An 85,042-nucleotide genomic window follows, 5' to 3' on the forward strand; every position below is an offset into this window, starting at 1 on the left:
TGATACCCTTTACGATGTCGTCCACGTAGGTAAAATCGCGCTTCATCTTGCCATAGTTAAAGACGTCGATGCTCTTATCTTTAAGTGCGGCATCAACGAACAAAAATAGCGCCATATCAGGGCGTCCCCATGGTCCATAAACCGTAAAAAAGCGAAGTCCAGTCGTTGGCACGTTAAATAGATGGCTGTAAGTGTGCGCCATCATCTCATTGCTCTTTTTAGTCGCTGCGTAGAGGCTTATTGGGTGATTGACTCCCTCGTGTGTAGAAAATGGCATGTTTTCATTTAAGCCGTAAACCGAGCTAGAGCTTGCATAGACTAAATTTTTGATCTCATTGTGGCGGCAGCACTCGAGGATGTTCATAAAGCCTGTGATGTTGCTATCGATGTAGGCTTTTGGATTTATGAGCGAGTAGCGAACGCCAGCTTGTGCGGCTAAATTTACCACAACGTCAAATTTCTCTTTAGCAAAAAGCTCTTTCATCGTCTTTTCATCAGCGAGGTCTGCTTTTATAAATTTTAAATTTGCATGCGTTTTTGAGACGATAAGCTTGCCGTAGTCTATCTCGCTCACGTCAAAACCAGCCGTTTTTAGGCGTGCAAGCTTTAAATTTACGTCGTAATAGTCATTTATCACGTCATATCCAACAACCTCATCTCCACGTCCCACAAGGGCATTTGCAAGGTGAAATCCTATAAATCCAGCTGTTCCAGTTACTAAAATTTTCATATTTTTCCTTTCATTTTGGCTTATTCGTCGTCTAAATTTATCTCAGGCACTTTCTCTTCAAAAAGTGTCTTGCTCTTTGGCTCTTTTGGCTTTAGATCGCTTGCTTTTTTTAGCAGACCGCCCAGCATATCGCGGTTTAGCTCCTCTTTGCTAATCGGCCTTACATCATCAAATTCGCTAAATTCCAAAGCCTCTTTATCTACCTTTATCTCGTAGTCTAGCTTGCCAGAAATTCTTTCTAGCTCGTCGCTTATCGCAGAGCAAAAGACCCCGCTATATCCCCTGTGAGCGCAGTTTTTGGCTAGAAATTCGCTCATCACGTTTAGGTGATTTATGTAGTCATCTTGCAAGATATTTGCCTGCAAAAGCTCAAATTTCAAAAATAGCCAGTAGGTGTTGAGCACATCGCTTTCGCAGTATTCATTTATCTTATCAAGCTCGCCTGCGTAGTATAGCTCAAGCACCTGATCGCCGTGCACGTCGTATTTGCCAGGTAAATTTAAGCTAGCGCAAAGCGTATCGAGCTTTAGCCCTCTTACGCTTCCAAAATCGCTTATAAAATCAAGCAGATCAAGGTGAAATTTAGGCGAATACCTTGCCCTATAATTTTCCCATTTGTTTTTGTTTAGCTCTTTGTTCTCGCTCTCATAATATGCCGCTGCATTTAGGTTGTAGCGCATCGCACGCACCATAAGCATTGGCAGGTCAAAACCACGGCCGTTAAAGCTAACGAGCCTTGGGTTATAATCATTTATAAATTTTAAAAATTTAGCGATGATCTCGCGCTCGTCCTTGCCCTCCATCGTGCTGACTTTTAAAAATTTGCCGTACTCATCGGCCATCACCGCAGAGATCGCGACCACTCTATGAAACATCACAGGCAAAAACTCACTCCCGCTGGCCTCTTTTTGCAAGGCCATCGCCTGCACGCTCACATCTTCGTCGCTCCCATCAATGCCGTAAATTTTTCTTATCAAATTTGCATCAGGTATCGTCTCGCAGTCAAAGACGCAGATGTAACTTTTCGCCATTTTAGCCCTTTTTTAAGCATTTTTTTTTAAAATCATACCAAAAATTTATATTTAAAGTAGCCAATGCAAGATAAAAATCAACTAAAAATAGCCATAGTAAAGCTTTCGGCACTTGGGGACATCGTGCACGCAGCCATTGTGCTTCAGTTTATCAAAAAGCACTGCCCAAATGCCCATATCACGTGGCTAGTTGATGCCCGTTTTGCAAGCCTTTTAAAAGACCATCCCCTAATCGACGAACTAGTCATTTTACCGCTTAAAGAGAGCTTTAAAAAGAGTTACAAGATCATAAAAACGCTTGGTAAATTTGACAAGATCATCGACCTGCAAGGACTTTTCAAATCAGCCGTCGTCGCAAAACTACTTGGCAAAGAAATTTATGGCTTTAGCAGAGAGAGCGTCAAAGAAAAGATCGCAGCCAGGCTTTATAGGCATAAATTTAAGATCGACTACAACGAAAATATCATAGTTAGAAACCTAAGCCTTGTTGGATACGCTCTAAATTTTACCTTTGACAGAGATGAAATTTTAAAAAAATCGCCCTGCTTTGAAATTTGCAAAAAATTTAAAAATGAAAGTGGCAAAAAACGCATATTAATCGCTGCATTTGCAAGCGAAGAGAGTAAAATTTATGACAAATTTAAAGATGTGATCAGACTGCTTGAAGGTTGCGAAATTTACCTTTGCTACGGGAGTGAGAGCGAAAAAGCAAGGGCTGAGGCGATCATTTCAGGCACCAAGGCAAAACTGCTTGAAAAGCTAAGCATAAAAGATATGATAGATTTTATCGCAAGCTGCGATCTAGTAATCGGCAACGATAGCGGTCTAACGCACCTTGCATGGGCTGTAAATAGGCCTTCTATCACGCTTTTTGGTAACCGACCAAGCCACCGCAATGCCTACGTCACGGACAAAAACTTAGTTGTTGATATGGGTAAGCAAATAGATGCTAGAAGTATCGATAAAAACGACTTTTGCATAAGAGAAATTTACCCTGAAACGGTTGCAAATTTCGCAAAAAGGCTGCTAAATGGATAGGCTCTATCTAGCTGGCTTTTATACCTTGAAATTTCTTATATTTATATTGCCAAGCTCGCTTCAAAAGATGCTTGCTAAATTTTTGGCATTTGCCTTTATGAAGCTTAAAAAAAAGCGCTTTCATGTCGTTATGACAAATTTAAACCTTGCATTTGGCGAGACAAAAAGCAAAGAAGAGAAGCTAGAAATCGCCAAAAAATGCTACTACAACTTTGCAAAATATCTTGGTATAAATTTCATCCTCAATCAAAACACGACAAAGCAAAAGATACTTGAGCAAGTTGTTTTTAAAAATGAGCACTTTTTGCTTGATGCGATGAAATCTGGCAGGCCTATCATCGTCACAACGGCGCACTTTGGGCAGTGGGAGATATTTCCTCTAGCTGTTGCAGCGCATTTTGGGCCATCTTCAGTGCTTGGCAGAAAGCTTGATAGCAGCGTCATGGATAAAATTTTAAGGGCAAACAGAGCGCAGTTTGACGTGGAGCTAATCGACAAAGATGGCGGCGCAAAAGATATCTTAAAAGCACTGAAAGCTAGGCGAATAGTAGGAATTTTAGTCGATCAAAATACCGCACCAAAAGATGGCATAAAGGTGAAATTTTTTGGCAAAGATGTGCTTCATACGCCAGCGGCAAGCGTGCTAGCGCAAAAGACAAATGCCCTTATCATAAACGCATTTATCTACCAAAAAGGTGAAAATCTAAATGAAATTTGCTTTGAGCAGCCAATAGATATAAGCACGTTTGACAAAGAAGATGCTGTGCAAAAAGTGACGCAGATGCAGTGCAGTGCGTGCGAAGAGATGGTTAAAGCAAGGCCAGAAGAGTACTTTTGGTTTCACCAAAGGTTTAAGAGATTTTACGAAAATGAGTACAAATGCTAAGCGTTGTCATTTTGACTTTTAACAGCGAAAAATACCTAAAAGAGGTGCTAGAGAGCGCTAAATTTGCTGATGAGATCATCGTGGTTGATAGCGGTTCAAAAGATAACACAAGGCAAATTTGTGATGGCTTTGGCAATGTGAAATTTCACGAGCAAGCTTGGCTTGGATTTGGCGCGCAAAAGCAAAAGGGCGTGGATCTAGCTAAAAACGAGTGGGTCTTTGTGCTTGATAGCGACGAGGTGATCACAAGTGAGCTTAAAAACGAGATCATTAGCACGCTAAAAGAGCCTAAATTTATGGCTTATAACGTTGCTAGGCTAAATTTTTTCTTTGGCAAAGCGATAAAAAACATGGGGCTATATCCAGACTACACGGTGAGGCTTTTTAATAAAAATTTTGCCAAATTTGATGGCAGAGCTGTGCATGAAAAGGTTGTTTTAAATGACGGCTCACAAAGGCTTGGAGCGCTTAAAAATCACTTCTTGCACTACGCGTATGAGAGCATCGAGCAGTTTATCACCAAGCAAAATCGCTACTCGAGCATGGGCGCAAAAAGAAATTTACTAAAGGCACTTACAAGCCCAGCTTGGACATTTTTTAAGCTTTACGTGCTAAAAGGCGGCTTTAAAGAGGGCTTTACGGGCTACGTTATCGCTAGACTTTACGCCCAGTACACATTTTGGAAATATATAAAATGAAAATACTTGTGATTAAATTTAGAAACATCGGCGACGTGCTTTTGACAACGCCGCTCATTGAAAATTTGCACCACTACTATCCAGATGCGACCATCGACTTTGCCCTAAACAAAGGCACAGAAGCGATGGTAGAAGGCAATCCTTACATAAACAAAATCCACATTTATGATAGGCAAAGTGCAAATTCTGGCTTTTTTAAAAAGCTAATGACCGAACTAAAATTTATAAGAGCGATCAAAAAAGAGAAGTACGATATGGCGGTGCAAACGACCACTGGAGACCGCGGCGTCATTATCTCAAAATACGCTAAGATCAAAAAGATAGTTGGCTTTTTAGGTAAGCACAAGGCGATAAACAAGCTTTTAAGCGTAAAGGCAAAATACTACGAAAATTTTTCTCACACAGTTGATCTAAATTTAAACGCACTAAGGGCTTTAGGTTTTGAGCCTGTAAGTAAAAAAGTGAGCGTCTTTTCAGATGAGAGCGTGGAGCATCTAAATTTACCAAAACGCTTTGTGCACGTGCATCTAACAAGCCGCTGGATGTTTAAATGCGCAAATGATGAGAGCATGGCAGAGCTCATAGACTACTGCGAAAATGAGCTAAATGTAAAGGTCGTGCTAACAAGCGATAACAAAGAAAATGAGCTAAATAAGCTTGCAAATGTGCTAAAAATTTGCAAAAGCGAGCCTATAAATTTAGGTGGCAAGCTAAGCCTAAAACAAACGATAACCCTCTCAAAGCGCTCAAGTCTATTTATCGGCGTCGATACTGCTATCATGCATATAGCCGCAGCAAATGACGTGCCAGTGATCGCCTTTTTTGGTCCTAGTGGAGCTTTTGAATGGGGACCTTGGGATAATAGCTTGATGCAAAATGGCTACACGGCGCAAAATGGCATCCAAAGCATGGGCAAGCATATCGTATATCAAAAAGATTGGGACTTTGTGCCTTGCGACAAAGAGGGCATAAAAGAGCATGGCGTCGAGAATACTTTAATGGACTTTAGCGATGAGATGTCAGAGATAAAAGAAAAGATAAAACAAATTTTAAAAGGAGAAAAATAAAGCTTCCTATTAAGCCCTCTCGTAATTTGCAACTAAAAATCGCTTTTATATAAAGTTAGCTATGTTACGCATTTTTATTGCGATCAAAATGATATAAACTCTGTCCTAAACTTATTAAATGCTTATGCTAAATATGATCCGGAATTGCTGGATATTATGGAATTTGTCATAATAGATGACGGTTCGCCATTAAAATATGAAATACCAGATTTCAATCTAAATTTACGCTGGATAAAAATCAATGAAGACATAAAATGGAACCAAAGTGGAGCAAGAAATTTAGGAGTTCTAAGCGCAAAAAGTGATAAATTAATAATCACAGACTTAGATCATATCTTTTATGAAGACACATTAAAATTTATGGCAACCTATAATTTTAAAGAAAAAGAAATCTACAAATCTAGACGCACCCATATTCATAGAAATGGCTTTATATCAGGTAACTATCCATCTCATGGAAACGTCTTTGCAATGAGCCGAGGTAATTTTTTAAAATATTTTGGCTATGATGAAGAATTTGCTGGAAACTACGGCTATGAAGATAACTTTTGTGCTCAATATTTTGATGCGCTTGGTTTTAAGAGAAAATATATTACAAAGAGAAAATATTTTTACAGGGAAAGAGACGATAACGATGTTAACCATAAAAGCTCATATCACTCATTAAACAGAGATGATTCACAAAATAAAATAATTTATGAAAAGAAAAAAGAAAAAATGAAGAAGTATGGTGCAATGGTAGCACATTCAAGAATGTTTCTAAATTTTACTTGGCATGTTTTAAGCGAACAGTTTAGAAAAAATATCCCAGAAAACACTATAAAAAAGAAATTTTGGCTTTTGAATTGGAGATGATAAATTTACGATAAGATTCACTGATATTTTAAATAATAAAAAAGAATTGCTATATTTTGAGATCAAAAAAGTTCTTTATCTTTTTTGATCTCACTAATTAATTGAAAAATTTAATAATGTTTTATTAGTTTTAACTCCTAAGAAAAGCATATATCGAGCCCAAAAAGTCATTTTGGTAGATGAACATAGTCTTTTTAAGCCATTTTTCATCGCGCTTTGTCACTATGCGTTTTATATCCTCTAAATTACCATCGGCCTTATTTATGCCACGTTTTGTAGTGAAAAATGCCTTGTAGCCATGCTTTTTAGCAGCATTTAGATACTCGTCATTATATTTGCCTCTTGGCCAGCAAAGTGCGTCGTCCTCAAAACCAAAGTTTTTCTTCATAAACTCACGGCAAAGACCAAATTCCTCATCCAAGCTAAGCTGTCCAAAATATCCATCAAAATGTCCGTGCGTATGCGAATTAAAATAAAAGCAGTCCTTCATCTTCTCGATCTGTTCTAAATTTAAGATCACATCTTGCGGCCTACTTGGAGCTACGTTTTTACACTCACTATGATTGCCATTTAGGAAAGTTCCACGACTTATCTCATGGGCCTTTTGCGCTGCTTCTATCCAGCCAGTAACTATAAACATATTTGCTTTTAGTCCAAATTCTTTCACGATAGGATAGGCATAGATGTAGTTGTCCATCCAGCCATCATCAAATGTTATACAAACGCTCTTTTTAGGCACCTCAAGCTCGCCTTTTTTATATGCGATAAATTCATTTATACTTAAAGTTTTATAGCCATTTTCGGCTAGAAATTTCATATGCGATCTAAACTCATCCACGCTACTAGCGATAAAACCGCTCTTTTCAAGCACGTGGTGATACATCAAAACTGATACGCTCATTTTTACCTTTTTATAAAGTTTTATTTTTTTAATTTTGTATTCTAACAACCTATTTATTAAAAACTATGTAAAATATGCCTTAAATCAAACTAAAGGAATTTGTTTTGTTTTACCTTTTACAATACATACTTTTTTATCCCATATTTAAATTTATAAGTTTTTTTAGAAAACCATCTGATAAAATTTTAATCATACAAACTGCCAAGATCGGCGACTATGCAAATTCGACTGTTATTTTTGAGCCTTTGGCTAAATTTGATATATTGCTTGATGAGATAAATGTTGCTTTTGCCAAACATGACAATAGGATTGATAAAATTTTTATAATAAATGATATAAAAAAGAAAAAAACTTCCAAGCTAAGACTGGCATTTGCACTTTTTAAACAAAACTATAAAGATGTTTATGTCCTTATGCCAAATAGTCTAAATCTTTTCTTGGCACGTTGCACTTTATCCAAAAACATAGTAACTATCAAACATTACGCTACTTCTAGTAGCTTTAAACTATTAGCTTTTGGTATGAAAAAAATTTCACATACATTAAATGACTTAACACTATCAACATATCTAAAGATGATAAACGTCAATGAGTTAAAATTTGAAAAACAACTGCAAAAACCACTGTTTGTGCCATCAGAAAATATTATCAAAAGCGATAAATTTAAGGTAGGTATAAGTCTTAGTGCTGGCAATAAAATGAAAACGCCACCTAATCAAACTTGGAAGAAGATCTTAAAAATTTTCTCTAAATTTGACTGTGAAATTTATGTTTTTGGTGTTGGAGATGAGGCTAAACTGCTGGAAAAACTAATTTTAGAAAGTAGTGAAAGAAATAGTTTTGAGGGATTAAAATTTATATCAATGATAGATAAGATCAAACTTGAAGAACTTCCGTTTTACCTATCACAGATGCAGTTATACATAAGCTCTGATACTGGAAACTACTATGTGGCTGATAGTGTGCGCACTCCAACGATATGTTTAATGGGGCCATGCTTTGCAAGTGAGCAGAGGGGAGTATTTGATTCGCTTATTATAAATTCCGCTTTAGCCCCGATTAGTTCAGTATTTAAGACGATCAGGAATATAGATGCGAGTTCCTTTTTTGAGCTCAGCAAAGATGATCTAGAAAAGATTGAACGATTTGTCAAAGATCACTATATATCGCATCAACACTGCGAATATAATTATCCAAACTAAAAGTATCAATGACTGCACTATCTGGCGCTTTTGAGCTTGGTTTAGCTAAATTTTCAAGACATTTTAAAAGCGACATTGGGTCTCTTTGGACTATGAAAAAATCTTCTTTTTTTGATGATATATTATAAATTTCTCTTATAACTGGTATATTTGAGTAAATAATGCCAAGGCCACAACTAAGTCCTTCTATGATAACCCTTGGCAATCCTTCATCGCTTGAAAAGCCTAGTACGTAGTCACAATTTTTATAAATTTCTCCCATTTGTTGCACAAATCCCAAATATTGTGCTTTACCAGATTTTATTAGCATATCAAATTTCTCTTTTGCACCAGGTGTCAGCTCTCCACTGCCTGCAAAATAAACATCAACATCATCTCTTTTTAAAAGAGTTAGCGCATCAAAGACCAGCTCATGTCCTTTGAGTGTTAGAAAATTTGCAGGCATTATTATATTGATCTTATTTTTATCAAATTTTATATTGTCTATAACTGTTGTCTCCTTATTAACTATCACTGGATTATATATGATGTTTTTTTGTATGTCTATCTGCTTGGCATAAAATTCATAAGTTGAGTTTGAAACGCAAATAGGTATAAATTTTTGTTTATTTAAAATTTTAAGCTTAAACGGCTCTATGAGAGAATTTTTTCGTAAATGCTGTATAACTTTAATACCTAAAACATTTGCAGCTTCGATATAGGCAAGATTTGTTGAAAAGTGATTATTTAGATGAATTATGTCTGGTTTTTCATTTGAAAGCATAGCGATGGCATATTTGTAATCCTTTTGGTAAAGATATTTAGCTAAAATTTCTTTGCTAAATATACGCAACAGCTCTTTTATTATTTTTGCTGGCTGCCTCTTTGGCGTAAATTTTATAAAGTTCACGCCAAGATTATTGATTATTTCAGATATATTTTGCTCACCAACTTTATAGTCATTTTCAAAAAAAACGCTAAATTGATATTTCTTGTATTTTTCTAGACCTTCTAAGAGATATATAAAGCTCTTTGTTCCGCCACCATATTCATGTCCAGTATCCACAAACAAAATTTTTTTCAAATCATTTCCTTGAGCATATCATAAACCTCTTTTTCATCAATTTGCAACATACATTTTTGAAATTTACACTTTTTGCCTACGCATGGAGAGCAAGTGCGTGGTTTTTTAATAAATTTATGAATATCTATATCAAAATCTGGATTTGAATTTATAGGTGATGCCACCGCAAAAAGACCAATAGTTGGAGTTTTTAGGGCTGCTGCGACATGCAAAGGACCAGTATCTGGCGTAATTAGTATATTTAGCCTTGAAATTAGTGCGGCTGCTTCTCTGATATTAAATTTACCAGCAAAGTTTAAAAGACGAGGATCATTTATCCTTTCTTCTAGCTGCTTAGTCATGGCACGCTCAGCAGGACTTCCTGTTAAGACTATGATAGCATTTCTATCTTGTAAAACAAGCTTTGCAAGTTTTTCCCATTTATCTATAAACCACTGCCTAGAAATAGTGCTAGCACCCATTTGAAAACCGATAATTTTACGGCTCTCATAGCCTTTTAGCACCTCATCAACATTAGTGAAATCACTTGCCTCAAGGTATAAATTTAGACGCGTATCACGACTTTGAATACCTATAAATTTAAGCTGCTCTAGACGGTTTAATACCACATATCTATCATCTCCGTATGGCTCTGGAGCATTTGAGTGAAATGGGCTAAATTTATTATTTAAATTTGGCAGTTTAAATAGATATTTTGCCCCACTAAGAACAGCTAGTGGAGTAGCTTGCGGTTCATTTGAGTGCAAAATAAAAACTATATCTAGTGATAGTTTTTTTAATTTTTTTAAAATATCCAAAAACCCCCTTTTTTTACCATCATATAATAAAATTTCATCAATGTTTGGATCGGTTTTAAAAAGTAACGCAGTAGATGGATTTAGCAGTGCAACTACTTTTACATGCGGAAAATTTTGCTTAAACACACGAAAAACTGGCGTATTAAAAATAGTATCGCCCAGTGCTGTGTTACTAAAAAAACAAACGCTTTGAAAAGGCTCAGTTACTAATTGCGTCTTTTGTATTTTTTTAAAATTTAAAATTAGACGCATAAAGTTTTCAAAGAGTTTCATACATTTTTTCCGTTTGTCTAACCATTGTTTGGATTGAGAAATTCTCTACTATAAAATCTCTAGCATTTGTGCTAAATTTGAAACGAAGATTGGCATCTTCTATCAATGCTTTTAAGGCATTTTTTAGCGAGTTCTTATTATCACTTTCAAACAAAAGCCCTGTTTTATTTTCTTTTATTGCTTCGCCAATACCACCTACATCACTACCTATGCAAGGCACTGCGCAAGACTGAGCCTCAAGCAATGCTGTGCCAAGGGCTTCCATTTTTGATGGCAAAACGAATAGATCAAAGCTGCCTAAAAAATCGCTCACATCTGCTCTATTGCCAAGCATTAAAATATTTGGAGTTTTTATATTTTGTAAATTTTCATATTGTGGGCCATCGCCAACTACAACTAAAAAAGTATTTTGTAAATTTAGCTCACTAAAGGCTTCAAATAAAATTTTATGATTTTTAGCAGCTCTTAGCACTGCCACAATGCCCACTATAATGGAATTTGCTGACAAGCCTAGTTGATCTCTTATATCTTTTTTAAAATGTGGAGTAAATTTATCAGTATCAACTCCAGTGTAGATGGTTTCTATTAAGCGTTCTCGCACTCCTTGGGCTATAAGCTGAGTCTTAACGGCGTTTGAAACAGCAACGATCTTATCGTTTATGTTGTAACTAAATGGCGATCTAATTGGAGTTTGCAAATGCCTAGTGCGAACTACCTTTGCACCAGTTATTTTACTAACTATAGCACCTATAATTCCATCTTTACCAGAGTGAGTTGAGATGATTTTTATATCATTTTGCTTTACAAATTTGCAAATTTTTAAAATTTCAAGGATATTAAATGACCTTTTAAGGTTAAACTCGACAAATTCACACTCTATCTGCTTTTCAAGGCTTTTTGAGCCAGGGTTTAGCCCATAAAAAACTTTAAATTTGCTCTTGTCTAGTCCATTTATAACACGCTGTGTGCGGTGCTCCTGCCCACCAAATCCCAGAGAGCTTTCAAGCTCTAGTATATTTATCATCGTTTTTAGAGCCTTCTTTATAGTATATGCCAAGTGCCATACCTAGCGTAAGGTAGAAAAGTTTTGCTTCGCTACTTCCAAAAAAACTACCAAATAGCAAGCTTGCAATAAAACCAAGCCCACCAAAGAAAATCGTGTATCCAAATACCCTTAAAAGCGTATCATTATTTTTACTTACCTGAATGCTAGTTTTTAAATAACTTATCCAAATTCCAATAAATGCAAGAAGTCCAAATATACCAAGCGAAAAAAACATCCCTAAAAATTCATTATGGACTTGAGAATAATCAGAAAAAGGCACATCTTGCTCGCTATTTAATTTTCTAATAGTTTTTCCATATAAAAATCTACCATATCCAGTCGGCACAAATGGCTCATGCAGCCTATAAATAAGGACTGATTTCCACGAGGCTATTCTAGACGGAACTGACTCAGTTAGCCCCATTTCGGAGTATGCTACCATCTCTTTTGGAGATTTTTTCATAAGCTCAATATATTTTGGTATTAGTGTCAAATTATATCTATCTGGAGATATGTGATGAGAAATCTCATAAAAGCCAAAGATAAATATAGCAACTAACGCGCAAGATAATATTCTAATTTTATTTGATCGTATAAAAACAAAAAAAACAGCTACTAACACAAATATAACACCTATATAAGTAGCTCTTGTATTGTTTGAAATGATGCTAACTAGTGATATTACTAAAAAAAGAACCGCGAACGCTTTATTTTTTTTAAATGTTAAAAGAGAAATGGCACATCCAAAAGCATACACTGCCCAAATTCCAAACCTCTCACCACCACCATTATAGATATATCCATCTAATAACCCGCCAGTTCTATAACGAAAATCAAAGCCAACATTAGCCCATGTTATTATATTTATGACAGAATGCAGTAAAAGTGAAGAGAAAAATATATAAATATAAATTTTAATTTTGTCATATCCTAAATTCATAAAATAATAGAACAAAACGATCATAAATGCGACATTTTTTATAACACCCTTATTAACCTCTTTTAGTGTTTCATTTATATCTATGGTAAAAAAAAGTGATATATACGCTAATAAAGCTATGATAAAAAGTAGAGCTAGTGGAGCTTTTATTTTTAGTAAATCTTTCAAGCTCCATTTTTTATAATCTGTTGCAACAACTAAGAGAGTAAACAATGACATAGATATAGACTGTATAGAAGCTACTTTTGCCACTGGCAAAGAAAAGAGATAAATGGTAAAAAATATATATTTTAAATTTTCAAGCAAACTGTAATATTTTGTTAAAAATTTCATCATTTTTGATTTCCTCTGCTATTTTGTTTGGGCTTTGCAAGACTATGCACTCACCACTGCCGTAGATTGGCGCCCATCTTAAAGGATTTGTTTTTCCAAATAAAACGATCGTCTTTACACCAAGCGCTGGGGCTAAATGTGCTACACCTCCGTCAAGAGTAAGAACAAATTTGGCTGCCCAGATATAACTTGCTAGCTCATCTAAACTTTTTGTTCTAGCAAAAACAACATCTACCTTATGTGCTATGTCATTACCAAAGTTAGTCTCTTCTGCACTAATGGCAATATTTTTAAATCGTTGCTTTAGAAATTCTAAAATTTCTAAGATTTTACCTTCGCTTAAGCGATTTTGTTCTACTCGTGATGAGATATGAAAAAATACAAAGTCTTTAAATTTTTCATTTTTTTCACTTGGCACGTAAAGTGTTTTTTCATCTTTAAAATTTACCCCAAGTGGTGTCAAGCATTGACAACATAGCATGGCTTCATGTAAGGACTGATCAAAATTTAACCTATCTGTTATGAGATATCTATCTTCGTTTTGCTTGACTGCTCCTATTATCTTTTTAGCACGAGCCACTCTTGCAAAAATAGCGGCAGATGGCGAATAAGAGCTTCTAAAAATAACAACTACATCATAATTCTCACGCCAAATTTGAAATAAAATTTTACACTTTCCAAAAAAAGCTTTAACTTTCGCGGAAATGGATCTCACATGCTTTGGCTTTGTATATGTGTATATTTTGTTTAAAAAAGGGTTGTTTTTAACAACACAAGCATTTAGACTATTTACTACGATATCTATCTGAGCCTGAGCGTAGGCTTTGCGCAACGCTTCAATGGCTGGCGTAGTGCAAATTAAATCACCTATGTTGTCATTTCTTATAAGTAAAATTTTCAAAATGTTCCTTCATTAAAATGGCAAATTATATCTAAGATTATTTTAAAACAAGCCAATTTTTAGGTTAAGGCATTTTTTTGTATTATTAAACAATTTAATATTATTTAAAAATGTCTTTGGCGGAGTTATCGATGAAAAAAATAGTATTTTTAAGAACTAATCCAAACGCAGTTGGAGGTGCTGAAAGATACTTAAGAAGGCTTGTTAAGGCCCTAAATGAGCTTGGTATCCAAACAGAAATTCGCTCATATCTTGGAGATACCGGCATCTCTTCTTGGAAAAAAGCTCTAAATTTTAACCGTCAAGTAAAACGCCAAAAAAGAGAGGACGAGTTTTATTTTAGCCTAGAGCGAGTAAGCTGCGCCGATATCTACAGGGCAGGAGACGGCGTGCACAAGGTTTATAGGGCGACAAAAAGCTTTTGGTGGCTAAACCCTCTAAATTTCGTCTATCCATACTTAGAGAAAAGATGCTTTAAAAACTCCCAAAAGATCATCACTAACTCAAATTTCATAAAAGAGCAGATCATCGCGACTTACGGCATAGAGCCTGAAAAGATCACGACCATTTATAACGGCGTAAATTTGCCCCAAAGGGTGCAAAAAGCTGAGGCAAAGCTCGCACTTTGTGAGGAATTCGGACTTAAATTTGAGCTTGCAACCCTGCTTTTTGTGGGAAATGGCTTTAAAAGAAAGGGACTAAAAGAGTTTTTGCTCCTTGCTTCAAAGCTAAAAACGCCAGTAAATACGCTCATTGTCGGCAAAGACAAAAACATCTCAAGCTACAAACGCCTAGCTAAAAAACTTGGGCTAAACGCCTACTTTGTCGGCGAGCAAAAGAGCACAGCGAAATTTTACGAGGCGAGTGATATTTTTATCTTTCCAACGCACTATGAACCATTTTCAAATGTCGTGCTAGAGGCACTTAGCTTTAAAAACGTGGTCTTTACGACAGCTCAAAATGGCGCTAGCGAGATTTTAGAAGATAAATTTGTACTTCAAAGCCCAAATGATGAGAGCGCGCTGGAGTTTATAGATGAAATTCTCACAAACCACGAGCTTTTAGCGAGCCTGCAAGAGAAGGCCTACGAGCTTTCACTAAATTTTAGCATCGAAAAAAACGCCGCTCTTACGCTTGAAGTGATAAAAGACTCCTTAAAATGAGAGTTTTTATCGAGCTTCCAACCTGGCTTGGTGATAGCGTGATGGCAAGCGCTGCGATTGAGAATTTAGTGCAAAATGAGAAGAATTTACAAATCGTATTTTTTGGCTCATTTGTAGCCTGTGAGCTTTACAAAAGTCATCCAAACTGCGAAAAAGTGGTCGTTGATGAGAGCAAAAAAGCTAAATTTAGACTTTTATCACTTGCTAAAAGCGCAAAAAGTCTTGGTAAATTTGATCTAGCGCTTAGTTTTAGAAGCTCGTTTGCTAGCAAATTTTTGCTATTTTTTATAGACGCTAAACAAAAAGCCATATTTAAAAAGAGTAAGACCGTCCTTCATCAGGTGCTAAAATATGCAAATTTTGTAAAAAATGCCCTTGGCTTGGGCGAAATTTCTACTCAGTTAAAGCTACATTTTACACCTCAAATTTCAAGCAAAAAAACACTAGCTCTAAATCCAGGTGCTAGCTACGGAAGTGCGAAAAGATGGTACCCAGAGTACTTTGCGCAGGTGGCACTAAATTTCAAAGATGAGTTTGATATCGTTATCTTTGGTGGCAAAGGCGAGCAAGAAATTTGTGAAAAAATAGAGCAAATTTTAAAAGAAAATGGCGTAGCTTGCCAAAATTTAACTGGCAAAACCAGCATCAAAGAGCTTTGTGCGCACATAGCTGGGCTTAGTAAAAATGGCATTTTCGTCACAAATGATAGCGGTCCTATGCACGTAGCTGCCGCCTTTCATGTGCCAACGATCGCTCTTTTTGGACCGACAAAATTTAGCGAGACCTCGCCCTGGGGAAACGAATTTGCAAAGATAGTGCATCTAAATTTAGCTTGCATGCCCTGTATGAAGCGAGTTTGCCCGCTGAAAACGCATGCTTGCATGAAAGATCTAAAGCCACAAATGGTGATAGATGAGATAAATTTACTAAGAAAAGAGAGTGGAATTTAGGCAAAAAATAAAACGAGGCAGTCACCTGCCCCGCTAGTTAGCATTAAGCCGACTTTTCTTTGAGATACTTGTTTATAAGAGTTGTGATCTCTTCGCCGTGTGGAAACCTTGACTCATCGTTTCCGATGCGATCCTTTTTAGAAAAGATAACGTTTCCATCAACCTCGACGATGAAATTTCCACCATCTCCTACAACCAACTCGACTCTTGCATCACTAAAGTTCGCTTTTATTTCATCTTCTACACGAGAAGCTACCGGACGATAGTTTCAAGAGTTGCAGTAAATAATTTTTACTTGCATGCTCTGTCCTTTCTTGTGAAATAAGCTTTGATTATATAAAATTTATCCTAACGAACAGATAACATGAGAAAGGACGATTTTATGAAAAAGGTAGCCGTAATCCTAGCTGATGGTTTTGAGGAGATCGAGGCGCTAACCTCCGTCGATGTTTTACGCAGAGCAGGCGCGATAGCATCTATCGCTAGCTTAAAAGACGCGCAGATCAGGGGTGCTCACAATATAAATGTAAAAGCTGATGTTACACTTCGTGAGGTGGAGGAGCTAGGTTATGACGCGATTGTGCTTCCAGGAGGTCTGCCTGGCGCAGAAAATCTCGCAAATGACGCCAAACTAAGAGAAATTTTGCAAAAATTTGATAAAGAGGGTAAGCTAATTTGTGCCATTTGTGCCGCTCCTATGGTGCTTGAGCGAGCTCGTGTGCTTAAAGAGCATTTTGTTTGCTATCCTGGCTTTGAAGAAAATGTAAGAAGCGACAAAAGAGGCTACGTGAGCGATAAAAACGTGCTAAAAGATCAAAACATCATCACTGGCAAGGGACCAGCTTTTTCTATGGAATTTGCGCTTTTTATAGTGAAAAATTTGCTTGGCGAAGAGGTCTATCTTAAAGTAAAAAATGATTTACTTTATAAATAGTTTATAAAAAAATTGTAATTTTTTATTTAATTATTCTACTTAAACTTAAGGATAAATTTTGTTTAGTGATAGATATTATAATGCCGTATTGTTGCGATTTGTTGCATTTAAGGATATTTTTTAAAAATTTGTAATATTTTTCTTGGTTTTTACATCTTTTTGACGGAAATAAGCTATTATTTCTCTAATCGATCAGATCGATAATTTTTTTAAGGAATAATCCTGTGAACATTTATGTAGGAAATTTGTCGTATAGAACGACAGAGGCAGAGTTGAAGGAAGCTTTTGCACAATTTGGTGAAGTAAGGCGCGCAAAAATCGTAAAAGATAGAGAGACAGACCGCTCAAAGGGCTTTGGCTTTGTTGAAATGGACGACGCGAACGAGGGCCAAAAGGCGATCGACGCACTAAATGAAAAAGAACTTGGCGGACGCACTTTAAGAGTAAATGAGGCTAGACCAAGGGATTAATGACTATTTGCCACCATCTGGTGGCATAGTCTCTCGCATAGCTCCGACGCCAAGTGGCTACCTACACGCTGGCAACGCCTACAATTTCATCTTGACTTATCTTCTGACGCGCTCACTGGGCGGCGTTTTGCACTTAAGGATTGATGATTATGACCTTGGCAGATACCGGCGCGAATTTGTTCAAAATATCTTTGATGTCTTAGAATTTCTGGGACTTTGCTATGACAAAGGTGCTAAAAGTGTAGACGACTTTGAGCAAAATTTTAGCTTCAAAACAAGAGCCAAAAGATATAAAAATGCACTTGAAAAGCTAGATGAAATTTACATTTGTGAGTGCACAAGAGCTACCAAAGATGCCTATGAAAACGGCATTTACACTAAAATTTGCAAAGATAAAAAGCTAAATTTTATAAAAGATAAAACCGCTATCAGACTAAGTGTGGATGAAAACGACGAGCTTGGTAGGCAAGTGGCAGCGCAGATGGGTGATTTTGTCATTTATAAAAAGGATTTTACCCCAGCTTACAACTTCGCAAGCGTCATAGACGATGAGGATATGGGGGTAAATTTGGTCGTTAGAGGCGAGGACTTGCTGCCTTGCACGCTAGCTCAGAGATACCTTGCAAAAAGGCTAAATTTTGGCTTTTTAAATGCTAAATTTATCCACCACAAGCTACTTTTAGACGGAGCCAAAAAGCTTTCTAAAAGCTCCAAGTCGCCGCCTATTGATCTAAGCCAAAATCCTCAAATTTATTACAAAATGTTAGCAAGTGATCTAGGACTAAATTTAAGCTCAGCAGATAAAATTTCAAACTTGCTTTATGAATTTAGGCTTAAAAATATGGCTGAATTATTGCTAAATCGCACCTGAAATATTTACGAGCCTATTAAGATCATCAAATTTAAAGCTAAGTTCATCTTTAAACTTAGCTACGATCTCATCTTTGTTTTCGCTAAATTTTATCTCGCTGCCCAGCAAAAGTCCTTTTATAAAAAGCTTGTGGTCTAGCTCATAGGCACTTATACACTCATTTACTACGCTCACTACTTCGTTTGCTAAAACTGGCTCTTTAAAAATGGCCTCCGCCATAAATGCCACGTATGCAGCACCTCCGTCGTAATCGATCTTATAGTAGCTTAGCTCCTCGCCAAGTGCCACGCAAGCAACCATGCTAATTGTGTGACCATTTACATTTTCATCTAGCTCAAACTGCGCCGTGCTAAACGCTTCAAGCCCAAATTTCTCCCCAAACTCACGCGCCCTATTTGCAAGAGCAAGCAAGCGCTCATCAAAGCCATTTACATTTTCATATCCCCAAAGCCAAGTGTTTGACGAAAAGCTCTCAGAGCCGATAAACTGCATATCAAACTCCTGCTTGTCAAAGTAAATTTTGCCACTTTCAAAGTCAGCCTGCCACTTGCTAGCCTCAACCACTTGCTTAAATAATCTCTTTTGAAGCAGCATCGCTCTACCAAGGCAAGCGCTAAAAAGCTCATTCCAGCTAGACTTATCCACACCAAGCTCATCTAAAAAATGGCCCTTTTTTCTAAAAATATCAAACATCTCTTGTCCTTAAATTTACGCCGAAGCCGCAAGCTTTTCTATCTCTTCGCCCACATCATCACTTACGATAAACTCAGTCTTATAGATGAAAATTTCGCCAGTTGCTTCATTTTTTATCTTCAAAATTAGCCGTTTTTGATTATTTGGAGCATTTTTGCTAAAAACTAGCGAGTAAATTTGCTCCAGCTTTTGCCTGCTAAGCTCGCTCAGCATCAAAAGCACCTCTAGTTCGGCATACTCTCTTGCTTTTTGAGGGGCGCTCGCTTCTTCATTTTTGCTAAATTTAGAGTTTTGCTTTAGTTTTCTAGTCTTAAAGTCTAAATTTTGCGCATCTTCTAGGCTATAGACCTCGTTTAAATTTGTCCTTACAAACTGATCGTCGCGCGAGATATTTATCCTAAATGCATAAGGCAGATCGCGCTTTGCCTCGTCTTTTACGATATCTTCGATGTTGCCAAGCTCCCTTTCAAAGACTGCGATCTCGATGTTACCGTGAAAATCAAGCACATTTATAGTGCCCATTTTTTTGCCGCTTTTTGTGATCCTCGTGCTAAAGTCCTCGATCTTGCCGACCACCAAAATTTCAGCGCTTTGTGGCAAGGTCTCAAACTCCGAGCTTAGCGTGTATTTGATCTTATTTATCTCATCTTTATAGTCATCAAGCGGGTGACCTGAGAGGTAGATACCAACGCTCTCTTGCTCAAATTTCAAGATCTGCTTGATGTCAAATTCATCATTTATAGTGACGAAATTTATCTTCACATCATTCATGCTATCATCTTCGCCAAAGAGGCTCTCAGCCGCATTTTTACGTATCTGGGATGCATTTTTGCAAGCTTCTACGATATTTTCTACATTTTGCAAAAGCATCTTGCGGCTAAAGCCAAACTCATCGAAGCAGCCAGCTTTTATTAGGCTTTCAAAGACCTTTTTATTGACCTTAAATGGATCGATCCTTGAGACAAAGTCATCCATGCTCTTAAACTCGCCCTTTGCGTCGCGCTCAGCGATGATGTTCTCAATTGCCGCTCCACCAACGCCTTTAATCGCTCCAAGCCCAAAGATAATGCCATCGTGCTCGCCATTTTTAACGACGCTAAATTCTTTGGTTGATTTGTTGATAGATGGCGGCAAAGTATCGATGTTTATGCGTTTTATCTCATCGATGTAGCGAACGATCTTATCGACGTTGCTCTCCTCGCTTGTTAGAAGTGCCGCCATAAATTCAGCCGGATAGTAAGCCTTCAAATAAGCAGTCTGAAATGTAACATAAGCGTAGGCTGCCGAGTGAGACTTGTTAAAGCCGTACCCTGCAAATTTAACGATCAACTCGAAAAGATCGTCCGCCTTTTGGCCGTCTAGCCCCTTGGCCTCAGCGCCTTTTACAAACTCGCCCTTTAGCTTATCCATCTCCTCTTTGATCTTTTTACCCATCGCACGGCGCACAAGGTCCGCACCGCCTAAGCTAAAGCCGCCTATGGCCTGCACGATCTGCATGACTTGCTCTTGATAGACGATGACACCGTATGTTGGCGCAAGGATCGGCTCAAGCTCCTTAAATGCGTATGTTATATCCGCCTCGCCATGTTTTCTTTTGACGAAGTCATCAAGCATGCCACTCTCCATCGGTCCTGGGCGGTAGAGTGCTAGCATCGCGACGATATCCTCAAAGCAGTCTGGGCGCAGGCTAGTTCCTAGCTTTCTCATGCCCTCGCCCTCTATCTGAAAGATGCCGATGGCTTGGCCACTTTGTATCATTTTATAAACGCCAGAGTCGTTTTTATCGACCTGCTCCCAGATGATGTCCTTGCCAGTGCGCAGTTTAACGAGCTTTATCGCATTATCGATAACCGTTAGCGTCTTAAGGCCAAGAAAGTCAAATTTTATTAAATCAACGTCTTCTAGGTATTTGAGGCTATACTGCGTCACAAAGCGATCTTCTGGGCTGTTTGGTTGGCGAAATAGCGGGGTTTTGTTCCAAAGCTCTTCGTTTGAGATGACAACACCCGCTGCGTGCTGGCCGGCGTTTCTATTTAGCCCCTCAAGGTCAAGGGCAAATTTCCAAATTTTAGCCGCCTTTGGGTTTTGGCTTATTAGCTCAGCTATCTTTGGCTCTTTATCATAAGCATCTTTTAGCGTGATGTTAAGCTCATCAGGGATAAGTTTTGCCATCGCATCAGCCTCCGCATAAGGCATATCGCAGACTCTAGCGACATCTCTAATGACACCTTTTGCGAGCAATTTACCAAATGTAATAACGCCAGCAACGTTAAATTTACCGTATTTTTGCGTGACGTAGTCGATGATCTCGCCACGTCTGCTTTGGCAAAAATCCACGTCGATATCTGGCATACTAACGCGCTCTGGGTTTAGAAATCTCTCAAAAAGCAGGTTGTATGGGATAGGATCAAGGTCGGTGATCTTTAGCGAGTAAGCGACCAAGCTACCAGCTGCGGAGCCACGGCCTGGACCAACTGGCACGCCTCTGCGCTTGGCTTCATTAATGAAGTCCCAAACGATCATCATATATCCTGGGAAATTCATCTTATTGATGATGCCGATCTCTATCTCAAGGCGCTTTCTATACTCTTCGTGTAAATTTTCTGGGACAAATTTCAGCCTCTCTTCAAGACCCTTTCTACACTCATGCTCGAAAAATACAGCATCATTTTTGAAGCTATATCTGTTTTCTGGCTCTGGGAGTGTCAAATTTCTCTCCTTAGCGCACTCAAGAGTAAATTTAAAATTTGGCGGAGTTGGGTTGCCAAGCTTGATCTCAAGGTTGCACTTATCCACGATCTCTTGGGTATTTTCTATCACTTCAGGGATGTCTAAAAATAGCTCGTTCATCTGCTCTTTGCTTTTAACAAAAAACTCATGGACGCTGTGGCGAAGGCGGTTTGGATCATCTAAGGTTTTGTTCATCGCGATGCACATGAAAACCTCGTGCGCAGCGGCTCTTTCTTTAAAAGTGTAGTGGGTGTCGTTTGTGGCGATGACCTTGATGCCAGTCTCTTTTGCGATACGCAAAATGTCATCGTCTATGCGCCTTTGATCGCCGATGCCGTGGCGCATGATCTCAAGGTAAAAGTCATCTCCAAAAATTTCTTTATACTCAAGCGCGACCTCTTTTGCCCGCTCGTAGCCTTTAGCGCCAAATTTAACGTTACGCTCGCTTAAATTTAGATGCCAGCTCACCTCGCCCTGCAAGCAAGCAGAGCTGCAAACTAGGCCCTCGCTATGCTCTTTTAGGATTTTTTTATTGATACGAGGATAGTAGTAAAAGCCCTCGATATAGCTCATGGAGCTAAGATACATCAAATTTTTATAGCCAGTCTCGTTCTTGGCGATTAGGATGAGGTGAAAGCGCTGTTTGGTGCTCTTGTCGTCAAGCTGCTCACCGTTATGCACATAAGCTTCGATGCCAATTAGCGGTTTTATCCCATTTTTTTTCATCTTTTTGTAAAAATCAATCGCGCCAAACATGTTGCCGTGATCCGTGATCGCTGCTGCCGTGTCACCTCTGTCATGGAGCGTATGAGCTAGCTCTTCTATCTTGTTTGCTCCGTCTAGTAGGGAGTATTCGGTGTGTAAATGTAGGTGTGTAAAGCCAGAATTTTCACTCATTTTTTATCCTTTTTAATGAGCGGATTTTACAAAATTTTGGCTAATAAGGCGCTTGATGAAAGCTTAATGGGAGCTTTAAAATTTGCAAAAACAGCTTGATCAAATTTTCAAATTTATTTGTCTAAAAAAGTTTTCTCAAATTTTAAAATTTATGAACGAGCATATCACGCTTCTAAATTTAGTGGCGAATGACTATGAGCCCTAAATTTAGTAAGTTGCTAATGCGAGTGAGTAAGATTTTAAAATTTGCTTTGTTAAGTCAGGTACGTGTCATGCGAATTTTAAAATTTCATGAACGAGTAATTTCGGCTCTAAAATTTGAGCTAAGCTGTAAGCGAAGCCAAATTTTAGTAGTCAATTCTTGCGAGCGAATGAAAGTTTAAAATTTGAAAAAAATATAAAAATTCATTTGCGATACTTTTATTCAAAAGGGAGACAAGGGGACTTAAATTACGGTCTGCTTGCAGTTGCGAGCTTACGAAGCAAAGCCGTCCCCTTATCCACCTTTTTAAATCCACCAATCCCCCTCGCACGTTCAAAGTGCATGCTCCAGCGCTTCGCACTGCATGCGTTCTATTCAAAAAAAGCCTCCATCAAATTTTAAAATTTATGAGCGAGTATATCACGCTTCTAAATTTAGTGGTGAGTTTTACGAGACCTAAATTTAGTAAGTTGCTAAGGCGAGTGAGTAAAGTTTTAAAATTTGCAAAGCAAAAAAATTAGATCGCGGACTAAGCCGCAATCCATTATAGATAAACTGGGATATTTGTATGTTCTAAGAAAAATCTTGATGTTCCGCCAAGGACCATCTCCATTAGTCCGTTTTCGCCGTATCTGCTAGCTACGATAAGGTCTGCGTTTCTATCATTTGCAGCTTTTAAAAGTGCCTCGCCAGGTATCGTTGTAGTTGCTATAACTTCAAAACTAGCACTGATATTATGAACCTTAAAGTACTCTTCAAGTTTTTTAAGATTTAGCTCGGCGTTATCGCCAAGGCTTGCTTTTGAAGTGATACATTGAACCTTTTTAGCGCTCTTTAAAAGATCGATCGCGCCAGTTAGGGCTCTTGAGCTTTGAGTTGTTCCTGTCCAGCTTACAAGGATATTATCAGCCTTAAAATCACGCATCTTTCTTGGGATAACGATCGCATTTTTGCCACTTTTTAAAACAGCTGACTCAAATGTACCAGTGATCTTGCCGTCAAGTGGCACTGCAGCTACGACTAGATCGCAAAATTTACTCTCTTGCTCGACTATGGCGCTTCTTTTTCCATTATGGATCGTGAAATTTGCAGTGCAGACATCTTCGATGACCTCGTCGCTCACCTTTATGCCTAGCTCTGCGCAAATTTTATTAAAAAGCTTTTCGTTCTCTTCGTGCTCAACCGCAAGCTCAGACTTGGCTGATTTTAAAAATTCCTCAAAAAGCACTCCACCACGAAGCGTCATTTTCATATTATAAACCACGCTTGGATCTAGTTGGCAAGTGAGGATCTCCATGTGAGCTTTAAACCATTGTGCAACCTTTAAAGCACCGTAAATTCTTGGCTCGATATCGTCCCCTGCTCCTATTGGAAAAAGCAACTTTTTGTATTTCATCATCTATCCTTTAAAAATTTATTCAACCAAAGAGAGCGAAATTTTATTTCCTTTTTGCTCGCTCACACACACTTTTACCTGATCGCCTACGTTTAATGGGCTCTTTATCTTTGAGATATGAAGCAGACCATCAACACCGTCTTTTAGCTCGATAAATACTCCAAAATCAACCACGCTTTTTACGCTTCCTGTAAATTCATCGCCTATGTTAAATGTCGGTTTTACGCGGTCTTTGTCGTGTTTAAACGGCTTTTTGCCAAATGAGCGAGAGTTCTCTTTTGAAGTGATAGAGATGATGTAGTCTTTTGCTGCATCGACGTTTTTCTTAGCGCCGCCTGCGATTTTGACCTCGCCTTTTTCTCTATCAAGGTCGATCGAAACTTCAAATTTCTCGATGATCTCTTTTATAGTCTTGCCAGCTTGACCGATGATATCTACGATCTTGCTTGGATCAACGTTAAATAGCTCAAGTTTTGGAAGTACATCTTCGTTTATCTCTATATTTTTATCAGCCTGTGTCATTAGAGCAAGGATGTGCTCTCTGCCGCGTTTTGCTTGATAAAGCGCCTCTTTTAGCACTTCTAGGCTGATGCCTCCAAGCTTGATGTCCATCTGAAGCGCTGTGATGCCATCACTTGTGCCAGCAACTTTAAAGTCCATATCTCCGTCGTGATCCTCAAGACCCATGATGTCGGTTAAAACAGCGTGCTTATCGCCTTCAAATATAAGACCCATCGCAACACCAGCGACTAGTTTTTGGGTATTGACCCCAGCCGCTCTAAGTGCGAGCGAACCACCGCAAACGCTAGCCATTGAGCTTGAGCCGTTGCTCTCTAAAATTTCTGAAACGACTCTTATCGTATACGGAGAAGCTAGATCGATGCTTGGTGCAAGGGCACGTTTGGCTAAATTGCCATGTCCAAGCTCACGTCTGCCAGGAGCTTTAAGTGGGCTTGCTTCGCCGACGCTAAAGCCTGGGAAGTTGTAGTTAAACATAAATTTCTCAACCAAAGGAGCTTTTTCAGTTAGGATGTCATACATCTGAGCATCGCTATCTGTGCCAAGAGTGGCGACAACTAGCGCCTGAGTTTGACCTCTTGTAAAGAGGCATGAGCCGTGAGCGTTTGGAAGGACATTTGTCTCGATGCTAATAGGCCTAACCTCTTCAAGCCCACGTCCGTCGGCTCTAACGCCCTCGTTTATGATCTGCTCTCTTACTATTTTCTTTTTATATTTACCAAGGACATTTGAGATGACAGCCTCGTCCCAGCCCTCTTTTTGAGCTACCTCATCGCTTGAAATTTGTTTAGCTATCTTGCCAAGCTCGCTTGCACGCTCGCTCTTTGCCATTTGATTGATCGCGTTTTTAACATCTGCTTTATAAAATTTATCGATGTAAATAGCGATATTTTCATTTTCTATCTCTGGTTTTAGCTCAAGTGCGGCATCCTCTTTTTTATGCTCTTTAAACGCCTCTTCGTAAGCGCTGCTAGCTCTTAGTATCGCTTTGCCAGCAAAGTCGATCGCCTCAACCATCTTATCTTCGCTAAATTCATTCATCACTTGCTTTTGCGCCATGCTATCGCTTAGGCTAGGATCTATCATCGGCTCGATCGCTACCATCGGTATGAGCTGCGTAGTTTGCTGAGGCAAGCTTCTCATCTCGATCATCAAAAGCTCATCTTTTGTGCCAGCAACATAAAGATCGATCGCGCTTTGTTTTAGCTCAGAGTTGCTTGGATTGATAACAAATTTATCATCTATATAGCCAACCCTTACACCACAAACTGGGCGATTTACAGGGATGTCACTAAGGTAAAGTGCAACTGAAGCCGCATTTAGGCTCACAACTTGTAAATCAACCTCAGGATCAGCTGAAAGCACCATGACAACGATCTGTGTTGGGTATGCGTAGCCTTTTGGGAAAAGTGGGCGAAGTGATCTATCTATGATGCGAGCCGTTAGTGTCTCAAAGTCGCCTGGCTTGGTCTCACGCTTGACGTAACCACCTGGGATTTTACCAGCAGCGTAAGCTTTTTCGATGTATTGCACCGTTAGAGGCAAAAAGTCCTCTTCAACTTGCACATCTTCTCTTGCCACAGTTGCTAAAACTACGGTGTTTTTCACCCTTAAAAGCACTGCCCCACTAGCTTGTTTAGCTACTTTATTAAGGTCAAAAATTTCGACCTGATTATTGACTTCTATACTATATTGCATTATTTTTATCTCCTTGTTGTTTTTGTAACGGTAAATAGTGAGGGCTCTCTTCTAATATCGACATGATGCGCTCGCTCGTAGCCTCGATCTTTTTCTCGTAATACGAATCCACATCGATAAAATCAACGATCTTGTTTATCGTGTAAATTTCATCGACCATATCATTTAAATTTGCAAAGACATCAGTGGCTATCATCGGCGTTGCGTATGAGATGGATTTTACCTTCACATCAAGCAGCGTCTTTATGCAGATGAGTGCCGTCATGCCAGTCTCACACCCCTCATCGATTAGTAAAATATTCTTCCCCTTTAGCTCTCCTATCAAATTTCCTTTTCTGTATTTATAGACATTTTTTAAAATTTTCTCTTCATATTTTCTATGCGCCTCGCCGTAGATGTAGTCATAGCTTATGTTAAAAGCTTTTATGAGAGGATCGTTTAGTACGATATCTTCTGTTTCGCTAACTATCGCTACGTCACATTCACTGTTGTTTGGCGCAGGGATTGGCTCGCTAAAGAGCATCTCATAGCTTAAATTTAGCCCCCTGCAAACCACATCAGTCAGGATAACTGACTCAAGCGACATGCAAAGAACTATCGTCTTAGCGTCATTTAGCTCTTTTTTTGGCAAGATCTCGATGAGCTTATTGGCTGCATCTAGTTGATCTTTAAATTTAACGCTTGCCATTATCTAGCCATCTTATTTGCTACTTGATGAAGCGGTGCTACTTTGTGAAAAATCATAGTGCAAGCCGCCCATCGGGTAGAAATTTATAGTAAAGTAGATGCCGCTTTTCTTAGTTGAGGCTGAGCCATTTGTCGTTGTTGTTGGCTCGACATCGTGTTGATAAATTAGCCCGTAGTTCCAGCACTTTCTTTGATGAAGCACGCCAACTCTCCAGCTCTTTGTGTAGCTTCTCTCAAGGTCGTATTGCCAGCCGCCAATTAGGCTATATTGATGAGGGAGCTTCACGCCAGCGCTGCTGGTAAAGTAGCTATCTTTTGTTGCACTATTTTTAGCCTTGCTGTCGCTCTTTTTCATCGTGTGGAGCATATTTATCCAAAATAGATCGTGCGTATAGTAAAGTCCGTTTTGCACCTTTTTAAGCTCTCTATCTTTGTGCGAGTACTCAAGCTTGTTATAAACGCTAAAATTCTCAAACGGATATAGGTAGATGGCATTTTTTAAATTTGAATACTCATCATCTTTTGTGTAGTAGCCTTGTGAGATACTGTGTTTGACGACCTTTCTGCCGCTGCCGTTAAAGAAATACTGCGTCAAATAGCCAGAAACTTCCTCTTTGCTCTGATCTTGAGCTAAGAAATTTTCATACTCATTTAGATCTTTGTCATAGATAAACTCGTCGTCTAAATTTCCTTTTCTATAGCCTGGTAGCAAATACTCAGCACCAAAATTTAAAGTGTGATAAAAGCTCTCATACGCCTTTGCAAGGTCTGTGTGAAGGGCAAATTTATGGTAGTTATTTACAAAATTTGCGTGCTTATCTTCTCTTTTGTCATCAAATGAATTTATCTTATTTTCGTAGTTTATCCTTGAAGCGTAAAGGTACTCGTAAAACGAGAATGTTAGGCTATCATCAAACAGTGGCACATGCACTGAAGCTGGCAGCGTAAATTCATACTGAGTTGCTCTAACGCCTATCTTTCTATCATATCTATGCGATTGAAGATCGATTGAATATAAGATATTTGGCAAGACTATATCGTCTGTAAATTTATGATACTGAAGCGATGGAAGCTCTTGAAGCGTATCTTTGTTTTCGTTCTTTGAGCCGATCTTTTCAGTATCTATGTAGTATTTCGCATAGGCACCAAAGTAGTGATCGTCATTTGCTATGAAGTAGTTAAATTTAGAGGTCACAAGCGAGTCATAGTCATCGTCCCTGCCCTTTAAATTTAGATAGTCTATATCATTTAGTTTGGTTGCATCTATCCACATGCCCTCTTGCAGATCTGCCTCGCTAAGGTATTTTATGAGTTTATCTCTTTCATATTTTAGCCCGACACCTTTGTGAGTTTTGTTTTTTAGCTCAGCTCTGTTTGAAGTCTCGCTTTTTTGCTTGGCTCGGTAGCTGTTTTTATCAGTAAATGAACCAAAGCTGATCTCACCTCTTGAATCAGGCGAATCAGTAAATCTAAAAGCACCGTAAATTCCAGCGCCCCTGTTTGTCCTTATCTGCGGATCAAACTCCAGATCCCACTCATTATAAGGTGCAAAATAGACTGGTTGTTTGTAGTAAAAGCCCTCTGACTTGCCATATCCAAGCTCTGGCGGCAAAAGGCCTGTCCTTCTTGTGGTATCAGTTGAGAAGCCAAAGTATGGCAGGTAAAAGACTGGCACATTTGCTATGCGAAAGACCGGGTTAAAAAGGTGCAGAAATTTACTCTGTTTGTTTAGCATGGCTGAGCTTGAGGTGATGCTCCAGTCAGGATCTTGGACGTTGCAGCTTGAAACCATCGCCTTTCTTACTCTGTAGTACTCACTATCAGAGCTGCTCTCATCGCTTCTCATCCACACTTCCATGTCTTTATTCATCATAAAGAGTGACTCAAAAGCAGCGTTGTTGTTTTTTAAATTTAACTTAGCGTAGTTTGAGCGAGAAACCTCATCTTTGCCTTTCATCATATTGACATTGCCAAATAGCTCAATGACTGAGTTATTTTGATCATAAACAGCACAATCAGCCGTCACAAGATACTCTTGCGAATATACTACGACGTTTTTGTTTGCCGTTACGATGCCCTTATCTTGCTTTACATCATCAGCTAACAGCTGCACATCTTGCACTGCTGCACTTAAACTAAAAACACAAACCGGAATTAAAAATAAAATTTTACGCATTTATCACCACTGTTTTTGCTATTTTGTCTTGCCACGTCTGCCTTGCAGGGTTTGAAAGTGCCCACGCAAAGCCAAGATAAAAACAAGCTTCACTAACTATCCTAAATATCGCCCTAACAAGACTTTGAGTTAAATTTGGCTTATCTAAAATTTCTACATTTATGCACATCGTCTTTGTTATCATCTGCCCGAGGCTTGCGCCATAATACCAAACAAAAAATGTGTGATAGATGACTTTTAAAGCAACCACTTGCCAAAATAAATTTAATACCAAATTTCTAGCGTCATCATAGTTGGTGCTAGTAGAAAGAGGCTCCCAATAGATGATCATAAAAAGAAACGAAACTATGATCTCATCGATAGAAAACGCCATGATCCTCTTAGCAAAAGGAGCAAGTGAAATTTCTTCGTTTTGAAGCTTCTCTTCTATCTGCATACTCATTTTAGAGCCTGCCACGCGATATCTTTTCTAAAGTGCGCTCCGTCAAATTTGACATTTTCGCAAAGCTCATAGGCCTTATCACGTGCCTCTTTTATGCTCTTTGCAGTCGCCACGCAGACTAGCACTCTACCACCATCTGCGTAAATTTCATCACCCTCTTTGCTCACACCTGCGTAAGCTATATGGGCGTCTTTTACATCATTTAATACTGAAATTTTAGCCTTTGGGCTGCTTTTATAAGGATAGTTTTTGCTAGACATTACGACGCCAACAGCAAATTCATCTTTTAAGCTAATAGGCTTTAGCTCGCCTTTTGCAGCATTTAGTAAAATTTCACTCAAATTTCCATCTATCAAAGGCATCAATACCTCGCACTCAGGATCGCCAAATCTCACGTTAAACTCAAGCACATAAGGCTCATTTTTTACGATCATCAGCCCCACAAAAAGCACTCCGCAAAACGGACTGCCCTCGTTTTTCATCCCTTTTAACGTAGGTTTTACCACCTCTTCTTCTACTCTTTTTACTAGCTCTTTTGAAGCAAGCGGGCTTGGAGCATACGCACCCATACCACCAGTATTTGGACCCTCGTCGTTATCAAGCAAGCGCTTGTGGTCTTGCGCCACTGGCAAGCTTACGAAATTTTCGCCGTCACAAATAGCAAAAAAGCTTAGCTCAAAGCCGTCTAAAAACTCTTCAACCACCACAAATTTACCAGCATCACCAAAGCTAGCCCCACTTAGCATATCGCTAACTGCCTCTTTGGCCTCTTCTTTAGAATTTGCGATGATCACGCCTTTTCCAGCGCAAAGCCCGTCAGCCTTTACGACCATCGGAACGCTTAATGTATCAATAAATTTAAATGCTTTTTCTTTGTCGTCTGTGTTTAAATATTTTGCAGTTTTTATGTTATTTCTAGCTAAAAAGTCCTTCATATAGGCCTTGCTAGCTTCAAGTCTGGCTGCTGCCTTGCTTGGTCCAAAGATGAGCAAGCCCTCTTCTTTAAAGATATCCACCACGCCTTCGCTAAGAGGCGCTTCAGGTCCCACGATAGTTAGTTCGATACTATTTTTTTTGGCAAAATTTGCTAGTTCATGAAAGTCTTTTATGTTTAAATTCTCGCCAAGGCGTGAGGTCGCACCATTTCCAGGCGCAAAGTATAAATTTATATCGTTTTTTTCACTTTTTAGCTTAAGAGCGATGGCGTATTCGCGGCCGCCACTTCCTATTATGAGAATGTTCATATTATCTCCGTAAATTTAAAAACCCAAGTGGGCGTCGCATAAAAGAGTGGCCCATAAACAAAGCCAATCTTGCAAATAGATGGATACCAAAAGGTTGCAACTTCTCGCTGTTTAAGGCTCAAACGAAGCCACATCGCAAGGCACCCATACCTTTTCGCTAACAAAAAAGTGTTGGACCCCGTAAAATGCTGACTCGCTTCACTCAGGCAATAAAATTATATAAATTCTTTGCTTAAAGTAACGTTTTGGCAAGTGCGATACAAGCGTTTATATCTTGATTTTGGCTCACTATTGGCGTGGTAAATTTTAGCTCTTTTGCAGTGACCTTTCCGATGCTTATCGTCTGATAGCTCTCGTCCCAGCCAAAAATACTAAGAAAATTTCTCACATTTATCGGAGATGCGAATATCAAAATGCTATCTTTTGGCGGTTTTAGCTCCATTTTGCAAGGGTTTAAAACATTTTCATAGGCAATGACCGCTTTTATATTTACGCCGCCATCTTGCAAAATTTCTAAGAAATTTGAAGCGCTATCTTTGCCCTTTAGATAAAACACCTTTTTGCCTTTTAAAAGTGGCAAAATTTCTCTTGCAAAGTCATCTCCATGAGCATTTTGCCCAGTGTAAATTTCACTAAAACCAAACTCTCTTGCAGCCACTGCGCAACTATTTGCGATAGCAAAAACTGGCAAATTTATAGGCGAAATGCCATTAAATTTTAAAGCCTTAAAGGCATTTTTTGAAGTTGCCACAAGCGCGTCATATTCGCTTAAATTTATCTCAAATTTCAAAAACTCTATCTTACTAACGCTTAAATTTACAATGCTCTCATCGGCTGTTTTTGTGTTTGAGACAAGATAAATTTTACGCAACTCTTTTTAGCCTTAAAAATGAGATAAAGGCAAGCACGCTGCAAGCTAAAATAGCTATTGAAGTCGAGTAAAAAATGTCACCAAGGCCAACCAGTGGCGAGATGATGCCGCCTAAGAAAAATGGGCAAAATCCAAGCACCGCTGAGGCTGAGCCCGCGTACTCTCTGCCCTCACTCATCGCGAGTGATGAGGCAGTTGGTAAGATAAAGCCAGTAAAGAGCAAAAGCAAGAAAAATGCGATGATAACGCCGATCACTTCAAATTTAAAGCAAAGCATAAACGCTATAAAAATACTAGCGAACAAGGTGCCAAAAAGCCCAGTTTTTAGCGCTTTTCGCTCGTTTAGCAAGCTTGCAAGCCTAGCGCCTATGACGATGGCTAGGCCATTTGCCGCAAAGCAAAAGCTATAACTTACTGGGCTTAGCAAGTAAAACTCTTGTAAGATAAAAGACGATGCCGCGATATAGGCAAACATCGCAGCCATCGTAAATGTCTGGATCGCAATAAATAGCATAAATTTCTTTTTTCTTAAAATTTTGCCAAAGACGCCGTAAGTCTGAAGCAAAGGCACTTTTAGGCGGTCTCGCTGGCTTAGACTCTCTTTGAAGTAAAAATTTGCGACAAATAGCACAATGCCAATGATAGTTAATGCCATAAAGATGCCGCGCCAGTCGGTAAATTTAAGTAGCAAGCTGCCGCCTATTGGCGAAAGTATCGGAGCAAGGCCGTTTACAACCATCATAAGGCTAAAGAATTTTGTCATCTCGTGACCCTTGTAAAGGTCGCTCACAACGGCTCTTGAGATGACGAGACTGCCCGCACTTGCAAGGCCTTGGATGATGCGCATGAAGATAAAAAACTGGATATTTTGCGCAAAAAATATAAAAATAGTGCTAATCGTGTAGATGATGAGCGAGATGGTAAGTGGTGTTTTTCGGCCAAATTTATCGCTGATTGGACCAACTATTAGCTGGCCGATCGCAAGGCCTGCCATCGAGGTCGTAAGAGTTAGCTGGGTTGCTGGAACGCTTGTGCCAAACCACTCAGTTATGGCTGGAAGTGCTGGCAGGTAAAGGTCTGTGACAAATGGACCAAAAGCTGAAAGCGCGCCCAAAAATAGCAGTAAAAATAGTTTGGAATTTTCTTTTTTCATAGCTCTTCTTTAAATTTTAAAGGGATTATATTATGACTTTGCTTTTTGGGTTATTAAGGGTAAATTTAATGTGATTTATAAAAGATAAAAGCCCTAAAATAGGGCTTATTTTACATTTTGTCTTTTGTGACGATTAGAAGCATTTTGAATTTGTCTTTCACTTTTAGGCCATGCGGGACCTTGCCAGGGAGCACAATGCTATCGCCTTTTACTAGATGAAAGCTCTCATCAGCTATCTTTAAATCAAGCTCGCCATCAAGCGCGATAAGTAGCGCATCGCCTGGTGCTGCGTGAGTTGAGAGCTCTTGGTCTTTGTCAAAACTAAGCAGCGACATCGAGCCATTTTCGTTTTTGACAAGCGTCTTGCTAACTATCTTGCCACTCTCGTAGCTAACGGCATCTGCGAGGCTAAAAATACTCGCTTTGTCTAAATGATCTATCATAACATTCTCCTTAAAATCTATTAGTAAATATTTTGTTTTCTTTGTAAATTTGAGCTTTCGCCAGGTTTTTGCCTCGATAAGGCAGGCTTCGTCGCGTCCAAGCTTCATCTGCTTTTCGCCGTATTCAAGCTGCGCTTCGCCATCAATGACGAAGGCAAGGCTGTCTATAAAAAGCATCTCGTGATCAAGCTCCTCGCCCTCGTCAAATGCGTATATATCGACACTTACGTTTTTGTTTTGAAAGAGCCTTTTGCTAACGACGCTTTTTTCAACTATCTTTGTGTCTTTGTCGAGATTATAAATTTTGCTCAAGTTGTATCCTTTTTTTGCGAAGGATTATAATGCAAGTTTTGATAACAGTTCTTAACATATGTTAAGGAATTTGACTATTTTAGTCCCTTTTTTAGCTTTCTTATCAAAAATCTAGCAGGATGAAGCTCAAAAAATAGCGACCTTTCTATGCAAAGGGGGCGTGCAAGCACAAGATCGGTTATCAAATTTGCTCCAAGTATCGCCGTACCAAGACCACGCGAGCCGTGAGCAAAATTTACAAAGAGATTTTTTTCGTAGCTTGCTTTTTGGTTATTGTCTTTATTTTTGCTCCAAAATAGCCCTTTGTAGTTTTGCTTGTAAAACTCCTCATCGTGCAAAGCGCCGATTATCGGAAATCTATCTCCGCTATAACTTCTATATCCCACACGTGAGCCGATGATGGTGGCTTCTCTGGTGTCAAAAAACTCGCTCACGTCGCTTAAATTTTTAGCATTATCCTCATCTTTTGGCATGTCACAAATTTCATTTCTAGCGTAGGTTGCGCCGATGACTTGCACCCCTTTTACGGCTGGGCAGATGTAGCCTTTTGCACTTAGTGGCAGGGTGTTTTTTAGCACTGGTTTTAGGTGCGTGACTTGACCTCTGACGCTGCTTATTTGCATGTCATAGTCTTTAAAAATTTCACTACTTTTGCTGCCTGTGCAAAAGACTAAGATATCAGCCTCCAAGCTTTTTTTATTTTTAAATTTAACGCTTATCTTGCCATTTTTCAGATGTGTCCTGCTCTCATACTCGTGGTTAAATAAAATTTCAAAACCGCCTGATAGAAATTTACAAATTTCTCTTGGTCTAGCATAAGCCGCATTTTTTATAAATATCCCAGGATATGGCTTTAAGCTCTCATCAAATTTAAAAACATCCTCCGCGCTTTGATCCTGCCATGAGGCATATCGCTTAACTAGCTCATCATCAAACGCATAGTCGATGCAGCCATTAAATTTGATGAGACTTTTTGGCAAATTTGCCTTGTAAAATCTCACTGCTTGCAAAAACGCATTTATGTGCATGCGGCCTAAATTTACCCCAGGCTTCGTAACTAATGGCATCAAGGCGCCGCAGTGATTACCTGAGCCATTTGTCGCGACCTCACTCTTTGCCTCGGCTATCACTACTTTAAAGCCATTTTTGGCTAGCTCGCCAGCAGTGGCAAGCCCAGCCACTCCTGCTCCTATAATAAGCGCTGTTTTGCCTTTTACGCTGGCAACTGGCTCGCACCTAGCAAACCAAGCGTCCTTTAAATTTTCATCCTTTTTCTCTAGCACGGCGCTGCTCATCTGGCGTTTTCTAGCGTAGCCCTCTTTTAGGCTCAGTAAAAAGCCAGCATTTTTTAGCCCAACTTTTACCATTTTTGCGCACGAGTAGGTTCTAACTATGGTGCCAATCCTGCTTAGCCTTGCGATCTGCTTAAAGACCTCCTCGCTCCAGATCGAGCCATTTTTACTTGGGGCAAAGCCGTCTAAAAACCAGATATCAGCACTAAAATCAAGCTCAGACAAAATTTGATCTGCCTCGCCGTAGCAAAGATCAAGGGTGATATTTGGCGCGAAATTTATGCGGTGTATGCCAGAAATTAGTGGCGGATAGAGCGAAACTAGCTTTTTAGCATAAGCTTTAAAAATGCCTAAATTTTCATAAATTTTTAAAATATCTTCTTTTTTAATGGGGCTTTTTTCGATGCTAACGAAGTGAAGTTTTTTGGGACTATTTTTAAATTTCTTACAAAGTGTGAAGAAATTTAGCCCAGCGCCAAAGCCAGTCTCAGCGACTATAAAGCTATCTTTGCTCTGCCAAATTTCATCAAGTGCGCTCGCAAAGACGAATTCGCTCTCAAGCCAAGGCTTCTCGGTATTAAAGTAGATATCGCCAAACTCTTCGTTAAATGGAATTTGCCCTTTGAAGCTTAAATTTGCATTTTTCATCTATTTTTTGCGAAATATCCATCTATGCCATTTGCGATGCCATTTGCAAGGGCTTTTTGATAGGCCTCGTTAAAGAGTTTTTCACCCTCGACTGGATGCGTGATATAGCCGATCTCGACAAGAACTGCCGGCATAAGAGCGCCCACGAGCACCCAAAATGGCGCTTCTCTCACGCTGCCGTCGCTGGCTGCATAGACCTTTCTAGCGCTTGCTAAAATTTCTTTTTGGATGTCGATACCAAGCTTGTTTGAGGCGATGATCTTCTCGCGGTTTAGCACGTTTAAAAATGTCTGCTGCGAAAAGTAGTTCATCTCTTCAATGTCTGATTTATTTTCAAGTGCGGCTGCGTTTTTGCTGCGCTCGCTCCTTGCAGGCGATAAGAAAAATGTCTCGATGCCGTGCATGCTCTTTGCTTTAGCAGCGTTTGGAGCGGCGTTTGCGTGGATGGATACAAAGAGGTCTGCCATCTTGTCGTTTGCAAATTTTGTTCTTGATCTTAAATTTATAAAAACATCAGTTGATCTGGTGAAATAGACCTTGTAGCCACGAGATTTTAGTATTTCACCAAGCTTTTTGGCTACACCTAAAACGGCTGTTTTTTCTTTTAAACTGCCATTTACTGCGCCAGGGTCTGTGCCGCCATGCCCTGGGTCGATGACGATCGTTTTGTTGCGTGAAAACTTACCCGCCGCAACTGGAGGCAAAGGCTCTTCTACTGGCTCACTTTGTGCTGGCTCAGACTTTAAATTTGGCTCTACTGCACTTTGCGCTGGCTTTTCATTTTTATTTTTAAGCTTATGAAGTGGCGCTCTTACATTTTCATTTGAGATGAAATTTTGAGCGCTGATTATTAGCAAATCCCCTGTCGCATTTGCTTTTATCGTCTTTTGCACCTTGTCAGAAAAGATGATCCTGACGGTGTTTTTATCATACTGAGAGATGTGGATGTAGTCTGAGATGAAATTTTTATATGTTAGTGGGTTGCCATTTAGCCTGCCATCAATGTCCATGATATTTTTGTAGGCATTTTGCTGTTTGGCAAACGATGTTTTTAGCCTTTCGGTATCTAGCTTTGTGTTAAATTTAAGCACCAAGGTGTCATTTACCTTTGTGGCACTTAGTAACGTTAAAGCTGGCAAAACCGCTGGTGCGCTGGCACCTTTTACGCCGTTTATCGCATTTAGGTCTCTTATATATGCGCTTGAGTCAAAGCCAAGCGCCTTTGAGCTGGTTATTAGCCTAGTAAGTGCCTGCTTTTTCGTGTTTTTATCATTTTTAATGATCGCATCGACGTAGATATTTTTTATATCGTTGTGAAGCTTGATCTTAGCACTTCTGTTTAGAGCCATAAAATTTCTATCAAATTTGGCAAAAGTCTCCGAATTTGTCGCCGCAAAAAGAAAGCTAAATGCTAGAAAAAGAGATATTAAAACCCGTTTCATTCACCATGTACCAGCTTATGCATTAGCTCTTTTACGCTTATTAGCTCTTTTAGTTTGTAGCCGTTTGCTCCCGTGAAAAATAGCCCGCTCTCTTTTTTGCCACTATATGCGTCAAATAGCCTATCCGCGATGCAGTATCCCACCTGCTTTGCCTCTTTGCCTCTTTGGCAAGGGCTCACGCAGTTGCTTATGCACTGGATCTTTGGACCCATTCTTTTATCGACTAAATTTATCAAATTTGTTCTTATCCCGCGAGCTGGGTAGCCAACTGGGCTCTTTATAAGCTCGATGTCTTTCTCTTCAGCTGCTAGCAAGACCTCTTTAAAGCCGATGTCTGCGTCGCACTCGTGAGTGCCGATGAAGCGTGTGCCCATTTGGACGCCATTTGCTCCAAGTGATATCGCCTTTTCGATGTCGTTTTTATCCCAAATTCCGCCAGCCGCGATGAGAGGGAAGTCGCCCCACTCTTTGATCTCAGCTTTTACTTGTGGGATAAGGTTAAATAGCGAAAACTCAGGATCAAGGCACTGCTCGTATGTAAAGCCCTGATGGCCACCACTTAGCGGTCCTTCAAGCACGACAGCATCTGGCAAGCGCTCGTATCTTTGAAGCCAGCGCTTACAGATGATCTTTAGTGCTTTTGCGCTTGAGACGATAGGCACAAGTGCTATCTCTTTAAAATTTTGTGTAAATTCAGGTAAATTTGTAGGCAAGCCTGCACCTGAGACGATGATATTTATACCAGCCTCGCAGGCATCTTTAACCACCCTTGCGTAGTCGTTTGCAGCATACATTATATTTACGCCAAGCGGCAAGTCGCCACAAATTTTACGTGCATTTTCTATGACTGCTCGAAGCCCTCTTGTGGAGTAGAAATTTTCGCTTCCAAAAGGCTTTGCATTTAGCTCTTTATCTATAAATTTGCGGTTTTCATAGTAGCCTGTGCCAACTGAGCTAATTATACCAAGACCGCCTTCTAAGCTCACATTGCCAGCTAGTTTGTCCCAGCTGATGCCAAGCCCCATACCGCCTTGAAATATCGGGTATTTTATCTCGTATTTACCTATTTTTAATGGCTTTAACTCCATTTATTCAACCTTTATCTTCGCAAATTTACGCTTTCCAACCTGCAAGATATACTCGCCTGCTCCTAATTTTAACTGCTCATCACTAATTTTTTCTTGATTGATGCTAACTGCGTTTGCTTTTATATCTCGCCTTGCTTGAGAGTTTGACTCGCTTAACCCACACTGAGATAAGGCTTCAACTATCCAAATCGGCGCTTTTAAGCTAAATTCTTTCATATCAGTTGGGAGCTGATTTTGAGAGTGCACGCTGTTAAATTCAGCCATAGCAGCCTTTGCCGCCTCCTCGCCGTGATACCTCGCTGTTATCTCATAAGCAAGATCCTCTTTTGCCTTTTTTGGATGATATTTGCCACTATTTACGTCGTTCATCAGCTCTTCTATCTCGCCAAGAGTTTTTGTGCTTAGTAGCTCGTACCAGCGCCACATAAGCTCGTCACTTATGCTAAGTGTTTTTGCAAACATATCATTTGCACTTTCAGTTACGCCGATATAGTTGCCAAGGCTCTTACTCATCTTATTTACGCCATCAAGCCCCTCAAGAAGTGGCATCATGATGACAGCTTGCTCTTTACCGATATTATATGTTCGCTGTAAAGTTCTGCCCATTAGAAGGTTAAATTTCTGATCTGTGCCACCCATCTCGATGTCGCACTTCATAGCAACGCTATCATATCCTTGAAGAAGCGGATACATAAACTCAGAGATTGATATAGGATTGCCCGCTTTTATCCTCTTTTCAAAGTCATCTCGCTCTAGCATTCTAGCTACTGAAAATGTGCTAGTTAGCTCAATTATGCCAGCAGCTCCTAGCTCATTTGACCATTTTGAGTTAAACATTATCACAGTTTTTTTTGGATCTAAAATTTTAAAAACTTGCTCTTCATAGGTTTTGGCATTTTTTAAAACGGTCTCTTGATCTAGTTTTTTTCTAGTGGCTGACTTGCCTGTTGGATCGCCTATTTGAGCGGTAAAATCGCCTATCAAAAACTGCACGATCGCGCCGTGTTTTTGAAGCAAAGCCATCTTGTTTAAAACGACTGTGTGACCTAGGTGAAGGTCTGGAGCTGTTGGGTCAAAACCTGCTTTTACGTAGAAATTTTCGCCTTTTTCATAATAATTTTTAACCAAATTTTCAACTCTCTCAGCATCGATCATCTCGGCAACGCCGCGGTTTATCTCTTGTAAAATATCGTCTATATCTTGAACCATTTTTCTCTCCTAATTATGATATGGGTCGCTTTGCGAAACAAAATCAATAATCTTATATCTATCTTTGATCTTCTCTTTGATCTCGTTTGCATCAATGTTTTCTGCTATTTCGACGCTTATTTCAAACGTATCTCCGCTAAGATCATTTGCTTCGTTTAGCGAGATTGTAGCTAAATTTATATCAAGTCTAGCAAGATATGTTAAAAATTCAGCCAACGCACCTTTTCTGTTTTCTAAATTTAATAAAATTTTATACCTATGCGGGGCATTTCTCGTCCATTTGACAAAGATGATCTCATCACCTTTATCCATGAGCTTGCCAGCGCGCTCGCAAAGCTTGTGATGCACTGTCACGGTGTGACCATTTTTAAAGCCAACTATGCTATCGCCCCTTTTTGGATTGCAGCAATAATCAAACTCGACATTTGAAATTTTGTGGTTTGAGTAGATCACTATGTTTTCAAATTTTTGCTTTTTGATCTGGTATTTGTCGCCCAAAGAGATCATAAATGGACGCTCTTTTCTGATGTATTTTTTAAGCATATTTGCCACTTCTTGCAGATACTCACTATCAGTTGCTGCACGAAAGACCTTTTTGCCTAAATTTTCGCTCTCTACCCACTCTAAAATTCTATCTTTTGAGACATTAAATACTGATTTTAAGATATCTATCGCCATTTTGTAGTTTATATCTCTTATCTTTTGCTTACAAAATGACCTTATCGTCGCCTTTGCCTTGCCTGTTCGCACGCTATTTATCCATGAACAGCGAAATTTAGCCTCTTCGCCAGTTACTATCCTAACGATGTCGCCATTTTTTAGCTCTGTTAGAAGTGGCATCCTAACGCGGTTTATATAAGCTTCTTTTGCGTAAAGTCCAATCTCTGAGTGAATCTCATAAGCATAATCAAGCGCCGTAGCACCTCGTGGCAACGTAAAGACCTCGCCCTTTGGAGAATAAACTGCGATATCTTCGATATAAAGGCTATCTTTTGCGTATTCATATAGCTCTTCAACGTTGCTCTCGTTCTCGCTATTTTGCATGCTGATGTCATTTAGCCAGTCAAGCTTTGGATTTAAGAGGCTGCCCTCGCCGTTTTTATATTTCCAGTGAGCGGCAACGCCGTATTCAGCGGTTTTATGCATATCATAAGTGCGAACTTGCGCCTCAAATATGCTTTTGTTATCAAAAATGGTTGTGTGTATCGTTTGATAACCATTTTGCTTTGGAAGCGCGATATAGTCTTTAAATCTTGAGATGAGAGGGTTAAAGTTTATATGCAAATTTCCAAGCGCAAGGTAGCAATCAAGCGGTTTTTGCACGATGATCCTAATGGCAAGCAAGTCAAGCACCTCTTCGATAGAAATGCCCTTTCTTTGCATCTTTAGATAGATCGAGTAGTAGTGTTTTATGCGTTTTTGTATCTCAAAAGTGCCCTCGATAAAGCCATTTTCAAGCAAAATTTGACTTACCTTTTCGTGAAAAGCATTTAGTTTTAGGCTAAGCTGCTGCTTGTTTTTGTTTAGGTAGCTATCGATCTTTGCGTATTCTTCTGGCATCGCATACTTAAAGCTTAGATCTTCGAGCATGTTTTTGATCGATGAAATTCCCAGCCTATGAGCGATCGGAGCATAGACCATAAGCGTCTCTTCGGCTATGCGTTTTTGCTTTTCAGGCCTTAGCGCTTCAAGAGTTAGCATGTTGTGAAGTCTGTCGCAAAGCTTTACGACAAGGACTCTCACGTCTTCTATGGAGATTAAGAGCATCTTTCTAAAAGTTAGCGCCGAGCTTGCCAGTTTTTCGTTGCTATCTGAGCTTGCGAGCTTGTTTTCTCTAATGGCAACTATCTTTGTAAGTCCCTCAACCAGCTTTGCAACCTCATCGCCAAATTCGGCCTGAAGCTCACCTAGCGTTACGTCGGTATCTTCGACCACGTCATGAAGAAGTGCAGCTATGACCATGCTCTCATCGCCGCCCATATTTGCTACGATAGAGGCTACTAAGATGGGGTGGATGGCGTATGGTTCGCCGCTTTTGCGGTATTGTCCAGCGTGAGATGTGACGCAGCTATCTACGGCTTTGTCTAAAATTTCACTTCTCTCACAAAGAGAAAAGAGCAGTTTTATCGCTTCTGAAACGTTTTTACAAGCTAAAATTTGCTCAATTAACTGCTCTAAAAAAAGACTATTTTCCTTCAACTATTGCCTCTAAGCCTATTTTGCCCTCAGCCACTTCAAGTAGTGCGATGTCAGCAAATTTCATCTTTGAAGTATCAGCATTAACTAAAACTATAGCACCATTTGCTAGTGCTTCTGCACGCTTTGCAACGATAAGTGAAAGCTTATATCTATCATCTCCTACTTGTTTTAGCGCTCTTGCTGTGATTTGTTCTGTTCTCATTTTTATCCTTTTTGAAATTTATTTTACAACTGAGTATAGGGCTGCTTCTTCTTCATTTATTATTTTTAATAAATTTCCAGCCTTAAACATATTACAAACTAAAATAGGCAGTGCGTTGTCCTTTGCCAAAGCTATGGCAGTATCGTCCATAACCTTGATGTCATCACTCATCGCCTTTTCGTAGTTTAGTGATTTTAGAAGTTTCGCATCTTTGAATTTTTTAGGATCTTTATCATAAACGCCATCAACTTTTGTCGCTTTTATGATCATATCTGAGCCGATCTCGATAGCTCTTAGTGTGGCTGCTGTGTCTGTTGTGAAGAATGGATTGCCCGTGCCTGCTGCAAAGATGACAACTCTGCCCTTTTCTAAATGGCGCTGTGCACGTCCCACGATGAAAGTTTCACATATCGCCTCCATCTTGATTGCGCTTTGTACTCTTACTTCAAGCCCGCTTCTCTCAAGCGCTTCACGCATCGCGATCGAGTTGATGACAGTTGCTAGCATGCCCATGTGATCGCCGCTCGTTCGCTTGATGATACCATCTTTTGCGGCACTCACACCGCGCACTATGTTGCCGCCGCCTATCACGATGCCAACTTCGATATCATTTTCTATAAGCTCTTTTATCTCGCTTGCTATAAATTTAAGCACAGCTGTGTCTATGCCAAAACCATTTTCTCCAGCCAAGGCCTCGCCTGAAAATTTGACCAATACGCGTTTTCTCTTACTCATTGTCATGCTCCTTGAAATTCACGCATTTTAGCCAAAAAGGCTTTAAATTTAGCTAATAACGCCTACAAAGTGACTATTTTGAGATCATTTCAAGCGGGTCGATATGGTAGTTTCTTTGTGTCACTTCAAAGGTGAGATCGTTTCTAACTCGGCCTATGACGTAGCCCTTTTGGACGAGCGAGCCTACTTTAACCGTTGGTGCGATCTGGCTTAGGTGAGCGTAGATCGTGTGGATGCCGTTTTCGTTTTCTATAATGACAACATTTTCAAGCATCGGAGTAGCTTTAGCAAAGACCACCTTGCCATTTAGCACGCTTTTAACCTTCGCATCTGGGGTGCTTGAGCGAAGTATGACCGACTCGTTAAAAATTTTGATGTTATATATCGGATCTACGTAATTACCAAATTTTTGCTTTACAGAGTAGCTATCAAGTGGAGCGATCGTCCTTGCGCCTGAGTATCTCTTAACAGAGCTTGTCTGATAGCCTCCGCCCATTGGCTGACTCTTTACGCCTTTTTTATCACCTTTACTAGATACTCTTTCTTGCTTTTCTCTAGCTGCTCTGGCCGCTTCATCCTCTTGCTTTTGCATGATAGCAAGCTGCTCAAGCGTCTTTCTTAGCTCATCTTGCTGGGCTTGAAGCTTGGCTAGCTTTTTGCTGTAAATTTCTTTATCACGTTTTAGCCCGTTTATTGTATTTTTCTGCGTGCTCTCTAGGCTTTGTAGATCATTTTGCTTGCGCCTATAGTTTTTTATGCTTGAGTTTATCTCATTTATCTTGCTTGATTTGTTTTTTATCTTTTCTATCGTATCTTCGTAGTTTTCGCTAAGCCTTTTAAAGTCCTCTTTTGCTATGGCGTTTAGCTTGGTTAAAATTTGCGACGAGATGATGCTCTCTTCGCTTTGTTTGCCCTCACTTGCTGACATCATAAGATCAAACGAGAGATCTTCTGCGATGATCCTTATCATATTTTGCTCTAGCTCTTTTTGGGTGCGCTCTAGCTCTTTGTTTTGCTTTGTTAGATCATCAAGCTCAAGAAGTGCTTTTGAGGCATTTGTCTCAAGAACTGAAATTTGACCCTTTAAATTTGTGATATCACCGCTTATGCCGCGCAGTTTTTTCTCGCCAGTTACGATATCGCCAGCCAAGTCATCAAGCTTTTTACTAAGCTGCTCACTCATCACCTGAGTCGATCTTAGCGAGTTTTTGGAGTCTTTTATCTTCTCTTTAGTATTTGATGCAAAAGCTAGACTAAATGCTAGCAAAAGTGTAAAAATTCCTTTTTTCATATCGTGCTTTTTCTAGCCTTACTCATCACTAAACTAACAGCAAAAATGCTTAAAACCACAGCCACACCAAATAGGATAAAGATATCTTTTGAAAGATCAAGGCTAGGCAAGACTACATCGATACTTGCGGCATTTTCTCTAAAAATTTCAAAATTTGGCAAGAAAAAGAAAAAAGCACCAACAACAATGGTCGCAACTATGCTATCAACCATGGCTGATTTATAGAGCATGGCTGATTTTAGCCAAAATGGCGCGCCAAAAAGCGTCATGATCTCGATGCGTTCTCTATGCTCAAATAGCCAAATTTTAGCTTGTTTTAGCATAAGCATAAGCCCAACGACACAAAGTATCGCCATAAATGCATAAGATATGCTTTTGGCTAAATTTAGCATCTTAAAGACCTTGTCATGGGTCTTTGAAAATGTCTCGACCTTGCTTATGCCATCAAATTTCAAAAGCTTTTGCTTTATCTCCTCCATATATTCTGGCGATGGAAATTCGCTTAATCTTAGCGAGTAAAATTTAGGCAAGGCATTTTGTAGGATAGATAAATTTTTAGCTGAGATGTCGTTTGATAGGCGGTCGATGATCTTTTGCGGGCTTAGTGGCTCTACACTTGCTAGCGTGCTAACCACTGGCTTTAGCACTGGCTCGCTTAGCTCTTTGTTTGAGACCACCACGATGTTGTAGTCATTTCCCATAAGCCTCTCATACTCTCTTACGATCTTGTCCGCTGTGAGGCTAAACTGCACTGAAAATAAAAGCGCGATTAACGGCAGGATAAATCCAAGGTGATTTTTAAGCGATCTCATGCACGCCTCCATTTTCTATGACGAAGTGGCGGTACGGGATGCGAAGTGTTGAGGGGATGTGGTGCGTCACCACAACCACGCTTGTGCCTAGAAATTCTCTGGCTGATTTTAGAAGCGACCAAATGACGTCGCTTGAGTATTCGTCTAAATTTCCCGTTGGCTCGTCGCATAAGAGTAAATTTGGATTGTGCGCGAGTGCTCTTGCCATGGCAACTCTTTGCTGCTCGCCGCCACTTAGCTCGCGAGGGTATTTATCGGCTTTGTGAAGCATATTTACGTGCTTTAAAAGTTTAGCCACCTGCTTTTTGCTCACATTTTGATTGACGCCTTTGATGATGAGTGGCAGCATGACGTTTTTTTCGACATTCCACTCATTTATCAAGCGATAGTTTTGAAATATAATGCCAACTCGCTGCCTAAGCTCGCAAAGTCTTTTGTCATCGATATCGTCCATTTGCGTCATGCAGACATTTAGCTCGCCAGCTAGAGGCGAAATTTCTCCGTAAAATGACTTTAAAAGCGTGCTCTTTCCGCTTCCACTCTTGCCTGTGATAAAGACAAAGTCATTTGCGTAGATGTCTAAATTTACGCTATTGATCACAACCTCGTTGCGCTCATAAGCTAGGCTTAAATTTCTTGCGCTAATTATCTCTTGCATCAGCCAAATACTCCTTCAAAAGCTCGTGTGCTGCTAAATTTTCACGTATTAAGATCGGTTTTTTTATAAAATATTCGCTTTTCTCATCGCTTATTTTGATGAAACACTGCTCTGGTTTGTTAAACGCTCCAAAGGCGACTTTTAGCAAAATTTCACCCCCTTTTATGGTGTAAATTTCTTCAAAATGTAAAAAGTGATCCTCTTTTTTTATGATGAAATTTTTAAAATTTTTAATGATATTTTTTACGCTTGTCTTTTCTTTAAAGTTAAAATCCCCAGCCAAAACGCTCTCATCGCTTTTTGCCTCACAAGTATAAATAACGTCGTAGATATCCTTATCTTGGCGTCTCCAGCGGTCTTCATACTTGCTTGTTACTTCTAAATTTCTATTTTTAAAAGCCTCTATCTTTGAGTTTGTGGGCTCTAAAAATTTACTCAAACTAAAGTCGCAATACTCCTTGCTATCACTCCTTAGCTCAAATTTACCACCAACCTTTAGTATCCTCTGGCACTCAAGCGCAAACGCCGATGAGACCACGCGTCTATGCTCGGCCTTATCCCACGGCACTGGAAAGTGCAAAAAGACTCTATCAACTAAATTTGATCCAACAAGCGAGAGTAAGAGCCTTGCGTCGGTATTTATGAGACGCACGTTTTCTAGGGCATTTGCCCTAGCTAGCTTTGCTACTTGCTCGATGCTTGGTTTATAGACCTCTATGCCGATAACTAGGGCATTTGGATTGTTTTTAGCCTGATAGAGCAAGTGCCTGCCAGAGCCAAAGCCTATCTCTATAAAAATCTCTTTAAATTTACCTTTTAGCTCGCAAAATGCTGGCGCAAACTCTTCAAGGCTTAAAATTTCGCTCACTTTTTTGGTCAAATTTGTCTTTTTTACAGCAAATGCTTGGCTGATGATGCCGTTACAACTTTGCTCTTTAAAAAGCTCCAACGCCTCTTGCAAAAGGCCAACTTTAGCAGGCTTTGTAAGTTTTTCTCCCTTTACGACGGTGCCAGTTTTACCAGGCTTTACGACTAGGAAAAAGCCTTCATCTTCATTTTTTGTGTAGATGAGCCTCTCGTTTCGGCCACTTGCTTGCCAAAGAAATTTGATCTTGTCGTTACCAAATGGAAATGAGAGCTCTTTTAAGGACGAAGCGATGAAATTTGGCATTATTTTATGCTAACTTCTGCTTTTGATGACTTATCAGAGGCGATGCCATACTCATCGACTGCTACGACGCTGTAAGAGTAGCTAGCTCCTTTTTGGACGCTGTCATCTCTAAGCCCAGTATCACTTATGCCGCTAAAGACTTTCTCGCTAGCACCGCTTCTATAAACTGTATATGAGCTAGCTCTATCAACTGCACTCCAGCTTACATTTACACCGCTGCCATCGTAGCTAGCGCTTATGCTTGGAGTTTTTGGTGCGCCAAGTGTGCTACCAACGATAGGCTCATCTTGCTTTAAGCTCTCAAGACCGTCTTTATCGACTGCTGTGACTCTATAATACCTTGTCGCTGCGTTTGTGTTTATAAGATCCTCATAGGTGTTGCTAGTCGTTTTTGCTAGGTATGTATAAGGTAAAATTTTACTTGTCGTTCTATAAACCTTAAAGTATGAAAAATCCTCAGCCGGCGCGTAATCCCACGTTAAGATGATCTTTTTTGGTGCATTTTTGGTCGCTTGGACGTTAGTTACTGATTTAGGGTAACTCCTTTGTTGTGGCGCTTATGTTTTGGCTTGGTTTTGAGATGACGCCAGAAGAAGTTTTAACTAAGATCCTATACTCATAAGACCTACCAGGTTTTACCTCAGTATCGATATACTCGGCATTTAGTCTGCCATTTACCTCTGCGATCTGGCTAAATTTATTAGCTCCTGCATCGCTTCTTTGGATGATGTAGCTTGCTACTGTGCTATCAGGATGTGGTCTCCAGATCACTTTTACACGGCCTGGAAGCCCTGTGATAGCTTGCGCAAATGGCACAGAGTCAAGTAGTGGCTTAGTTGTCGCAGTTGCGATTGCACCTGGTTGAGAGATGGCGTTGCTTGAGTAGGTTCTCATCTGATATGAGTAAGTCGTCTCTGGAGCTAGGTCGCGATCCACGTAGTGCGTAGCAAAGCGGTCTTTTATGTTTGCAACTAGTTGCATTTTTGAGTTTGCATCGTTTGGATTTGAGCGGTAAAGGTAGTAGCCAACGACGCTCTCGTCGCTCACTGGGTTCCACTCGAAGCCAACTTCTGTCATATCTGAAATAGTTTTTAAGCTTGTAATAGTTGGCAGTGACGTGCTTTGCTGAGTCGGTACGCTAGAGCCGCATCCCGCTAAGAAAGCTACTAAAAATGGTGTCAATATGCGTAGGGCAAATTTTTTCATCAAAAATCTCCTTGGGAATTTTTTTGTAAATTATTTGGTTAAAGTCATCATACGTTTTTGCGGTAAATTCTACCCTTTTGCCAGTTCGCGGATGGATAAAATAGAGCATATAAGCGTGAAGCATAACCCTGCTTATTTTATCGCCTTGGCTCTTAAATCCGTATAAATCATCGCCTAAAATGTGGCGATTTATGCTAGCAAGATGCACTCTGATCTGATGCGTCCTGCCTGTAAAAAGCTTTGCTGCTATCAAATTTACACCGCCTTCACTTAGCAAATTTACAAAGGCACTTTTTGCAAATTTAGCGTCTGCAACGATCGCTTTTTTTAGGCGGTTGTTTGGATTTCTGCCGATTGGCTTGTCGATGATGATGCCCTCTTTTAGCGGTAGGTCGGTCAGCGCTAGATAAATTCGTCCCATGCTCTTATCACTTAGCTGCTCGCTTAGTTTTGCGTGGGCGAAGTTGTTTTTAGCAACGACGATAGCGCCGCTCGTGCCCTTATCTAGGCGGTGGACGATGCCAGCTCTTACGTCGCCGTTTAAATTTGAGAGCATAAAGCCCTTTTTGTTTAGCCACTCAACTAACGTCGCCTCTTTGACGCTTGGGGCTTGGTGAACGACGATTTGAGGGGGTTTGTTTAGCACTATGAGATCGTCGTCTTCATAGATGATCGGGATGTCAAAATTTACTTCGTATTCGTTTTGCACCTCTTTTTTTGGGGCAAAATTTACGCAAATTTCATCATTTTCATTTAACAAAAAGCTTGGTTTTGAGACTGGTTTTAAATTTACGCTTACAAGGGAGTCTTTTATCAAATTTAAAGCTTGATTACGTGAAATTTGAAGCTCTTTGGCCACTGCAACGTCGAGTCTTGAGCTATTTAAAACATTAAATTTAACCAAAATCAAAGCCTTGTTTGTGATATAATCTAGCCCAAAAATTAAGGTTTGCTTCTTGATAAAACTAGATCGGCGTATTTTAACACATTTTGATTTTATTCAGCCGTTTTTAATCATCCCAATCATAGCCATCTCATACATCCTAGTCTCCGAAGCAAACGACATTTTAGCGAACAAACAGCTTGTATATTTTGGCATAGGATTTGTCTCATTTTGCATCGCATTTTTGCTGCCTATTAGACGCATCGACTGGATCATCCCGATGTTTTACTGGATCTGCATCGTACTGCTTTTAAGCGTTGATATTTTTGGCGTTAGCAAGCTTGGAGCTAGGCGCTGGCTGGAAATTCCCTTCGTTCACTTCACACTTCAGCCCTCAGAGCTCATGAAGCCAGCCTTTTTGCTGATGCTAGCCTATCTAGTTAAGCAGCGCCCGCCAGAGGTCGATGGTTACGGGCTAAAAGACTTTTTAAGGCTTAGTTTTTACATACTTTTGCCATTTGCGCTCATCATGAAAGAGCCTGATCTTGGAACCGCGCTCATACTTTTGATAGTTGGCTACACCATCCTTTTTGTAATCGGCGTAAATAAAAAAATTTGGATCTGCATCATCCTTGCCATAGGATTTTCGGCGCCAGTTTTGTATGAAAATTTGCATGATTATCAAAAAAAGAGGATCCACGACTTCATCGCTGAAGAGCCAAGCTACCACGTCAAGCAAAGCATCATCGCCATAGGTAGCGGCGGGCTAAAAGGCAAACCAAAGGACGAGGCGACGCAAACGCACTTTAAATTTTTGCCAATCGCCACAAGTGACTTCATCTTTGCTTATAATATCGAGCGTTTTGGCTTTTACGGCGCGCTACTTTTGCTGGGGCTTTATGGAGCGCTTATAACGCACTTACTTAGCCTAAATTACGGGCTTAAGAATGATTATTTCACACAGGTGACCGCCACTGGCATAGCCGCACTCATCTTTGTCTACGTGGGGGTAAATGTCTCGATGACGATCGGCTTTGCGCCAGTTGTGGGCGTGCCGCTGCCGTTTTTTAGCTACGGCGGAAGCAGCTTTGTCACCTTCATGGTACTTTTTGGGATGCTGCAAAATCTGCTAACTTTTAGGTTTGATCAGACCTACCGCTCAGTGAAATTTAAATTTTAGAAATTGTAAATTTACTTTGTCGAATCAGGTGAATATCAGGCAAATTTTAAAATTTCATGAACGAGTAATTTCGGCTCTAAAATTTGAGCTAAAGCTGTAAGCGAGGTCAAATTTTAGCAGCCAATTCTTAGGGGTGAGTGAAAGTTTAAAATTTGTAAAGATAGTTTGATTGAATTTGTAAATCTCTTTTTATCTAAAAAGGGAGAAAAAAAGGGGGGGCTTGAATTTTGCATCGTAGGCTCGCAAATACATGTCATACGCGAAGCCCTTATCTACCTTTTTAATCCCTCGTCTGCTGCAGTTACAAGGCGAAGCCCGAGTAAATCCATTCATACTGCATGCATCTTATATGAGATACTTTATAGCAAATTTTAAAATTTTATAAGCGAGTAATTTTGGCTCTGATTTTAGTGGCAATCTTGGCGAGGCCTAAAATCAGTAGTCAACTCTTGCGAGTGAATGGAATTTTAAAATTTGCAAAAAATATTTTTTAGAAAATTTAAAATTTGTTTCTTTGCTAAGGGGGAAGAGGCTTGAATTACGGTCTGTTTGCAGTTGCGAGCTCACGAAGCAAAAGAGCTCCCTTGCCACTTAGCAAATCTCCTGTCTACTCATAGTTACCAGACGAAGTCGATGTAAAACCCCCTCGCACGTTAGAAGTGCATGCGATAGCACTATCGTGCCGCATGCGTTTTATCATCAGATAAAATTCTAGCAAATTCTAAAATTTATGAGCGAGCATATCACGACTATAAATTTAGCGCCAAGTAACTACAAGACCTGAATTTGGTAAATTGCTATGACGAGTGAATGAAAGTTGAAAAATTTGTTTCTTTGTTAAGGGAGAAGAGGCTTAAATTATGAAGTCGCTCCCTCCCCCCCCCTTTTTTTTTTAACAATCCCTAACCCCGACAACGTTAGAAGTGGCATGTCTCAGCGCTAAAGCACTGCATGCATTTAGTTCTAAAAATTTATAGCAAATTTTAAAATTTGCAAAAGCCGAAATTTACAAAATCAATCCTACTTCTCCCCCTTAAACAAAGAAGCAAAATACTCATCGATATTAACGCCATCTTTTTTCATATCTTTTAGCCTTAGTTTTACGTCGGTGTCTTGCCAAAGAAGTGGTGGTAGCGCGAACATAACCTTATCTAAGCTAAAATTTCTCACATCCTCGCGCCAGCCATCCCAGCGGTAAAGCTCGTAAAATTTAGATATATCGCCGCATAACGCCCAGTATAAAAACTGCGAGTAGCCAAGCTGTGTATCTTCCCATTTGCCGCTATCTGGTGCGTAATAAAAGACGTTGCCAACTTTACCACCAAAGGCGCCGCCATTTACCGCAAAAAATCCGCCCAAAACATCGTCCGCCACGAGCAAATAGCTAGGCATCTGCCCTGCTTCGCTAAAACTTTTTCCAAGGTTGAAGCTGTAAATTCCGCGCTTCATCTGCTCGCATCCTGAGCCAAGCAGGCGCAACCAACCGCCATCTATCACTATGCCGCCGCACCCATAAACAAGCGCTCCCATAGGCGAGCGAGTGGTGACCTGAAGCCCTAAAAGCTCGCTTTGCGCCCTACTCTCATCTCTAGGTAAAATTTCATAGCCATTTTTGGCCTCTTTTAGCCACTCTTCGATCAGCGCCCAGCCTGGTTCATTTGTGTCTATAAGCTCGTCTAAAGCTCTCATTTTCTGTCCTTGCGATAAATTTGGTGAAATTTAAAAGAAGAATTTGGCGAGTCGCCCCGCCAAAATTTATATCAGCAGGTTATTTTGCGTCCCAAGCTAGGATCGTGTTGCCCTCGGCGTCTGTAGCCACGTCACCCATGCCCATGATGTTGTAGCCGCAGTCTACGTAGTGGACTTCGCCTGTTACGCCGCTAGCTAGGTCGCTAAGTAGGTACATAGCGCTGTTGCCGACGTCTTCAGTGGTGACGTTGCGTTTTAGTGGGCTATTTACTTCGTTGTAGCGTAAAATCATCCTAAAATCGCCTATTCCGCTTGCGGCAAGCGTTTTGATAGGACCTGCACTGATCGCATTTACACGGATGTTTTTAGCGCCAAGGTCGTGTGCTAGGTAGCGAACTGAGCTTTCAAGTGCCGCTTTGGCAACGCCCATTACGTTGTAGTGTGGGACAAATTTTGGTCCGCCAAGATATGTAAGAGTTAGCACCGAGCCGCCCTCTTTTAGCACCGGTAGGACCGCGCGAGTAAGGCTTAACAGCGAATAAACACTAGTGCCCATCGCTATGTCAAATGCTTCTTTTGTGGTATTTACAAACTCGCCCTCAAGCGCCTCTTTTGGTGCGTAAGCCACAGCGTGCACGACAAAGTCGATCTCGCCAAGGTCTTTTTTGATTTGACCCGCAAGCCCATCTAAGTGTGCTTGGTTATTTACATCAAGCTCGTAGACAAATTTGCTACCAAACTCCTCAGCGATCGGCTCAACGCGCTTTTTAAGAGCGTCATTTAGATATGTAAACGCCATCTGCGCACCTTGATCGTGACAAGCTTTTGCGATGCCGTAAGCTATTGACTTGGCGTTGGCGACACCGACGATCAGACCTTTTTTACCTTTTAATATCATCATTTCTCCTTTTATTTTGTTTGACTTTTAAGCGATATTTAAATTTTAAACCAAATTTAATAGCGGCAGTATCGTGAGATGAATTTTAATGTTGTGTAGAAATTTTAGGTCAAGACTAGGCAAATAGCCTGTCGCAGACTTAAAATTTCGAACTCATTAAAAAGCACTCACGAGACAACGCGTATCAAATTTAGAAAATTATTCGCATCCCAGCTGGCCGTGCCTACCAAAACCCCATCGCAGCTTTTTATACCTGCGATATCAGCGATGTTTGCTGCATTGACGCTTCCGCCGTAAAGTAGCGGCACATTTGCCTTTGTTTTTAAAAAACTTAGCACCTCATCTATCTGCTCTATGCTTGCACTTCTGCCAGTTCCTATCGCCCAGATCGGCTCATAGGCGATGACTAAATTTTTATAATCTAGATCGATATTTTCAAGCTGGCAGCTTAGAAATTCTTTGGTCGATCCGCTTTCATTTGTGCTTAAATTTTCGCCGATGCAGTAGATGACATTCCAGCCGTTTTTTGCAGCAAAGTCAAATTTCGCTCGCAAAAACTCCTCGCTCTCTTTTAAAATTTCACGCCTCTCAGAGTGGCCGATCAGCACGTCTTTGATGTCAAATTCATCAAGCATCGCCTTGCCGATCTCGCCAGTAAATGCCCCACTCTCGCATGGGTAGAAATTCTGCGCCCCAAGCCTAAAAATATGCTTTTTTTCATCAAAGGCACTAGCAGGAGCAAATACGCTCACATCGTCGTTTGCGCTTAAATTTTCGTCTAAAATTTTCGCGTACTCTCTAAAGCTTGCTCTTGTGTGGTTGCACTTTAAATTCGCTAGAAATTTCAAGACCTACTCCTCTTTTCTAAGCGGTTTTATGCCGGGCAACTCTTTGCCTTCTATTAGCTCCAAGCTAGCACCACCGCCAGTTGAGATAAATGTCATCTCATCAGCGTCGCCTGCGCGCTCGACCACGTCAGCCGTATCGCCACCGCCAACGACGGTTGTCGCGTGAGTATCGATGATAGCGTGGCTCATTTTGATGCTACCTTTGCTAAATTTATCCATCTCAAAAACACCCATAGGTCCGTTCCACCAGATGGTTTGCGCATCTGCGATGACCTCTTTAAATAGCCTAATCGACGCTGGTCCAATGTCAAGCCCCATCCAACCGTTTGGGATCTCTTGAGCTGGGACGTATTTTACGGCACTTTCAGCTGAAAATGTCTGAGCAGCGACGACATCTACTGGCAAGTAAATTTTCACTCCTAGCTCTTTGCCTTTTTGTAAAATTTGCCTTGCATCTTCGATGAGCTCTTCTTCAAGGAGCGAATTTCCGATGTTTTCGCCAAGTGATTTTAAAAATGTAAATGCCATACCGCCGCCAATTATAAGCTTATCGACGCGTGGTAAAAGGTTATGTAAGGCTTGAAGCTTGCCACTTACCTTTGAGCCGCCCACGACTGCGACAAATGGACGTGACGGATGTTTTATCAAATTTTGAGCGAAATTTATCTCTTTTTGTAGTAAAAATCCCGCTGCTTTGTGCTTTTCATCATAAAATTTAGTGATCGCCTCAACCGATGCGTGAGCTCTGTGGCAAACGCCAAATGCGTCGTTTATGTAAAATTCGCCAAATTCTGAAAGCTCTTTTGCCAAAGCTTCATCGTTTTTGGTTTCGCCCTTTTCAAAGCGTAAATTTTCTATCATCAAAATTTCGCCAGCTTTTAGAGCCGCAGCCTTTGTCTTAGCGTCATTTCCGATCACATCTTCAGCAAATATCACCTCTCTATCAAGCAGTCTTGATAGCCTCTTTGCCACGCCGCGAAGTGAAAATTTCTCTTCGTAACCATTTTTTGGACGACCCAAGTGACTAGCCAAAACCACGCTGCAGCCGTTATCTAGGCAATAGCGGATAGTTGGTATCGCTGAGCGGATCCTGCGGTCATCAGTGATGTTTAAAAACTCGTCCATAGGCACGTTAAAATCGCACCTTATAAAGACTTTTGCGCCGTTTAGCTCAAGGTCGTTGATCGATAAAATTTCACTCATTTTTCACCCTTTAAATTTACTTTGTAGCCACGATCTTAGCAAGATCTACAAGCCTTGTTGAGTAGCCCCACTCGTTGTCGTACCACGCAAAAACCTTCACCATATCATCAGCAATGACCTGCGTAGTATCGCTCGCTACGATGCTGCTAAAGGTGCTTGTGCAAAAGTCGCTGCTAACTCTGTAGTCGTCATCAACAAATAAAATTCCCTTTAAATTTGACTCCGCAGCCGCTCTAAATGCCTCGTTTATCTCCTCTTTGCTAGCTGGTCTTTTTAAAACCGCCGTTAGATCGACCATAGAGACGTTTGCCACTGGTACGCGCACTGCTTGTCCGTGTAGTTTGCCATTTAGCTCTGGAAGCACTTTGGCGATCGCTTTTGCAGCTCCGGTGGTCGTAGGTCCGATATTTAGCGCTGCTGCGCGTGAGCGGCGGAAGTCTTTAGCTTTTACATCAACTAGGCTCTGGCCGTTTGTATATGCGTGGATCGTAGTCATCAGCCCCTTTACGATGCCAAATTTATCGTTTAGCACCTTTGCTACTGGAGCTAGGCCGTTTGTAGTGCAGCTTGCATTTGAGACGATCGCCTCGCCTGCGTATTTATCGTCATTTACGCCAACTACAAAGGTCGCTGTGTCATCTTTTGCCGGAGCGCTCATGACGACTTTTTTGACGCCGCGAGCTAGATATGGCTCACATTTTTCAGTGGTTAAAAACTTGCCAGTGCACTCTAAAACCACGTCTACGCCGTAGTCTGCGTAGCTAAGCTCGTTTAGATCTCTTGTAGAAAAAACTTTTATCTTTTTGCCATTTACTTCTATAAAATCGTCGCTTATCACCTTAACGTCTTGCTTAAATTCGCCATGTACGCTGTCGTATTTGAGCAAATACCTCGTCATATCCCTTGTTGCGGTGTCGTTAATAGCGACAAGCTCAACATCGTCTCGCTCTAAAATAATACGAGCGGCACACCTACCGATACGCCCAAAGCCGTTTATTGCTACTTTAACTGACATCTTAGCTCCTTTTGATATAATTACGCCTAATTCTACAAAAAAGAATTTTAAAACAAATATAAACAAGGCACTTTAATAGATGAAGTTAGCACTTTTTGGCGGGAGCTTTGATCCGGTTCATTTAGGACACGATAGCATTGTGAAAATGGCACTAAGCGGCCTTGACATCGACAAACTCATCATCATGCCAACTTTTATAAGTCCCTTTAAGAGCGAATTTTCAGCTCCGCCAGAGCTTCGCCTAAAGTGGATAAGAGAAATTTGGGGTGACTTAGAGAAGGTCGAGATCTCAGACTATGAGATAAATTTAGCTCGCCCAGTGCCTACCATAGAGACGGTTAAGTATTTGTATGAGAAATTCAAAATAGAGAAATTTTATCTCATAATAGGCGCGGACCACCTAGCTACGCTTGATAAGTGGCATGGCTACGAGGAGCTAAAAAATTTAGTGCAGTTTGTGATCGCTAAGCGCAATCACATAGAAATTCCGCAAAATTTACAAAAAATGGACGTGCATGTGGATGTTAGCTCATCGCAGATCAGGCACCAAAAGGGGCTTGATGAGCTGCCTAGCGAGATAAAAGATGAGATTATAAATTTTTACCAAGGATTAAAGATGCAAGAGAGATCGATGCAAGAGCGCACCGAAAGTATAGTTAAGGTTTTAGACGCAAAAAAGGCTGAAGAGATACAAGTGTTTGATATGAGCGGGGATGATTATTTCGTAAAGGCCGTAGTTATCGCTACTACGCTTGGCGAGAGGCATGCTTACTCGCTGGCTGAGGATCTAAGAGAGGAGCTTAAGCCTCTCGGAGAGAAATTTATAGGTACGGAGAGTTCGCCTGATTGGATCGTGATGGACCTTGGCGACATCTTGATACACCTTTTAAGCCCAGCCTACAGAGCAAAATACAACATCGAAGAGTTTTTGCAAAAGCTAAAAACTAGCAAAGAGTCTTAACAAAAACAAGCGATGAACAAATAAGCCATAAAAATATAAAAAATGCTAACAAAAATGGCTTTTTGCCCGTCGCTTTAAATATACTCCTATCTATCCCAAACCCCAAAGCACACATCGCAACGCAAAGGCAGATGCTAGCTGCTAGCTTTAAAATTTGCACCAAATTTTCAGGGAAAAATGGCAAAGATCTAACGCAGATCGCCACTAAGAAAAATAGCGCAAACCAAGGTATGCTCTTTAGCTTTGAGCCACCGCTATTTTGGCTTAAATTTAAGAAATTTAGCAAAAACAAAAATGGCACAAGCATGATGACGCGAAGCATTTTTATGATGACGGCGGTGCTACTTGCTGCGCTGTCAAATGCCGCCGAGGCTGCCACTACGTGGGCTACTTCGTGAAGTGAGCCGCCGATAAAAAAGCCAGTTTGGTGTGGCGTGAGAGCTAGAAATTTAGCGATAAATGGATAGATAAACATACCAATCGTCCCAAAGAGCACCACCGTGCAAATGGCGATAGCAAGCTTGTTTGCGTCTGCTTTTATCTCATTTTGTGTAGCCATAACAGCAGCTGCACCGCATATGCTTGCCCCTGAGCCAATGAGCACGGCACTATCCTTGCTAAGCCCCAAGGCTTTGGCGGTAAAAAGCGCAAAGCAAAAAGTCGCAAATACCATAAAAGCTGCGTATATTACGCCAATGGTGCCGACACTTGCGATCTCGCTAAGGCTTATGTTAAAGCCAAAAAGTATGATGCCTAGTCTTAAAATTTGCTTCCCAGCGATCGCTACGACGCCACTACTTTTTAAAATTTGAGTTTGTTTGGTGAAAAGATTTGCAAAAATGGCGCCTAAAATGATAGAGATGATGAGTGGGCTGGTGTGAAATTTAGCCAAAACCGTGTTTGAGGTCGCAAAAGAAATGGCGCAAATCAGCGCTAAAACAAGCATAGCAAGAAATTTATGAGACATATTTTAACCTTAACTCTTTTTTTAAAAATGCAATTAGCACGTTTGGGTATAATTAGACGAATTTTATAATGCAAATTTAAAATAAAGATAAAGGGATAGGCCTATGATCATCCTTGGCGAAAAATATGCTTTCACCAAACTCGAGTTAGAGAAGCTTAGGAAGAAATTTGGCCAGGTGAATTTTTTATCCCCTGAAAATAGTGATGCTAAAGCCTTGCGAAGTGCGCTAGAAAATCTCATAAAATCAGGCGATCAGAGGCTAATAGTGCTAAATACCCAAAAGCCCGTTGATAGCAAACTAGTGAGATTTCTCACGCTTTTGCAGTTTAAGACGAAGTATAAAAAGATCAAATTTCTAAATGTGGAGAGCTTTTTAGAAATTTACTTGCAAAAGTGCTATATCCCAGAAAATGGCGAAAATTTAAACTTTTTAAACGATATCAAGCCTTATAATGCCATTGAATACGCTCTAAAACGCGCGATCGACTATGTAAGCTGCTCGCTGCTTCTTGTGATACTTTTTGTGCTTAAATTTTACGTAAAGAAAAAGATAGACGAGCAGTCCCCTGGCAGCCTTTACTTCTTGCAAAACAGGGTTGGGCTGGGCAACAGGGAATTTGAATGTATCAAATTTCGCTCGATGGTGGTTGATGCTGAAAAAGATGGAGCTAAATTTGCTAGCAAAAACGATGAGAGAGTCTTTGAATTTGGCGAATTTATGCGTAAAACTCGCATCGACGAGGTGCCACAGTGCATAAATGTGCTACGAGGGCAGATGCATCTAATAGGCCCAAGACCAGAGCGAAGATACTGGATAAATTTCTTTGAAAAAGAGATACCTTACTACAATGAACGCCACATCGTCCGCCCAGGGATTACCGGCTGGGCACAGGTAAACTACCCTTACGGCGCAAACACTCACGACGCCAAACAAAAGCTAATGTATGATCTTTACTACATCAAGCACTGGTCACTTTGGCTGGAGATAAAGATAATAGTAAAAACTATTGCAATTATATTTGAAAAAAGGGGTATTTAGTCAAAACCGTATATCCGCTTTTGACTAAATTTGTCTGGTGGATATAAAGCTACATCCTATCTTTAGCTGTGATTCCCATTATGTTAAATGCTGTTTTTATCGAAACAGCAACGACTGCAAAGACTTTTAGTAAGCTATCTTCATTTTCGTTGCCAACTACGCGGTTTTCATTATAAAATTTATGAAAGCTAGCAGCCAGCGACTTTAGATAGTCTGGTATTTTTTGAAGCTGCCTTGAAGCAAAAGCATCCTCTAAAATTTCAGGCAATATAAGCGCTTCAAAAAGTAAATTTTTAGCATTTTCATCTAGGCACTCAAAGTCCGCATTTATCACGTCACTAACGATTTTTCCAGCCTTTGCAAAAATTTGATTTATCCTAGCGTGAGCGTAGTTTATATAAAAAATAGGGTTTGAGCTATCCTCTTTTTTAAGCTCATCCACGTCAAATTCCAAACTGCTCGTGTTTGCTTTGCTTATAAAGATAAACCTAAGTGCCTCAGCACCGATCTCACTCGCGATATCGCTCATCAGCACCGCATTGCCAGCGCGCTTGCTCATTTTGTATGGCTTACCCTCTTTTAGCAGGCTAACCATCTGCATAAGTATCACTTCAAGCCTATTTTCGTCGTACCCAAGGAAATTTATCGCAGCCTTTAGCCTTGCGATATATCCGTGGTGGTCTGCACCCCAAATGTTTATATAGTGGTCAAAATTTTTCTCAAATTTAGCGTTATGATAGATGATGTCACCAGCTAAATATGTCGGTCTGCCATCATTTCTAACCACAACCCTATCGTTGTCATCACCAAGTGTGGTAGAAGCGATATAGATAGCGCCCTCTTTTTCATACATTTGATTTGAGCGTTTTAGCTTTTCTATAGTTGGCTCCAGACGGTCGTAAAGTGCTTTTTCGCTAGCCCAGCTCTCTATAAAAATGCCAACATCAGCTAAGTCTTTTTTGATGATCTCAAGCACGATATCCTTGCCAAACTCGGCAAGCTCAAGGTTTCTGCTCTCGTCATAAAAAATTTCCTTGCCAAATTTCTCATTTGCAAGCTTAGCGATATCTAAAATATAATCCCCGCGATAATATTTCTCTGGATAGACGACACTTTCGTTAAAAAGCTGCTCTTTAGCCGCAAGTGATATCGATGTGCCAAGCAGATCTATTTGATTGCCCGCATCGTTTATGTAGTATTCTGTTGAGATATCGTAGCCAAGCCTTTTGCCAAGCCTAGCCAAAGTATCGCCATAAACTGCGCCCCTAACGTGTCCGATGTGAAGCGGTCCAGTCGGATTTGCGCTGATGTATTCTATTAAATAGCTGTCTTTTTTCGCATCTTCTTTTGCAAAATTTTCGCTATCTAGCAAAATTTGCTTTGAAGTTTCATCTAAAAATTCACTCTTAAGCTTGAAATTTAAATATCCATTTACCGCGCTAGCTTCCACTATCTTACTGTCACTAAATTTATCAGCAAACTCGCTAGCTATCATAGCTGGCGAGTTTCTTAGCTCTTTTGCGAGGCTAAAAAGTGGCGTCGCATAGTGGGCTAAATTTTTATCCTTTGGCTTTTCAAGCACAAATTCTCGCTCTAAAACCTTTGAAATTTCAGCTTTTACTTTATCTTTCAACTCTAAAACCTACGCGTTTTTAGTTGTTTCTTCTATCTTTTGACTAGTTGCACTCTCTTCTTTATGCTCGACTTTTTCGCTCTTTTCAGGGGTTGTGTCCTCCATCTCAGCTTTAAAAGTCTTTATACCTTTGCCTAGTCCTTTCGCAAGCTCTGGGATCTTCTTTGCTCCAAAAAGTAATACAATGATCGCCAAAACGATCAACCAGTGGCCAATACTAAAAGAACCCATCTTTTCTCCTTATCAAATTTTCTCAAAATATTATCATAAATTCCTGAATTTCTAACAATCTATCCACTCGTCGATGACGTTTCTTAAGTTTATCTTAGCACTTTTTAACCTCATCGCTCGAAGGATCGATTTTAGTCCTTTATAGCTCTTTTCTATATCATCATTTACTAAAAAATAATCATACTCTAAAATATGCTCCATCTCTCCAACTGCGTTCATTAAGCGATTTTCTATCGTCTCGTCACTATCTGTTCCGCGGTTTTTCAAGCGCCTTTTTAGCTCTTTTTTATTCGCAGTTGTGATAAAAACTGAAGTGATATAGCTTTTAAATTTCTCAAGTGCAATGTGAAAGCCCTGCACATCAATGTCAAATATTACTATCTTTCCAGCTTCAAGTGCCGCTAAAACTGGCTTTAAGCTCGTGCCATAGTAGTTTTTATGCACCTGCGCCCACTCTAAAAACTCGCCATTTTCGATGCCGCTTTTAAATTCGTCTTCTTTTATAAAATAATAATCCACCCCATCAACTTCGCCTTCTCTTTTGGCTCTTGTTGTGCTTGAGATAGAAAAATATAGGTCTTTCTCCTCCTTTAAAAGACGGCCCAAAAGCGTGCTTTTACCGCTTCCACTAGGTCCCGAAACTACTAAAATTTGTCCTTGCAACTACTTTTCCTCGAAACTTATATTTATCTTGATGTTCATATCTTTTAGTACATCTCTTAGCGAGCTCTCATTTAGCGACTCGTGGACGTGTTTTGTGATCTTTTTAGTTAGCTCTTCTTTGTAGTCTTCTTTTGTCTCTTTTTTTGAGCTTGTTTGAGGCATATCTTTTAGTCCAAATGCCGCTAACATCGTGCTTTCATCTATATCATCTATCGATGCCGCGTCAAAGTTTAACTCGCTTGGTGCCGCGTCTTTGCTCTCTTTTTGCGCATTTTCTTCTTGGATATTTTCTTCTTCAAAAGTTTCATCTACTAGACCTAGATCCTCTTTGGCTTCTGGCTCGCTCATATCTTCTAGCTCTTCTTCTGGCATCTCACTAGAAGCGTTTTCACTCTCGCTAGGCTCTAAATTTTCTAGCTCCTCACTTGAAATTTCATCCAAAGCCTCTTCTTCTATATCTTCTTCTACTTTTTCATCATCTACTTGAATTTGCTCTTCATCAAGTGAATCGATCTCACTAAGCTCAAATTTACTCTGATCTATCTCGTCAAGCTCGCTACCAGTGTTCTCTTCATCAACCAAGCCTGCAACGTCATTTTGGCTAATAATATCATCTAAATTTTCCCCAAGAGCCTCATCTATCTCAGAAGTCTCAGGCATATTTTCTATCTCATCAACAAGTGAGCTAAGCTCGGCTAGATCGCTCTCTTTGCCTACTGCAGCGCCAAGGTCCATCTCTTCTTCGGCACTCTCGCTTGCTATCTCACTATCATCAGCCAGGTCTTCGCTCACAAGCTCTTTTAGCTCATCAAGCTCCTCCAAAGAGTCAAGTAGCCCCTCATCACTTTCGATCTCAGGCATGCTGATGTCAGTATCCATCTCAAGATCATCGCTAACGCCCTCTGAGAGCTCTTTATCAAGATCTGCAAAATTTTCTAAATTTGTATCGATATCAGGCAGCTTAAACCCTGACATCTCGTCAAAATTTATAGCCTCGTCGCTAAAGTCACCAAAGTCGCTTTCGCCTTGCTCGCTCGAACCATGCTCGGCAACTGGCTCATCTTTTGGGATATTTTGCTCAAAAACACTTATAAATTCAGTCGGTAAAAATGGTTTTTCAAGCATCAAAGTAGCAAATTCTGGCTTGCTCTCGCCACGACTTGCTAGATACATCACCTTTTTATCTGTAGCTAGCTCGCTACTATCCACGTCACTGTCAATTATGATAAAGTCAAACTGAGCATCGTCAAATCCATTTAGATCCTCAAATTCGCTATATTCGGTGCCGATTTTATTCAGACTTAAAGTTATCAGACGTGAAACTGCTGGATTTTTATTTATTAGAGCAACTTTCATCATCCCTCCTTGTAATAGTAAAAGCCTATTCTATGATAAATTTCATTGCTATTTTCTTAAAAAAACAGAGCCGGCAGATCATTTATCACTTTTAAAAGTAGGTCACTCATGATCTTCATAATGCCTGCTAAAATGGCTATCAAAACAGAAAATCCGATCGTCACTTTAATAGGATAGCCGATGACTAGTAGGTTAAACTGCGGCATCGTCTTCATCAGCATGCCAAAAATGGAGTCTGAGAGCAAAGAGAGGGCAATGATAGGAAATGACATGATAAAGCCAAACATAAACAAATTTGTAAATAAATTTATCGCATAGCTCATGATGCCAGGGCGCGGATAAAAATCGCCAAGAGGCACAACAGCAAGCGAGCTAGCGTAAAACTGAAGGAGCAAATGGTGACCATCAAATGCCAAAAATGTTAGTAGCGCGATGAAATTTATAAGGTTTGCGATGACTGGAGAGTTTGTGCCAGTTTGTGGATCAAGCACCGACGCCATCGAAAAGCCCATGACCATCGATATTTGCTCGCCTGCCATTTGAAGTGTGGCAAAGATGATGGTTAGCATAAGTCCTGCACTAAGACCCAGCATAACCTCGCCCAATATCTCGCCGATTAAGAAATTTATAGAGTTTTCATGAGCTTTTGAGATGGGAAATAGCACGACGCAAAGAACAAAGACTAAAAGCGTTTTTACACTAAGAGGAATTTGATTGTGCGAATAAAATGGAAAAAAGACGATGAGACCGCTTAGGCGTGCAAACAAAAGCATAAAAACTATTGCTTTATCGGCTCCAAAAAATTCTACTAGTTCCATTTTGCTCTTTTAAATTTTTTACTAATTTTACAAAATTTTACTTTGTTTTTAAATTTAAGCGGTCGTTTTTAAAAATTTGAAGCTAAATTTTAAGAAATTTGCACAAGCTCTTTGTTCTCAAGCTTGTATGAGTTGTCGCATTTCGCGGCTAGGTCGTTGTCGTGAGTGACTAGAACAAGGGCAGCATTGTTTTCATTTATATAGTCAAATAAAACTTGCATCACTTCATTTGCTGTTTGCTTATCAAGGTTGCCTGTTGGCTCGTCTGCAAAGATGATCTTTGGCTTTTTAGTAAGCACTCTAGCGATACTCACACGCTGCTGTTGACCGCCACTTAGCTCGCCAACTTTTTGATTTATCACACTTGAAATTTTAAGTGCTTCAAGATCATTTTTTTCTATATTTTCGCCAGACAAGATGCTTGCAAGCTCGATATTTTCATAAGCGCTAAAACCTTTAAAAAGATAGTGCGACTGGAAAATAATGCCAAAATGAAGCCTTCTAATGGCCAAAAGCTCGTTTTGAGAAAGCTCATAGATCGATCTATCTTGGTAGATGACCTCGCCAAAATTTGGTTTTAAGAGTGTTGAAAGTATGTGTAAAAGCGTTGATTTGCCACAACCGCTAACGCCGGTTATAGCAATGCTTTGTTTTTGATTTAGAGTTAAATTTATATTGTTAAAGAGCGTATAATCATACGCAAAGCCTAGATTAGACGCTCTTAAAATTTCCATTAGCCTATTTGAGCAGCAACTTCTGCAGCAAAGTCATCTACTTTTTTCTCTAAGCCTTCGCCAAGCTCGAAACGAACGTATTTTACGATCTCGATCTTGCCGCCAAGCTCTTTGCTCTTCTCTTCGATAACTTGTTCTATAGTCTTTTTATCGTCCATTACATAAAACTGACCTAAAAGTGTAAGGCGTTGGTCAAGCACTGTGTTGTCAGCGTAAAATCTCTCGATCTTACCAGGGATGATCTTATCCCAAATTTTCTCAGGTTTGCCCTCAGCTTTTAGCTCTTCTTCGATCGCTTTTGTAGCTTTTGCAAGCTCAGCCTCACCTATCTGGCAGCGGCTAGCATACTCAGGGATGTGGTGAAGTGGCTTACCTAGGCGTTTTAGCTCTTCATTGTCTTTTTCGAGTTCAGCGCGAAGTGCGATAAATTCTTTCTCAACAAAATCTTTATCAAGGTCTTTGTAGCTTATAACACTTGGCTTCATAGCAGCTGCATGCATACATAAATTTCTTATAAATTCAGCTGCTTTATTTGCAACTTCAGCACTTTCGCAAGCTGCACCGATAAGTACGCCAACACGGCCATTTGAGTGAACATAGCCATTTACCACACCCTTGTCATCAGCGCTAATAGTCTCAAAGCGGCGAACTACAAGGTTTTCACCGATAGTTGCAATCTGAGTTTTGAAGTACTCTTCAAATTTAACGCCATTTAATGTGCTTGCATTTAGCTCTTCAACTGTCGCTATGCCACTTGTTTGGATGTGGGCTGTTGTGTCTTTTGCAAGTGCTTGAAACTGTGGGTTTCTAGCAACGAAGTCAGTCTCAGAGTTGATCTCACTAATAGTTGCTTTTTTGCATTTTGAGCAAACTTCAACGCTTACTAAGCCCTCGCTTGCAAGGCGGTCAGCCTTTTTAGCAGCTTGACCTAGGCCTTTTTCACGAAGGATATCAACAGCTTTTTCCATGTCGCCATTTGCTTCGCCAAGTGCCTTTTTGCAGTCCATCATGCCAGCTCCGGTTGATTCGCGGAGCTCTTTTACCATTTGTGCAGTTATTTCCATTACTCTTCGTCCTCGCCAAAGTCTTCTTCGCTCATAGCCTCAGCTACAACTGCGTCCTTCTCATCTTGGCTTACTTCTTCGCCAGCAGCTTGCTCGCCACCATCTTGCTCTAGAAGTGATTTGCCCTCGTTGATCGCCTCAGCCATCTCTTGGCAGAAAAGCTGAACAGAGCGGATCGCGTCGTCGTTTCCTGGGATAGGATAATCAACAACGTCAGGATCGCAGTTTGTATCTATTGGTGCTACAACTGGGATTTTTAGGCGGTTTGCCTCTTGAACAGCGATCTTTTCTTTAACTGTATCAACAACAAATATCATATCAGGTAGGCTTTTCATATTGCGGATACCACCTAGAGTTGCGATAAGCTTCTCTTTTTTGCGGCGAAGCATCAAAGCCTCTTTTTTAGTTAGTAAATTTATCGAACCATCTTCTTCCATAGCCTCGATAACTTCTAGTTTGCGGATAGACTGGCGGATAGTACCGAAGTTTGTCATCATACCACCTAACCAGCGGTGATTTACATAAGGCATTCCACATTTTTCAGCGTACTCTTTTATAGCGTCGATAGCTTGTTTTTTAGTACCGACAAATAGCACTGACTTGCCTTCAGCAGCTGCGTCACGAACGATGTTGTAAGTGTAGCGGAAGTAGCGGATAGTCTTTTGTAGATCTATAATATAGATACCTTTTCTCTCGCCAAAGATAAATTTTTTCATTTTTGGGTTCCAGCGGCGTGTTTGGTGACCAAAATGTACGCCACACTCTAATAAATCTCTCATAGTTACCATGAGTTTCTCCTTGTTTTAGGCATTTTGCCTTGAATTTAGTTTTATCCTCCACGACCATAAATGCTCTCGCACAACCAAATTTAGGATTGTCGTGTGTGAAATAAAGCTTGGATTATATTGAAACTTGGCTTTATTGAAGCTAAATTTAAAGATTTCTTTAGCTACAAATAAAGCTAAAATTTTGCCAAATTTACTCAAAAAAACCTTTTTTAACGACCTTTTCGTCCTTGACACAAAACTCGCCTTTTGCGATCACGTCATATAAATTTAGCTCCTCGTCAAAGACACAAAGATCAGCGTCATTGCCCACTTTTATCTCGCCTTTTTGGCTTAAATTTAGATATTTCGCCACGTTTTTACTCATCAAGGCCAAAGTATCTTTTATATTTAAAATTTTATTTCTCACTAAAGCTTGCAATACCTCTAAATTTGACGCACATGACGCACAGCCATATCCGATAAGTTCGCCATTTTCGTTAAATTTAGGCACACTTCCGTTTCCGTCTGAACTCATCGTTAGGCGCTCTAAATTTAGCCCATTTTCAAGGCCATAAGCCACCACCTCATGAAGCGGGGCAAATTTACTTCCACCGCTTGTGATATCGACGTTTCCGCCCATTTTTTGAAATTTCAAAGCCTCGTTAAACAGGTCTTTTGTCCTAGCGCAGTGTGTCGGCGAGAAGTAATGAACTGGGAATTCGTACTCTTTTATCACCTTAAAGACGTTGTCAAATTTCTCGCTCAGTCCGCCCATGTGCATGTGAAGCACGCCGCCTTTTTTAGATACCATGCCGCCTATGCGAATTTTGCTTAGGATTTTTATCAGCTCCTCTTTTGAGACGTAGCTGCCGCGGTTATCGGTCAGTGCGATCTTGACGCCGATCACCTTGTCGATTAGTATGAGGTCCTTTGCGATGTCGCCTGTAAATGTCACACAGGGGCTTGCATACGAGCCGGTGTGGATGAAGGTCGAGATGCCCTCAAACTCGAGCGCTTTTGCTTTTGAGTAGAGATTTTCCAAGCTTCTAGTGACCCCGTCAGTCCCCAAAACGCCAACAAGCGTCGTCGTGCCGTACTTTACGATCTGACTAAGCGTGATCTCAGGCGTTCTTGAGTGATATCCAGCCTCGCCGCCACCACCCGTGATATGCACGTGCTGATCAATGAGACCTGGAGCTAAAACCTTGCCTTTTAGGTCGTAAATTTCTAGCCCTTCTACGCTAAAGCTTAGTCCCTCGCCGATAGCTAAAATTTTACCGCCACCTACCAAAACATCGCACTTGCCAAGAAATTTTGGCGTGTATAGATTAGCATTTTTAAGCAAAAGCATATTTTCTCCTTTATTTGCTAAGTTGTACTTTCTCTTCTATCTCCATCAATTTTATAAAAATTTGCTCGATATTTTCCCTATCCACGGCACTTAGCTCCATCTTTTTTGAGCTAAGAAGCATCTGCACAAACTCCTCGTTCATAAGCTGCTCAAAGCCCAAATTTCTAGCGTTTTGAGCTATTTTTGCCGCTAGCGGATTTTTAAAGCTCTCATATCCCATTTTTATCCTTAAATTTCACTGCAAATCCGCAAAATCTACCGCACACGCCGTCTCTTCGGTACGAAAAATATCTCTCATCGCAGTGCGTGCAGACCTCACTAAAGTTTAAATTTTTAACCCCAAGTGCGTTAAATTCATCTCTCAAGGCTGCGTTCATATCAAAATTTCTACCTATCTTATATGCGTTAAATTCCCCAAGATCAAGCTCACCCACCTCGTAGCAGCCACCTTTTATATTTGCTCCGACAAAGACGCTCATTTCATCTGCTTTTGAGCCAAATTTCTCGCTCATGAGCGTAACTGCTTTTGTGCAAATTTTTAGCGTCACGCCGGCTCTTCCTGCATGAGCCACGCAGATCACGCCACGCTTTTCATCTATCATCACGACAGGCGAGCAGTCCGCCACCAAAACGCAGACGCCCACATCACTTAAATTTGTGACCACAGCGTCGCACTCTGGCAGCTCGTCGTCCTCGTTTTCAAGGACAAAAACCTTGTCCGAGTGTATCTGCTTCATAAATTTAAGCTGCCTAACGCCCAAATTTTTAGCCAAAATTTCTCTATTTTTGATGACATCTTTTGGCTCATCGCCCACGTGGTCACCTAAATTTAGCGAGCTAAATTTACCCTCGCTCACGCCGCCAAGCCTGTTTGTAAAGCCAGCAGTGATGCCATTTTTATCAAAAACGATCTCTAAATTTTCACGCATATTCGCTCGCTTAGTAAAGGCTCGAAATTCTCTCGACCTCATCCCAGCTAAGGCCGCCATTTTGCTTAGCTTCAAGCATTCTAGCCACATAGCGAGCCAGCAGGTCGCTCTCGATATTTACGCGTCTGCCGACCTTGAAAGTGCCAAAAAGGCTATCTCTAAATGTGATGGGAATGATAGTTAGCCTGATGCCCTTTGGCAAAATTTCATTTATCGTAAGGCTCACGCCCTCAACGCCCACCGAGCCCTTGTTTGCCATAAGAGCCATCGCCTCACGTGGCAAGTCTATGTAAAAATCAACGCCGTTTTCATGCTTTTTTATAGCCGAGATCACGCCGATAAAGTCGATATGTCCTTGCATCAAATGCCCATCCACACGCTCTCCAAGCTTCATCGCTGGCTCGATATGCACCAAGCCACTTAAATTTTCAACCGCGACATTTGCCCTGCTCTCTGCGCTTAGCTCCACGCTAAAGCCATCATCGTATAGTTTTATGACACTTAAGCAAGCGCCATTTACTGCGATGCTATCGCCTAAATTTGGGCGAAATTTAGCCCTTAGCCGTAAAACATTTTGCGAGTAGCTAATGACCTCGGCAAGCTCCCTGATTAAGCCATTAAACATATTTTGCCTTTAAATTTTTTAAGGATTTTACTAAATTTTGCCTAAATTTGGCGCATGGATAGATTTGCTAGTTTTGTGAAATTTAAACCACACTAAAATAAATTTATGACGCCACGCTAGAGCGTAAAATTTCGCTATGAACTTTGGGCGGCATGCCAAACATCCTTGCGTATTCGCGGCTAAACTGCGACACGCTCTCATATCCCACGTCAAATGCAGCCTGCGCAACGCCGATATTTTTATTTACGAGCAGGTTTTTAGCCTCTTCAAGGCGGATCTTTTTTTGAAAGGCTACTGGGCTTAGCGAGGTTACGATTTTGAAGTTATGATATAGCGAAGACTCGCTCATATCGCACTCTCTAGCGACATCTTTCATGCTTAGCTTTTGCGAAAACTCGTTTTTTATCTTTGCTACGGCTTTTGAAATTTTATTTGAAACGCTACCTTGCATCGCAAATTTACTTAAAAAATAGCCGCTTTTGTCGTTTGTTGCGAGCATGTAAAGTATCTCTTTTTTAGCAAGGTCTGAGAGAAATTTGACCTTATCTTTTGGCTTTTCTAGTAACCAAACAAACCTCAAAACAGGCTCTAAAATCTCATCCGTTAGCTCGCCAAAAAATATACCTTTTTCGCTTTTTTGTAGGCTCTGCTCTTTTACATCCACGCCTTTTAGCACTTCATAGACCTCATCTAGGCTAAATTTAATGCAAAGCGAGATGTAGGGCTTCTCTTTTGAGGCGTCTGTTAGGCTTACATTTAAGGGCACATGAGTAGAGGCTAGCGCGTAGGTTCGCTCGTCATATCCATACATCTCATCGCCAAAGCCGATTGCCTTTGCTCCTTGCAGTATTATGCACAAAGACGGCTCATAAACCGTGCTGATAAAATCATGCGTTTTATCACTGATATAAAAGTCAAGCGAGCCAATGTTGCTTTGCGTAGATCCCACTATGCCGTATCTATCTAATAAAAACTCTTTTGTCTGCTCTTTTAGTAAATTTACATCAGCCATTTTCGCTCTCCGCCAAGTCAAATTTTGCAAGATTATACAGCTTTTTAGAAATTTTGCAGGATTAGGCATGAAATTTAGAGGATCGTTCTAACGTAAAATTTACAATACAGATATAATGCATCACAATAAAACAATATTTGAGACAAGCAAAAACCAAAGCTCGCCAAAATATCAAAAATTTATGTCGGCGCTTGTAGCGTCAAGTTTTATTTTAGGAGGCAATTTAGTGGCTAGCACAAACGTAGCAAAATCACCGCTAGAGGCGGTATCGATGGTAAGCGAGTGGGACAAAGTTTTCGCTAAAAGCGATAAGGTAGATCACAAGAAAGTTAAATTTAAAAATCGTTATGGTGTTGAGATAGTAGGCGATCTTTATACGCCTAAAAATTTGCATGGCAAAGCAGCTGTGATCGCAGTTAGCGGACCTTTTGGCGCAGTCAAAGAGCAATCAAGCGGCCTTTACGCCCAAACTTTAGCCGAGCGCGGCTTTATCACGCTTGCTTTTGATCCAAGCTACACCGGAGAGAGCGGCGGCGAGCCAAGAAATTTAGCAAGTCCAGAGATAAACACTGATGATTTTAGTGCGGCGGTGGATTTTCTAGGCACCCAGAGCAATATAGACCGAGATAAAATCGGCATTTTAGGCGTATGCGGCTGGGGCGGTTTTGCTCTAAACGCAGCTCTTGCCGATCCTCGCATAAAGGCGGTTGCAACCAGCACGATGTATGATATGACGCGAGTGATGGCAAAAGGCTACAACGATAGCGTGGGCGCCGATGAGAGATATGAAACTAAAAAGAAGATAGCCGAGCAACGCTGGCTCGATCTCCAAAATGGCAAACCAGCATATACAGGTGCTGTAATGTTGATCCAAAAAAGATAGACGCGAGCACGCCGCAGTTTATAGCTGAATATGCGGACTATTACCGTACACCACGCGGCTATCACAAACGCTCTGTAAATTCAAACAGCGGTGAGAGCGGCTGGACCAAGACAAATCCTATCTCGTTTATAAATATGCCAATCCTTGCCTACGCAAGCGAGATGAGAACTCCAACTCTTATCGCAGCCGGCGAGAAAGCGCACTCAAGATACTTTAGCGAGGACGCCTTTAAATCTCTTGGCAACAAAAATAAAGAGCTAGTTATCGTCCCTGGCGCCGTGCATACAGATCTGTATGATAATAAAAACAATAAGATCCCATACGATAAATTTGAGGAATTTTTCAAAGCAAATTTGAAATAAACCGCTGCCCCTGCACCTTGCGGGGGAATTTAAAAAGGAAAAAAATGGAAAATTTTACATTTTATAACCCAGTAAGAATAGAATTTGGCAAAGGCAAAGAGGCTCATATCGGCGAGTATATGAGAGAATTTGGTGCTAAAAAAGCCCTTGTGCTATACGGTAGCGAGCGCGTGAAAAAGAGCGGACTGCTTGGCGTAGCTACCGATAGTCTAAAAGCAAATGGCATCGAATTTACTGAGCTTGGCGGCGTGAAATCAAACCCGGTGCTAAACAAAGTAAATGAAGCGATCAAAATAGCCCGTGAATTTGGTGCTGATAGCGTGCTGGCTGTTGGCGGCGGCTCGGTGCTAGACTCTGCAAAGGCAGTCGCTGCCGGAGCTAAATACGATGGCGACGTGTGGGACTTTTTCGTAGGTAAAAATCCGGCCGAGTCGCTCATGGTATTTGACATCATCACGCTAGCGGCAACTGGCTCTGAGATGAATCAAAACGGCGTCGTGACCAACGAGGCGGCTAAACTAAAGCTTCATCTGGGCGCTCCGTGCCTTTTCCCAAAAGTATCTGTCGTAAACCCACAGCTACAAGCCACCGTCAGCCGCGACTATCTAGTTTATAGCGCAAGCGACGTTATCGCACACAGCATCGAGGGCTATTTCACAGCTACAAACTATCCGCTAATCGCCAGAATGCAGGTAGAAGCAAACATCAAAACTATCATCCGAACGACCGAAATTTTACTTGCAAACCCTGATGACTACGACGCTAGAGCTGAGTTTGCCTGGGCTGCGACGATGGCGCTAAATGGCATAACTATGGTCGGTACTTCAGGCATCGAGTATCCAAACCACATGATCGAGCATGCGATGAGTGCGGTAACAGACTGTGCGCACGGAGCTGGACTAAGTGTGGTTATGCCTGCGTGGATGAAGTGGTATAAGGATAGAAATTTAGGCGTATTTGAGCGTTTTGCGAGAGAAATTTTTGGGCTTAAAACGGCAGATGAGGGCATAGAGGCGCTAAAAGCGTGGTTTGACAAAATAGGCACTCCAACAAGTCTATCGCAGCTAAAGATAGATAGCGAGGCGCTTATAAATGAGATCGCGGGTGTTGCCTATGAAAACGCAAAGGCGTGGGCGATGCAAGGGCTCTATCCAAAGAAAAATATCGTCCAAATCCTTGAACTTGCAAAATAAATTTAAAGTGAGTCAAAATGAGAAAAATTTTAGCCATCTTTATGCTTTTTGCGGGGTTAAATTTGGCAGCAGGAGAGAAAATGCAAAATTTAAAGATAATCCTAAAGAGCTCTAACGGCGAAGCGACGGCTATCCTAGACGATACGGCAGCAGCAAGAAGCTTTGCCGCACAGCTACCGCTAACACTAAATTTAGAGGACTACGGCGGACACGAAAAGATCGCTAAGCTGCCAAAACCGCTTGATACAAGGGGCGCTCCGAGCGGCAGCGACGGCAAAAAAGCGAGATCTCCTACTTTGCTCCGTGGAACAACTTTGTCATCTACTACGGCTACCAGCCATATTATGAAGGCATCGTACGCTTGGGGGTGATCGAGGGCGACATGAGTTCGGTCGTAAAAGACGGGCAGATCAAGATCGAGCTAGTAAAATAATATAAATTTTAGGATGCTTGAAAATCTTGATCAATAAAACTAAAACGCTCAAATTTTAGTTAAAAAAGGCAACTGCTACCCACGCAAGATGAGTGATAAAATTTTTGCAGACGTCTGCCTAAGATCACGCTGCTTTTTGGTGCGACACCTTATGCAAACGCAGGAGCAGCGCTAGTGCATTTTCCGCGCGGAGTTCGCACGGCGCGGCATACACATCACGCAGGGCAAAATTTACACTGGCGCAGCGGACAGCAAAAAAACGTGGATAAAGCATTAAATGAAGAAAAATGCGAAATTGATCAAAAATTTATCTTTGATTTTGGTATATTTTATTTGCCAATGACGATAAAAAGAGCTTTTGCAATAAAATGAGGCACTTTGTGCAACAGGACTAACTTTTTAGTGGTTGCACCAAAAAATTGCGAGTATAGCTAAAAGATTGCAAAAATTCACTCAAAGAGCGAGATGATTAGCGAGCAGAAATTTAAAGAACATAAGGGTACTGGAAATTTTAGTGATGAGCCGCTAGCTTGGTAGCAAAAGTCACTTGCAAGGCAAATTTAGCTGGCGGTAAATTATAAAAAATTTAAATTTGATCTAGCCAGTATAAATTTCATCTACCATTTGCCTTTAAATTTACATATTCTAAACGCGAAATTTATATGGCTCGCCAAAAAAACAGCAATAATAATTTTACTACCAGACGCATATCAAAAGCTTTTGGCTAATTTTCGCCCCTAACTTGTCTGCAAAACTAGCCACGTCTTGCTAAAGTCGCGCGCCGCCAGGTCGTTCCTCTTTATCCACAGATAAACTCTACCCTCTCCGTCCCAGTCCATGTCGCTATCCCAGTCGCTATCTATCTGCAAAAGCAGTTGCCACTGGGCGGCATTTTTCTCAAACTCAGAGATATTTGGGTGGTGATAAGCGCTACCATCGCCGCAGTCAAGGCCATTTGTCACGAGCTCGCACTCTAGCTCCATGCCATCTTGAATGTTGTCAGAGTGACCAAGGAGCTTGTTTTCTTTGGCCTGCCAGCTTGGCTCGATGATCTCGTGATATGCCTCCCACTGCTCCTCGCTGAATTTGCCAAATGGCACGAGTGAGCTTTGCAAACTTGGCAAATTTTGCTCGTTTTTAAAGCTAAGAGAGCGTACGCCAAATGTGAAATTTCCGCTATCCATGTTTTGGCGAGCAAGCTGGTCTTGAGCTGCCTCACTAAACATCACGGCAAAGCCCTTTTTATCAGCAGGGTCGTAACCCCAAATGCGTAAATTTATATCATAAAAAAGATATAGAATGCCACTTTTTGGTAGTAACCCGTCGGTGTCAAATTTGCTAGCTTCAGCAAAATTTATCTGCGCTATAAAGCTAAGCGCGCCGTTTTCATTTGAGGGCCAAGGCACATTGGCTGGCAGATCCGGCTGTCCGCCAAATTTAGACGCTCCAACAGCGATATCACCGTCATCTCTAGCCTGCGCATCTATCTTTATAGCATTTTTAGCCATTGGCTTTAAGAACTCAAAAAGCTCATCCAAACCGCGCTCTTTGCAGCCTTTATAAATTTCATTTAGATCCATATTTTTCCTTTTTAGCAAGCATCAATGTAGATGTGATACTTTTTGCAGTGCAAGCAGCGAAACAAATACCCAGCAAAATCGCCACCCGCTACGAGTAGCTCGCGAGCCATTTTCACGTCGTAATCGTCCCTTTTTGCGTAGTCCGCAAAAACCTCGTCTGCGATGCCAAGCTCCTCAAGCTCCTTCGTGCCAACATCACCCAAAAATGCGCAATAATCATCACAGCACGCCACCCAGTGCTCGCCCTGCCAGCTCTCATAGCCAGGTGTTCTATTAAAAAGCTCATCATCTTTTTTGGCGTCATCTGTGGTAAGCTTGTCGGCGCCCTGCACAAAGGTAGCATCAAATTTCTTGGCAGCTGCGCCATTTGCGATGCAGACTGGGCAAAGATAGGTGACATCTTGCTCGCTGTAGATGCCATTGTTATAATAAATTTCTGTGTTTTTGCCGCAGCACTCGCAAATGACACTCATATCATCTTTAAATGCACCAGTTTTTAATGGCTCTGGATGATAGCGAAATTTTGGCAAGGTGGCAGCCTTTGCCTTTTGAGCTAAAATCTGCTCTTTGCTCTTTGGCCTTGGCACCGCCCATTTGTCGCCCTCATCCAAAAACTGCGCAAGATAACCAAGCGTTTTTAGCTGCTTCTTGTCGTTTTTGTCATGTATCTTTAAAAGTAGCTCGTAAGCACTCTTTTGCATAGACAAAAGCTGATAAAGATCTACCAGAACTTTCTTTGCCTGCATATCCTCGCTTGCTTCAAGCTCTTCTTTGAACTGATACAAAGCCTCCACGCTCGCCGCATTGCCGTTATTTTTGTAGTAATCTTTTGAAAGATTTATATATTTTTCTTGAAATTTATCCACAAATAGCCTTTATGAAATTTGCTAAGAATTTTAGCTTTAAACACTTAAAAGTCGCATAGATGAGTTATTAAAATTTAAAAGAGTGGGATAAAAACATAAAATCGTTTAATTTTTAAAATTTAAAAAAAGGCACATTAAATTTAGTGTCAAGGAGAGCCGCAAGCAAATTTACTTAAATTTCAACTCACTTGTGACTATAAATTCTACTCTTCGTAAGCCCCGATAGAGAGGATTTTGTCTATTCTTTTTGCGACAAGCTCGTTTATATCAAGCTTCTCAAGCTCGGCTAGCTCTGAGATGAAGTAGTTTGCAAGTGCTTTTGCGGCACCGTCTTTATCTCTATGAGCTCCATTTATCGGCTCGTTTATCACGTCATCTATAAGCGATAAATTTTTTAAGTCATCAGCCGTTATCTTCATAGATTTTGTAGCTTGCTCTTGTTTAGCTGGGTCATTCCAAAGTATCGCTGCACAACCCTCTGGCGAGATGACTGAAAAGACAGAGTTTTTCATCATAGCAAGTCTATCAGCCACACCAATAGCTAAGGCGCCGCCACTTCCACCTTCGCCGATAACGACAGCTATTATTGGAGTTTTTAAATTTGCAAATTCAAATAAATTTCTAGCTATGGCCTCACTTTGACCTCGCTCTTCAGCGCCAACACCAGGATATGCGCCCGGAGTGTCTATCAAAAATAAGATAGGTAGGTTAAATTTCTCAGCCAATTTTGCTACACGTAAAGCCTTTCGGTAACCCTCCGGATGAGGCATACCAAAATTTCTTTTTAGTTTATTTTTAGTACCACGACCTTTTTGCTCACCTATAACGACAGCCTTTTTGCCTCCGATATAGCCGATGTAGCAGACTATTGCTGGGTCGTCGCGAAATGCCCTGTCGCCATGGATCTCATAGCCATCAACTAAAAATGAATTTATATAATCAATAGCGTATGGCCTATCTGGGTGACGAGCAAGTTGTAAACGTTGGTATTCGTTTAAATTTTTATATACTTTTGATATCTCTTTAGATAGGTTCTTATTTAAAATTTCAACAGCATGTTCATCGCCTCTGATCTTAGCATTTGCTATATCTTCATCAATCTGCTTTATGCTCTTTTCAAAATCTAAATAATTTGACATCTTAATCCAACTTTTTAAATATCACGACGCCGTTTGTTCCGCCAAAGCCAAATGAGTTACTCATAACAGCTTTTATATCAGCTTTTCTAGCTTTATTTGGAACGTAGTCTAGATCACAGTCTGGATCTGGCGTTTCGTAGTTTATCGTTGGAGGGATGATGCCATCTCTCATTGCCATTATAGATATGACAGCTTCGATCGCACCAGCACCGCCCAAGCAGTGTCCGGTCTGACCTTTGGTTGAACTAACTGGTGGGCACTTATCACCAAAAACAGCCTTTAATGCAGCTGTCTCATTTTTATCATTTACTGGTGTTGAAGTACCATGCGCATTGACATAGTCTATCTTTACGCCTTTTGCCATATCAAGTGCTTGCTTCATCGCGCTTAATGGACCTTCAAGTGTTGGTGATGTGATGTGGTGTGCGTCTCCGCTCTCTCCAAATCCAACTACTTCAGCGTAAATTTTAGCGCCTCTTGCAATAGCTGACTCATACTCTTCAAGCACAAGTGCGCCAGCGCCCTCGCCCATTACAAAGCCATCGCGGTTCGCATCAAATGGCCTTGATGCCTTACTTGGCTCATCGTTTCTTGTTGATAGCGCTTTCATCGCTGCAAAACCACCTATGCCAACACCGCAGATGGTTGACTCAGCACCGATAACTAGCATATTTGTTGCTTGACCGATCATTATGCATTTTGCAGCTTGTGATATCGCATGAGTGCTTGCCGCACAAGCTGTTACACTTGATAAATTTGGACCTTTTAGTCCGTGATTTATTGAAACTATGCCACCTAGCATATTTACAAGTGCAGATGGGATAAAAAATGGCGAAATTCTCTTTACACCTTTTTCAAAATATGTGATTGAGTTTTTCTCAATATTTGGCAAACCACCTATACCAGCAGCTGAGCTAACACCAAATTTATGAGCATCAAACTCCTTAAAATTTGCATCAGCCATAGCTTCGTTAGATGCTTTTATGCCAAGCTGTATGAAACGATCTACTTTTTTCACCTCTTTGCCGTCTAAAATGCTATTTGGATCAAAATCAGTTATCTCGGCAGCAATTTTAACAGGGAATTCGCTTACATCAAAGCTCGTGATCTCTTTCACACCTGTTTTACCCTCGCAAATAGCCTTAAAAGAGCTCTCTTTATCAAGACCAAGTGCGTTTATCATGCCAATACCAGTTACAACGACTCGTTTCAATACATCTCCTTAAATCAAACTATGCAAATTTAAATTATTTGCCTAGTTTTTCTATATAATTTACAACGTCTTGAATGCTTACTAATTTCTCTGCTTCGCTATCAGGAATTTCTACTTCAAATTTCTCTTCTAAAGCCATAACTAGCTCTACAACGTCAAGTGAATCAGCGCCTAAATCTTCGATGATTTTAGACTCTAGTTTTACCGCTTGTGGATCTACGCTTAGTTGCTCTACAACTACGTCTCTTACGTCTTCAAATACTGCCATTTAAGGTCTCCTTATAAAAAATGTCTGTTATCTTATAATATTTACGCTTTTATTTATTTTAAATTTCAAAACTTGTTGAAATTTCATTACATGTAAAGTCCGCCGTTTATTTTTAGCGTCTCGCCAGTCACGTAGCTTGCGTGATCACTTAGTAAAAATGCAACCGCCTCAGCCACCTCGCTAGCACTGCCAAAGCGTTTTAGCGGGATATTATCGCTATAAGTTTTTTTAACCTCATCACTTAGTCCATGCGTCATATCAGTCTCGATAAAGCCCGGAGTTACGCTGTTAAAGCGGATATTTCTGCTTGCGCCCTCTTTTGCAAAGCTCTTACTCATGGCGATTAGTCCGCCCTTGCTGGCTGAATAATTCACCTGTCCAGCATTTCCCATCTCACCAACGATAGATGCGACGTTTACGACTGCTCCAAAGCGCTTTTTACTCATCACTTTTAAAGCCTCTCTACATCCTATGAAAGCTGAAGTTAAATTTGCATTTATCACATCTGTAAATTCGCTAGTTTTCATTCGAAGCGCTAGCTTGTCATTTGTGATACCAGCGTTATTTACGAGGTAGCTTAGCTCGCCGTCGCTATCGACTATCAAATTTATACCTTTTATAAACTCATCTTCGTCTGTTGCGTCAAATTTTATCACCGCAGCCTTGCCGCCATTTTGCTCGATCTCAGCTTGCAAAGCGTCTGCTATCTCAGGCTTTGAGCGGTAGTTTATCCACACTTTTAAGCCCATATTTGCAAGCGTCTTTGCGATCTGTGCGCCGATACCTCTGCTTGCACCTGTTATTAGCACGTTTTTTCCGCTAAATTTCATAGATTCTCCTTATAAATTTTACTTATATTATCAAATTTAAAATAACGCCTCGTCCATTTCAGCCGGGATCTCAAGCCCCATGAGCTTTAAAACGCTAGGCGCGATGTTGTTTAGGCCGCCATTTTTTAGCTCTTTTACACCATCAGCCATCACAAAGCAAAAGACGTCATAGGTCGTGTGGTTTGTCAATAGCTCGCCGCTGCTATCACGCATCTCTTCGCAGTTTCCGTGATCGCTCGTGATGATCATAGCGTAGTTTTTCTCTTTTGCCTTGGCGTAAATTTCTCCAAGAGCCCTATCCACTGCCTCAACCGCCTTTATAGCGGCCTCGTAGTTGCCAGTATGCCCTACCATATCGCCATTTGCGAAATTTACCACTATAAAGTCTTGCTCATCATCCATGCCCTTTAGCACGGCTTTGCAAACCTCAGCAGCACTCATCTCTGGCTTTTCGTCGTAGGTTTTTACTTTTGGACTAGGGATTAGCACCCTCGTTTCGTTGCTGGCTAGCTCCTCGACGCCACCATTAAAGAAAAATGTTACATGCGCGTATTTTTCAGTCTCAGCCGTGTGAAGCTGCCTTAGTCCAGCAGCTGCTATGACCTCGCTTAGAGTGTTTTTTATCTTTTTATTTTTAAAGAGTACTTCAAATTTAAAATTTGCGTCGTATTCGGTCATGGTGATTAGATTTTTGATAGCAAAAGGGCGCTCAAACTCGCTAAATTTCTCTTCACCCAAAGCCTGACAAATCTCTCTTGCCCTATCATTTCTAAAATTTATTACGATCACGCCGTCATCTTCGCCCATGCCACTAAAGCCATTAAAGCTTGCTGGCTTTACAAACTCATCTGTCACGCCCTCATCGTAGCTTTTTTGTAGATACTCGCTTGGTGCTAGATCGCTTAAATTTGCCCCATTTACTAGGCTATCATAGGCCTCTTTTACGCGCTCCCAGCGTTTATCTCTATCCATTGCGTAAAATCTGCCACAAACGGTCGCTACCTTAAATTTAGCCTCTAAGCTTTTTATGAAATTTAGGCCGCTATTTGGGCTAACGTCGCGTCCGTCGGTGATAGCGTGAGCAAAAACTTCGCAGCCATTTTTGCTAGCAAGCTCGCACATGCCATCAAAATGCTCCAAGTGAGAGTGCACGCCACCGTCGCTATAAAGCCCTATGACGTGAATTTTTTTGCACTTTTTAAAAAGAGCCTTTAGCGCTTCATTTTCTGCTACTGAGCCGTCAGCAAAGCCGCGTGAAATTTTGACCAAATTTTGATATAAAACTCGCCCACTTCCTATGCACATGTGCCCTACTTCGCTGTTTCCCATCTGCCCTTCAGGTAGCCCCACAGCATTTCCAGAGGTTTTTATGAGTGAGTTTGGAATTTCTTTAAAAAATTTATCGTAGTTTGGCTTTTTTGCCGCCTCAAATGCGTTAAATTTGCCATTTTTGTTTGAACCAATGCCGTCAGTTATTATAAGTATAGTTTTTTGAGCCATTTTTAAATTTTATCCTTAAATTTAGATAATTTTTAAGGCCATTATACTAAAATTGCTTTTTTTTAAAATAAAGGCCCCTATGTTTTACTATATCTACGAAATTTTAAATTTTAATATCTTTCAGTATATCACCGTTCGCGCTGGCATCGCGTTTTTCATAGCATTTATCTTGACAGCTTATCTGATGCCTAAATTTATCGCCTGGGCAAAGGCAAAAAACGCCGCCCAGCCTATCTACGAGCTCGCGCCACAAACTCACCAAAAAAAGGCCAAAACGCCAACCATGGGCGGACTTGTCTTTGTTTTTACTGCAGTCATCGCCACGATCATCTGCGCTAGGCTTGATAACGCTTTCGTGCTAGCATCGCTCTTTTGCCTAGTTTGCTTCACTTTGCTTGGCTACAAGGATGATTACAGCAAAATTTTAGGTGCAAAAAACCACGCCGGCCTAAGCCCAAAGGCAAAGCTCTTTTTTCAGTTTCTAATCGCCTTTTTACTCGCAGCATTTTTATATATCAGCAAAGAGCTAAACACCGAGTTTTACCTGCCATTTTACAAGCAGCCCATCTTTGATATGAAAATTTTTGCCATTTTCTTTTGGACGCTGGTCATCGTCGCAGCCTCAAATGCGGTAAATTTAACAGACGGACTTGACGGACTTGCCGCGGTGCCATCGATATTTTCACTTCTAACTCTTGGCGTTTTTGCCTACATCTGCGGTCACGCCGTTTTTAGCTCGTACCTGCTTTTACCAAAGATCGCAGGCGTTGGCGAGAGCGTCGTCGTAGCCTCTGCGCTCATTGGCTCGCTCATGGGCTTTTTGTGGTTTAACTGCCATCCGGCTGAAGTCTTTATGGGCGATAGCGGCAGCCTAAGCGTTGGCGCTTATATCGGTTTTATGGGCGTTGCGACCAAAAACGAAATTTTGCTCATCATCATCGGCCTCATCTTTGTCGTTGAGACGCTAAGCGTCATCTTGCAGGTGGGTAGCTTTAAAATTTTCAAACGCAGAATTTTCCTCATGGCGCCTATACATCACCATTTTGAGATAAAAGGCTGGGCGGAAAATAAGATCATCGTGCGCTTTTGGATCATCGCGCTTTTAGCAAATTTGATCGCACTAACGGCGCTAAAGATCAGGTAGATCATGCGAGCGCAGATAGAGCCTGACTTTGAGAGTGTTAGAAAAAAATATGATGAAATTTTGGAGCAAATTTTAGCCTACACCGACTTTTGCGACGAATTTGGCGATGAGGACGGCGAAGAGTACCACAAAGTAGAAGAGCGTCTAGCACAGATAAGCGGCAAAGATATGAGTAAATTTAGCCTACACGAGTGGTGGGAGGCTGAGGGCGCTGAAAATCTCGCCTTTGACATCGCTTTGCCAGAGCCAAAAGTGGTGGCTGATATAACAAAAGACGAGCTTAGGCAGATCGTGGAGCGTATGTTGGCGCCTGTGCCTAAATTTGATGATGATTTTTTAGAGGCATTTTATATAAGAGTAAAATTTGCCTGCAAAGGCGCTTATTTTGCAGAGTTTTTGAAGCTAAATTTTGCTGATACGTTTAGATTTGAGCTCTTTGAGCGCCGCGAGATAGAGGGCGTGATGCGTGAGCTAAGTGCTAATGAGATAGTAGAAATTTTATGGGGCAAAAGAGGATAAAAGCATGAGGAAATCACTATTTGGCTATGGTGGCACGACAAAAGCTATCGCTAAAAACTTCGTAAACGACGGCTTTTGGGATATCTATGATGATAAATTTAGCGAAATTTCAAAAGATGAGTTTGGCAACGCTCTTTTGCCAGTTAGCGAATTTGACCCCGCAAAAAGCGGCCTAGAGATACCAAGCCCAGGCATCCCACCTCACCACGAGCTTATAAAAAAAGCTAAGAATTTGGTTAGCGAATATGACTATTTTTATGAAATTTACAAGGCGCATTTGCCATTTAACATCTGGATAAGCGGTACAAACGGCAAGACGACGACTACAAAGATGATGCAGCACCTGCTAGAGAGCAAAGGCTCTGTCATGGGCGGAAATGTCGGCATCGCGCTGGCAAATTTAGACCCTCACGCTAAAATTTGGATACTTGAGACTAGCTCATTTACGCTTCACTACACAAAGCGCGCCAAACCGGGAATTTACGTGCTTTTGCCGATCACGCCAGACCATCTAAGCTGGCATGGCAACATGAGCGAGTACGAAAAGGCCAAGTTAAAGCCACTTGCTAGCATGAGTGAAACTAGCGTAGCGATCGTGCCTGAAATTTACGCTGGTACGCCGACCAAAGCCAAAGTGATCGCATATAAAGATGAGAGCGATTTAGCTAAATTTTGCGGCGTAAATTTGAACGATATAGCCTTTAAAACGCCGTTTTTGCTTGATGCGCTACTAGCACTTGCGGTTGAGAAAATTTTATTTGACCGCTGTGATGTAGGGCTTTTAAACACATTTGTCATCGAGGCAAACAAGCTTGAAGAGCTCACCGACAAGATGGGGCGAACCTGGGTAAACGACACAAAAGCGACCAACATAGACGCCAGCATTCAAGCCGTAAAACGCTATAAAGATCACTTTATGCACCTGATCTTAGGCGGCGACGACAAGGGCGTTAGCATGGATGAGCTCTTTGAGAATTTAAAGGGTCTTAAGGTCAAAATTTACGCTATCGGCTCAAACAGCGACAAGCTTATGAATTTAGCTGCTAAATTTAGCGTACCTGCCCTAAAATGCGACTTTTTACAAAACGCTGTAAATGAGATAAGTAAAGAGCTAAAAAAAGGCGAGATAGCGCTTCTAAGCCCAGCAGCTGCGAGTCTTGATCAGTTTAAGAGCTACGCTGAGCGAGGAGATAAATTTAAAGAGTTTATAAGGGCTCTTTGATTTTAAGCTATTTTTTAGATCTTGGCGTTTTGTCTAAATTTTGCTACCAAAATTTAAAGAAAAAGCAAAAATTTTCTCTATAAGAGTTTTTTATTGAATACTTTTTAAGTTTATGCTAATATTTGGCGAAAAAATTAAGGAAGAATTTTATGCCAATTACCCCTAGAAATGATGCAACTTTTAAAGAAAACTTAATAGATATCATCAAACTATCATATAGTGCCGACATCAATAAGCCTTTCATCTCTGACGACAAGCTACTTATGGGCTATAGCTTTAGTCTAAAAGACGATCTAGACGCGATATGTACTCAAATTTATGGTGCCAACAAAGCAAAAGTGATAGAGGCTATTAGAAAAACAATAACCGACACTACAACTAAAACCGTGGTTTCAAAAATAAATACAGAAAAGCTTTTTAACGATATAAATAATGCTGCAAAGGTCGCTTACGGCACAGAGTTGCCTGAGTTTAAATTTAGCCAAGACGAGCAGTTAAATGCCATATTAGAGTCAAAACTAAAGCCACTAGTGGCTGATATAAAAGAGAAGCTAAGGGGCTCGTCGCTTGCAAATTTAGAGGAGGTCAAACTCACTTCATCTGGGACATCTAATGTCTCAAAAGAGCATGTAGCACTCCTAGCCTTGCTTCACATAAGTAGCAAGAAAAATATCGACCCAGCCTTAGCAAGCTATATCAAGAGCAAAAGCCGCTTTAAAGCGTGGTTTTGGCTAGCTCACGAGAGCTTTAGCGGTGACAATCCACACAACCTTAAACTTTTAAGAAAAAAGATCTCAGCTCAGTTTGGCCTTTACGAGTCAGACGAAAACAACAAAGCTCTAAACGACACGTCTAGCGCAGCTAGCATGGAGCGCGTCAGCTTTGGCGAGTGCATAGATATCTTTACCCACCTAAATATCTCAAAAGCTATGTATGTCACAAAAGACAAAAACGGTAAAGAGCACAAAGAGGACGTCACTCACTTAGAATTTATGCAAAAAGATGAAGAGAGATCAAACAGCACCGCTTCAAAGTGTGAGGGGCTATTTAAGCCATTTGCTGGTAAGCTAAATTCTCTTTTGAGCTCTGAGACATCAAAGAAATTTGAGACCGAAAATATCTACTGCGTAAATTTAACCTCCTCTTCTACATATAACGCTTCAAGGATAAATAAGCTCTTAAAAAGAAGAGAAGAAGAGCTTTATAAGCAAGAGGATATGCTAATACTCTGCCCTATCAAGACGGCTACTCCTATTAGGATATTTCAGCCTAAAAAGAGCAACTTTACCATAGTGTTAGCTAGCCAAAGCGAATTTGACTGCAGCGAGCTAAACCCAAAAGAGCTAAACCCTAGCAGACCAAACTATGGCAAGCTAAATTTATGCGAACTAATACTGACTGACTTTAAATTTGACACTTACGAGAAAGAGAACAATGGTACTTCATCTGATAGAGATATCAAATTTAAAAATGCAAAGACCAAGTCAGATAGTGTGATACTTTATAAAGAAAACGATGATGGCAAAGATGATAAAAACAAGACAAAGGGTGCTTGCTTTACTAGCATAAGACAAAGTAGCGATGAGATAGAGTACAAGCTAGAAGATGGTGTTGTAAAGATGAGCCACTTTAAGCTCCCCTCATCTAAAGATGAATATCTAAATTTCAACCTTCTAAATTTCGCTAAGGAGAATAACTTTACCCTTAGAGATGATAAAGACTCAGCCATGTTTGATATGAAGCTTCGTCTAGCTCTTGGTAATAATGCAGAACCTACATCAACATCTAGCTCAAGCCTAGCTCTAACACTAGATAATCTCATCATTGAAAACGAAAAAGGTGAAGCTAGTGATATAGATAAGGTATATCTTCACCACTGCGGTGATAAGAGTATATATGAGAGCAGCTCTTTAGTTAAAAATAAAGACTCAGATATGAAAAACTCATATAGGGCTACATTTAATATACCTATAGATAGAAATGATAAGAAAGATACTAAGCTTATAGTCTATTCATCTGATCTAAGTAAAATTTATGATACTAAAAGCATACATGCCTACACTGGTACAGCTATCATATCTATAGGATATAAAGATAAAAGTGGTAGTAGCTTTAGCTATACAAACAAGGTATCTTTAAGAGATATAACAGATCATATAGTAAATGTAGTATCTGATAGCCAGTATCCATTTAAGACAAATGAAGAGATAAGCCTAAAGGCTATATATAAACAAGAAAAAGGAGACAAGAGGTATAAAGAGGTACTTTGGGGATATAAGGTGATAAAAACCATAGAGTATAACGAAGTATCTAAATCAAACCCAAAAGATGTAGTAGCCTTAAAAGATCAAAAGGGTAAAGAGATAGCATTTAAAATTTCAGATGTTATAAAGAAAGATGATCTAGATAAGCTAAAGCAAGGTGGTCATACTATAGTATTTTTTGCATATCTTGAAGGAG

Annotated in this window: 78 protein-coding genes and 2 pseudogenes (1 of these 80 running past the window's edge); 21 read left to right on the plus strand and 59 right to left on the minus strand. The window is 40.6% G+C overall.

Annotated elements, in window-relative coordinates; all coding sequences use genetic code 11:
* Together CVS86_RS07765 and CVS86_RS07770 are read right to left on the minus strand one after the other, a co-directional pair.
* Window positions 1-730, minus strand: partial view of an NAD-dependent epimerase gene (locus CVS86_RS07765; RefSeq protein WP_107791509.1) — the 5' portion only. It extends 329 nt beyond the left edge of the window; the window shows 730 of its 1,059 coding nt (coding positions 1-730); it begins with the start codon at window positions 728-730; its stop codon lies beyond the left edge, outside the window.
* 20 nt (window positions 731-750) lie between these two features.
* On the minus strand, window positions 751-1,761 hold the full coding sequence (locus CVS86_RS07770; RefSeq protein ID WP_107791510.1) for a 3'-5' exonuclease: 1,011 nt from the start codon (window positions 1,759-1,761) through the stop codon (window positions 751-753).
* 63 nt (window positions 1,762-1,824) lie between these two features.
* Between CVS86_RS07770 and waaC the strand changes: the two genes are divergently transcribed.
* From waaC to CVS86_RS07795, 5 genes are all read left to right on the plus strand, one after another.
* On the plus strand, window positions 1,825-2,799 hold the full coding sequence (gene waaC, locus CVS86_RS07775; RefSeq protein WP_107791511.1) for a lipopolysaccharide heptosyltransferase I: 975 nt from the start codon (window positions 1,825-1,827) through the stop codon (window positions 2,797-2,799).
* Window positions 2,792-3,685, plus strand: a complete 894-nt coding sequence (locus CVS86_RS07780) for a lipid A biosynthesis lauroyl acyltransferase (protein ID WP_107791512.1) — start codon at window positions 2,792-2,794, stop codon at window positions 3,683-3,685. Before waaC ends, CVS86_RS07780 begins: the two co-directional genes overlap by 8 nt.
* Entirely contained in the window at window positions 3,679-4,383 is a 705-nt protein-coding gene (locus tag CVS86_RS07785) for a glycosyltransferase family 2 protein (RefSeq protein WP_107791513.1), read from the plus strand. The genes CVS86_RS07780 and CVS86_RS07785 overlap by 7 nt, the downstream gene beginning before the upstream one ends.
* Window positions 4,380-5,450, plus strand: a complete 1,071-nt coding sequence (rfaQ, locus tag CVS86_RS07790; protein ID WP_107791514.1) for a putative lipopolysaccharide heptosyltransferase III — start codon at window positions 4,380-4,382, stop codon at window positions 5,448-5,450. The genes CVS86_RS07785 and rfaQ overlap by 4 nt, the downstream gene beginning before the upstream one ends.
* A gap of 156 nt (window positions 5,451-5,606) precedes the next feature.
* Window positions 5,607-6,305, plus strand: coding sequence for a glycosyltransferase family A protein (locus CVS86_RS07795; protein WP_107791515.1), 699 nt, complete (start codon window positions 5,607-5,609; stop codon window positions 6,303-6,305).
* 130 nt (window positions 6,306-6,435) lie between these two features.
* Here CVS86_RS07795 and CVS86_RS07800 read toward each other — a convergent pair whose 3' ends face one another.
* A complete protein-coding gene (locus CVS86_RS07800; RefSeq protein ID WP_107791567.1) occupies window positions 6,436-7,206 on the minus strand; it encodes a polysaccharide deacetylase family protein in 771 nt (256 codons plus the stop codon).
* Window positions 7,207-7,310: 104 nt separating this feature from the next.
* Between CVS86_RS07800 and CVS86_RS07805 the strand changes: the two genes are divergently transcribed.
* Window positions 7,311-8,408, plus strand: a complete 1,098-nt coding sequence (locus CVS86_RS07805) for a glycosyltransferase family 9 protein (RefSeq protein ID WP_107791516.1) — start codon at window positions 7,311-7,313, stop codon at window positions 8,406-8,408.
* Here CVS86_RS07805 and CVS86_RS07810 read toward each other — a convergent pair.
* The 5 genes from CVS86_RS07810 to CVS86_RS07830 are packed head-to-tail and all read right to left on the minus strand — an operon-like array spanning window position 8,356 to window position 13,760.
* The gene (locus CVS86_RS07810; RefSeq protein WP_107791517.1) at window positions 8,356-9,471 is read right to left on the minus strand and encodes a glycosyltransferase family 4 protein; all 1,116 of its coding nucleotides are present in this window, start codon (window positions 9,469-9,471) and stop codon (window positions 8,356-8,358) included. The two genes, CVS86_RS07805 and CVS86_RS07810, sit on opposite strands and share 53 nt — an antisense overlap.
* Window positions 9,468-10,541: a glycosyltransferase family 9 protein gene (locus tag CVS86_RS07815; RefSeq protein WP_107791518.1), complete on the minus strand. Its 1,074-nt coding sequence runs from the start codon at window positions 10,539-10,541 to the stop codon at window positions 9,468-9,470. Before CVS86_RS07815 ends, CVS86_RS07810 begins: the two co-directional genes overlap by 4 nt.
* Window positions 10,528-11,565 (minus strand): glycosyltransferase, encoded by a 1,038-nt coding sequence (locus CVS86_RS07820; RefSeq protein ID WP_107791519.1) that lies wholly within the window; start codon window positions 11,563-11,565, stop codon window positions 10,528-10,530. Before CVS86_RS07820 ends, CVS86_RS07815 begins: the two co-directional genes overlap by 14 nt.
* Window positions 11,543-12,862, minus strand: coding sequence for an O-antigen ligase family protein (locus CVS86_RS07825; protein ID WP_107791520.1), 1,320 nt, complete (start codon window positions 12,860-12,862; stop codon window positions 11,543-11,545). Before CVS86_RS07825 ends, CVS86_RS07820 begins: the two co-directional genes overlap by 23 nt.
* The gene (locus CVS86_RS07830) at window positions 12,825-13,760 is read right to left on the minus strand and encodes a glycosyltransferase family 9 protein (RefSeq protein WP_107791521.1); all 936 of its coding nucleotides are present in this window, start codon (window positions 13,758-13,760) and stop codon (window positions 12,825-12,827) included. The genes CVS86_RS07825 and CVS86_RS07830 overlap by 38 nt, the downstream gene beginning before the upstream one ends.
* Before the next feature lie 131 nt (window positions 13,761-13,891).
* Between CVS86_RS07830 and CVS86_RS07835 the strand changes: the two genes are divergently transcribed.
* Both CVS86_RS07835 and waaF read left to right on the plus strand, forming a co-directional pair.
* Window positions 13,892-14,923, plus strand: coding sequence for a glycosyltransferase family 4 protein (locus CVS86_RS07835; RefSeq protein ID WP_107791522.1), 1,032 nt, complete (start codon window positions 13,892-13,894; stop codon window positions 14,921-14,923).
* Window positions 14,920-15,873: a lipopolysaccharide heptosyltransferase II gene (waaF, locus tag CVS86_RS07840; protein ID WP_107791523.1), complete on the plus strand. Its 954-nt coding sequence runs from the start codon at window positions 14,920-14,922 to the stop codon at window positions 15,871-15,873. The genes CVS86_RS07835 and waaF overlap by 4 nt, the downstream gene beginning before the upstream one ends.
* A 43-nt stretch (window positions 15,874-15,916) precedes the next feature.
* Here the strand turns inward: waaF and CVS86_RS07845 are convergent, their stop codons facing one another.
* Window positions 15,917-16,174 (minus strand): SelT/SelW/SelH family (seleno)protein, encoded by a 258-nt coding sequence (locus tag CVS86_RS07845; RefSeq protein ID WP_257639680.1) that lies wholly within the window; start codon window positions 16,172-16,174, stop codon window positions 15,917-15,919.
* Between the two features lie 81 nt (window positions 16,175-16,255).
* On the opposite strand from CVS86_RS07845, the gene CVS86_RS07850 reads away from it, so the two are divergent.
* The 3 genes from CVS86_RS07850 to CVS86_RS07860 all read left to right on the plus strand — a co-directional run bounded on the left by CVS86_RS07850 (window position 16,256) and on the right by CVS86_RS07860 (window position 18,148).
* A complete protein-coding gene (locus CVS86_RS07850) occupies window positions 16,256-16,807 on the plus strand; it encodes a DJ-1 family glyoxalase III (RefSeq protein WP_107791524.1) in 552 nt (183 codons plus the stop codon).
* A gap of 224 nt (window positions 16,808-17,031) precedes the next feature.
* Complete coding sequence (locus CVS86_RS07855; protein ID WP_009294719.1) at window positions 17,032-17,277, plus strand: RNA recognition motif domain-containing protein; 246 nt, start codon at window positions 17,032-17,034, stop codon at window positions 17,275-17,277.
* On the plus strand, window positions 17,255-18,148 hold the full coding sequence (locus CVS86_RS07860; protein ID WP_107791525.1) for a glutamate--tRNA ligase family protein: 894 nt from the start codon (window positions 17,255-17,257) through the stop codon (window positions 18,146-18,148). The genes CVS86_RS07855 and CVS86_RS07860 overlap by 23 nt, the downstream gene beginning before the upstream one ends.
* Here CVS86_RS07860 and CVS86_RS07865 read toward each other — a convergent pair.
* From CVS86_RS07865 to CVS86_RS07995, 24 genes are all read right to left on the minus strand, one after another.
* A complete protein-coding gene (locus CVS86_RS07865; RefSeq protein WP_107791526.1) occupies window positions 18,134-18,841 on the minus strand; it encodes a DUF6882 domain-containing protein in 708 nt (235 codons plus the stop codon). The genes CVS86_RS07860 and CVS86_RS07865 overlap by 15 nt on opposite strands.
* 15 nt (window positions 18,842-18,856) lie before the next feature.
* The gene (gene dnaE / locus CVS86_RS07870) at window positions 18,857-22,468 is read right to left on the minus strand and encodes a DNA polymerase III subunit alpha (protein ID WP_107791527.1); all 3,612 of its coding nucleotides are present in this window, start codon (window positions 22,466-22,468) and stop codon (window positions 18,857-18,859) included.
* A gap of 746 nt (window positions 22,469-23,214) precedes the next feature.
* Entirely contained in the window at window positions 23,215-24,066 is an 852-nt protein-coding gene (locus CVS86_RS07885) for a universal stress protein (protein WP_087582804.1), read from the minus strand.
* 18 nt (window positions 24,067-24,084) lie between these two features.
* Window positions 24,085-26,283, minus strand: coding sequence for a polyribonucleotide nucleotidyltransferase (locus CVS86_RS07890; RefSeq protein WP_107791529.1), 2,199 nt, complete (start codon window positions 26,281-26,283; stop codon window positions 24,085-24,087).
* A complete protein-coding gene (locus CVS86_RS07895) occupies window positions 26,273-26,971 on the minus strand; it encodes a sodium:proton antiporter (protein ID WP_002941705.1) in 699 nt (232 codons plus the stop codon). The genes CVS86_RS07890 and CVS86_RS07895 overlap by 11 nt, the downstream gene beginning before the upstream one ends.
* A 12-nt stretch (window positions 26,972-26,983) precedes the next feature.
* Complete coding sequence (locus CVS86_RS07900) at window positions 26,984-29,146, minus strand: LPS-assembly protein LptD (protein WP_107791530.1); 2,163 nt, start codon at window positions 29,144-29,146, stop codon at window positions 26,984-26,986.
* Window positions 29,139-29,588 carry an RDD family protein gene (locus CVS86_RS07905; RefSeq protein ID WP_002941696.1) on the minus strand — a complete coding sequence of 150 codons (450 nt, stop codon included), beginning with the start codon at window positions 29,586-29,588 and terminating at the stop codon, window positions 29,139-29,141. Before CVS86_RS07905 ends, CVS86_RS07900 begins: the two co-directional genes overlap by 8 nt.
* Entirely contained in the window at window positions 29,585-30,832 is a 1,248-nt protein-coding gene (gene purD, locus CVS86_RS07910) for a phosphoribosylamine--glycine ligase (RefSeq protein WP_107791531.1), read from the minus strand. Before purD ends, CVS86_RS07905 begins: the two co-directional genes overlap by 4 nt.
* A 232-nt stretch (window positions 30,833-31,064) precedes the next feature.
* The gene (locus CVS86_RS07915; RefSeq protein WP_107791532.1) at window positions 31,065-31,703 is read right to left on the minus strand and encodes a uroporphyrinogen-III synthase; all 639 of its coding nucleotides are present in this window, start codon (window positions 31,701-31,703) and stop codon (window positions 31,065-31,067) included.
* The gene (locus tag CVS86_RS07920) at window positions 31,696-32,856 is read right to left on the minus strand and encodes a multidrug effflux MFS transporter (RefSeq protein WP_107791533.1); all 1,161 of its coding nucleotides are present in this window, start codon (window positions 32,854-32,856) and stop codon (window positions 31,696-31,698) included. The genes CVS86_RS07915 and CVS86_RS07920 overlap by 8 nt, the downstream gene beginning before the upstream one ends.
* A 110-nt stretch (window positions 32,857-32,966) precedes the next feature.
* A complete protein-coding gene (locus CVS86_RS07925; protein ID WP_107791534.1) occupies window positions 32,967-33,611 on the minus strand; it encodes a cupin domain-containing protein in 645 nt (214 codons plus the stop codon).
* A gap of 74 nt (window positions 33,612-33,685) precedes the next feature.
* Window positions 33,686-35,551 carry a bifunctional tRNA (5-methylaminomethyl-2-thiouridine)(34)-methyltransferase MnmD/FAD-dependent 5-carboxymethylaminomethyl-2-thiouridine(34) oxidoreductase MnmC gene (mnmC, locus tag CVS86_RS07930; RefSeq protein WP_107791535.1) on the minus strand — a complete coding sequence of 622 codons (1,866 nt, stop codon included), beginning with the start codon at window positions 35,549-35,551 and terminating at the stop codon, window positions 33,686-33,688.
* Window positions 35,548-36,993 (minus strand): N-acetylmuramoyl-L-alanine amidase family protein, encoded by a 1,446-nt coding sequence (locus CVS86_RS07935; RefSeq protein ID WP_107791536.1) that lies wholly within the window; start codon window positions 36,991-36,993, stop codon window positions 35,548-35,550. The genes mnmC and CVS86_RS07935 overlap by 4 nt, the downstream gene beginning before the upstream one ends.
* Window positions 36,990-38,081, minus strand: coding sequence for a nitronate monooxygenase (locus tag CVS86_RS07940; protein ID WP_004317256.1), 1,092 nt, complete (start codon window positions 38,079-38,081; stop codon window positions 36,990-36,992). The genes CVS86_RS07935 and CVS86_RS07940 overlap by 4 nt, the downstream gene beginning before the upstream one ends.
* Window positions 38,082-39,290, minus strand: coding sequence for a tyrosine--tRNA ligase (tyrS, locus tag CVS86_RS07945; protein ID WP_107791537.1), 1,209 nt, complete (start codon window positions 39,288-39,290; stop codon window positions 38,082-38,084).
* A gap of 9 nt (window positions 39,291-39,299) precedes the next feature.
* A complete protein-coding gene (locus tag CVS86_RS07950; protein WP_103586872.1) occupies window positions 39,300-41,489 on the minus strand; it encodes a RelA/SpoT family protein in 2,190 nt (729 codons plus the stop codon).
* Entirely contained in the window at window positions 41,476-41,691 is a 216-nt protein-coding gene (locus tag CVS86_RS07955) for a DNA-directed RNA polymerase subunit omega (RefSeq protein ID WP_107791538.1), read from the minus strand. Before CVS86_RS07955 ends, CVS86_RS07950 begins: the two co-directional genes overlap by 14 nt.
* Before the next feature lie 18 nt (window positions 41,692-41,709).
* Window positions 41,710-42,426, minus strand: a complete 717-nt coding sequence (pyrH, locus tag CVS86_RS07960; protein WP_009294284.1) for a UMP kinase — start codon at window positions 42,424-42,426, stop codon at window positions 41,710-41,712.
* A 73-nt stretch (window positions 42,427-42,499) separates the two neighbouring features.
* Complete coding sequence (locus CVS86_RS07965; RefSeq protein ID WP_107791539.1) at window positions 42,500-43,717, minus strand: murein hydrolase activator EnvC family protein; 1,218 nt, start codon at window positions 43,715-43,717, stop codon at window positions 42,500-42,502.
* The gene (locus tag CVS86_RS07970) at window positions 43,714-44,529 is read right to left on the minus strand and encodes a cell division protein FtsX (protein ID WP_107791540.1); all 816 of its coding nucleotides are present in this window, start codon (window positions 44,527-44,529) and stop codon (window positions 43,714-43,716) included. The genes CVS86_RS07965 and CVS86_RS07970 overlap by 4 nt, the downstream gene beginning before the upstream one ends.
* Window positions 44,516-45,187: a cell division ATP-binding protein FtsE gene (locus tag CVS86_RS07975; protein ID WP_004317228.1), complete on the minus strand. Its 672-nt coding sequence runs from the start codon at window positions 45,185-45,187 to the stop codon at window positions 44,516-44,518. The genes CVS86_RS07970 and CVS86_RS07975 overlap by 14 nt, the downstream gene beginning before the upstream one ends.
* The gene (gene trmB, locus CVS86_RS07980; protein ID WP_107791541.1) at window positions 45,171-46,358 is read right to left on the minus strand and encodes a tRNA (guanosine(46)-N7)-methyltransferase TrmB; all 1,188 of its coding nucleotides are present in this window, start codon (window positions 46,356-46,358) and stop codon (window positions 45,171-45,173) included. Before trmB ends, CVS86_RS07975 begins: the two co-directional genes overlap by 17 nt.
* Window positions 46,359-46,889: 531 nt before the next feature.
* Window positions 46,890-47,564, minus strand: a complete 675-nt coding sequence (locus tag CVS86_RS07990) for a fibronectin type III domain-containing protein (protein WP_180997159.1) — start codon at window positions 47,562-47,564, stop codon at window positions 46,890-46,892.
* Complete coding sequence (locus CVS86_RS07995; RefSeq protein ID WP_107791542.1) at window positions 47,497-48,468, minus strand: RluA family pseudouridine synthase; 972 nt, start codon at window positions 48,466-48,468, stop codon at window positions 47,497-47,499. The genes CVS86_RS07990 and CVS86_RS07995 overlap by 68 nt, the downstream gene beginning before the upstream one ends.
* Before the next feature lie 52 nt (window positions 48,469-48,520).
* Between CVS86_RS07995 and CVS86_RS08000 the strand changes: the two genes are divergently transcribed.
* Window positions 48,521-49,627: an FtsW/RodA/SpoVE family cell cycle protein gene (locus tag CVS86_RS08000; protein ID WP_107791543.1), complete on the plus strand. Its 1,107-nt coding sequence runs from the start codon at window positions 48,521-48,523 to the stop codon at window positions 49,625-49,627.
* 1,020 nt (window positions 49,628-50,647) lie between these two features.
* On the opposite strand, the gene CVS86_RS08005 is transcribed toward CVS86_RS08000, so the two are convergent.
* The 5 genes from CVS86_RS08005 to gap form a co-directional block, all read right to left on the minus strand.
* The gene (locus CVS86_RS08005) at window positions 50,648-51,316 is read right to left on the minus strand and encodes a DUF2625 family protein (protein WP_107791544.1); all 669 of its coding nucleotides are present in this window, start codon (window positions 51,314-51,316) and stop codon (window positions 50,648-50,650) included.
* 79 nt (window positions 51,317-51,395) lie between these two features.
* Window positions 51,396-52,214 carry an enoyl-ACP reductase FabI gene (gene fabI / locus CVS86_RS08010; protein ID WP_103569596.1) on the minus strand — a complete coding sequence of 273 codons (819 nt, stop codon included), beginning with the start codon at window positions 52,212-52,214 and terminating at the stop codon, window positions 51,396-51,398.
* Between the two features lie 167 nt (window positions 52,215-52,381).
* Window positions 52,382-53,062 (minus strand): triose-phosphate isomerase, encoded by a 681-nt coding sequence (locus CVS86_RS08015; protein WP_107791545.1) that lies wholly within the window; start codon window positions 53,060-53,062, stop codon window positions 52,382-52,384.
* A gap of 3 nt (window positions 53,063-53,065) precedes the next feature.
* A complete protein-coding gene (locus CVS86_RS08020) occupies window positions 53,066-54,265 on the minus strand; it encodes a phosphoglycerate kinase (RefSeq protein ID WP_107791546.1) in 1,200 nt (399 codons plus the stop codon).
* 16 nt (window positions 54,266-54,281) lie between these two features.
* A complete protein-coding gene (gap, locus tag CVS86_RS08025) occupies window positions 54,282-55,280 on the minus strand; it encodes a type I glyceraldehyde-3-phosphate dehydrogenase (RefSeq protein ID WP_107791547.1) in 999 nt (332 codons plus the stop codon).
* 79 nt (window positions 55,281-55,359) lie between these two features.
* Between gap and nadD the strand changes: the two genes are divergently transcribed.
* Entirely contained in the window at window positions 55,360-56,241 is an 882-nt protein-coding gene (nadD, locus tag CVS86_RS08030; protein ID WP_107791548.1) for a nicotinate (nicotinamide) nucleotide adenylyltransferase, read from the plus strand.
* Here the strand turns inward: nadD and CVS86_RS08035 are convergent.
* Window positions 56,225-57,208 (minus strand): YeiH family protein, encoded by a 984-nt coding sequence (locus CVS86_RS08035; RefSeq protein WP_107791549.1) that lies wholly within the window; start codon window positions 57,206-57,208, stop codon window positions 56,225-56,227. The two genes, nadD and CVS86_RS08035, sit on opposite strands and share 17 nt — an antisense overlap.
* Window positions 57,209-57,383: 175 nt before the next feature.
* Between CVS86_RS08035 and CVS86_RS08040 the strand changes: the two genes are divergently transcribed.
* Entirely contained in the window at window positions 57,384-58,247 is an 864-nt protein-coding gene (locus tag CVS86_RS08040; RefSeq protein WP_234399256.1) for a sugar transferase, read from the plus strand.
* Window positions 58,248-58,296: 49 nt separating this feature from the next.
* Here CVS86_RS08040 and argS read toward each other — a convergent pair whose 3' ends face one another.
* From argS to CVS86_RS08110, 13 genes are all read right to left on the minus strand, one after another.
* Window positions 58,297-59,880 (minus strand): arginine--tRNA ligase, encoded by a 1,584-nt coding sequence (gene argS, locus CVS86_RS08045; protein ID WP_107791551.1) that lies wholly within the window; start codon window positions 59,878-59,880, stop codon window positions 58,297-58,299.
* A gap of 9 nt (window positions 59,881-59,889) precedes the next feature.
* Window positions 59,890-60,111 carry a twin-arginine translocase TatA/TatE family subunit gene (gene tatA / locus CVS86_RS08050; protein WP_002941241.1) on the minus strand — a complete coding sequence of 74 codons (222 nt, stop codon included), beginning with the start codon at window positions 60,109-60,111 and terminating at the stop codon, window positions 59,890-59,892.
* A 51-nt stretch (window positions 60,112-60,162) separates the two neighbouring features.
* Window positions 60,163-60,774, minus strand: a complete 612-nt coding sequence (gene gmk, locus CVS86_RS08055; protein ID WP_021083724.1) for a guanylate kinase — start codon at window positions 60,772-60,774, stop codon at window positions 60,163-60,165.
* Complete coding sequence (locus tag CVS86_RS08060) at window positions 60,775-62,130, minus strand: Highly acidic protein (protein ID WP_107791552.1); 1,356 nt, start codon at window positions 62,128-62,130, stop codon at window positions 60,775-60,777.
* 56 nt (window positions 62,131-62,186) lie between these two features.
* Window positions 62,187-62,948: a flagellar biosynthetic protein FliR gene (gene fliR / locus CVS86_RS08065; protein WP_087582853.1), complete on the minus strand. Its 762-nt coding sequence runs from the start codon at window positions 62,946-62,948 to the stop codon at window positions 62,187-62,189.
* A gap of 89 nt (window positions 62,949-63,037) precedes the next feature.
* A complete protein-coding gene (locus CVS86_RS08070; RefSeq protein WP_002941236.1) occupies window positions 63,038-63,682 on the minus strand; it encodes an ABC transporter ATP-binding protein in 645 nt (214 codons plus the stop codon).
* Window positions 63,682-64,746 (minus strand): translation elongation factor Ts, encoded by a 1,065-nt coding sequence (tsf, locus tag CVS86_RS08075; protein WP_107791553.1) that lies wholly within the window; start codon window positions 64,744-64,746, stop codon window positions 63,682-63,684. The genes CVS86_RS08070 and tsf overlap by 1 nt, the downstream gene beginning before the upstream one ends.
* Window positions 64,746-65,534 carry a 30S ribosomal protein S2 gene (rpsB, locus tag CVS86_RS08080; RefSeq protein WP_085658056.1) on the minus strand — a complete coding sequence of 263 codons (789 nt, stop codon included), beginning with the start codon at window positions 65,532-65,534 and terminating at the stop codon, window positions 64,746-64,748. The genes tsf and rpsB overlap by 1 nt, the downstream gene beginning before the upstream one ends.
* Window positions 65,535-65,724: 190 nt before the next feature.
* Window positions 65,725-66,864, minus strand: coding sequence for a beta-aspartyl-peptidase (gene iadA, locus CVS86_RS08090; RefSeq protein ID WP_107791555.1), 1,140 nt, complete (start codon window positions 66,862-66,864; stop codon window positions 65,725-65,727).
* 10 nt (window positions 66,865-66,874) lie between these two features.
* Complete coding sequence (locus tag CVS86_RS08095) at window positions 66,875-67,084, minus strand: hypothetical protein (RefSeq protein ID WP_002941393.1); 210 nt, start codon at window positions 67,082-67,084, stop codon at window positions 66,875-66,877.
* Window positions 67,074-67,793, minus strand: coding sequence for a polyphenol oxidase family protein (locus tag CVS86_RS08100; RefSeq protein WP_107791556.1), 720 nt, complete (start codon window positions 67,791-67,793; stop codon window positions 67,074-67,076). The genes CVS86_RS08095 and CVS86_RS08100 overlap by 11 nt, the downstream gene beginning before the upstream one ends.
* A 10-nt stretch (window positions 67,794-67,803) precedes the next feature.
* On the minus strand, window positions 67,804-68,418 hold the full coding sequence (locus tag CVS86_RS08105) for a riboflavin synthase (protein ID WP_103569892.1): 615 nt from the start codon (window positions 68,416-68,418) through the stop codon (window positions 67,804-67,806).
* 103 nt (window positions 68,419-68,521) lie between these two features.
* Window positions 68,522-69,430, minus strand: a complete 909-nt coding sequence (locus CVS86_RS08110; protein ID WP_107791557.1) for an AraC family transcriptional regulator — start codon at window positions 69,428-69,430, stop codon at window positions 68,522-68,524.
* Window positions 69,431-69,611: 181 nt separating this feature from the next.
* On the opposite strand from CVS86_RS08110, the pseudogene CVS86_RS10280 reads away from it, so the two are divergent.
* The 3 genes and pseudogenes from CVS86_RS10280 (at window position 69,612) to CVS86_RS08125 (ending at window position 72,301) form a co-directional block, all read left to right on the plus strand.
* Window positions 69,612-70,675 (plus strand): annotated as a pseudogene (locus CVS86_RS10280) (alpha/beta hydrolase).
* Window positions 70,676-70,719: 44 nt separating this feature from the next.
* Window positions 70,720-71,868 carry an iron-containing alcohol dehydrogenase gene (locus CVS86_RS08120; protein WP_107791558.1) on the plus strand — a complete coding sequence of 383 codons (1,149 nt, stop codon included), beginning with the start codon at window positions 70,720-70,722 and terminating at the stop codon, window positions 71,866-71,868.
* An 80-nt stretch (window positions 71,869-71,948) separates the two neighbouring features.
* Window positions 71,949-72,301, plus strand: a pseudogene (locus CVS86_RS08125) (cyclophilin-like fold protein).
* A 737-nt stretch (window positions 72,302-73,038) separates the two neighbouring features.
* Here CVS86_RS08125 and CVS86_RS08135 read toward each other — a convergent pair.
* From CVS86_RS08135 to gpmI, 7 genes are all read right to left on the minus strand, one after another.
* On the minus strand, window positions 73,039-73,881 hold the full coding sequence (locus CVS86_RS08135; protein WP_107791559.1) for a YwqG family protein: 843 nt from the start codon (window positions 73,879-73,881) through the stop codon (window positions 73,039-73,041).
* Window positions 73,882-73,892: 11 nt separating this feature from the next.
* Window positions 73,893-74,747 carry a CbrC family protein gene (locus tag CVS86_RS08140; protein WP_107791560.1) on the minus strand — a complete coding sequence of 285 codons (855 nt, stop codon included), beginning with the start codon at window positions 74,745-74,747 and terminating at the stop codon, window positions 73,893-73,895.
* Between the two features lie 203 nt (window positions 74,748-74,950).
* Window positions 74,951-75,886, minus strand: a complete 936-nt coding sequence (accA, locus tag CVS86_RS08145) for an acetyl-CoA carboxylase carboxyl transferase subunit alpha (RefSeq protein ID WP_002941254.1) — start codon at window positions 75,884-75,886, stop codon at window positions 74,951-74,953.
* A 1-nt stretch (window position 75,887) separates the two neighbouring features.
* A complete protein-coding gene (locus CVS86_RS08150; RefSeq protein ID WP_021088583.1) occupies window positions 75,888-77,099 on the minus strand; it encodes a beta-ketoacyl-ACP synthase II in 1,212 nt (403 codons plus the stop codon).
* 34 nt (window positions 77,100-77,133) lie between these two features.
* Complete coding sequence (gene acpP, locus CVS86_RS08155) at window positions 77,134-77,367, minus strand: acyl carrier protein (protein WP_002941395.1); 234 nt, start codon at window positions 77,365-77,367, stop codon at window positions 77,134-77,136.
* Between the two features lie 86 nt (window positions 77,368-77,453).
* On the minus strand, window positions 77,454-78,197 hold the full coding sequence (gene fabG / locus CVS86_RS08160) for a 3-oxoacyl-ACP reductase FabG (protein ID WP_021083753.1): 744 nt from the start codon (window positions 78,195-78,197) through the stop codon (window positions 77,454-77,456).
* 36 nt (window positions 78,198-78,233) lie between these two features.
* On the minus strand, window positions 78,234-79,697 hold the full coding sequence (gpmI, locus tag CVS86_RS08165) for a 2,3-bisphosphoglycerate-independent phosphoglycerate mutase (RefSeq protein ID WP_107791561.1): 1,464 nt from the start codon (window positions 79,695-79,697) through the stop codon (window positions 78,234-78,236).
* 79 nt (window positions 79,698-79,776) lie between these two features.
* Between gpmI and mraY the strand changes: the two genes are divergently transcribed.
* The 4 genes from mraY to CVS86_RS08185 form a co-directional block, all read left to right on the plus strand.
* Window positions 79,777-80,841, plus strand: coding sequence for a phospho-N-acetylmuramoyl-pentapeptide-transferase (mraY, locus tag CVS86_RS08170; RefSeq protein WP_021086091.1), 1,065 nt, complete (start codon window positions 79,777-79,779; stop codon window positions 80,839-80,841).
* 3 nt (window positions 80,842-80,844) lie between these two features.
* A complete protein-coding gene (locus CVS86_RS08175) occupies window positions 80,845-81,360 on the plus strand; it encodes a hypothetical protein (protein WP_107791562.1) in 516 nt (171 codons plus the stop codon).
* Window positions 81,361-81,364: 4 nt separating this feature from the next.
* The gene (gene murD / locus CVS86_RS08180; RefSeq protein WP_107791563.1) at window positions 81,365-82,582 is read left to right on the plus strand and encodes a UDP-N-acetylmuramoyl-L-alanine--D-glutamate ligase; all 1,218 of its coding nucleotides are present in this window, start codon (window positions 81,365-81,367) and stop codon (window positions 82,580-82,582) included.
* 149 nt (window positions 82,583-82,731) lie between these two features.
* On the plus strand, window positions 82,732-85,042 hold a 2,311-nt coding region (locus CVS86_RS08185; RefSeq protein WP_107791564.1), incomplete at its 3' end, for a hypothetical protein.

Origin of the sequence: Campylobacter concisus (genome assembly GCF_003048605.1) — a bacterium.
GTDB lineage: Bacteria > Campylobacterota > Campylobacteria > Campylobacterales > Campylobacteraceae > Campylobacter_A > Campylobacter_A concisus_BM.

Bases quoted from the DNA above. Each gene is read 5' to 3' on its own strand.
- CVS86_RS07920 (WP_107791533.1), bottom strand. From the start codon at position 32,856: ATGAAAAAAGAAAATTCCAAACTATTTTTACTGCTATTTTTGGGCGCG.
- dnaE (WP_107791527.1), bottom strand. From the start codon at position 22,468: ATGAGTGAAAATTCTGGCTTTACACACCTACATTTACACACCGAATAC.
- CVS86_RS07940 (WP_004317256.1), bottom strand. From the start codon at position 38,081: ATGGAGTTAAAGCCATTAAAAATAGGTAAATACGAGATAAAATACCCG.
- CVS86_RS08035 (WP_107791549.1), bottom strand. From the start codon at position 57,208: ATGTCTCATAAATTTCTTGCTATGCTTGTTTTAGCGCTGATTTGCGCC.
- CVS86_RS07795 (WP_107791515.1), top strand. From the start codon at position 5,607: ATGGAATTTGTCATAATAGATGACGGTTCGCCATTAAAATATGAAATA.
- acpP (WP_002941395.1), bottom strand. From the start codon at position 77,367: ATGGCAGTATTTGAAGACGTAAGAGACGTAGTTGTAGAGCAACTAAGC.
- CVS86_RS07965 (WP_107791539.1), bottom strand. From the start codon at position 43,717: ATGAAAAAAGGAATTTTTACACTTTTGCTAGCATTTAGTCTAGCTTTT.
- CVS86_RS08100 (WP_107791556.1), bottom strand. From the start codon at position 67,793: ATGCGTGAAAATTTAGAGATCGTTTTTGATAAAAATGGCATCACTGCT.
- rfaQ (WP_107791514.1), top strand. From the start codon at position 4,380: ATGAAAATACTTGTGATTAAATTTAGAAACATCGGCGACGTGCTTTTG.
- CVS86_RS08095 (WP_002941393.1), bottom strand. From the start codon at position 67,084: ATGGGATATGAGAGCTTTAAAAATCCGCTAGCGGCAAAAATAGCTCAA.
- CVS86_RS07970 (WP_107791540.1), bottom strand. From the start codon at position 44,529: ATGAGATCGCTTAAAAATCACCTTGGATTTATCCTGCCGTTAATCGCG.
- CVS86_RS07770 (WP_107791510.1), bottom strand. From the start codon at position 1,761: ATGGCGAAAAGTTACATCTGCGTCTTTGACTGCGAGACGATACCTGAT.
- murD (WP_107791563.1), top strand. From the start codon at position 81,365: ATGAGGAAATCACTATTTGGCTATGGTGGCACGACAAAAGCTATCGCT.
- CVS86_RS07860 (WP_107791525.1), top strand. From the start codon at position 17,255: ATGAGGCTAGACCAAGGGATTAATGACTATTTGCCACCATCTGGTGGC.
- tsf (WP_107791553.1), bottom strand. From the start codon at position 64,746: ATGGAAATAACTGCACAAATGGTAAAAGAGCTCCGCGAATCAACCGGA.
- purD (WP_107791531.1), bottom strand. From the start codon at position 30,832: ATGAACATTCTCATAATAGGAAGTGGCGGCCGCGAATACGCCATCGCT.
- trmB (WP_107791541.1), bottom strand. From the start codon at position 46,358: ATGCCAAATTTCATCGCTTCGTCCTTAAAAGAGCTCTCATTTCCATTT.
- CVS86_RS08070 (WP_002941236.1), bottom strand. From the start codon at position 63,682: ATGGAAATTTTAAGAGCGTCTAATCTAGGCTTTGCGTATGATTATACG.
- CVS86_RS08005 (WP_107791544.1), bottom strand. From the start codon at position 51,316: ATGAGAGCTTTAGACGAGCTTATAGACACAAATGAACCAGGCTGGGCG.
- CVS86_RS07885 (WP_087582804.1), bottom strand. From the start codon at position 24,066: ATGAAATACAAAAAGTTGCTTTTTCCAATAGGAGCAGGGGACGATATC.
- gpmI (WP_107791561.1), bottom strand. From the start codon at position 79,697: ATGGCTCAAAAAACTATACTTATAATAACTGACGGCATTGGTTCAAAC.
- CVS86_RS07800 (WP_107791567.1), bottom strand. From the start codon at position 7,206: ATGAGCGTATCAGTTTTGATGTATCACCACGTGCTTGAAAAGAGCGGT.
- fabI (WP_103569596.1), bottom strand. From the start codon at position 52,214: ATGATATTAAAAGGTAAAAAAGGTCTGATCGTCGGTGTCGCCAACGCC.
- CVS86_RS07825 (WP_107791520.1), bottom strand. From the start codon at position 12,862: ATGATGAAATTTTTAACAAAATATTACAGTTTGCTTGAAAATTTAAAA.
- CVS86_RS08110 (WP_107791557.1), bottom strand. From the start codon at position 69,430: ATGGCTGATGTAAATTTACTAAAAGAGCAGACAAAAGAGTTTTTATTA.
- fabG (WP_021083753.1), bottom strand. From the start codon at position 78,197: ATGAAATTTAGCGGAAAAAACGTGCTAATAACAGGTGCAAGCAGAGGT.
- CVS86_RS07900 (WP_107791530.1), bottom strand. From the start codon at position 29,146: ATGCGTAAAATTTTATTTTTAATTCCGGTTTGTGTTTTTAGTTTAAGT.
- waaC (WP_107791511.1), top strand. From the start codon at position 1,825: ATGCAAGATAAAAATCAACTAAAAATAGCCATAGTAAAGCTTTCGGCA.
- CVS86_RS07835 (WP_107791522.1), top strand. From the start codon at position 13,892: ATGAAAAAAATAGTATTTTTAAGAACTAATCCAAACGCAGTTGGAGGT.
- tatA (WP_002941241.1), bottom strand. From the start codon at position 60,111: ATGGGTTCTTTTAGTATTGGCCACTGGTTGATCGTTTTGGCGATCATT.
- CVS86_RS08120 (WP_107791558.1), top strand. From the start codon at position 70,720: ATGGAAAATTTTACATTTTATAACCCAGTAAGAATAGAATTTGGCAAA.
- CVS86_RS07820 (WP_107791519.1), bottom strand. From the start codon at position 11,565: ATGATAAATATACTAGAGCTTGAAAGCTCTCTGGGATTTGGTGGGCAG.
- CVS86_RS08175 (WP_107791562.1), top strand. From the start codon at position 80,845: ATGCGAGCGCAGATAGAGCCTGACTTTGAGAGTGTTAGAAAAAAATAT.
- tyrS (WP_107791537.1), bottom strand. From the start codon at position 39,290: ATGGTTCAAGATATAGACGATATTTTACAAGAGATAAACCGCGGCGTT.
- CVS86_RS07815 (WP_107791518.1), bottom strand. From the start codon at position 10,541: ATGAAACTCTTTGAAAACTTTATGCGTCTAATTTTAAATTTTAAAAAA.
- nadD (WP_107791548.1), top strand. From the start codon at position 55,360: ATGAAGTTAGCACTTTTTGGCGGGAGCTTTGATCCGGTTCATTTAGGA.
- waaF (WP_107791523.1), top strand. From the start codon at position 14,920: ATGAGAGTTTTTATCGAGCTTCCAACCTGGCTTGGTGATAGCGTGATG.
- gap (WP_107791547.1), bottom strand. From the start codon at position 55,280: ATGTCAGTTAAAGTAGCAATAAACGGCTTTGGGCGTATCGGTAGGTGT.
- mraY (WP_021086091.1), top strand. From the start codon at position 79,777: ATGTTTTACTATATCTACGAAATTTTAAATTTTAATATCTTTCAGTAT.
- CVS86_RS07785 (WP_107791513.1), top strand. From the start codon at position 3,679: ATGCTAAGCGTTGTCATTTTGACTTTTAACAGCGAAAAATACCTAAAA.
- CVS86_RS07990 (WP_180997159.1), bottom strand. From the start codon at position 47,564: ATGAAAAAATTTGCCCTACGCATATTGACACCATTTTTAGTAGCTTTC.
- CVS86_RS07865 (WP_107791526.1), bottom strand. From the start codon at position 18,841: ATGTTTGATATTTTTAGAAAAAAGGGCCATTTTTTAGATGAGCTTGGT.
- CVS86_RS08105 (WP_103569892.1), bottom strand. From the start codon at position 68,418: ATGTTTAATGGCTTAATCAGGGAGCTTGCCGAGGTCATTAGCTACTCG.
- CVS86_RS07975 (WP_004317228.1), bottom strand. From the start codon at position 45,187: ATGCAAGAGATAATTAGCGCAAGAAATTTAAGCCTAGCTTATGAGCGC.
- pyrH (WP_009294284.1), bottom strand. From the start codon at position 42,426: ATGAGTAAGAGAAAACGCGTATTGGTCAAATTTTCAGGCGAGGCCTTG.
- fliR (WP_087582853.1), bottom strand. From the start codon at position 62,948: ATGGAACTAGTAGAATTTTTTGGAGCCGATAAAGCAATAGTTTTTATG.
- accA (WP_002941254.1), bottom strand. From the start codon at position 75,886: ATGTCAAATTATTTAGATTTTGAAAAGAGCATAAAGCAGATTGATGAA.
- CVS86_RS08020 (WP_107791546.1), bottom strand. From the start codon at position 54,265: ATGAGTGAAATTTTATCGATCAACGACCTTGAGCTAAACGGCGCAAAA.
- mnmC (WP_107791535.1), bottom strand. From the start codon at position 35,551: ATGAAAAATGCAAATTTAAGCTTCAAAGGGCAAATTCCATTTAACGAA.
- CVS86_RS07895 (WP_002941705.1), bottom strand. From the start codon at position 26,971: ATGGCAAGCGTTAAATTTAAAGATCAACTAGATGCAGCCAATAAGCTC.
- CVS86_RS07905 (WP_002941696.1), bottom strand. From the start codon at position 29,588: ATGAGTATGCAGATAGAAGAGAAGCTTCAAAACGAAGAAATTTCACTT.
- CVS86_RS08135 (WP_107791559.1), bottom strand. From the start codon at position 73,881: ATGGATCTAAATGAAATTTATAAAGGCTGCAAAGAGCGCGGTTTGGAT.
- CVS86_RS07890 (WP_107791529.1), bottom strand. From the start codon at position 26,283: ATGCAATATAGTATAGAAGTCAATAATCAGGTCGAAATTTTTGACCTT.
- CVS86_RS08060 (WP_107791552.1), bottom strand. From the start codon at position 62,130: ATGAAAGTTGCTCTAATAAATAAAAATCCAGCAGTTTCACGTCTGATA.
- CVS86_RS07935 (WP_107791536.1), bottom strand. From the start codon at position 36,993: ATGAAACGGGTTTTAATATCTCTTTTTCTAGCATTTAGCTTTCTTTTT.
- CVS86_RS07780 (WP_107791512.1), top strand. From the start codon at position 2,792: ATGGATAGGCTCTATCTAGCTGGCTTTTATACCTTGAAATTTCTTATA.
- rpsB (WP_085658056.1), bottom strand. From the start codon at position 65,534: ATGGTAACTATGAGAGATTTATTAGAGTGTGGCGTACATTTTGGTCAC.
- CVS86_RS07850 (WP_107791524.1), top strand. From the start codon at position 16,256: ATGAAAAAGGTAGCCGTAATCCTAGCTGATGGTTTTGAGGAGATCGAG.
- CVS86_RS07955 (WP_107791538.1), bottom strand. From the start codon at position 41,691: ATGAGAACAGAACAAATCACAGCAAGAGCGCTAAAACAAGTAGGAGAT.
- iadA (WP_107791555.1), bottom strand. From the start codon at position 66,864: ATGCTTTTGCTTAAAAATGCTAATCTATACACGCCAAAATTTCTTGGC.